At 60.9% G+C, this 115,343-nt stretch carries 110 protein-coding genes (2 of these 110 only partly in view); 45 read left to right on the forward strand and 65 right to left on the reverse strand.

Annotation, left to right across the window (positions count from 1 at the left end):
- Positions 1–147, forward strand: partial view of an L-aspartate oxidase gene (gene nadB / locus F0M18_RS05805; protein ID WP_149610460.1) — the 3' end only. 1,476 nt of this gene lie to the left of the window's left edge; 147 of the gene's 1,623 nt are visible here — the last part of the coding sequence; its start codon lies beyond the left edge, outside the window; the stop codon is at positions 145–147.
- Here nadB and F0M18_RS05810 read toward each other — a convergent pair.
- On the reverse strand, positions 109–528 hold the full coding sequence (locus tag F0M18_RS05810; protein ID WP_149610461.1) for a protein YgfX: 420 nt from the start codon (positions 526–528) through the stop codon (positions 109–111). The genes nadB and F0M18_RS05810 overlap by 39 nt on opposite strands.
- Entirely contained in the window at positions 479–745 is a 267-nt protein-coding gene (locus F0M18_RS05815; RefSeq protein ID WP_149610462.1) for an FAD assembly factor SdhE, read from the reverse strand. The genes F0M18_RS05810 and F0M18_RS05815 overlap by 50 nt, the downstream gene beginning before the upstream one ends.
- 130 nt (positions 746–875) lie before the next feature.
- Between F0M18_RS05815 and ygfZ the strand changes: the two genes are divergently transcribed.
- The gene (gene ygfZ / locus F0M18_RS05820) at positions 876–1,811 is read left to right on the forward strand and encodes a CAF17-like 4Fe-4S cluster assembly/insertion protein YgfZ (protein WP_149610463.1); all 936 of its coding nucleotides are present in this window, start codon (positions 876–878) and stop codon (positions 1,809–1,811) included.
- A 42-nt stretch (positions 1,812–1,853) separates the two neighbouring features.
- Here ygfZ and F0M18_RS05825 read toward each other — a convergent pair whose 3' ends face one another.
- Positions 1,854–3,587, reverse strand: a complete 1,734-nt coding sequence (locus F0M18_RS05825) for an isocitrate/isopropylmalate family dehydrogenase (protein ID WP_149610464.1) — start codon at positions 3,585–3,587, stop codon at positions 1,854–1,856.
- Positions 3,588–3,782: 195 nt separating this feature from the next.
- Between F0M18_RS05825 and F0M18_RS05830 the strand changes: the two genes are divergently transcribed.
- Positions 3,783–4,985: an MFS transporter gene (locus F0M18_RS05830; RefSeq protein ID WP_188109608.1), complete on the forward strand. Its 1,203-nt coding sequence runs from the start codon at positions 3,783–3,785 to the stop codon at positions 4,983–4,985.
- Here F0M18_RS05830 and F0M18_RS05835 read toward each other — a convergent pair.
- Complete coding sequence (locus F0M18_RS05835; RefSeq protein WP_149610466.1) at positions 4,952–5,701, reverse strand: hypothetical protein; 750 nt, start codon at positions 5,699–5,701, stop codon at positions 4,952–4,954. The two genes, F0M18_RS05830 and F0M18_RS05835, sit on opposite strands and share 34 nt — an antisense overlap.
- A gap of 172 nt (positions 5,702–5,873) precedes the next feature.
- On the opposite strand from F0M18_RS05835, the gene F0M18_RS05840 reads away from it, so the two are divergent.
- Positions 5,874–6,452: a phosphoribosyltransferase gene (locus F0M18_RS05840; protein ID WP_316838359.1), complete on the forward strand. Its 579-nt coding sequence runs from the start codon at positions 5,874–5,876 to the stop codon at positions 6,450–6,452.
- Positions 6,453–6,463: 11 nt separating this feature from the next.
- Here F0M18_RS05840 and ung read toward each other — a convergent pair whose 3' ends face one another.
- The 5 genes from ung to npdG are packed head-to-tail and all read right to left on the reverse strand — an operon-like array spanning position 6,464 to position 12,834.
- On the reverse strand, positions 6,464–7,156 hold the full coding sequence (gene ung / locus F0M18_RS05845; protein WP_149610467.1) for a uracil-DNA glycosylase: 693 nt from the start codon (positions 7,154–7,156) through the stop codon (positions 6,464–6,466).
- Positions 7,157–7,186: 30 nt separating this feature from the next.
- Complete coding sequence (cofH, locus tag F0M18_RS05850) at positions 7,187–10,384, reverse strand: 5-amino-6-(D-ribitylamino)uracil--L-tyrosine 4-hydroxyphenyl transferase CofH (protein WP_262500840.1); 3,198 nt, start codon at positions 10,382–10,384, stop codon at positions 7,187–7,189.
- Positions 10,381–11,322, reverse strand: coding sequence for a 2-phospho-L-lactate transferase (gene cofD, locus F0M18_RS05855; RefSeq protein ID WP_262500841.1), 942 nt, complete (start codon positions 11,320–11,322; stop codon positions 10,381–10,383). The genes cofH and cofD overlap by 4 nt, the downstream gene beginning before the upstream one ends.
- Positions 11,323–11,366: 44 nt before the next feature.
- Positions 11,367–12,122: a coenzyme F420-0:L-glutamate ligase gene (gene cofE / locus F0M18_RS05860; RefSeq protein ID WP_262500842.1), complete on the reverse strand. Its 756-nt coding sequence runs from the start codon at positions 12,120–12,122 to the stop codon at positions 11,367–11,369.
- Positions 12,123–12,153: 31 nt separating this feature from the next.
- Positions 12,154–12,834: an NADPH-dependent F420 reductase gene (gene npdG, locus F0M18_RS05865; protein ID WP_149610470.1), complete on the reverse strand. Its 681-nt coding sequence runs from the start codon at positions 12,832–12,834 to the stop codon at positions 12,154–12,156.
- Positions 12,835–13,043: 209 nt separating this feature from the next.
- Here npdG and F0M18_RS05870 point away from each other — a divergent pair, with 209 nt between their 5' ends.
- The 18 genes from F0M18_RS05870 to F0M18_RS05955 all read left to right on the forward strand — a co-directional run bounded on the left by F0M18_RS05870 (position 13,044) and on the right by F0M18_RS05955 (position 34,317).
- Positions 13,044–13,844: an SDR family oxidoreductase gene (locus tag F0M18_RS05870; RefSeq protein ID WP_262500843.1), complete on the forward strand. Its 801-nt coding sequence runs from the start codon at positions 13,044–13,046 to the stop codon at positions 13,842–13,844.
- A gap of 60 nt (positions 13,845–13,904) precedes the next feature.
- On the forward strand, positions 13,905–16,145 hold the full coding sequence (locus tag F0M18_RS05875) for a lipopolysaccharide kinase InaA family protein (protein WP_149610471.1): 2,241 nt from the start codon (positions 13,905–13,907) through the stop codon (positions 16,143–16,145).
- Between the two features lie 94 nt (positions 16,146–16,239).
- Entirely contained in the window at positions 16,240–20,217 is a 3,978-nt protein-coding gene (locus F0M18_RS05880; protein WP_149610472.1) for a DUF1631 family protein, read from the forward strand.
- A gap of 8 nt (positions 20,218–20,225) precedes the next feature.
- Positions 20,226–21,392 carry a helix-turn-helix transcriptional regulator gene (locus F0M18_RS19945; RefSeq protein ID WP_188109609.1) on the forward strand — a complete coding sequence of 389 codons (1,167 nt, stop codon included), beginning with the start codon at positions 20,226–20,228 and terminating at the stop codon, positions 21,390–21,392.
- A 91-nt stretch (positions 21,393–21,483) separates the two neighbouring features.
- Positions 21,484–22,911: an oxygen-independent coproporphyrinogen III oxidase gene (gene hemN / locus F0M18_RS05890; RefSeq protein WP_149610473.1), complete on the forward strand. Its 1,428-nt coding sequence runs from the start codon at positions 21,484–21,486 to the stop codon at positions 22,909–22,911.
- 80 nt (positions 22,912–22,991) lie between these two features.
- Positions 22,992–23,744, forward strand: a complete 753-nt coding sequence (gene fnr / locus F0M18_RS05895; RefSeq protein WP_149610474.1) for a fumarate/nitrate reduction transcriptional regulator Fnr — start codon at positions 22,992–22,994, stop codon at positions 23,742–23,744.
- A gap of 110 nt (positions 23,745–23,854) precedes the next feature.
- The gene (locus tag F0M18_RS05900; protein WP_149610475.1) at positions 23,855–24,454 is read left to right on the forward strand and encodes a Yip1 family protein; all 600 of its coding nucleotides are present in this window, start codon (positions 23,855–23,857) and stop codon (positions 24,452–24,454) included.
- A gap of 63 nt (positions 24,455–24,517) precedes the next feature.
- On the forward strand, positions 24,518–25,957 hold the full coding sequence (gene ccoN / locus F0M18_RS05905) for a cytochrome-c oxidase, cbb3-type subunit I (protein WP_149610476.1): 1,440 nt from the start codon (positions 24,518–24,520) through the stop codon (positions 25,955–25,957).
- A 13-nt stretch (positions 25,958–25,970) separates the two neighbouring features.
- Positions 25,971–26,579, forward strand: coding sequence for a cytochrome-c oxidase, cbb3-type subunit II (ccoO, locus tag F0M18_RS05910; RefSeq protein ID WP_149610477.1), 609 nt, complete (start codon positions 25,971–25,973; stop codon positions 26,577–26,579).
- Positions 26,580–26,584: 5 nt separating this feature from the next.
- Positions 26,585–26,764: a cbb3-type cytochrome oxidase subunit 3 gene (locus tag F0M18_RS05915; RefSeq protein WP_149610478.1), complete on the forward strand. Its 180-nt coding sequence runs from the start codon at positions 26,585–26,587 to the stop codon at positions 26,762–26,764.
- Positions 26,757–27,635 (forward strand): cytochrome-c oxidase, cbb3-type subunit III, encoded by an 879-nt coding sequence (gene ccoP / locus F0M18_RS05920; protein ID WP_149610479.1) that lies wholly within the window; start codon positions 26,757–26,759, stop codon positions 27,633–27,635. Before F0M18_RS05915 ends, ccoP begins: the two co-directional genes overlap by 8 nt.
- An 82-nt stretch (positions 27,636–27,717) precedes the next feature.
- Complete coding sequence (ccoG, locus tag F0M18_RS05925) at positions 27,718–29,133, forward strand: cytochrome c oxidase accessory protein CcoG (protein WP_149610480.1); 1,416 nt, start codon at positions 27,718–27,720, stop codon at positions 29,131–29,133.
- Between the two features lie 7 nt (positions 29,134–29,140).
- Positions 29,141–29,638 carry a FixH family protein gene (locus F0M18_RS05930; RefSeq protein WP_149610481.1) on the forward strand — a complete coding sequence of 166 codons (498 nt, stop codon included), beginning with the start codon at positions 29,141–29,143 and terminating at the stop codon, positions 29,636–29,638.
- Positions 29,631–32,063 (forward strand): heavy metal translocating P-type ATPase, encoded by a 2,433-nt coding sequence (locus F0M18_RS05935; RefSeq protein WP_149610482.1) that lies wholly within the window; start codon positions 29,631–29,633, stop codon positions 32,061–32,063. The genes F0M18_RS05930 and F0M18_RS05935 overlap by 8 nt, the downstream gene beginning before the upstream one ends.
- 13 nt (positions 32,064–32,076) lie before the next feature.
- A complete protein-coding gene (gene ccoS, locus F0M18_RS05940) occupies positions 32,077–32,265 on the forward strand; it encodes a cbb3-type cytochrome oxidase assembly protein CcoS (RefSeq protein WP_149610483.1) in 189 nt (62 codons plus the stop codon).
- Positions 32,262–33,116 carry a sulfite exporter TauE/SafE family protein gene (locus F0M18_RS05945; RefSeq protein ID WP_262500844.1) on the forward strand — a complete coding sequence of 285 codons (855 nt, stop codon included), beginning with the start codon at positions 32,262–32,264 and terminating at the stop codon, positions 33,114–33,116. Before ccoS ends, F0M18_RS05945 begins: the two co-directional genes overlap by 4 nt.
- Positions 33,117–33,257: 141 nt before the next feature.
- Complete coding sequence (fdxA, locus tag F0M18_RS05950; RefSeq protein WP_149610484.1) at positions 33,258–33,581, forward strand: ferredoxin FdxA; 324 nt, start codon at positions 33,258–33,260, stop codon at positions 33,579–33,581.
- A gap of 139 nt (positions 33,582–33,720) precedes the next feature.
- On the forward strand, positions 33,721–34,317 hold the full coding sequence (locus F0M18_RS05955) for a nucleotidyltransferase family protein (RefSeq protein WP_149610485.1): 597 nt from the start codon (positions 33,721–33,723) through the stop codon (positions 34,315–34,317).
- Positions 34,318–34,328: 11 nt separating this feature from the next.
- Here the strand turns inward: F0M18_RS05955 and F0M18_RS05960 are convergent, their stop codons facing one another.
- Positions 34,329–35,573: a cytochrome P450 gene (locus F0M18_RS05960; protein ID WP_149610486.1), complete on the reverse strand. Its 1,245-nt coding sequence runs from the start codon at positions 35,571–35,573 to the stop codon at positions 34,329–34,331.
- Between the two features lie 25 nt (positions 35,574–35,598).
- On the reverse strand, positions 35,599–35,919 hold the full coding sequence (locus F0M18_RS05965; RefSeq protein WP_149610487.1) for a 2Fe-2S iron-sulfur cluster-binding protein: 321 nt from the start codon (positions 35,917–35,919) through the stop codon (positions 35,599–35,601).
- A 122-nt stretch (positions 35,920–36,041) separates the two neighbouring features.
- Between F0M18_RS05965 and F0M18_RS05970 the strand changes: the two genes are divergently transcribed.
- The 3 genes from F0M18_RS05970 to F0M18_RS05980 all read left to right on the forward strand — a co-directional run bounded on the left by F0M18_RS05970 (position 36,042) and on the right by F0M18_RS05980 (position 38,204).
- A complete protein-coding gene (locus F0M18_RS05970) occupies positions 36,042–37,073 on the forward strand; it encodes an AraC family transcriptional regulator (RefSeq protein WP_188109611.1) in 1,032 nt (343 codons plus the stop codon).
- A 45-nt stretch (positions 37,074–37,118) separates the two neighbouring features.
- Complete coding sequence (locus F0M18_RS05975) at positions 37,119–37,280, forward strand: YqaE/Pmp3 family membrane protein (protein WP_149610489.1); 162 nt, start codon at positions 37,119–37,121, stop codon at positions 37,278–37,280.
- Between the two features lie 213 nt (positions 37,281–37,493).
- A complete protein-coding gene (locus F0M18_RS05980; protein ID WP_149610490.1) occupies positions 37,494–38,204 on the forward strand; it encodes a GNAT family N-acetyltransferase in 711 nt (236 codons plus the stop codon).
- Between the two features lie 26 nt (positions 38,205–38,230).
- Here F0M18_RS05980 and F0M18_RS05985 read toward each other — a convergent pair whose 3' ends face one another.
- From F0M18_RS05985 to aceE, 8 genes are all read right to left on the reverse strand, one after another.
- Entirely contained in the window at positions 38,231–38,476 is a 246-nt protein-coding gene (locus F0M18_RS05985) for an acyl carrier protein (RefSeq protein WP_149610491.1), read from the reverse strand.
- Between the two features lie 6 nt (positions 38,477–38,482).
- On the reverse strand, positions 38,483–40,096 hold the full coding sequence (locus tag F0M18_RS05990) for an amino acid adenylation domain-containing protein (RefSeq protein ID WP_149610492.1): 1,614 nt from the start codon (positions 40,094–40,096) through the stop codon (positions 38,483–38,485).
- Positions 40,093–41,100, reverse strand: a complete 1,008-nt coding sequence (locus tag F0M18_RS05995) for an LLM class flavin-dependent oxidoreductase (protein ID WP_188109612.1) — start codon at positions 41,098–41,100, stop codon at positions 40,093–40,095. The genes F0M18_RS05990 and F0M18_RS05995 overlap by 4 nt, the downstream gene beginning before the upstream one ends.
- Positions 41,101–41,184: 84 nt before the next feature.
- Entirely contained in the window at positions 41,185–42,150 is a 966-nt protein-coding gene (locus F0M18_RS06000; protein ID WP_149610493.1) for a methionyl-tRNA formyltransferase, read from the reverse strand.
- On the reverse strand, positions 42,150–43,175 hold the full coding sequence (locus F0M18_RS06005) for a GNAT family N-acetyltransferase (protein ID WP_149610494.1): 1,026 nt from the start codon (positions 43,173–43,175) through the stop codon (positions 42,150–42,152). Before F0M18_RS06005 ends, F0M18_RS06000 begins: the two co-directional genes overlap by 1 nt.
- Positions 43,176–43,566: 391 nt before the next feature.
- Positions 43,567–43,992, reverse strand: a complete 426-nt coding sequence (locus tag F0M18_RS06010) for a hypothetical protein (RefSeq protein ID WP_149610495.1) — start codon at positions 43,990–43,992, stop codon at positions 43,567–43,569.
- A gap of 288 nt (positions 43,993–44,280) precedes the next feature.
- Positions 44,281–46,782, reverse strand: coding sequence for a TonB-dependent receptor (locus F0M18_RS06015; RefSeq protein WP_149610496.1), 2,502 nt, complete (start codon positions 46,780–46,782; stop codon positions 44,281–44,283).
- A gap of 185 nt (positions 46,783–46,967) precedes the next feature.
- On the reverse strand, positions 46,968–49,646 hold the full coding sequence (gene aceE, locus F0M18_RS06020; RefSeq protein ID WP_149610497.1) for a pyruvate dehydrogenase (acetyl-transferring), homodimeric type: 2,679 nt from the start codon (positions 49,644–49,646) through the stop codon (positions 46,968–46,970).
- A gap of 394 nt (positions 49,647–50,040) precedes the next feature.
- Here aceE and F0M18_RS06025 point away from each other — a divergent pair, with 394 nt between their 5' ends.
- Complete coding sequence (locus F0M18_RS06025) at positions 50,041–51,507, forward strand: aldehyde dehydrogenase family protein (RefSeq protein ID WP_262500845.1); 1,467 nt, start codon at positions 50,041–50,043, stop codon at positions 51,505–51,507.
- 45 nt (positions 51,508–51,552) lie between these two features.
- Here the strand turns inward: F0M18_RS06025 and F0M18_RS06030 are convergent, their stop codons facing one another.
- The 7 genes from F0M18_RS06030 to F0M18_RS06060 form a co-directional block, all read right to left on the reverse strand.
- Positions 51,553–51,987, reverse strand: coding sequence for a DUF2141 domain-containing protein (locus tag F0M18_RS06030; protein WP_149610499.1), 435 nt, complete (start codon positions 51,985–51,987; stop codon positions 51,553–51,555).
- Positions 51,984–52,655: a hypothetical protein gene (locus F0M18_RS06035; protein ID WP_149610500.1), complete on the reverse strand. Its 672-nt coding sequence runs from the start codon at positions 52,653–52,655 to the stop codon at positions 51,984–51,986. The genes F0M18_RS06030 and F0M18_RS06035 overlap by 4 nt, the downstream gene beginning before the upstream one ends.
- 84 nt (positions 52,656–52,739) lie before the next feature.
- Positions 52,740–54,443 carry a carbon-nitrogen hydrolase family protein gene (locus tag F0M18_RS06040; RefSeq protein ID WP_149610501.1) on the reverse strand — a complete coding sequence of 568 codons (1,704 nt, stop codon included), beginning with the start codon at positions 54,441–54,443 and terminating at the stop codon, positions 52,740–52,742.
- Between the two features lie 6 nt (positions 54,444–54,449).
- Entirely contained in the window at positions 54,450–57,101 is a 2,652-nt protein-coding gene (locus F0M18_RS06045; protein WP_149610502.1) for a TonB-dependent receptor, read from the reverse strand.
- A gap of 71 nt (positions 57,102–57,172) precedes the next feature.
- Positions 57,173–57,949 carry a maleate cis-trans isomerase family protein gene (locus F0M18_RS06050; protein ID WP_149610503.1) on the reverse strand — a complete coding sequence of 259 codons (777 nt, stop codon included), beginning with the start codon at positions 57,947–57,949 and terminating at the stop codon, positions 57,173–57,175.
- 145 nt (positions 57,950–58,094) lie between these two features.
- Positions 58,095–58,802, reverse strand: coding sequence for a hypothetical protein (locus tag F0M18_RS06055; protein WP_149610504.1), 708 nt, complete (start codon positions 58,800–58,802; stop codon positions 58,095–58,097).
- 4 nt (positions 58,803–58,806) lie between these two features.
- Complete coding sequence (locus F0M18_RS06060; protein ID WP_262500846.1) at positions 58,807–59,988, reverse strand: aromatic ring-hydroxylating dioxygenase subunit alpha; 1,182 nt, start codon at positions 59,986–59,988, stop codon at positions 58,807–58,809.
- A gap of 117 nt (positions 59,989–60,105) precedes the next feature.
- Between F0M18_RS06060 and F0M18_RS06065 the strand changes: the two genes are divergently transcribed.
- A complete protein-coding gene (locus tag F0M18_RS06065; RefSeq protein WP_149610506.1) occupies positions 60,106–61,089 on the forward strand; it encodes an alpha/beta hydrolase family protein in 984 nt (327 codons plus the stop codon).
- A gap of 17 nt (positions 61,090–61,106) precedes the next feature.
- Here the strand turns inward: F0M18_RS06065 and F0M18_RS06070 are convergent, their stop codons facing one another.
- From F0M18_RS06070 to F0M18_RS06105, 8 genes are all read right to left on the reverse strand, one after another.
- Positions 61,107–61,943 (reverse strand): maleate cis-trans isomerase family protein, encoded by an 837-nt coding sequence (locus F0M18_RS06070; RefSeq protein ID WP_149610507.1) that lies wholly within the window; start codon positions 61,941–61,943, stop codon positions 61,107–61,109.
- Positions 61,944–61,961: 18 nt separating this feature from the next.
- Positions 61,962–63,173 carry an FAD-dependent oxidoreductase gene (locus tag F0M18_RS06075; RefSeq protein WP_149610508.1) on the reverse strand — a complete coding sequence of 404 codons (1,212 nt, stop codon included), beginning with the start codon at positions 63,171–63,173 and terminating at the stop codon, positions 61,962–61,964.
- Entirely contained in the window at positions 63,173–63,778 is a 606-nt protein-coding gene (locus tag F0M18_RS06080) for an isochorismatase family protein (protein ID WP_149610509.1), read from the reverse strand. The genes F0M18_RS06075 and F0M18_RS06080 overlap by 1 nt, the downstream gene beginning before the upstream one ends.
- Positions 63,779–63,780: 2 nt before the next feature.
- On the reverse strand, positions 63,781–64,602 hold the full coding sequence (locus F0M18_RS06085; protein ID WP_149610510.1) for an alpha/beta fold hydrolase: 822 nt from the start codon (positions 64,600–64,602) through the stop codon (positions 63,781–63,783).
- Positions 64,599–66,035: an aldehyde dehydrogenase family protein gene (locus F0M18_RS06090; protein WP_149610511.1), complete on the reverse strand. Its 1,437-nt coding sequence runs from the start codon at positions 66,033–66,035 to the stop codon at positions 64,599–64,601. Before F0M18_RS06090 ends, F0M18_RS06085 begins: the two co-directional genes overlap by 4 nt.
- A gap of 11 nt (positions 66,036–66,046) precedes the next feature.
- Positions 66,047–67,309 carry an acyl-CoA dehydrogenase family protein gene (locus tag F0M18_RS06095; RefSeq protein WP_262500847.1) on the reverse strand — a complete coding sequence of 421 codons (1,263 nt, stop codon included), beginning with the start codon at positions 67,307–67,309 and terminating at the stop codon, positions 66,047–66,049.
- A 17-nt stretch (positions 67,310–67,326) separates the two neighbouring features.
- Positions 67,327–68,082 carry a hypothetical protein gene (locus F0M18_RS06100; protein ID WP_262500848.1) on the reverse strand — a complete coding sequence of 252 codons (756 nt, stop codon included), beginning with the start codon at positions 68,080–68,082 and terminating at the stop codon, positions 67,327–67,329.
- Positions 68,083–68,205: 123 nt separating this feature from the next.
- Positions 68,206–69,891 carry a nitrilase-related carbon-nitrogen hydrolase gene (locus F0M18_RS06105; RefSeq protein WP_149610514.1) on the reverse strand — a complete coding sequence of 562 codons (1,686 nt, stop codon included), beginning with the start codon at positions 69,889–69,891 and terminating at the stop codon, positions 68,206–68,208.
- A gap of 154 nt (positions 69,892–70,045) precedes the next feature.
- On the opposite strand from F0M18_RS06105, the gene F0M18_RS06110 reads away from it, so the two are divergent.
- Positions 70,046–70,708, forward strand: a complete 663-nt coding sequence (locus F0M18_RS06110) for a hypothetical protein (RefSeq protein WP_149610515.1) — start codon at positions 70,046–70,048, stop codon at positions 70,706–70,708.
- A 60-nt stretch (positions 70,709–70,768) separates the two neighbouring features.
- The gene (locus F0M18_RS06115) at positions 70,769–72,082 is read left to right on the forward strand and encodes an MFS transporter (RefSeq protein WP_262500849.1); all 1,314 of its coding nucleotides are present in this window, start codon (positions 70,769–70,771) and stop codon (positions 72,080–72,082) included.
- A gap of 34 nt (positions 72,083–72,116) precedes the next feature.
- On the opposite strand, the gene F0M18_RS06120 is transcribed toward F0M18_RS06115, so the two are convergent.
- Together F0M18_RS06120 and F0M18_RS06125 are read right to left on the reverse strand one after the other, a co-directional pair.
- On the reverse strand, positions 72,117–72,476 hold the full coding sequence (locus F0M18_RS06120; RefSeq protein WP_149610516.1) for a YMGG-like glycine zipper-containing protein: 360 nt from the start codon (positions 72,474–72,476) through the stop codon (positions 72,117–72,119).
- Positions 72,477–72,564: 88 nt separating this feature from the next.
- On the reverse strand, positions 72,565–73,353 hold the full coding sequence (locus F0M18_RS06125) for an SDR family NAD(P)-dependent oxidoreductase (RefSeq protein ID WP_149610517.1): 789 nt from the start codon (positions 73,351–73,353) through the stop codon (positions 72,565–72,567).
- A gap of 92 nt (positions 73,354–73,445) precedes the next feature.
- Here F0M18_RS06125 and F0M18_RS06130 point away from each other — a divergent pair, with 92 nt between their 5' ends.
- The 4 genes from F0M18_RS06130 to F0M18_RS06145 all read left to right on the forward strand — a co-directional run bounded on the left by F0M18_RS06130 (position 73,446) and on the right by F0M18_RS06145 (position 76,751).
- On the forward strand, positions 73,446–74,060 hold the full coding sequence (locus F0M18_RS06130) for a hypothetical protein (protein WP_262500850.1): 615 nt from the start codon (positions 73,446–73,448) through the stop codon (positions 74,058–74,060).
- Between the two features lie 98 nt (positions 74,061–74,158).
- The gene (locus F0M18_RS06135; protein ID WP_149610518.1) at positions 74,159–74,980 is read left to right on the forward strand and encodes a red chlorophyll catabolite reductase; all 822 of its coding nucleotides are present in this window, start codon (positions 74,159–74,161) and stop codon (positions 74,978–74,980) included.
- A gap of 49 nt (positions 74,981–75,029) precedes the next feature.
- Complete coding sequence (locus F0M18_RS06140; protein WP_149610519.1) at positions 75,030–75,998, forward strand: hypothetical protein; 969 nt, start codon at positions 75,030–75,032, stop codon at positions 75,996–75,998.
- Positions 75,999–76,079: 81 nt separating this feature from the next.
- Positions 76,080–76,751, forward strand: a complete 672-nt coding sequence (locus tag F0M18_RS06145; protein WP_149610520.1) for a Crp/Fnr family transcriptional regulator — start codon at positions 76,080–76,082, stop codon at positions 76,749–76,751.
- Between the two features lie 8 nt (positions 76,752–76,759).
- Here F0M18_RS06145 and F0M18_RS06150 read toward each other — a convergent pair whose 3' ends face one another.
- A complete protein-coding gene (locus tag F0M18_RS06150; protein ID WP_188109613.1) occupies positions 76,760–77,407 on the reverse strand; it encodes a glutathione S-transferase family protein in 648 nt (215 codons plus the stop codon).
- Positions 77,408–77,462: 55 nt separating this feature from the next.
- On the opposite strand from F0M18_RS06150, the gene F0M18_RS06155 reads away from it, so the two are divergent.
- Entirely contained in the window at positions 77,463–78,371 is a 909-nt protein-coding gene (locus F0M18_RS06155) for an isocitrate lyase/PEP mutase family protein (protein WP_149610522.1), read from the forward strand.
- A gap of 106 nt (positions 78,372–78,477) precedes the next feature.
- Here F0M18_RS06155 and F0M18_RS06160 read toward each other — a convergent pair whose 3' ends face one another.
- Complete coding sequence (locus F0M18_RS06160; protein WP_149610523.1) at positions 78,478–79,644, reverse strand: aromatic ring-hydroxylating dioxygenase subunit alpha; 1,167 nt, start codon at positions 79,642–79,644, stop codon at positions 78,478–78,480.
- Between the two features lie 162 nt (positions 79,645–79,806).
- Here F0M18_RS06160 and F0M18_RS06165 point away from each other — a divergent pair, with 162 nt between their 5' ends.
- From F0M18_RS06165 to F0M18_RS06185, 5 genes are all read left to right on the forward strand, one after another.
- Entirely contained in the window at positions 79,807–80,214 is a 408-nt protein-coding gene (locus F0M18_RS06165) for a hypothetical protein (RefSeq protein WP_149610524.1), read from the forward strand.
- Positions 80,215–80,420: 206 nt separating this feature from the next.
- Complete coding sequence (locus tag F0M18_RS06170) at positions 80,421–81,086, forward strand: isochorismatase family protein (protein WP_149610525.1); 666 nt, start codon at positions 80,421–80,423, stop codon at positions 81,084–81,086.
- On the forward strand, positions 81,083–82,024 hold the full coding sequence (locus F0M18_RS06175; RefSeq protein WP_149610526.1) for a polysaccharide deacetylase family protein: 942 nt from the start codon (positions 81,083–81,085) through the stop codon (positions 82,022–82,024). The genes F0M18_RS06170 and F0M18_RS06175 overlap by 4 nt, the downstream gene beginning before the upstream one ends.
- A gap of 3 nt (positions 82,025–82,027) precedes the next feature.
- Positions 82,028–82,960: a polysaccharide deacetylase family protein gene (locus F0M18_RS06180; protein ID WP_149610527.1), complete on the forward strand. Its 933-nt coding sequence runs from the start codon at positions 82,028–82,030 to the stop codon at positions 82,958–82,960.
- Between the two features lie 18 nt (positions 82,961–82,978).
- On the forward strand, positions 82,979–83,764 hold the full coding sequence (locus tag F0M18_RS06185) for a GntR family transcriptional regulator (protein WP_188109614.1): 786 nt from the start codon (positions 82,979–82,981) through the stop codon (positions 83,762–83,764).
- 15 nt (positions 83,765–83,779) lie between these two features.
- Here the strand turns inward: F0M18_RS06185 and F0M18_RS06190 are convergent, their stop codons facing one another.
- A complete protein-coding gene (locus tag F0M18_RS06190; RefSeq protein WP_149610528.1) occupies positions 83,780–84,718 on the reverse strand; it encodes a hydroxymethylglutaryl-CoA lyase in 939 nt (312 codons plus the stop codon).
- A 114-nt stretch (positions 84,719–84,832) separates the two neighbouring features.
- On the opposite strand from F0M18_RS06190, the gene F0M18_RS06195 reads away from it, so the two are divergent.
- Positions 84,833–86,017, forward strand: coding sequence for a CaiB/BaiF CoA transferase family protein (locus tag F0M18_RS06195; RefSeq protein WP_149610529.1), 1,185 nt, complete (start codon positions 84,833–84,835; stop codon positions 86,015–86,017).
- 13 nt (positions 86,018–86,030) lie between these two features.
- Here F0M18_RS06195 and leuD read toward each other — a convergent pair whose 3' ends face one another.
- Positions 86,031–86,645 carry a 3-isopropylmalate dehydratase small subunit gene (gene leuD / locus F0M18_RS06200; protein WP_149610530.1) on the reverse strand — a complete coding sequence of 205 codons (615 nt, stop codon included), beginning with the start codon at positions 86,643–86,645 and terminating at the stop codon, positions 86,031–86,033.
- Positions 86,645–88,111 carry a 3-isopropylmalate dehydratase large subunit gene (locus F0M18_RS06205; protein WP_149610531.1) on the reverse strand — a complete coding sequence of 489 codons (1,467 nt, stop codon included), beginning with the start codon at positions 88,109–88,111 and terminating at the stop codon, positions 86,645–86,647. Before F0M18_RS06205 ends, leuD begins: the two co-directional genes overlap by 1 nt.
- A gap of 116 nt (positions 88,112–88,227) precedes the next feature.
- Here F0M18_RS06205 and F0M18_RS06210 point away from each other — a divergent pair, with 116 nt between their 5' ends.
- Both F0M18_RS06210 and F0M18_RS06215 read left to right on the forward strand, forming a co-directional pair.
- Complete coding sequence (locus F0M18_RS06210; RefSeq protein WP_149610532.1) at positions 88,228–89,091, forward strand: hypothetical protein; 864 nt, start codon at positions 88,228–88,230, stop codon at positions 89,089–89,091.
- 12 nt (positions 89,092–89,103) lie between these two features.
- A complete protein-coding gene (locus F0M18_RS06215) occupies positions 89,104–89,826 on the forward strand; it encodes a DUF3108 domain-containing protein (RefSeq protein WP_149610533.1) in 723 nt (240 codons plus the stop codon).
- 159 nt (positions 89,827–89,985) lie between these two features.
- On the opposite strand, the gene F0M18_RS06220 is transcribed toward F0M18_RS06215, so the two are convergent.
- Together F0M18_RS06220 and F0M18_RS06225 are read right to left on the reverse strand one after the other, a co-directional pair.
- The gene (locus F0M18_RS06220) at positions 89,986–90,384 is read right to left on the reverse strand and encodes a hypothetical protein (protein ID WP_149610534.1); all 399 of its coding nucleotides are present in this window, start codon (positions 90,382–90,384) and stop codon (positions 89,986–89,988) included.
- 3 nt (positions 90,385–90,387) lie between these two features.
- A complete protein-coding gene (locus F0M18_RS06225; protein ID WP_149610535.1) occupies positions 90,388–90,576 on the reverse strand; it encodes a hypothetical protein in 189 nt (62 codons plus the stop codon).
- Between the two features lie 371 nt (positions 90,577–90,947).
- Between F0M18_RS06225 and F0M18_RS06230 the strand changes: the two genes are divergently transcribed.
- Complete coding sequence (locus F0M18_RS06230; RefSeq protein WP_149610536.1) at positions 90,948–91,316, forward strand: VOC family protein; 369 nt, start codon at positions 90,948–90,950, stop codon at positions 91,314–91,316.
- Between the two features lie 28 nt (positions 91,317–91,344).
- Here F0M18_RS06230 and F0M18_RS06235 read toward each other — a convergent pair whose 3' ends face one another.
- Entirely contained in the window at positions 91,345–92,112 is a 768-nt protein-coding gene (locus F0M18_RS06235) for a substrate-binding periplasmic protein (protein WP_188109615.1), read from the reverse strand.
- 169 nt (positions 92,113–92,281) lie between these two features.
- Here F0M18_RS06235 and F0M18_RS06240 point away from each other — a divergent pair, with 169 nt between their 5' ends.
- On the forward strand, positions 92,282–93,169 hold the full coding sequence (locus tag F0M18_RS06240) for an alpha/beta hydrolase (RefSeq protein WP_149610538.1): 888 nt from the start codon (positions 92,282–92,284) through the stop codon (positions 93,167–93,169).
- Here the strand turns inward: F0M18_RS06240 and F0M18_RS06245 are convergent, their stop codons facing one another.
- The 9 genes from F0M18_RS06245 to F0M18_RS06285 form a co-directional block, all read right to left on the reverse strand.
- Positions 93,170–95,041 carry a hydantoinase B/oxoprolinase family protein gene (locus tag F0M18_RS06245; RefSeq protein WP_149610539.1) on the reverse strand — a complete coding sequence of 624 codons (1,872 nt, stop codon included), beginning with the start codon at positions 95,039–95,041 and terminating at the stop codon, positions 93,170–93,172.
- An 11-nt stretch (positions 95,042–95,052) separates the two neighbouring features.
- Positions 95,053–97,113: a hydantoinase/oxoprolinase family protein gene (locus F0M18_RS06250; RefSeq protein ID WP_149610540.1), complete on the reverse strand. Its 2,061-nt coding sequence runs from the start codon at positions 97,111–97,113 to the stop codon at positions 95,053–95,055.
- 63 nt (positions 97,114–97,176) lie between these two features.
- Complete coding sequence (locus F0M18_RS06255) at positions 97,177–98,088, reverse strand: hydroxymethylglutaryl-CoA lyase (protein WP_149610541.1); 912 nt, start codon at positions 98,086–98,088, stop codon at positions 97,177–97,179.
- Positions 98,089–98,096: 8 nt separating this feature from the next.
- Positions 98,097–99,131, reverse strand: a complete 1,035-nt coding sequence (locus F0M18_RS06260; protein WP_149610542.1) for a cupin domain-containing protein — start codon at positions 99,129–99,131, stop codon at positions 98,097–98,099.
- A gap of 20 nt (positions 99,132–99,151) precedes the next feature.
- Positions 99,152–99,463, reverse strand: coding sequence for a hypothetical protein (locus tag F0M18_RS06265; protein WP_149610543.1), 312 nt, complete (start codon positions 99,461–99,463; stop codon positions 99,152–99,154).
- A gap of 25 nt (positions 99,464–99,488) precedes the next feature.
- Positions 99,489–100,694 (reverse strand): CaiB/BaiF CoA transferase family protein, encoded by a 1,206-nt coding sequence (locus F0M18_RS06270; RefSeq protein ID WP_149610544.1) that lies wholly within the window; start codon positions 100,692–100,694, stop codon positions 99,489–99,491.
- Positions 100,691–101,563 (reverse strand): amidohydrolase family protein, encoded by an 873-nt coding sequence (locus F0M18_RS06275; protein WP_149610545.1) that lies wholly within the window; start codon positions 101,561–101,563, stop codon positions 100,691–100,693. The genes F0M18_RS06270 and F0M18_RS06275 overlap by 4 nt, the downstream gene beginning before the upstream one ends.
- 8 nt (positions 101,564–101,571) lie before the next feature.
- Positions 101,572–102,288 (reverse strand): sulfite exporter TauE/SafE family protein, encoded by a 717-nt coding sequence (locus F0M18_RS06280; protein WP_149610546.1) that lies wholly within the window; start codon positions 102,286–102,288, stop codon positions 101,572–101,574.
- Between the two features lie 81 nt (positions 102,289–102,369).
- Positions 102,370–103,572 (reverse strand): CaiB/BaiF CoA transferase family protein, encoded by a 1,203-nt coding sequence (locus F0M18_RS06285; RefSeq protein WP_149610547.1) that lies wholly within the window; start codon positions 103,570–103,572, stop codon positions 102,370–102,372.
- Positions 103,573–104,012: 440 nt separating this feature from the next.
- On the opposite strand from F0M18_RS06285, the gene F0M18_RS06290 reads away from it, so the two are divergent.
- Positions 104,013–105,494, forward strand: a complete 1,482-nt coding sequence (locus F0M18_RS06290) for a sodium/proline symporter (protein WP_149610548.1) — start codon at positions 104,013–104,015, stop codon at positions 105,492–105,494.
- Here the strand turns inward: F0M18_RS06290 and F0M18_RS06295 are convergent.
- The 12 genes from F0M18_RS06295 to F0M18_RS06350 all read right to left on the reverse strand — a co-directional run.
- A complete protein-coding gene (locus F0M18_RS06295) occupies positions 105,473–106,486 on the reverse strand; it encodes a cellulase family glycosylhydrolase (protein ID WP_149610549.1) in 1,014 nt (337 codons plus the stop codon). The genes F0M18_RS06290 and F0M18_RS06295 overlap by 22 nt on opposite strands.
- Before the next feature lie 332 nt (positions 106,487–106,818).
- Positions 106,819–107,865 carry an RNA polymerase sigma factor RpoS gene (rpoS, locus tag F0M18_RS06300; RefSeq protein ID WP_262500852.1) on the reverse strand — a complete coding sequence of 349 codons (1,047 nt, stop codon included), beginning with the start codon at positions 107,863–107,865 and terminating at the stop codon, positions 106,819–106,821.
- Positions 107,866–108,019: 154 nt separating this feature from the next.
- Positions 108,020–108,862, reverse strand: a complete 843-nt coding sequence (locus F0M18_RS06305; RefSeq protein ID WP_262500853.1) for a peptidoglycan DD-metalloendopeptidase family protein — start codon at positions 108,860–108,862, stop codon at positions 108,020–108,022.
- A 38-nt stretch (positions 108,863–108,900) separates the two neighbouring features.
- The gene (locus tag F0M18_RS06310) at positions 108,901–109,797 is read right to left on the reverse strand and encodes a DUF368 domain-containing protein (RefSeq protein ID WP_262500858.1); all 897 of its coding nucleotides are present in this window, start codon (positions 109,795–109,797) and stop codon (positions 108,901–108,903) included.
- A 34-nt stretch (positions 109,798–109,831) separates the two neighbouring features.
- Positions 109,832–110,494 (reverse strand): protein-L-isoaspartate(D-aspartate) O-methyltransferase, encoded by a 663-nt coding sequence (locus F0M18_RS06315; protein ID WP_149610553.1) that lies wholly within the window; start codon positions 110,492–110,494, stop codon positions 109,832–109,834.
- Between the two features lie 41 nt (positions 110,495–110,535).
- On the reverse strand, positions 110,536–111,570 hold the full coding sequence (truD, locus tag F0M18_RS06320) for a tRNA pseudouridine(13) synthase TruD (RefSeq protein ID WP_149610554.1): 1,035 nt from the start codon (positions 111,568–111,570) through the stop codon (positions 110,536–110,538).
- Positions 111,567–112,052, reverse strand: a complete 486-nt coding sequence (gene ispF / locus F0M18_RS06325; RefSeq protein ID WP_223177912.1) for a 2-C-methyl-D-erythritol 2,4-cyclodiphosphate synthase — start codon at positions 112,050–112,052, stop codon at positions 111,567–111,569. Before ispF ends, truD begins: the two co-directional genes overlap by 4 nt.
- Positions 112,052–112,747, reverse strand: a complete 696-nt coding sequence (gene ispD, locus F0M18_RS06330) for a 2-C-methyl-D-erythritol 4-phosphate cytidylyltransferase (RefSeq protein ID WP_149610555.1) — start codon at positions 112,745–112,747, stop codon at positions 112,052–112,054. Before ispD ends, ispF begins: the two co-directional genes overlap by 1 nt.
- Positions 112,744–113,049, reverse strand: a complete 306-nt coding sequence (locus F0M18_RS06335; protein ID WP_149610556.1) for an FtsB family cell division protein — start codon at positions 113,047–113,049, stop codon at positions 112,744–112,746. Before F0M18_RS06335 ends, ispD begins: the two co-directional genes overlap by 4 nt.
- Before the next feature lie 19 nt (positions 113,050–113,068).
- Positions 113,069–114,355: a phosphopyruvate hydratase gene (gene eno / locus F0M18_RS06340; RefSeq protein ID WP_149610557.1), complete on the reverse strand. Its 1,287-nt coding sequence runs from the start codon at positions 114,353–114,355 to the stop codon at positions 113,069–113,071.
- Positions 114,356–114,374: 19 nt separating this feature from the next.
- On the reverse strand, positions 114,375–115,226 hold the full coding sequence (gene kdsA / locus F0M18_RS06345; protein ID WP_149610558.1) for a 3-deoxy-8-phosphooctulonate synthase: 852 nt from the start codon (positions 115,224–115,226) through the stop codon (positions 114,375–114,377).
- A 30-nt stretch (positions 115,227–115,256) separates the two neighbouring features.
- Positions 115,257–115,343, reverse strand: partial view of a CTP synthase gene (locus F0M18_RS06350; protein ID WP_149610559.1) — the end only. Its footprint extends 1,551 nt past the window's final position; 87 of the gene's 1,638 nt are visible here — the last part of the coding sequence; the start codon falls outside the window, past its right edge; it ends in the stop codon at positions 115,257–115,259.

A 115,343-nucleotide genomic window follows, 5' to 3' on the forward strand; every position in this document is an offset into this window, starting at 1 on the left:
ATGATTCGCTGCGCCATCGAGCGCAAGGAGAGCCGCGGCCTGCACTACACACTGGACTACCCCGAACTGCTCGCTGAAGCCGTTGACACGGTACTCAAGCCGGAAAACTCACCCCTCGAGAGCCAGGCGCACGCGCAAGCGCCTTAGCTGCTGCCGATCTGAGGCGTCGGCAAATAGCCACAGCTGCCCGTGCAGGCCATTGTCCTCGCGCCAGCACAGATAGGTCACCCAGGGCAGGCAATGCGCCCGCCGCAGGGCAATACTGCGACAGTCACTGCCCCGCTCCAGCGTCCAGCGCCCTGCGTTCCAGGCCAGCACCGCGCCTTCGACATTGGACTGACGCGCGCGGATCAAGACACCGCTCTGCAATATTAGCAGCGCGAGCGCCAGCCAGGGATAACCATACAGGGCGGTATGCAGCACGGCAGCCGCGAAAGCCACCACCAGCACTGCCGCCGCGATGCGCCGGGTGGGTGACTCAGCGATCCTCAGGCGCAGTGTGGGTGAAATCGAGTATCTTGCCGACAATGGCTGCCAGTTCTCCGTCCTCAGGTTGTTCCCGGCGCAGGAACCAGCCGAACAGCTCCTGGTCCTCGCAACGCATCAATGCCTGGAAGCGATCGCGATCTGCTGCATCCAGCCCGGCGTAACGCATCTGCACAAATGGCTCCAACACCAGGTCGAGTTCGAGCATGCCGCGACGGGCCGCCCAGCGCATACGGTTGATTTCTTCATTGGATACCATGCCAGTCTTGCCTTGAACTATACAGATCAGAGGCCCACATTATACCCCCATCAGGTATCACCGTGGCGACTGCTGACAGGCCCCGGTACAGGCCCTATCATTAGCCCCCTACCCCAGCGAGGAACTCACTGTGACTGCCTTCTACGCTCCACTGCAACAGGAAGCACTGCTGCACATCAATGGCCCCGACGCCCTGGCATTTCTGCAGGGCCAGACCACCTGCGACACACGCAAGGTCGATGCCGGTCAGGCCACACCCGGTGCCTATTGCACACCCAAGGGGCGCATGGTTTGCGATTTCCTGCTGCTGCAACTGGGCCCGGATCACCACGCGCTGCGCATGCGCAGGGACATCCTCGACCACGCCGCCGCCACTTTTGGCAAGTACATCGTCTTCTCCAAGGCGGAAATCGAAACGCAGCGAACAGACTGGCAGGTGATCGGCTGCTGGGGGGACGAACTCAAGGACCGCCTGAACAGGCTGGGCATCACCAGCCCCGGCGAGCGCTACGGGGTGAGCGCCGGCGAGGGCTACGTACTGGTGCAGCTTGACGACGCCGGTACGCAGTATGAGGCCTATATCGACATGCAACAGCACGCCGAACATTTCGCCGCGCTTGAGGACGCCCTGCAGGCGGGCACCGAGAGCGCCTGGCAGGCACAGCAGATCAGGGCGGGCATCGGCCGCGTGGAGGCGGCAACGATAGAAGAGTTCCTGCCACAAATGCTGAACTACGATGTCACCGGACACGTGAGCTTCAACAAGGGATGCTATACCGGCCAGGAAATCGTCGCGCGCCTGCACTATCGCGGCAAGGCCAAACGCCGCATGTACCTGGCCGGCCTGAACGCAGCAGCACCCATACCTGCGGGTACGTCACTGTACAGCCCTGGCTCGGATCAGGCCACGGGCACCGTGGTCAACAGCAGCGTAGACGAACACAAATGCCTGTGCCTGGTCAGCGCCACCGAGTCAGGTATCGCCAGCGGCCTGTACCCTGAAGGCACAGACAGCTTACTCATACTGGCTTCGCTACCCTACACGCTGGCGGAAGACGGCGCCTAGCGCGCCCTGCACCGCTGCGCCCGGCGCTACCGGGGCGGAAGGCTAGAGGTTGGCCTCGACGGCATCGAGGAATCCGCACATATCCACTACCTTCTCGGCAGCGGGATCCGTGGTCTTGCCCTTGAGGTCGCCGGTGATGGTGCCCTGTGCAACAGTTTCGATCAACGCCGTCTTCAGGCTGCTGGCATAGTCACAGAGCGGCTGGTTGTCTTCCCTGCGGCCGAGTTCCTCGAGTGCATTGCCCACGGCAAAGATCAGCGCCGAGGAATTGAAGTTGGCTTCCTTGCCATCGGTTTCGAGGTAGCGCAGGTAAAGATCGTGGGCCGTACCGTGCGGCGCCTCGTAAAGCATGGTCCCGTCCTTGCTCTCGATGACCGAACTGGCCGTGGCAAGACTGCCGCCGAGGGCGGCGGAAATGTCGGAAAAAATATCGCCGTCAAGGTTCTGCGCAGGGTACAGGCCCCAGCGCGGGGGATCGCAGATCATCTTGCTGAGCTGGCGCGAGGGCCGCATTATCATGAACGACGGCGGCGGCGTATCCAGTGCTGCCAGTTCCTTGCGAATTTCCAGGATAATGGAGCTGAAGACTTCGTCGTAATTAACAAACTCACGCTTGAGGCCGAAGTACACTTCTTTCTTGTTCAACGAGGCATCGCGAAACACCTGCTTGACCCAGTCCTTGATGGCGTCGCGGTCATTGGACATGAACAGGATCGGGTCATTGGCCTTGACGAAGCGGGCATGCTTTTCCTGCCCGTCCACCACCACCTTGATGATGCCGTCCTCGCTGGCAGGGGTATTGTAGCTACCATACTGGTCTCCGCCGCCTGCACTCATGCGGGAGATGGAGACATGTGCCTTGCGTTCCGGCAAACCGTAGCGCTTCAGCTGTTGCACCAGCTTGTAGAGTTTCATCCCGCTGACGTTGTCGGGCACGCCCCACAGCGCGCGTTCTGGCGGGTTGGAAATAATGCGCGCCGCCTGGGCATCGATAAGTTCATAGTGGTAGCTGAGGCCGGCCGCAGCAACCTTGTCCTTGTAATCGCTTTCGTAGATGTCTTCGATGGCTGCCCGCATGACACCGTCATAGCCTGGCACCACGGTGTCCTTCAGCCCCAGGTATATGTCGCGTTTCTCATCGAGGGCACGCTGGAAAAACCGGTGCGCCCAGGCCTTCACTTCTTCCACGCTGTTGGTGGCAAGCATCCAGGGATCGCCCTTCTTCAGGGTACGACGGTGCAATTCCTGTGGGTCGCCGCTGCTGCCGACAAACATGACCTTGGCCACGCCGGTGGCCGCGGACAATTCACTGTAACTGAAATCGAGGCCGCCACTGTCCATGGTATCGACTTCGATGTCGCGATCGACCCAGTCCGGACGCACACTTCTCAGGTTGCGGAACTCGATATCCTCCCGCGTGATATTGCCGCCGATGCCCTTGCGAATGGCACCGTTGGGCGACTTGGTCGCCAGCTTGTCCAGTTCCGCCTCGCGGATATCCGGGTGCTTTGCCATCAACTCGTCCAGTTGCGCGCGATTCACCGTCATCCCGGCATTCTTGACACCCACTCCGTGCGTTTTCAGGGCATCGATCGCCTCCCGCACCGCCTGGCCATTCGTCACCAGGCGATTCTCTGCGGTCAGGTCCACTTCGACCAGTTCAATGTCGAGGCGCGAGGTGACGAACTGCTCCAGGATGCGCTCGAAAGCGATCTGCGCCATCTCATCCCCATGCAGAATGACCAGTGGCTTTTCGACTTTGATCCTAGAACTCATGCTTCCTCCCGGCTGGTTAACCGGGCGTATGGGACCGTGAAAAGGTCCAACCCGGCGAAAAGCCGCAACTGTAAAGGCTTTGCTGCGGCGAGACCAGTCGATTTTAGTCGAAAGACCGCTGTCAGCGCCTGCCGTGCCCTGCCATAATCGCGGCCCATGAAATCCTTCCTACCTCTAGTGCGCGCGGAATGGCGCTTGCTGCTTTTCGGTTTCCTGATGGCATTTGCCTCCAGCATGGGGCAGACCTACTTCATCGGACTGTTCAGCGGCGCAATCCGGGACGACCTTGACCTATCCCACGGTGACTTCGGCACGCTCTACTCCGCGGCGACGCTGGCCAGTGCGTTACTGCTGCTATGGACCGGCTCCCTGGTGGACCGGATGTCGCTGCCCCGGTACGCCTGCAGCGTGAGTCTGGGCCTCGCCCTGGCCTGCTGGCTGATGGCGGCAACACCCAATGCGCTCATACTGTTCTTCGCGCTGTTTGCCCTGCGGCACCTGGGACAGGGACTGATGAGCCTGGCCGGCAGTACCGCGATGGTACGGTATCTGGAGCACCAGAAGGGCAAGGCCAATGCCCTGGGCGGCATGGGCTACTCCTTTTCCGAAGCGTTGCTGCCCTCGCTCGCCATTGCACTGCTGGCGCTGTGGGGGTGGCGTGTGTCCTGGGTGTTCTGGGGTGCGCTGCTGGTTCTACTGCCGCCACTGGTGCTCTGGTTGCTGCGCGGGCACCGGCAACGCCACGATGCCTACCTCGCCAGCATCAATCACGGCCCCGCCGGGGACGAGACCCGCCAGCAACGCCAGTGGCGGCGAGACGAGGTCATACGGGACCCGAACTTCTACCTGTTCCTGCCGGCACTGCTGGCACAACCCCTGCTGTTCACCGGTTTCATGTTTCACCAGGTCCAGCTGGTGGACGAGAAAGGCTGGAGCTTCGCGGCGTGGGGCGGACTGTACCTGTTCTATGCGCTGATCAGCACGCTGTGCAAATTGCTGGCGGGCCTGGTGGTGGACCGCTACGGGGCCGTGCGCCTGGTACCGCTGGTCTGCCTGCCGCTGGGAGCCGGCCTGCTGGGCCTGTCGACAGGCGACAGTTTCCTGCTCGCGATCCTGTTCATGGGCCTGATGGGGGTCTCGGTCGGCTTCTACTCCACCCTGTCTTCACCCTTCTTTGCCGAGATGTACGGCACCCTGCACCTCGGTTCCATCAAGTCCCTGACCACAGCGGCAATGGTATTCGCAACCGCTATCGCCCCGGTGCTGATGGGCTGGCTGATTGATCACGGCACCAGCATGGATAGCATGGCCCTGGGCGGTGTGCTCTACACACTGGCCGCCAGTGCGCTGGCAGCATGGGCCTTTTACCTGCGGACGCCCCCCTCAGCCTCCAACTGAAAATGATTGCCGCGATCGCGCTGGGCATACAGCGCCGGGAGGAAAAACTGCAGGCTGCCTACTTCTTCTACCTGATGCCGCTGCCACTGCGCCATAAACTGTGGATGGAATACCCACGTACGGATCGCCAGGTTCACCAGCGGCCCCAGCAGTGGCCAGTCCACCCCGATGATCGCGTCGACGCGGTAACGGGTGCCCCCCGCTTCGGCCTGCCAGTGGTGTTCGACGCGCCCCATATCAAGCCCGGCAAACTGCGGCACCGCCAGCATGCCCTGGTCGGAGAATGATCGCAGGCGCGCCCTGCCGCGACTGTCATAGGGACCAAACCATTCTTCACGCATGATCATGGCGCCACGACCCATTCCCGCCACCCCGTTTTCAGCGGGGTCCAGCACCCGGATACGCCCGTGTTCGGTGGGATGAAAAATATGATAGAGCGGGTACCTGGTACCAGCATAGTCAATGGTGGAAATTGGCAGCTGGCGATAGAACCACGCCACCATTTGCGGACTGATATCACGCAGGAACAGGTGCTCGACCTCGTTCCTGATACGCCCATAATCATCCACATACCAGTGCACCGATGCCTGACGGTAATCGGGCAGCACCCAGGGCAGTTGTCGCGGCGCATCCCGCTTCAATGGGGCCGGCACCACAAACCAGGCGCCCAGCACCACCACCAGCACCGGGATCACTGCCAGCAACCACTTTTTCATCGCCCACCCTCCTGCACGCAAGCTCGCATGATGACATCCTGTATCGAGCACGCCAACTGCGCCCGGGGCTGTTGCAGGCGTCTGCACACCAGCGCAGGCAGCAGCTCTCGCTTGTGGCCAAGTCTGGTAGTATTCGCGGCGGATCAATACCACCACAGACGACGGTGACACCATGCCAGTGCAGAAAACCTACATCGACGCCAACCAGCTACTACTGGATTCCTATGAACTGGCCCTGCATGTTTTGGAGAGTTCTTACACGCCCGACTACATTGTTGGCGTATGGCGTGGTGGCGCACCGGTTGGCATCGCCATACAGGAGCTACTGCATTTTCTCGGGCTGCAAACGGATCATATCGCGATTCGCACCTCCCACTACACTGGGATTGGCCAGACTGCTGCTTCAGTGAGCGTGCATGGGCTGGGGTATCTCGTGAAGCGGGTCAAGGCCGACAGCAGGCTGCTGCTGGTGGATGATGTCTTCGACACCGGGCGCAGCGTGGAACAGGTCATCCTCGACCTTGAGCGTCGCTGCGGTGAAAACATGCCACAGGTGAAGATAGCCACCCCCTACTTCAAGCCAGCCAACAACCTCACCAGCCTGGAGCCCGATTTCTATCTGCATGAGCGCGATGAATGGCTGGTGTTTCCGCACGAACTGGACGGCCTCAGCGACAGCGAAATCGCCGAGCAGAAACCCGGGCTCGGGCACCTGCGTGACCGCATCCTGCGCCATCGCCAGGCGCTTTAGCGCGACACCCGTCAGCCCTGCTCCGGCAGTGACCAGTCGATCGGTGCCTCACCGCGTTGCTGCAGGTAATCGTTGGCAGCGCGAAAATGCCCGCAGCCAAAGAATCCCCGGTGGGCGCTCAGGGGTGAAGGGTGCGGTGCCTTCAGCACGCAGTGCCGATTGCTGTCGATGATGGCGCCCTTGCGCTGGGCGTAGCTGCCCCAGAGCATAAATACCACGCCTTCACGTTCGCGGTTGACCAGTTCGATCACGCGGTCAGTAAACGTTTCCCAGCCTTTGCCCTGGTGGGATGCCGCCCTGGCACACTCCACGGAGAGCACACTGTTCAACAGCAGAACGCCCTGGTCCGCCCAGCTGGTCAGATAACCGTGGCTGGGCACCGGCAGGCCAAGCTCCGCGTTAATCTCCTTGTAAATGTTCTGCAGGGACGGCGGCACCTTTACTCCGGGCTTTACCGAAAAACACAGGCCGTGTGCCTGGCCTTCACCGTGATAGGGATCCTGCCCCAGAATCACCACCTTCACCGCGTGCAGCGGCGTGTGCTCGAAAGCACTGAAGATTTCACTGCCCGCTGGAAAGATACGCTTGCCCTGGCGTTTTTCACTGCGCAAAAACTCAGCCAGCTGCTGCATGTAGGGTTGCTGGAATTCGGCGCCCAGCTTGTCCAGCCAGCTGCGTTCGAGCCTGATATCTGCCGTTGTCACGCCAGCCTCACTGCACACACGGCGCCGGCCCTAGTCACAGGCCGCCAGCAAAAATACCTGGGGTTCACCGTCCGCAGGCACCGGCGAGCGAGGCTGCCCACTGGCTGCCAGTTGCAGCGTGGGGATCAGCTTGTCACGCTGACGCTTGCCGGCGCTGGCATTGCGCGCCGCAGCAAGTGGCGCAGCGGCAAACGCCGCGTCACGCTGTGCCTCCGGCGCGTCCGCGTAAAGCGTGGTGCGCATGCGCGGCTCCCTGTGCAAACGCCTGATCTGCTGTTCCATTTGCGTTGGTGACCACTCCTGGCCGTGGCCGGACCCTGCCGCACGGGTGATACTTTCATTCATCAGGGTTCCGCCGAGGTCATTGGCACCGGCTGCCAGGCAGGTGGCGACACCCTCCGCTCCCATCTTCACCCAGGATGTCTGGATATTGTCGATAAGGCCGTGGAACACCAACCGCGCTACCGCATGCATCAGCACCGCTTCGCGGAAAGTCGGCCCGCGGCGGGCGTTGCCCTTGAGATACAGAGGCGCTTCCATGTGCACAAAGGGCAGCGGTACGAACTCGGTGAAACCGCCGGTGCGCTGCTGCAGTTCGCGCACCAGGCGCAAGTGCCTTGCCCAGTGGCGCGGCGCCTCCACATGGCCGTACATGATCGTGGCCGTGGTGCGCAGCCCAAGCTCGTGCGCCGCCTCCATAACGTGTAACCATTGCGCCGTGTCGAGCTTATCCGGGCACAGGACGGCCCGCACCTCGTCGTGGAGAATTTCCGCAGCTGTACCCGGCAGCGTGCCCAGCCCGGCGTCACGCAGCTGGCGCAGGTAGTCCCGGACCTCGATTCCCAGCGTCTGCGCCCCCTGCCATACCTCCAGTGGTGAAAATGCGTGCACATGCATCCCCGGGGTTGCCAGGTGCACCGTGTGCAGGATGTCCAGGTAGGTCTGGCCGGTGTAATCCGGGTGGATACCACCCTGCATGCAGACCTCGGTCGCGCCACGTTCCCAGGCCTCGGTGCAGCGACGCGCTATCTCCTCACCGCTGATATCGTAGGGGCGACCGCGCAGGTTTTCGCTGGCCTTGCCCTTGGAAAACGCGCAGAACTGGCATTTGAAATAACACACATTGGTGTAGTTAATGTTGCGGTTCACCACATAGCTCACGCTGTCACCCACGGTGCTCGCGCGCAAGTCGTCAGCCTGCTTTACCAGGTAGGCGAAATCGGCGCCGCGGCTCTGGAACAGCCGCTCGATGTCCGCATCAGCAAGTTGCGCCTGCGCTCGACAGCGTTTGACGATTTCCCGGAGTTCGGGGGAAACCGCTGCAGGCGCCGGATCCAGCGCCAGTAGACCCCGCTCCACTTCGGGTATGTCGCGCTCTTCACCGGGCACCCATGGGTCGCGACGCGCAAAGCCCATGCTGTCACTGTGGTTCAGCACCGCCGTGTGCACGGCAGGATCCAACCAGCGCGCTCGCCCGGCCACATAGGCCGGATAGATGGTGAGCCGCTGATCCAGGAATTTTCCCGCAGCCGCGGTCTCACGTGCCAGTTTATCCAGGTGTGGCCACGGCGCCTCAGGATTGACATGATCAGGCGTCAGCGGCGACACACCGCCCCAGTCGTTGATGCCCGCCGCGACCAGTTGCTGCAGGACACCAGGGCTGAGGTTCGGCGGCGCCTGGATGCTCATCCGGGCACCAAAGACGAGCCGCGCCACGGCAATGGTCCAGAGCAGTTCCTCGAGGTCAGGCTCCGGAGCCTCGGCCATCAGGGTGCCTGGTTTGGCGCGAAAATTTTGGATGATCACTTCCTGCAGGTGGCCGTGACGCGCGTGCACGTCGCGCAGCGCCAGCATGGATTCGATACGCTCCCGGCGTGTCTCACCAATACCGATCAGAATGCCGGAGGTGAACGGCACCGCAGCCTGGCCCGCCAGCTCCAGCGTCTCCAGGCGGCGCTCGGGCTGCTTGTCCGGGGACCCGTAATGCGGCATACCCTTGTCACACAATCGCGGTGCCGAGGATTCCAGCATGATTCCCATGGAGGCACTGACCTGGCGCAGCGAAGCGAGTTCCTCTGCCGTCATGCAACCGGCATTGATATGCGGCAATAGCCCGGTCTCCTGCAATACCCGGGCGGCCACATCGCGCAGGTATTCCAGCGTGGTGCCATAGCCCATCTCCGCCAGCGCTGCGCGGGCGGCGTTATAGCGTAGTTCGGGTCTCTCACCGAGGGTAAACAGCGCTTCCTGGCAACCCATGGCGGCACCGCGCCGGCACAGTTCCAGCACCTCTTCTACCGGCATGAAGGGGCTGTCGATGCGTTTTGGCGTCTGTGCAAAAGTGCAGTAGTGACACACGTCACGGCAGAGCTGGGTCAGGGGAATAAACACCTTGCGCGAGTACGTCACCAGATTACCGTGCCCACGGTCTCGCAGTTCGCCTGCCAGCGCCATCAGCGCAGGGGTATCGTCACACGCTGCCAGCGAAAGGGCCGCGCTAGCGCTGGGCAGTTCTCCAGCGAGCATGTCCTTGCGCAAGGTTTGCCACTGGCTCTCCGGGAGGGGCGCCATGCGTTGCGCCAGTCCGCTATCGAGCAGGAACTGCCGGGTATGCAGGCCGGCATCCTCGTGTCTGATAAGGTGGGCGATATCCGCAAGCTCATCGACATCGAGAGCCAATCCTTCGCGCTGCAATACTTCAACCGTCATGCCATCTACGTGTGCGGCGTCGGCGTGGCGCCGTTGGCTGTCCTCGCCAAATTCGAACTGCGGCAGGTAGTCGGCGCTAAACAACAGCATATTGGTGCCCTGGCCCGCCACGTCGGTAGCAATCACCACACCCCGCTGCGGGGGCAAGGCGTCCAGCGCCGCGTCCACGTCACCCGCGCGCATCAGCGGCAGGTCTGCGTGGCACACCAGCAGCGCCTGCGCGCCCTGGCCTCTCAACCCGGCCGCCGTCTCCGCCAGCGCACCATTGAGGCCACGATGGTTTAGACCAGTCTCATCCACGAAATCAATATCCAGCTCAGCCGCTATCTCAGCTGCCGCCGGATCGGGCGAAAGCAGGGTCACCGCAGCGATGCGGGGATGGCGTCGCAGGACAGTAAGCACGTCCCTGGCCATGGCCACCACCAGGCCCGCACGCTCCGCCGGCGTCAGCCAGGTCGACAGGCGGGTTTTCGCCGCGCTGAAACAGTTGAGTGGAACCAGGGCGTGGACTTTGTTCACGGGGACTCCAGGGCCAGGCAAGTTTTCGCCAGTTGCGTTTTGTCGTAAATATCATGCATCAGGGTGCGCGCAGTGTGCGGGCGCAAGCCGACGGCTTCAACTTCCTGTGCCAGTGTAGCGTCCGCATGATCCAGCAGGAAGTAGTCAACCAGGCCAGGATAGTTGTCCGCGTAGTGCCGGGCCACGCCTGCCGCGGTGACCGGCACCTGCAGTTCGGCCATCATTTTTGCCGCCGGCCCCTTTATCGCCGCGCCCTGGATGATAGGTGACACCAGAATGACCGGCGCCGGGTGATCGCGCAGAGCCTGCCACATTCCGGGCAGCTTGAGTATCGGATCGATGCTGACATAGGGATTGGAAGGACAGACCACGATGTGACTGAGCTCCTTGCCGGCCAGCAACGCCATGACATCCGGATTGGCTTGTGCCTGGTCCAGCCCGGCGAAGGAAAACCCGTGCACCCGGGGCTGGCAGCGCCGGCGCACGAAATAATGCTGGAATGGCAGGTCGCCCTCTGCACAGTGCACCGTGGTACGCACTGGCTGCGCGCTCATGGGGTGAACATGGCTGTGTACTCCCATGCGTGAGGCCAGCTCCCGCGTCACCGAGATCAGGTCAACGCCGGCAAGCAGCTGGCTGCTGCGCCAGAGGTGGGTCGCCAGGTCGCTGTCGCCAAGCTGGAACCAGGTCTCGCCACCCAGCGCTTCCAGGGCTGCCATCACCTGCCAGGTCTCACCGGCCAGCCCCCAGCCCTGTTCCGGGTTGGCACGGTCGGAAAGCGTATATAGAAGCGTATCGATATCGGGGCTGATATGCAGGCCCAGGTGCTGGAAATCATCACCGGTGTTGACCAGAACGTGCAGGGCACCCGCGGGCAGGATGCGGTCTAGCCCCAGCGCCAGCTTGGCGCCGCCCACACCACCCGATAGCGCCAGCACACAAGTTTCCGCCGGTTTATCCTGCGCTGTGTCCCCCGGCGGCATCAGCGAAACATATCCATGTGCCGCTCACGCAACAGGCTTTGTGAACCCACACTGGCCTCGGACAGCTTCAGCCCGCGTACCAGCACCACGGGGCAGCCCTCGGCCGCCTGCCCCATGACCAGTGAGGCCGCCGCTGCCAACTCATCGGCCACCGCCGGCTCAGTCACCTCAAGCACATTGCCGAACAGGTCACGCTCGCCCACCTGGTTGTGCGTCGGCTGCAGGCCTGCGGTGCCGATGGCCATACCCACAGTGCCGTTGCGCCAGGCGCGTCCCACGCTGTCATTGATGATCACCTGTGGGTAAACGCCGCTGCGCTGGCCGAGTTGACGACGCAAACTGGCCGCGGACTGGTCGGGGTCATCCGGCAGCAGCAGCACCGTTGGATCCTCGGGAGAGTTCTCAATGTTGGACTTGTCGATGCCGGCATTGGCCATTACATAGCCATTGCGATGTTCTACGATCACCACTCCGGGTCGCACCCGCAGCACCTCGCGACTCTCCTGCAGCACGAGTTCCGCCTGACGCGGATCCTTGTCAGCACGCCGGGCGAGTTCCCGCGCCGCTGGCGAGGGTTGCACATCAGCCAGGCGCACATAGCGCCCTTCTGCCTTGGATACGATCTTCTGCGCCAGCACCAGCACGTCGCCTGCCTGCAGGCACAGCTGGTTGCTGCCCAGGCAGTCGAGCAACAGCGCCGCCAGGTCATCCCCGGGACTCACCAGGGGAAAATCGTCCAGCGCTAACAGCTGCACGGAATTTGCCATGCTAAAAAGCGGTCTGGAATCAGTCACCAATGCCGGTAATGCGAATCCCGGCGTGGCAGCTGTACTGTTTGTTAATGACGATCAGCACCGAGGTGAGCGCCTCGGCGGCTGCGGCATTGTTGATCATGCCGGCGTGGAATCCACGCATACCGGCCGCTTCAACCAGTTTGATGACCTGCTCGCGGGCATCCTTCTTATTGCCACAAACCAGCACATCGCAGTCGACACCGCTGCCTTCCTGCAGGTGGGCTGCTGCCACATTCTGGAACGCCGACACCACGGCAACGTCCTCGCCAAGGAGGTCCTGGGCGATCTGCCCGGCGCTACCGCCCTCCGGTAACTGCACACGCCCCACGCGGGGGGGCACCAGCGGCACGGTGACATCGACCAGAATCTTGCCCTGCAGGGCGGGCTTCACCAGTTCCAGGGTGGCGGCCTGATGACTGAAGGGAACAGTAATGGCAACGATATCTCCGGCCTCGGCGGCGGCCAGGTTTTCCATGGCGCGAACGCTGACCTCGGCGACGCCACGCTCCGCCATCACCTCGTGCAGGTCAGCGACCGCGGTCTCGGCCTTGTCCAGCGTGCGCGAACCGATAATGACCTCATACCCGGCTTGCGCCCAGCGGCGCGCGAGACCGGTGCCAAGATCGCCAGTGCCACCGAGAATCGCCAGAACCGGAAGTGTATCTGTTGTCATAGTGTTTATCCTGATGAGGTTTGCATGGTGGGGAGTACAGCAATTATGACCAACTCCCGTTTGTATAATCTGCCCGGGGCACCCTTGCCGATAGCCGCTTTCCAGCCCTGTCGGGCTTCAGTTAGCATTGGCGCCGCCGCCAGCATATTATGGCTTTAGGCCAACCACCACAAGCGCCCCCGGCGGGCCGACGCCCCGAGTAAACATATATGGACAATGCAGTACAAATTAGCCCCGCAGAAGCGATGGACTTTTCCGGAAAAGCCGTGATTGTTACCGGGGGAGGCAAGGGAATCGGCCGCGGCATCAGCGAGTGCTTCCTGGCGGCTGGCGCGGATGTGCTTATTTGCGGTCGCTCTGCTCCGGAGACTCTGCCCGAGGCAGGCGGCAAGTGCGCGCTGTTCACTGCCTGCGATGTACGTGATTTTGAGCAGATCGAGGCCTGCGTGGAATACGCCGTTTCCCGGTTTGGTCGCCTCGATGTGTTAGTGAACAACGCCGGCGGCGCGCCGCACGCCGATGCCGCAACCGCTTCACCCCGGTTTTCCGAGGCGATCATACGGCTCAACCTGATCGCCCCGCTGAATTTCAGCCAGGTGGCCAACCGCGTCATGCAACAGCAGGACAGCGGCGGCAGCATCATCAATATTGCCAGTGTCAGCACCATTCGCCCCTCCCCCGGCACAGCCGCGTACGGTGCAGCCAAGGCCGGACTGGTGAATCTCGGCACATCCCTGGCGGTGGAGTGGGCACCCAGGGTACGCGTTAATGCCATCATCGTCGGCCTGACCCAAACCGAGCAGTCGCACCTGCATTACGGCGACGAAGCCGGTATCGCCGCAGTCGGTTCGACCATTCCCCTCGGCCGTATGGCCGTACCCGATGATGTAGGCAATGCCTGCCTGTTCCTGGCTTCGCCGATGGCATCCTATGTCAGTGGCACCAGTATTGCCGTGCACGGTGGCGGCGAAAAACCCGCATTCCTCGACGCGGCCAACGCTGGACAGTAAGCCGTGCGGCCACTGCCTGTTATACTCGCGCCTTGACTGGCGCCACGGGACCTCGCTGCTTTGAATAAACTGCTCCACCCCCTTTACGGCTATCCCACGGCTGCCTGGGATTTCCTGTGCGCGCTTGCTGACAACCTGCGCCTGCTGGGCACCGATCATCGCCCCCTTGAGGCCTTTACCATCGGTGACGATTTCTTCGGTGTGAATGTCGCACCGGGCGACGCGCCCGCCACCGACGACTACATCCTTGAACGCCTGGCTGAACTGGGTATCGGGCAGGTGCGCATGGACTTCAGCTACGGTAGCCCGGGAAGCCAGGCCGAGCGCCTGCTGCAGCGCCTGTTGCAGGCGGGAATCGATGTCACCCTGGACCTGTTGCCACCCATGGCTGAAGCGCAACTGCTTTACCATGACCCCGAAGCCCAGCACCGCTGGCAACGCTTCCTCACCGACGTATTGCAGCAATATGCCGGCACTGTGGCCAGGTTTGAAATCGGCAACACACCCAACCGCGGCAAGTGGTCGGGGTTTTCCTCACGCAGCTTCATCACCGCCCTCGACATCGCCCGCCAGGTCACCAGCCAGGTGCAGCCGCAGGTGTGCCTGGTCGGGCCGAATGTGTCGGATTTCGAACCCCTGTATAACGCCAGCTATCTGCGCCTGATGCGTCGCCTGGGTGCCGTACCCGTCATCCACAGTGACAACCTGTTCGTGGAGCGCGTGGTAGAACCCGAAGCCTACGACCATCGCGTGCTCGGCTGGCTCCTGCGCGAACCACTCAAGCTGAACCTCATCAAGAAAGCACGCATGCTCAACCGCATGGGTCGTCGCGTTGGCGCCGGGGGCTTTTACTGCACCTACACCTGCTGGACGATAAAGCGACTGCGCCGACGCTCGGCCTGGCCCGAGCAAAAGCGCGTGGACTACCTGGTCCGCTACCTGGTGCTGGCGGCCTCCAGCGGTGAACTCGATCGCGTTTACTGGGGACCATTGGTGTGCTCACGAGACGGGCTTATCGATGATGGCGCCGATGACTACCCCATCGTGGATCAGGTGAGTTTCTACGAGCGCATACGCGGCGAAGCCGCTGACTTTGTGCCGACAGCAGCGTATCGCGCGCTGGCGCATACGACGTCCAGGCTGCGCGGGGCCAGGTGCCTGGGCGCGCGACATGATCCGGCCGGGCTCAGCCTGTTTCACTTCCAATGCCGTGACGACAAACAGTGCCTTCTGGTGTGGACGAGGGACGCACAGGCCTGGCCTCTGCAGCAGCTGTTACCCGCACAGCTGCTGGAAACAGCGCGCTTTATGGATACATTTGGCGAAGCCGTGCAGGCACCGTTGGTGGCAACAGAACACCCGCTGTTCATCGAATTGTCCACTCCGTTCGATGTAGCGATGTGCCAGGACGTCGCTACCAGCCGCATCAGCAAGGTTGTTCACCTGTCGAGCCCCACGCACCAGTCGTTGCCGTTCAACGATACAAACTGGCACGGCGCCGTGATGCTGCGTGATGCCAGCGCGGCTTCGCCACAGGCCGCCAGTCGCGGCCTGCACCCCTCAGACATCGCTGCAGCCGCGGAGACGCGGGTCTTGCGCGACGCGCGCAACCGCCTCTGGAACATCGCTGACCCCAGCGCAGCGGAGTCAGAGATCACGGTGAAGCTCAATCGGGTCAAGGGTTTCAAACGCCTGACCTACCGCTTTTATCCGAGCAAGGGGCGGCGGCACTGGAATAACGCCTGCGACATGTTGCGTCGCGATATCAACACCCCCCTGCCGCTGGCCTTCTTCGAGGCGCCAAAAAGCCCGGGAGTGCGCGACTCCTGGTACCTTTGCCAGTTTATTCCGAACGCTTTCTCCTGCCGCGACGTGTACGCCGGGCTGCGCAATGGGGGCGGCGAATTCGCCGGGCTCTCCAGCCAACGGTGGTTTGACCTTATCGCCGGTTTCGTCTGCCACATGCACGACATGCAGGTCATACACCGCGACCTGTCCTCCGGCAACCTGATGTTTACCCAGGCCGACGATGGCGCGGTCACACCGATGGTTATCGATATCGGCCGGGCCCGCATCTGGTCGGGCCCCGGGTCGCGCGTGCGGCAACGTGATCGCATGCTGGACCTCATCCGCATCGCCTACAAGCTCGACTGGCATGACCGGACCCGCTTCATGGAGTGCTACGAGGAGCATCACGGCAAGGCCTTGTCGCCACTATGGCGAATCCCGTTCTGGTATTATGATCAGAAGCAGTCATGGAAGAAGGCCCTGAAAGGCAAGCGTAAACGCTCCCGCCAGTGACCCAGGCGGGGCGGTTTTAGCGCCACGGCATTGCGGTTATACTCAAAACGTTAAGCCGAGCCCGCCGGGCCAGCATCACCAGCGCAGGAGAGCGATGTCCAGTCCTCATCCCAGGGATACCCAGCAACCAGCCCGGCTGTCGCTTTCTGGCGGCGCGCTGTTGCTTGGCGACGTCATCTGCCTGCCAGACGGCGCTATCCAGCTGCAGCAATTCAAGCTCAAGGCCGGCACCGCCCGCAGCGGCAAGGTCAGCCTGCATAAGGGCATGCGTGCAGAGCTGTCTTTGCCCGGCAAACCCTGGTGCGGGCCGATTGAGGTAAGTATCAGTGGCGTCGACAAGGGCGCCCTGACGCTATCGCCGCGTCACCCGGACTCACCGCTGACTGACCGTTTCCTGAAAACCCTCTCCGGCGAAAGCATCAGCGCCGAGCGCGCCCCATCTGAACTGACTGGCGCCAATGACGACTACACGCGCCTCTTGCGAGCCTTCCATGACCGGGCTATCGACGACCTGGTCGCACGCCTGCCCCGCGCCATCGAAAGCATGCAGTTGGACCTGCTCGAACTGTCCACCCGCACCCGACCGGACTCCAAAGGACGCAATCGCCTCTACGAGACCGCCGTGACCCTGCGCCAACGCAAGGACGATATCGGCTTCACCCTGCTCGATAAAGTGGAAACCTATTTCGAGGAGATGGTCCCTGACAGCGGCGACCAGAGCTGGCAGCAGGGCAATGAAAACGCCAATCATCTGGGACTGGTCGACCTGGAAGAGTTCGAGGGGGACCTGGCGCTGGATCGCTGGGCCAGCGTCGCCGAGGATATCCACCATGTTGCCCTGGAAGCCCTGCTGATTCGTGTGGCCACGCTACTGGATGCAGATCCGCTGGCAGTGCGCCTTCCGGTGCACGTACGCCAGATCTGTACAGCCTTCCAGCAGGCGATGGACGTCAACGGCATCGCTGCAGAGTTGTCCAACGTGGTCTTCGAGTACTTTACCGAGCACCTTATCCGCCCCCTCGACAGCTTTTACCAGTCACTCAACGCTGAACTCTCCGAGCATGGCATCAGGCCGGAGCTCGAGGAACTGATACAGGCCAAGGGAACGCTGCTGCGAAAGGAAAGCCAGGTGCACCAGCCTGAGCGCTCACACTCGCGGCAGGACGAGACGGCCGCAGCGCAGCGCACCGCGGCACCCAATGAGCCGACAGACAGCCCCGGCGAACCCCCAGCGGCGGACGCCACGGCATCCGGGCTCAGCGCGCAAGACGGAGAAATGCTGGTTGAGGCCGCTGCGGCACTGCGCCAGAGCGGGCTCACCTCCCAGAACGTATACCAGTCTGTCGTCGACGCGCTCAACTTTCGCCGCGAGGCGGAAGGGCTGGCCGACGGCGAGGCACTCGCCGCTGGCACCCCGGTTAGCGGCACCTGGGAAGGCGCCACGGTGGCCACTTCCGACCTGGATGAAGAGGCGCTCGCCGATGCGCACACCATCGCCGATGCCCTGCGCGGCCTGCAGGGCGACCGCAACCTGCAGGCGCGCCTGCAGGAAGCCAATTCATTGCGTGCCTACCTCGCACAACACCGCGACCAGCTAAACCAGCTGCGTGAAACCAGTGGCCTGACCGCCGACAGCCTCAACCAGCTCGACCTCGTGGACAACCTGTTTGGCACCATACGCTCACAAACGGACGTCACGCCGGAGCTGCGACCAACACTGGATAACCTGCAGATTCCACTGGCACGGCTTGCTTTACTGGACCAGCGTTTCTTCCTGGACAGGGATCATGTGGCCCGCGCCGTCGTCGACCAGCTCGCTGCACTGGCCACCAGCGCCAACTTCCCCAACCCGGCACTGGAAGGCCGTATCAACAAGATTGTCGATGAAATCGTCACCGAGTATGAGGACGACACAGCGGTTTTCGATCGCGCCCTGACCAAGATACAAAAGCTCAGTTCGCAGCAGGAGCGCGCCCTGTCCCGCAACATCGAGCGCGTGGTGCGCATACAGGAAGGACAGGAAAAGCTGCAGCAGGCACGGCGCGCGGTGGCCGATGTGATCAACGAACGGGTCAAACCTCCCGCCGCTCCCCGGGTGCTGCTCGATCTTGTCGAGAGCGGCTGGCGCGACCTGCTGGTGCTCACCCACGTCAAGGAAGGGCCTGACAGTGCTACCTGGGCTGACCATATCAAGACACTTGACCAGCTGTCGCAATGGCTGGAGGACAAGCGCAACGGTGATCTCGACGAAGACATGATGATGCAGCGCGGCCTCGAGGCCGAGACGCTGATCGACATGGTCGACCAGCAGCTGGCTGCGGCGCTGCCCACCAACCTGAGTCACCAGAAAGTCCTCGATGAGCTACGCGCGATACTTGCCGGCAATAAGGAAGTCGACTCTGCCGAGGTGCCCGAGCAGCAGGACACCGGGTCAGCAGAAAAAACCCGCGCCAAGGTGGAAGACCTGCCTCGCCTGCGTCGCTGGGTGCGGCGTGTCGAGCAATTGGAGCAGGGCTGCTGGCTGACCTACCGCGACAAGAAGGGCCAGAAGCGGCGTATGCAACTGGCGTGGGTCAATTCAAGCAAAGACCGCTACATTTTCGTTAACGAGCGCGGACAGAAAATAGCCGACCTGACCGCCGTGCAATTGGCTCGCAAGCTCAGCACGGGGGTACAACCACCCGCCCCCGCCGATACACTCTCTGTGCTCGACCAGAGCCTGTACCAGACCCTGGAGCATGTGCAGAAAACCCTGAGCTTCACCCGCAATCACGACAGCCTCACCCGCCTGATCAACCGCGAGACTCTGCTCGACCAGATGGGCAGGGCCCTGCGCCATGCCCAGGTCAAGAGTTCCCAACACGCCGTTCTCTATCTCGACATCGACCAGTTCAACCTGGTGAATGACATCTACGACGAGGTCACAGGTGACGCGGTGCTACAGGAATTCAGCAACCTGTTGGCGCAATTGCATAGCAAGAAATCCTCCTCGGCGCGCATAGAGGGAGACCAGTTCGCCGTGCTGCTGATTGATCGCAGCCTGGAACAGGCCGAAGCGGTGGCCAGCAAGATCCGGGAAGATATCGAAAGCGGCAGTATGGAAATCGAGGGTGAGAACGTCACGTTCACGGTCTCCATTGGCGTGGCCCCGATACTCGAGTACAGCCCCTCCGTTGACCAGGTACTGGAATCGGCGCGTTCAGCGATGGAACACGCCAAGGAACAGGGCCGTAACCGGGTGCAGGTTTACAACGAGGACCAGTCACTGGCAGCGAGTTTCCGCCAGGAAAAGAATCTCACCCGGGAAAGCCTGGAACAGGCACTTGCCACCGACCGCTTTGTCCTGCAGGCGCAGCCCATCGTGCAGGTGGCCATAGACAGCGACCAACCGGTGAGCCGTCACTACGAGCTATTGCTGGCGCTGTCCAACCCGGATGGAACGCTGTCATCCCCGTCGGACTTCATCAGCAGCGCGGAGCGCTATGGCTTCATGAACCTGGTGGATCGCTGGGTGGTGCGCGAGGCGTTCACCTGGGTCAGTCACCTGATGGACGAGGAAAAAGAGGTGCCGCACCTGTCTATCAACCTGTCGGGCAACAGTATTACCGATGACGACTTCCTCGAATACCTGCTGGAAGAGATATCCGAATTTGGCGTGGGCACCAGCCGCATCTGCTTCGAAATCACCGAGACGGGCACGATTTCAAACCTGGTAAAAGCCGCGGATTTTGTGCGCGCATTCCGCAATATCGGCTGCAAGTTTTCTATCGACGACTTCGGCACCGGGCTGGCCAGTCACAACTACCTGCGCGAACTGCCGGTGGATTACGTCAAGATTGATGGCACGTTTGTGACCGGCATCCACCAGAATCGCTCCGATTACGCCATGGCGCGCTCGATCAATGATCTTGCGCATTTCCTCGGCCAGGAGACCATCGCCGAATCCGTGGAAAACGAGGAAATCATCCAGAAACTGAAGGAAATCGGCGTAGACTACCTGCAGGGCTGGGGCATCGCCAGGCCGAAACCCCTGGCTGAGGTCACCGAGGACCTCTCCACCATCGCCAAGTAGGCATGAGCATGCCCCCCCTCCCGGTCGACCCCCGTTACGACGAACTGGTCGGACTGATATACCAGGGGGCCCTGGAACCCAGGCCCTGGCAAAGCGCACTGCCCCGGCTGCGCGGGGTGCTTGATGCACAAGTGGCTTCACTGGTCCTGCGTCCGCCCTCGGAACAGGATCGCGGCGCCATACTCAACTGCGTGCGACCGGAACCCGGCGATGTCGAAGACACCCTGGCCGATCCCGATGCCTGGCAATCGGCCGCTTACCAGGAAGAGTTTTTTACCCTTGATCCCTTCATCAACCTGCCCCAGGACCAGGTAGTCGCACTCAGCGACATGCTCACCGAGCAGGAATTACTGGCCTCAGAATACTATCGACAGTACCTGGAACCGGTCGGCTTGTTCCATATACTGGGCGTCGATACCGGCGAACCCGGGGGCATGCTGGCGCGCCTGCGCTTTTCCAGACGCCGGGAAGAAGGCGACTTCAATGACGACGAGCGCAATCTGCTAAGCCTGGTAGCCCCGCACCTGCGCCGCGCCATCCAGATCTACGCCACGCTCAACCGCACTACATCGGAACGCGACATCTACGCGGGCGCTGTGTCGCAACTGGCCGTGGCCAGCATCATTCTCGACGAACAGGCCCGGGTCATCAGCGCCAATCCCGTTGCCCAGGCCCTGCTGGAGCAACAGGATGGGCTGTGGCTCAAGGACCAGCACCTGCAAGTGGCGGGACGCAATACCAATCGGGAATTGCAGCAGGCGGTGCAGGACATCATCCGTGCCCAGCATCGTGGAGAAGCCAGTGTGGTGCGTGCGCTGCGCGTGCCGCGAGCTGCGGGGCACTCGCCGCTGGGGCTGTTGGTGCGGCCGGTGCCGCCGTCGCAGGGGCGCGAGGGGCAGTCCAGCCCCTGTGCGGCCATTTTTATCTCCGACCCCGACCTGCACGAATCCGCAGACCGGCGGGCACTGGGTGAACTGTTCGAGTTAACACCCGCGGAGTGCAACCTGGCGATCCTGCTGGCACGAGGGCTCAGTCTCGCTGAAGCATCGGCTGCGCAGAGTATTTCCCAGCACACTGCCAGGGCCCAACTCAAATCCATATTTGCCAAGACCGGCGTATCGCGCCAGGCAGAACTGGTGCGCCTGGTCATCAAAAGCGTCGCGTCCCTGGGTTGAATGACACGGTTGACGTGGATCAACACCCGCTGATCCGGTTCCTGATAAGGTCCGCTTCATTGCAACCGGAAGCTGTACCCAGATGACCATAATGCCCAAAGACCTCGTCGCTTCTACCGCTTTACCAGCGAAGCACCAGGCGGAAATGGACCTCGCACGCAAATACGCGAGTCAGGGGCCGCGCTACACTTCTTACCCAACCGCACCGCAGTTCCGGCAGGATTTTCCGCTGCAGGGCTACCGCGACTGGCAGGGTCAGGATGGTGATCACAAGAGAGAGCCCCTGTCGCTTTACCTGCACATTCCCTTCTGTAACGACATCTGTTACTACTGCGCCTGCAACAAAATTGTTACTCGCGAGAAAAACGTGGCCCAGAATTACCTGGGTCACCTGCAACGCGAAATTGCCATGCAGGCAGAACTGGTCGGCAACCAGCGACCCATTACCCAGATGCACTGGGGAGGTGGCACGCCCACCTATCTTGATAACGCCCAGATCACCGAGCTGATGCACTTGCTGGCGAGCCACTTCAGGCTGCTGGACAAGGGCTACCGCGAGTACTCCATTGAGATAGACCCGCGCACCATCGAGACCAGCACCATTGCGCTGCTCAAAGGGGTGGGATTCAACCGCATCAGCCTGGGCATACAGGATTTTGACCCACTGGTGCAGAAATCTGTGAATCGTATTCAGCCTTTCTCCCAGATTGCCGCTCTGGTCAACAGCATCCGCAGCCACGATTTCCGCTCACTCAGCTTCGACCTGATCTATGGCCTGCCCCACCAGGACCGCTACAGCATGGCAGAGACCCTGCGCAAGGTGATCGAATTACGCCCTGACCGGATTGCCTGCTACAACTATGCGCACCTGCCGGAACGTTTCTCCAGCCAGCGTGCGATCGATCGACTCACACTGCCTGAACCCGACGAAAAACTGCTGCTGCACGAGATCATCAGTCACACCCTGCAGGAGGCCGGTTATCTCCACATCGGCATGGACCACTTCGTGCTGCCAGAGGACGAACTGGCACTGGCGCAGGTCGAGGGTCGGTTACAGCGCAATTTCCAGGGTTATTCACTGAAGATGGCCGACGACCTGCTCGGACTGGGCGTGTCCGCTATCAGCCAGATCGGCGACTTCTACCTGCAGAACGAACGCGAGCTGAATGGCTACTACAAATTGCTCGACGAGGGTGAACTGCCGATCACAAGAGGCTGCAAGGTCAGCGACGACGACAAGCTGCGGCGCCACATCATCATGACGCTGATCTCCGAGTTGAGGCTGGATATCATCGACTGCAACCGCCAGTTCGGGATCGATTTCGAGCAGCAGTTCGCACGTGAACTGGCGGGCCTGGCGCCGATGATAGCGGACGATCTGCTGACTTTGTCCGACTCTGCCATCGAGATCACACCACGCGGCAGGCCGTTCCTGCGCAATATCTGCATGCTCTTCGATGCCTACCTGGGCGCCCACAAAGGCGACGAACCGCCACCCAACTTCTCTGCAACTGTATAAATATTCACCAACAAAACAGAGTTACAGCACTTTAGGGTTTTCGACTATAATTGCCCCTGCAATATGCCAGGGGAAGTAGTATGACCAACATCGCCCAGTCCGGGGACGCCGCGTTGAAGCCTTGCACCCACGATTACCAGGTTAATTGTGGCAATTGTCGCCTTAACAGCATCTGTCTACCACTGGCGCTGGAAAGCGATGACATACAGCAACTGGACGACATCATCCAGCGCAGTAAACCCCTGCAAAAAAACCAGCACCTGTATCGCGAGGGCGATGAGTTCCAATCTGTGTTCGCGGTACGTTCCGGCACCCTCAAGGCCTACAAGACCACGGATGACGGTCGCGAGCAGGTCACCGGCTTCTACTTCCCGGGAGAGATCCTGGGCATGGACGGCATCAGCAACAACGCCCATGCATCCTCGGCCAAAGCCCTGGAGACCGCCGCCATTTGCGAGATCCCGTTTGTTTCGCTGGAGAAGCTCAGCGCGCTGATGCCCAACCTGCAGCGCCATTTCTTCCAGTTGATGAGCCACGAAATCACCGAAGACCAGCAACTGATCACGCTGCTGAGTAAAAACTCCGCCGACGAACGTGTGGCGGCGCTGATGCTCAGCATCTCCGGGCGCAACGCCCGACGCAAGCTCAGCGCCACACAATTTCGCCTACCCATGTCGCGCGTCGACATCGGCAACTATCTCGGGCTCACGGTGGAAACCGTGTCCCGGGTGTTCAGCCGCATGCAGAAAATGGAGGTTCTGCGGGTAGATAACAAGGAAATCGAGATTCTGGACCCGGACGGTCTCAGGAGCATCGCCAACCTGGGACAATGACCCTCGTTGCTGGTGCCCTGCTACCTTGATTCACATCAAGGTGATTGCCGCTGGAAGTCCTAGAATGCTAGCGCAAACAACCAGAGTACCTTTGGGGAGACCATAACCTAATGATTCAGCATACCTTCGGCTTGTTAGTTAAGCCCAGTTCCCAGTGGAAGACCGTCGGCGAGTTGTCTGAAAGCTCGTTTCGGACTCTTCTGTTATACCCCTGGATTCTGGCGATCATTCCAGCGGTAGCCTGGTACTACGGCACCACGCACGTGGGCTGGACGGTCGGTGATGGCGAAACCATCAAGCTGACCAAAGACAGCGCCATGACCATCTGTATTCTGTTCTATATCACCCAGGTCGTCTGCCTGGCCGCCATCGGCTACTTCATCCACTGGATGTCAGACACCTACGGCGCCGAATCCACTATCACCAAGGGCATCATCATCGCCTCACTGGCTGCCACCCCCCTGTTCCTGTTCGGCGCCGTGGGCTTTTATCCCATCCTGTGGCTGGACCTGCTCATCGGTATCGTCGCGGTCTGCTGGGCGGTCTACCTGATGTACCTCGGCATTCCCATCGTCATGGATATCCCCGAAGAGCGCGGTTTCCTGTTCTCGAGCGCGGTGATGGGTGTGGCCCTGGTGATACTCATCTGCCTGATGGTGGGTGCGGTGATTCTCTGGGACTTCGGTGCGGCACCGGCCTTTACCGATTGATAGCAAGGCCTTCGGGCCAGAACGATTTTGTTGTTTTTAGAAATCTGACTTTGGAATGAAACCATGAGCGAGCTTAACTCTGCACTGGAACATCCCACCTATAACTACAAGGTGGTACGCCAGTTTGCAATTATGACAGTCGTATGGGGCATTGTGGGCATGCTGGTGGGCGTACTGATCGCCGCCCAGCTGGCCTGGCCCCAGCTGAACCCCGGCCTGGAATGGCTGCACTTCGGGCGCCTGCGCCCCCTGCATACCAATGCAGTGATTTTCGCCTTCGGCGGCTGTGCGCTATTTGCCACCTCCTACTACATCGTGCAGCGCACGACCCAGGCCCGGCTGCTCTCGGACAAGCTGGCCGCGTTTACCTTCTGGGGCTGGCAGGCGGTCATCCTCGCGGCGGCCATTTCCCTGCCAATGGGCTGGACCAGCGGCAAGGAATACGCCGAACTGGAGTGGCCAATTGACATCCTTATCACCCTGGTGTGGGTGTCCTACGCCATCGTGTTCTTCGGCACCATCGTTAAACGCAAGGTGCAACACATCTACGTGGCCAACTGGTTCCTGGGTTCGTTCATCATTGCGGTAGCGATCCTGCACCTGATGAACAGCGCCGCCATCCCGGTCTCTGCCACCAAGTCTTACTCGGTATACGCCGGCACCGTGGACGCCATGGTGCAGTGGTGGTACGGGCACAACGCTGTGGGCTTCTTCCTGACCGCGGGTTTCCTGGGCATGATGTACTACTTCGTACCCAAGCAGGCCGAGCGTCCGGTTTACTCCTATCGCCTGTCCATTGTGCACTTCTGGGCCCTGGTGGCCGTCTACATCTGGGCCGGTCCGCACCACCTGCACTATACCGCCCTGCCCGACTGGGCACAGAGCCTGGGCATGGTGATGTCCCTGATCCTGCTGGCGCCCTCCTGGGGTGGCATGATCAACGGCATGATGACCCTCTCCGGTGCCTGGCACAAACTGCGCACCGACCCGATCCTGCGCTTCCTGGTGGTGAGCCTGTCGTTCTACGGCATGTCCACCTTCGAAGGCCCGATGATGTCCATCAAGACCGTGAACGCACTGTCTCACTACACCGACTGGACTATCGGCCACGTGCACTCTGGTGCCCTGGGCTGGGTGGCGATGATTTCCATCGGCTCGCTGTATCACCTGATTCCGATCCTGTTCGGCAAAGAGCGCATGTACAGCGTCGAACTGATCAACGTCCACTTCTGGATGTCCACCATCGGCACAGTGCTTTACATCGCCTCAATGTGGGTGAACGGCATCATGCAGGGCCTCATGTGGCGCGCCTACAACCAGGACGGCACCCTGACCTACAACTTCGTAGAGTCGGTGGCGGCCTCCTACCCCGGTTACGTGGTTCGCGTACTGGGCGGCGGCATCTTCTTCGCCGGCATGCTGGTCATGGCTTACAACGTCTATATGACCACCCGCAAGAATGTTGAACTGCAGCCGGCACCTGCCGCAGCCAGCGCAGCCTGAGGAGCGACAAGCAATGAAACATGAAGCAATTGAAACCAATGTCGGCCTGATGATGATCGGGATTGTCATTGCCCTGAGCTTTGGCACCCTGGTAGAGCTGGTTCCGCTGATGTTCATCAAGGAAACCAACGAGCCCATCGCCGGCCTCAAGCCACTGCCTGCGCTGGAGCTGGAGGGTCGTGACATCTACATACGCGAGGGCTGCAATACCTGCCACTCGCAAATGATTCGCCCCCTGCGCGCGGAGACCGAGCGCTACGGACACTACTCCGTTGCCGGTGAACACGTGTACGAGCACCCCTTCCTTTGGGGCTCCAAGCGCACCGGCCCGGACCTGGCTCGGGTGGGCCAGCGTTACAGTGACGACTGGCACCGCGCGCACATGTACAACCCGCGTGACGTGGTCCCCGAGTCCAACATGCCCGCCTTCCCCTGGCTTTTCGACAAGGAACTGTCCGGCGATAAAACCGGCAAGAAAATGGCCGCCCTGCGTGCCGTAGGGGTTCCCTACACCGACGAGGACATCGCCGGAGCCAAGGCGGCGGTTGAAGGCAGGAAAGAAATCGATGCCCTGGTTGCCTACCTGCAACAACTGGGCACCCTGCTGCAGACAAGGCGCTAGAAGCTATGGATATCAACGACCTCAGAGGCCTGAGCACGTTACTCCTGATGGTGACATTCATCGGGATGTGCTTCTGGGCTTACAGCAAAAAACGCAAAAAATCATTTGATGAAGCCGCCAACTTGCCATTCGCAGACGAGGAGCTGAATCAACGCACCATGCAGGAGGAAGGAAGGAATGGCTAGTTTCTGGAGTTTGTGGGTAATCATCCTCACATCCATCACCATCGTTCTGATCACGTGGGTGCTGTTCGCCAACCGCACCCGCGAGCAGAATACCGAGGGCAAAACCACCGGTCATATCTATGACGGCATCGAGGAGTACGACAATCCCCTCCCCGCCTGGTGGTTCATGATGTTCGTGCTCACCATCGTGTTCGGCATCGGCTACCTGATTGTCTACCCCGGCATGGGCAACTACCCTGGCCTGTTGGGCTGGACGCAAATCGAGCAGCATGAGAAAGAGGTCGCCGCTGCCGAGGCCCGCTATCGCGATATGCGCGACCGCTACCTGGCGATGCCGGTAGAGGAAATTGCCAAGGACCCCGCGGTGCGCAAGATGGGCGGACGTATTTTCGCCAACAATTGCGCGGTCTGCCACGGCAGTGACGCCAAGGGAGCCTACGGATTCCCCAACCTGACCGACGATGACTGGCTGTATGGCGGCTCACCCGAGGCTATCAAGACCACCCTGATCCAGGGCCGCAAGGCAGCGATGCCAGGCTGGGAAGCCATACTGGGAGACCAGGGCATTGCCGAAGCGACGGCCTATGTCCAGTCGCTGAGCGGTCGTGTCGTGGACGAGGGCCTTGCCGAGGCCGGCGCCAAGCACTTCCAGACCTATTGCGCGGCCTGTCACGGTGCCGACGGCAAGGGCAACTATGCACTGGGCGCGCCCAACCTGGCCAATGGCATCTGGTTGTACGGCGGCAGCACCGAGCAGATCAGCCACACCCTGCGCAAGGGCCGCAACGGCGTCATGCCAGCCTTTGCAGATACGCTCAGCGAGGACAAAATCCATATCCTCACCGCCTACGTGTACAGCCTCTCCCACTAAGACGGCTGCACTCTAGCCAAACCACGTTGTAGCGGGGCCTCACAAGAGGCCCCTCCTCTCACCACCCCGGATGTGAAGCATTATGTCCCAGACTGACAAAGATCTGATCGATCTTCAGGAAGTCGCGCCTGCAGAAGTCGGCGAAGTTGACCTCTACCAGCGGCGCGAACGAATCTACACGCGCAAAGTGGAGGGCTTTTTCCAGAAAGTCCGTCTCTACACGGGCTGGCCACTACTGCTCGGTTATTTCCTGCTGCCCTGGCTCAGTTGGAATGGACAGCAGGCAGTGCTGTTTGACCTGCCGGAACGCAAGTTCCACATACTCGGGCTAACCTTCTGGCCGCAGGATTTTCCCATGCTGGCCTTCCTGCTGATCATTGCGGCGTACTCGCTATTCGCGGTGACCACGTTTGCCGGCCGCATCTGGTGCGGCTATACCTGTCCGCAAACCGTGTGGACCACCATGTTCATGTGGGTGGAGCAGAAAACCGAGGGCAGTCGCAACCAGCGCATCAAACTCGACAAAGCGCCCATGTCGCTGCAAAAATTCACCAGGAAATTCATGAAGCACGCGGGCTGGCTGTTCATTGCCTTCATGACCGGCATGACCTTCGTCGGCTATTTTTACGGCATCAAGGAACTGGCAGTTGACCTGGCCACGCTGCAGGTAGCCGGTTGGGGCCTGTTCTGGACACTTTTCTTCACCGTGGCCACCTACATCAACGCAGGCTATATGCGTGAGCAGGTGTGCAAGTACATGTGCCCCTATGCCCGTTTCCAGTCAGTGATGTTCGACCAGGACACACTGATTGTGTCCTACGACAAGCAACGCGGCGACCCGCGCGGCAGCCGCAAGAAGACAGCAGACCCGAAAGATCTGGGCCTGGGCCACTGCATCGACTGCGAGCTGTGCGTACAGGTCTGCCCTACCGGTATCGATATCCGTGACGGGCTGCAATATGAATGCATCGGCTGTGCCCTGTGCGTCGACGCCTGCAACTCCGTTATGGACAAGATGGACTACCCGCGCGGCCTGGTACGTTACACCAGTGAACATGAACTGGGTGGTGGTACCACGCACTGGCTGCGCCCGCGCATCATCGGCTACGTGGTCGTGCTGTGCGTGATGATCGGGGTTTTCTCTTACAATATGTTTTCACGCATTCCACTGGAATTGACCATTATCCGTGATCGCAACCAGCTGTATGTGACGACAGACAGCGGCGCTGTTGATAACATATACACCCTGCAGCTGGTCAACATGGACCCGGAGAGCCACGTATTCGAGATCAGCATAGAAGGTCTGGATGCGGGCGAGATCATCGGTGACACGCGTTATGAGCTCAACGGCGGCGAGGTTCGCTCCATCAGCCTGCGGGTCAGGGCGCGTCCTGATGCACTGGATAAACCCAGTACCGCCTTTGATTTCCGGGCCCAGGCAACGGACAGGGAGTCCCTGCAAATCAGTCATGAATCCCGGTTTGTGAAACCGTTGTAGGAAAACTATGAGTAACCAGTTCCCTCGTGAGGACACCCAACCCTGGTACCGGCAGTTCTGGCCCTGGTTCCTGATTGCCCTACCCGCATTCGTGGTCGTGGCCGGCATCAACATGGTCTTCATAGCCCACGAGGGCGCCGATGACCTGGTCGTCGACGAGTACTACAAGGATGGCCTGGCCATCAATCGCAAGCTGGAGAAAAAACAACGCGCCGAGGAACTCGGCATCAGCGCCGATGTTGCCCTGACCAGCAGTGATGTCGTCGTTACGACCCGGGGTCCGGTGCAGGCAGAACAGCTCACCCTGCTGCTGTCTCACCCGCTGGAGTCGAATCGTGATTTCGAAGTGGCCCTGGTACAGAGCACCCCCGGTGAGTACCGGGGGCGCCTGCAATACCCCGTCGCTGAGCGTTGGCACTGGACCCTGATCTTCGAGGGTGAGGAAGCCTGGCGCCTGGACGGTTCTATCACCCGCGCAAATCTAAGCGCCGGGCACGGTGGCTGAGCCCCTTCACGCCGCCGCATCGGGCATCGACCCCTGTTACCATTGCGGCGAACCAGTACCCGCCGGCGCGCGTTTCGAGATAGAAATCGGCGGCGAGTCGCGGCCGATGTGCTGTCCTGGCTGTCGCGCCGTGGCCGGCATGATTGCCGCCAACGGCCTGGAAAGCTTCTACCAGCAGCGCACCGCCTACAGCGAGCGGCCCGCTGCCGCTGAATTCAGCCTCAACGATCAATACCTGATCTACGATGATGAAGACATGGCGGAACGCTTCTGCCAGCGCGAGACAGACGGCACCGTCACCGCGCGGCTGCTGCTCGGTGGCATCACCTGCGCCGCCTGTACCTGGCTGATCGAAAACTCCCTGGCACCGGTCACTGGCGTGGGCAGCGCGCTGGTCAACCTCCAACAGAGCCGGCTGGATGTGCGTTTCGATCCCGCCACTATCAAGCTGAGCGAAATATTTTCCCGGGTAGAGTCACTGGGTTATCGGCCTCGCCCTTTCCACGCCAGCACCCAGCGTGACCAGATGTCAGCCGACTACCGACGCGACCTGCGCCGTCTCGGGGTCGCCGGCTTTGGCATGATGCAGGTGGGCATGTTCGCCGTGGCCCTGCATGCCGGCGACATACAGGGCATTCAGGAGCAGTACCAGGGCTTGCTGCGCTGGTTCAGCCTGCTGGTCTCGAGTTTTGTCGTCTATTACTCGGCAAGCACCTTTTTTACCACAGCCTGGCGCCATCTGCGCCAGGGCGCCCTGGTGATGGACCTCCCGGTCGCGCTGGCGATCGGCCTGGCCTGGCTGGCCAGCGCCTGGGCCACGATCACCAACAGTGGCCAGGTCTATTTTGATTCCGTGGTGATGTTCACCTTCTTCCTGCTCCTGGGGCGCTTCATGGAAGCCAGGGTACGCCAGAAGCACAGCCTGACCTGGTTTGATGCCGAGAGCGCCCTGCCCGATGCGGTGAGCTGTGAGCGCGATGGCAGCTGGGTCACCGTGCCCAGGACCCAGGTTGGCGCAGGCGAGCGCGTGTTGCTGCGTCCCGGGGAAACCATAGCGGTAGACGCGGAAATCCTTTCCGGCGACAGCGCCGTGCGTGAAGACACATTCAACGGTGAACACCTGCCGCGGGCCGTGACCACGGGCGACACCGTTTACGCAGGCACGGTGAACGTGGAGGGCGCACTGGAAGCGCGGGTACTGGGAAGTTACCTGGAAAGCCGTCTCGCTGCCCTGCAGCAATCCGTGGAAGTCGCCCAAACCGAGAAACCCCGCCTGGCCCGACTGGCGGACCGCGTGGCCTCCTGGTTTGTTGCGGGCGTATTGCTGGTGACATCGGCCACAGCACTGGCGTGGCTGCAAATCGATTCGTCCCAGGCGCTGTGGGTGGCACTCTCGGTGCTGGTTATCAGTTGCCCCTGTGCACTGGCCCTGGCCACACCAGCGGCGCTGACTGCTGCGGCCAGTTCGCTGCGCGGCAGTGGCGTGATCGTGCGCGGGGAAAACGCCCTGGAGGCGCTCTCACGTACCACGCATTTGCTGTTCGACAAGACCGGCACACTGACCGAGGGGCAGTTGGAAGTCGCCCGGGTGGAGTTGCTGTCAGATGTCGAGCGCGAGCAGGTACTGGCCATCGCAGCGAGCCTGCAACGTTGGTCCAACCATCCCATCAGCCAGGCCTTCCAGGGCATTGAGGGCGCTCCCGGCTTCGAACAGGTCAACTACCACGTCGGCCAGGGCCTGAGCGGCAGGCAGGGCGGGATCGCCTACCGGATGGGCAGTGAGGCTTTCTGTCGCGCCTTCTGCCCTGCCCTGTCACCCGCCCCCGAGGCGCCGCTGTACTGGGTAGCGCTGTGCACGGCAGACAGGCAGTTGGCGTGGATCGGGCTCAGCGACAAGGTGCGCGATGAGGCCGCCGAGGTGATCCGGACAGCGAAGCAAGCGGAACTTGAAGTGGGGCTGCTTACCGGTGACAGTTCCGCGCAAGGTCCACTGCTGGCAGCCCAACTGGGCATAGACAGGGTGGACATCGGCCTGGAGCCGCAGCAGAAAATGCAGCATGTGCAGGCTTTGCAGGCGGATGGTGCAGTGGTCGGCATGGTCGGTGATGGACTCAATGACGCCCCTGTATTGAGCCTTGCCGATGCCTCTTTCGCCGTTGCCGGCGCCACTGACCTGGCGCGTACCCAGGCAGATTTCGTCATTGTAGGCGGTGATTTGAGTGCTGTGACCAGCACCTGGCGCAAAGCCCGCGCCTGTCGCCGTATCATATTGCAGAATTTCGGCTGGGCCCTGGGGTACAATCTGAGCGCTATCCCGCTGGCAGCCATGGGCTACGTGCCGCCGTGGGCCGCCGCAATCGGCATGTCACTGAGTTCCCTGCTGGTGGTGGCCAATTCACTGCGCCTGAATCGCGACTCAGGCTGAGAGGAGCCAATTCGTGGACAGTCTCTACCTGCTGATACCCGTTGCCCTGGTGTTTGTCGCCGTGGGCATCAAGCTGTTGCTATGGGCAATCGACAATGGCCAGTATGACGATCTCGACAAAGAGGCCTGGCGAATTATCGCCGAAGAGCAGAAACACGATGCAAAACATCAACCTGAAGAAGGCAAGCGGCAACAACCGTGAATGAAGTCACCCTGGTCAGCGCCTTCGCATTGGGACTCGCCGGCAGCGGTCACTGCCTGGGCATGTGCGGCGGCATCGCCGCAGCACTTAACCTCGGCGGGCAGCGCTCCCTGCCCGTCACCCTCTCCTATCACAGCGGGCGCATCCTCAGCTACACCTTGCTCGGTGGGCTGCTCGGGCTGATCGCCGGCAGTATCGACCTGGTGGCATGGACCATAGCCTTACGCTACCTGGCCGGAATCCTGCTGATCGGCATGGGCCTGTCGGTGGCCAACTGGTGGCAGGGCATGCAGTGGCTGGAAAGAGCGGGCAGCGCACTGTGGCGGCCCGTGCAGCGCTACTCTTCGCGGTTGCTGCCAATACGCAATCCTGCACAGGGGCTGGCCCTGGGGCTCTGCTGGGGACTGATGCCCTGCGGACTGATCTACTCGGCACTGGCCTGGTCAGCCACGTCCCAGGATGCGTTGACCGCCGCCAGCCTGATGTTCTTCTTCGGCCTGGGCACCTTGCCCGCCATGCTCGCAGTGAGCCTCGGGGCCGACAGGCTACAGGGTTTCCTGCGTCGTCGCGGCCTGAAGCTGTTCATCGCGATCATGCTGATCGTTTCCGGCGTCTGGACACTCTACCTGGTAGCCGCTCACGGTGACCACCTGCGTCACCGGGCGCCGGGAGCAGAGCCGATGATGGACCACTCCCAAATGGACCATTCCGGCATGGGCCACGGGGCGATGGACCACTCGAAAATGAAGCACCAGAACGCCGGCGCCGAAGCTGCACAGGAGTCCGCCGCACCGGCGGACAGCACCACAACCGGGACCGACACGGGGCACTCCTCAGGCCAGCATAACTGAACACCGGGCGGCTGCCGCTGTGCCGCGGCGGACTATCGTTTTTAGCGCCAGATAGTCTCTGCCCACCCCTTCAAATCACCGGGCCTTGCGGGTAAACTGAGCGCCGCGAATGAGCCCCACTATTCAAGAGGCATTGAGAGCATGACATTTGTTGTAGGCGAAGATTGTATCAACTGTAAGCACACGGACTGTGTGGAAGTTTGCCCGGTAGACTGTTTCTACGAGGGCCCCAATTTTCTGGTAATTCACCCGGACGAGTGTATCGACTGCGCCCTCTGTGAGCCTGAATGCCCTATCGATGCCATTTTCTCTGAAGATGAACTCCCGGAAGACCAGCAGGTGTTCCTCGAACTCAATGCCGAACTCGCAGAAGTATGGCCCTGTATTACCGAGATGAAAGACGCGATGCCCGATGCCGAGGAGTGGAAAGGCAAGCCCAACAAGCTGGCACTGCTGGAACGTTGACCTGCACGCCGCAGCAAAGCCCCGCCATTTGCGGGGCTTTTTTATGCCTGCCGAAAAAGCCTGCGACCCGGCCATCTCTCTTCCCGCACAGTTCACCCACTGGCATGAATAACATATTCCCCGGCTACGGAACGCCGGGATGAGCGTCGCTGTCCTGCTCCTGGCGGGTGGTCGATCCCGGCGCTATGGCACCGACAAACGCCGCGCAACACTGCACAACGGTGTGACACTACTCAGGCAATCGATTGACAATGCACTGGCCAGCGGCCTGGAGGTGTGGGTCTGCCTGCGCGCCGATGACACCGGGATGGCAAGCGAAATAGCCAGCCTCGGCGCCCGGGCGCTGCTGTGCGCAAGTAGTGATAAAGGCATGGCACATACTCTCGCGGAAGGCGTCAGCAAAGGCATATTGCCCCTACCGGGTAACACAGGATTACTGGTCGCGCTGGGCGACATGCCCTGCATCCGCCCAGCCACTTTCGGCGCAGTGGCGGAAAAGCTCACGCCCCACAACATCTGCCTACCGCAGTGGCGCCGGCAGAGCGGCCATCCCGTGGGTTTTGGCCGCGACTTCTATCCAGCTATCACCGCGCTCAGTGGAGATCGCGGCGCACGCGCGATACTCGCCCGGTACAGCGAATCGGTCCAATACATCCCGGTGACAGATCCGGGCATTGTCCTCGATGTCGACCGGCCTGGCGATATGCCCGGCCAGGGGCCTGTTCAAACTACCTGAATTGAACCTGCTTACAGCGGATGCAGGCGCACGGGCAGGGATTCATAGCCTTTCACGAAATTGGAATGCACACGCTGCGGTTCGCCAACGACTTCTACGAAACGGAATCGCTGCATGATTTCTTCCCACAGGATGCGCAACTGCATCTCGGCAAGGCGATTGCCCATACAGCGGTGCACGCCGAAGCCGAAAGAGATATGGTGGCGCGGATTTTCCCTGTCGATGATGAACTGGTCGGGATTGTCGATAGTGCGCTCGTCCCGGTTGCCGGACATATACCACATCACCACCTTGTCATCCTTCCTGATCTGCTGGCCGCCAAATTCCAGGTCGCGCGTTGCACGGCGGCGCATGTGCGCCAGCGGCGTCTGCCAGCGAATAATTTCCGAGACCATGGATGGGATGAGGCCAGGGTCGGCGCGCAGTTTGTCGTATTCCGCGGGAAACTCATTCAATGCCAGGACACCGCCGGTAGCAGAATTGCGGGTGGTATCGTTGCCGCCGACGATCAGCAGCATCAGGTTGCCGATAAACTCCATGGGCCGGTCCACCATATCGGCGGTGTTTTCGTCCCGCTGTAACAGGCTGATCAGGTCGAAACCCTCACTTCCCGCGGCCTTGCGCTCGTGCCAGAGTTGGGTAAACGTGGCGAGACAGTCCATCAGGCCGTCATAGCGCTCCTGGGGATCGACCTGCCCGCCAGTCATCTCTGGCAGCCCGGCGGCAATATCAGACCAGTAGGTCAACTTGGCGCGGTCCTCGAAAGGAAAATCAAACAGCGTCGCCAGCATCTGGGTAGTCAGGTTTATCGAAACCGCGTCCACCCAGTCGAACGTCTCTCCCACCGGCAGGCCATCGAGAATGTTGCAGACGCGACTGCGAATCAGCACTTCCATCTCGGCGAGGTTCTTCGGCGCCACCACACCCTGCACTGCCCTGCGTTGTTCATCGTGCTTTGGCGGATCCATGGCGATGAACATCTCCGCGGGGATATCCTCACTGACGTCACCGATGAGTATGGTGGGCTCGGAAGAGAAATCTGCGAAATTACTGTCGACGGCGACAATGTCCTCGAAACGGGTAATGGACCAGAAAGGCCCAAAAGGGCTGTCTGCCTGGTAGTGCACCGGGGATTCGTTGCGCAGACGCGCAAAATAACCGTGCCAGGTATCATCGCGCAGCAAACGCGGGTCACTGAAGTCAATCTGGTCAAGGGGCGTGTTTTCGGGGTCGGGCATGGGGGCTATCTGGTTCATTATATTTTCTCCTGCAGCGTTGCCATCACATCTGGTATTCGGGCATGCGCACTACCATGCCGTCCATGTCGTCGGTCACTTCAATCTGGCAACTCAGTCGCGAGTTGTCGGCCTGGTCCGGGCGCATGGACAACATGGCGTTCTCCAGCCCGTTACTTTCACCTGAAACCGCCTGCCAGCCCGGCTCCACGAAAACATGGCAGGTGCCGCAGGCGCAGGCGCCACCGCAGTCTGCGTCGATTCCGGGTATGCCGTTGTCGATAGCGTTAAGCATCAGTGACTTGCCTACCTCGGCATCTATTGTATGGTCAGTCCCGTTGAACTCGACGAGAGTGATTCTGGGCATGTCAGGTCTCCACTGGTTATGTTGTACACAGTGTAGTCGCGCCGGTTGATTTGGGGAGGTCATTTTTTGACATGCAGGGGTCATTTTGTGACAATATCGTACGATCATCGACGAAAGACGCCATGCCAGATTCGCTCGGCAACTACCTGATCCCCACCAGTTACTCGCGTATTGTGGCGCGGGAACTCGGCCTGCAGGAACGCGAACTGCCACGACTACTGGAGGGCACTGGCCTGCCTCCCCATGTGTTGCTGGCCGGTGATGAGAGCCGCATTAGCGGACAGCAGCAGTTGCAGGTGATGACCAATGCCCGGCGTATCAGCAACGACCCCGCGTTTGGCCTGCGCCTCGGCAGCCAGCTGACCCCCCGCTCCCACGGCCCGATCGGTTATCTCGCCCTGTCCAGCCCAGACCTGCTGACGGCGCTGAAATCGCTGCGTGATTTCCTGCCTATCCGTATCCCGTTTGCCCAGGTCGACCTGCACGAGCAGGGCCAGTCAATGGCCTGTGACCTGACCATACTGCTGCCGGCACCGACGACGCAACTGCGCATGCTGGTCGAGTGTTTCGCGCTGGTGATTCAATCCCTGGTAGAAAGTTTCCTTGGCAGGGAACTGCGCGAGGCCAGCATACACTTCGAGTACGATCGCCCGGCCTACGGCGACCGTTACGAAAAATATATTCACTCGGAACTGCACTTTGCCCAGCCTGCCAGCCGCGTCGTATTGCCAGCACACCTGCTAACCGAGGCCAACCCGGAAGGCGATGCCAATTCCTACGCCGCCGCAAGGGACATGTGCGCTGCACTACTTGAACAGGTGCCTGTTACCGCGCTGTCGATGACCGACCGCGTGAAACGTTTCCTGCTGGCGCAACCCGCAGGCAGCGTCAATGAAGAGAATGTGGCTCGGTCACTGTATATCTCGCGTCGCACCCTCGCCCGGCGATTGCAGGCGGAAGGCTCCAGCTACCGGCGCATACGGGAAGATATGATGGCAGAAATGGCGGCCGTGCAGCTGCGCCAGGGCCAGCTCAGCGTGGAATCCATTGCCGTATTACTGGGTTACCATGACAGCGCCAACTTTCGCCGTGCCTTCCGACGCTGGTATGGCTGCTCGCCACAGTCTTTCCGCGATGGTGTAAAACCTGAGTGACGCGTTATAGTGTAGTGCAACGACACGAAACAGAGGCTCTGCGCCATGGACAACAAACTCGTCGCCCTGATCATATCCATCCTGCTCCCGCCACTGGCTGTTTACGCCAAACGCGGTGCAGGCAAGGATCTGGTTATCAATCTGCTGCTGTGCATACTGATGTGGGTGCCCGGGGTTTTGCACGCTATCTGGCTTACGGTGCTGTGAACGCAGGCACTGTGGTAGCGTCTACCCAAAGGCCTGATGGTTCATTGGTCGCGGACTAAATGTTTGCTGATCACCGCACAGACACTATACTTAGGCATGCGGGCTCAACAAAGGAACTGTTTGCGCCTCAATGCCATAAGCGTCCAGGCTCTCGATGCCGTTGGCGTATCACACGCACAACATGAGAGCTAACCTGGGGTGTGAGGTACCGACATGGATTTTTCATTATACAAAGATAACTTTTCGCGCTTTGGCCTGGCCAAAGGCAGTTATTCCCTGGCCTATGCCGGCACCAACAAACTCTTCTACTTCAAGGTCCTGCAGGGTATGACTATCACCATGGAGGACCTGGATCCGAAGTTTCTGGATATCGATGAACGTTTCTCCTGCGGCTTTCTGACCCCGGAAGAGTTGCGCCTGTTCGCTGAGGACGAATCCTGCGAGATGCCGCCAAGCTTTGTGGAAGATGCACTGTCGCGAGGTGATCAGTGCTTTGGCATCAAGGAAGGTGAGGTGCTGGCGAGTTACGGTTGGTACTCCGTCATTCCGACACCTATTTCCGATGAGTTGGAGCTTCACTTCAATGGCGATTGGACGTACATGTACAAGGGCTACACACGCTCCTCGCACCGAGGGCAGCGGCTGCACGCGGTCGGAATGGCACTGGCTCTGGAGGCGTTCACCAAACAGGGCGCAAAGGGCCTGATTTCCTATGTAGAAACCTCAAACTATCGATCGCTGCACTCCTGCGAGAGGATGGGTTACAGGAATTTCGGCAAGGTCACCATCGCCAAGCCGTTTGGAAAATACATCATCAGGGCGCAAAAAGCCTGCACACCCTACGGATTTTACGTCAAGCAGATCGCCGGCGAGTCAAATCATTCCGCCCCTGAACCGGGATACCGGGATAAGCAGGGCGCCTGATATCAGACCGGGCGACGCTGCTACAATCAGCTTGAGCGCTGTTTGACAAATTGCTCAATCGCGTTGACTGTGCGGAAGTTGTCCAGATCAATGTCCTCAAAGGCAACCGAAATATTAAACTCTCTCTCGAGATGCATTATCAGTTCCACCAGCATCAGGGAATCGATTAATCCGGTCTCGATCAGGTCCGTGTCGGAGCTCGGAACCCTTATATTCAGCTGCTGCTCAAACAGGTCCGTTATACCGTTGATGGCTTCTACGGTGACATTCATGTCTCTCTATCTCCTATCATCTTCCCGATTCGCGTTATCAATGAAAATTTGTCTCAATCGCGGTCGGTCTATCTTCCCATTCACGTTCTTCGGCAGAACTTCGAGTCGCTCCCATTTTGACGGTAACATGTAGTTGGGAACAATCTGCATGAGATCCTGCCTGACAAGGGCATGCGAATTGGGCGGCAGCTCGTTTGATGTATAGGCACAACAGATCGTGGTACCTTCAAAGCCCTCTGCTTCTACACCCACCACTGCCAGTTCACCAAGATACTTCAGCGAATGCAGTGCGGACTCTATCTCGCCCAGCTCTATACGATAACCGCGACTCTTGACCTGGCTGTCGGCACGCCCCGAGTAATGGAACAGGCCTTCGGCATCAAACCACCCGAGATCTCCGGTCTTGTAAATGCGATCGCCGGGCACACCAAGTGCATCATTGTGCAGGAATGCTGCATTGGTCTTTTCTTCATCCCGCCAGTAACCCGGGCTTAGCCCGACACCACTGATATACAGGTCGCCTATCTCACCTTCTTTGGCGATCCGGAAACGCTCATCAAGCACCAGAAGTTGCTCGCCATCGCAGGGCGTACCGATCGGTACGTCGTCCTGGTCACTCGCGGGACAGGCAGGCAAGGTATAGTAGCTGCTCGCTATGGTGGCCTCGGTGGGACCATAGAGATTGGTGAACTCAACATGCGGCAATCGTTGCATCCAGTACCTCAGAGTCGGCGTTGGCAGCACCTCTCCACACCAGATCAACCGTTTTAAATTCGGCAACTCCTTGTCACGTAGCGCATCAAACTTTGCCATGTAGTTCAGTATGGATGGCACGCTGAACCATTGTGTCAGCTCAGATTCCTCGATCCAGGACGCCAGCGCAGGGGCAAGCAGGTTCATTCGCGCCGGCACTGGATACAGCGTTGCACCAACACTCAGCGTGCCAAAAATATCCATCGTAGAGAGATCGAAGTGCAGCGGAGGGTGCCCTGACATTCTATCATCGGCACTATAGCCGAAGTACTCGACCAGCCAACTCAGGAACGAACTGACGTTGCGGTGAGTGATAATTACCCCTTTGGGCACACCCGTCGATCCCGACGTAAACAGGATATGTGCCGGACCGTCCACTGACATGTCACGTGTGCTGCGCTCGGATGCATAGTTTACGAGGTCTTTGAAAGATCCAGCATGGGTGAATGCGCCCGGCTCCGCCGGCTCACTGGAAACGGCAAATACACGAGGTTGCGCTGCCTGATCGGAGCGTAATTCAGACAATACCTTGACACTCTCAGCGCTGGCGAAAATCAATGTCGGCTCACAGGCATCAATGATCTTCTGGCTGCGCGCGGCAGGGCTATCGAGATCTAGCGGCACATACACTCCGCCTACTTTCAGGGTGGCGAGCATGCAAATAACCGCGTCTACGCTCTTGGGCAATAGCAAGCAGGCTCGATCACCCTCGACCATGCCCATTTCTTCCAGTGCCGATGCCAGACGATTCGATTGTGATTCTAGCTGCGCATAGGTGACAACTGCATCGTCACACACGATGGCTGCTTTATCCGGTGTTCGCTGTGCCTGCGAAGCCACCAACATTTCCAGACGCTTCACTGTCATGCCGTTGCTACCACTCTTGCCTGATCAAATACTTTCGATATGTGTTCCAACTCCTCAATAGAGTCGGGAATGTCCAATATAAACGTTTCAAAACCGAACCCGATATAACTCGCAATCAGATTGCTGACTTCATCGTAGGTGCCAACAAGATAGGGGCAGAAAGTCTTGTAGTTGTGAAACGGGCCCAGCCAGTAAGGGGATGCTGCCTGCGGGCCACCCTCCGGTCGTTCGGAAAGTTGTTTGTGCCATAAGGAATCAGAAGATTTCATCGCCATCTGGTGGGTCAGCTGCCCCTTTCTATCCTCGGGAAACCTTGCCAGCGCCACCTGCCATGCTTCTTCGTTGGTTTCTCGCGCGATGATACCCACACGCACGCCAACAGGACCCTGGGCCTCCTCCGGCACACCGCTCTCTTCATCCGGGGGCTTGGGATAGCGAATTGCCACCGCATCAATAGCAGCGGCAGCCGCCATGCCGGCGTCACTTGATCCGGAGATGGTTACACCGGGGACCAGATCCTCGCGGATCGGGGGCGCCATTTTCAGGTTTTTAACCGTGTAGTACTTGCCATCAACGGTGACTGGCTCGGCGTTCTGCAGAAGCTGTCTTACGATGAGAGTGTATTCTACCAATCGATCGTACCGCTCGTCGTGTGGTGTCTCGTCGCCCAACGCCAGCAGATCGTTCACAAAACCACCCGCCACCATATTGATCCAAAGACGCCGGCCATACAAATAAGCGAAGGTGGACAACTTCTTCGCGACTGTATAGGGATGCATATAGGCGGGCTGAACAGCGACCAGTGGTGACAGGGTTTCTGTATTCTCCACGACGATCTGGGCTACTTCCCAAGGATCGACAATGCCGTTGTCAGTGTAAACAAGAATCCCCTCACAACCAAAACGCTCACTCCATTTGGCAACTTCAATCACGCGGTCTCTATAGATTGTGCTGTCTACATCCTTGGATTGCGGACAGGTTGAAAAAATCTTTATCGCGCTCATTGTCTTCTCCTCGCCTTCCCTGCCGTTATCTTGGCGACCTCAAATACTACACAACGGCGTGTCATCGCCGTGGCACCGAACCTATCAACTCTCACCAGAAACACTGTAATCCTCCGTCGCAGCATCACTGGCCGATTTCAATGACTGGCCCACGCTCAACACTTCACCAGCATCTACGATACGCCCCGCGACACTTAACTTTTTCAGACGCACCGTACCATCAGCCGCCGCAACCAGGGCATCACCCTCCTGGACCGCAATAACCCTGCCGCACTCGCCTGCCAGATTACCTTCCACCTGTGTCCTGAGCACACTGAACGTCTCGCCATTCAGCAGAAAACGCGGCGCGCCCCATGGCGACACAAAGGGGCCATAATCAGCCGCGCGAACGAAAGCATCAATCTTCTCGGCAGACATGTCCCAGTCGATCCAGCCCCGGTTCGGGACCTGTGAACGTTTGAAAAACCTGCGTTCCCCTTGCTGTTTCTCTCTTGGAATCAAGTCGGGTGAAGCCGTCGCCACATCAAGCAGTCTCTCTACAAGCGGTACACCGAGCGTCACGCATTTGGCGCTGACACTGAAGCCCGTATCCTGCGCCGTAAGTGGGAAGGATTCAGCGAAGACTATCGGCCCTGTATCGATTCCTTCCAGCATCCAGTGCAAGGTAACAGCGTGCTCCCCTGCGCCAAGATAAACAGCCCAGCTTGGAGCATTAAGGCCTGCGAACCCGGGTAAGGCTCCGGGGTGAAGGTTAAAGCTGCCGATGCGCGGGGCCGAAACCACAGCGCCGGGCAGCACAGACAAGGAATGCACGTTTAGCAGCACTTCGACCTCTTCTCGCTCGATGAGGGAGACGAGGTCCCGGGCGGGCCAGGTGCCTGCGGGTATCACTCGATAGCCAAAGCTCTCGGCTACCCTGGCAACACTGAACGGCGCATCCGCTGTATCGCCGGAGGTCGTCACCACAGCAACCACATCCTCAGCGCGCTGATTCAGGGTTCGTAGGACCCGAGCGCCTGCGGCCTCTTCTGCAAACACAATCACTCGCATCAGTACAAGGTCGCGTTATCAGCGTCCAGATAGCTAAGTCCAGACATACTTTCGTGGGGCATGGAGGCCGTGTCCTGGTAAAAGGCAAAGAACGGTAAATGCCGGGTCTTGCTGAAGCCTGCTTGATCAAGTGCCTGGCAAAGCACTTGCTCCTGACTGGATGCCAGCACTTTTACGGAGTCCGCTTTGTGCCGCAGGGCAAAATCGATCACGTCGCGCAATACGGATAACAAATCGTCGCTGCTGCCCCCCTGGGAAAACAGGGCCAGTCGCCACTCACTCTCTGCCTGACGGGGATAGTCAGCTCTGGGGTGCCACAGTAAGGCCGACGCATTGTTCGCCACATGGCAGGAATGGAACACAATGTCGGGGTTCCGACAGAACCACTCGACATGCTGGGTATCGTATGCGGGATGAAACTGACTGGCATAGCGACACTCGGCAAACGTCTCCAGCACAGTTTCTGTCAGGCTGGCTGAGCAAGCGGCAGATGAAGACTGTTCGCTGCGCTTCGATACCAACGGTATATTCCTGGCCAGGTTCAAAGGCAGGTGACCCAGCCAGGGCTGGCGTTGGGCCGCCCGTTTCAGCAGGTAACCAGCACGCAGGGCAATCCGGTACTCCTGTATCGCATCGTCCTGCGACACGGTCGCGAGACGCCCAAACAGGCGTTTGGTTACATCCCCACCGCCGGTGTGATAAACGGCGTTGTAAGAAGATGTGACAGCTTTTAGCAGGGCAATCCCCGTCGCTCCTGATGCTTTTTCAGCATCGACAAACCAATCGCAGGTCCAGGCAGTGTCAACCAACTCACCGTTCACGCTGTGCTGGAAAGGAATAAGCCCCAGCATACCGACGATGATGTCGTCCTGGAGAGCGACATAACCTCTCGGGCGACCTGAATTGAAAGCCTCATCGAAATATTTCCACCTGGTGTGAGTGGCGGGGGCACCCTGTTGTTGCTCAAGGAAGCTCACGAGTGCTTCCTGATGAACTGAAACTAAAGGCTTGATCTGCGTGCCCACCCAACGTCCTCCTCTGCCGACTTCTGATTAGTGTCATTATAGGCACAATCTCTACGGCTACATGATGACATGACGCAATGCAGTGCTTGTTATCTAAAGTGTGATGTAGTTGGCAGTTTTAGCGAGATTACCGGGCCAGTGCACCCTGTTGTGGCAAGCGGGCAGGAAATTAGCCGGTGTGCAGCACATAACGGGGTCGGCCTTGAGGCCGTTTGACAGGTGAAGTCTCCCGCAGGAGCTACTTTGGCTGCCTGGCGGATTGCCGGTTCCTCGTCTGTTACTTTCGGGTACAGTTCACGAAATCGGGCATCTGAAGGCATGGTCGACACCTGACAGGTGCTGATCCATGCCGTCAAGCCTCGCCCCTACTGGGGCATAGCTAGAGACTTGCCTATTTGAAGCTCATTTCACGCAACATGATGCTGCTCTTGATGGTGCGGAGGTCGCCGCGCTTCACGTTTGCTTTCTGGCCTTTGTCCATGGAACCCCAGAGCTTCTCGGCGTGTTTTTCCCAGTAGTCGAACGGCAGGTCATAGGCTGAGCCAGCGGACTTGTGCTCAACGAACAGCCACAGGTCTGGCTCGCCCTCGCGAGCGTTCACGTTGCTGAACATGCGGTAGCTGAGCACGTGGCCTTCCGCTTTCTGCATCTCCAGCGACTTCTGCCAGTTCGCCTTGAGGTCGGCGATGTAATCATCGAAATGCCCGGGCTTGGTCTCTACCGACGTGACCGTCCAGTAACTGCCCCATGAATAGTCTTCCTGGGCAAACAGGCTTACAGGTAACAACAGCAGTACTGCAAAGATGAATCTTTTCATTGTAATTTTCCTTTCATAAATGAAGTGGTTTTCACGTCAGTGCTCTCACCGATTCAAAGACGCCTTTCAAATATAGTACATACTAGAAAATACACAGCGGAAAGCCCTGGCATTTTTCTGCGCTGGAAGCCATTGACGACAATGCCGGTTGCGAGGGGGCCCGGCCGGGGCCCCTTCGCCTTACCCGATAAAGCGGGGTAGGCTCTCCCGCCTCTCGGGAACATACCGCCCATCCATGGGCATAAAAAAGCCGGGCCCAGGGGCCCGGCTGTTGGCGGCGCGATAGCCCTAGAAGCGGTAGGAGAAGTCCAGTCCGTAGCTGCGTTGCGCTGACTGGTGATTGAAGCTGCCACCGAATTCGGGCGCAGGAATGACCTCTTGCAGGTAATCCTCATCCGTCAGGTTACGGCCCCAGGCTGTAATCATCCAATGCTCCGACTCGAGGCCGATGCGCAGGTCCAGCGTGTCGTAGGCGTCACGTGACGAGCGCGAGAAGTTCTGGTTGAAGCCGGGGCCGAAGAACGCATTCCATATGGTCGGCGTCTCTTCACCCTGCAGGGTGTGGAACCAGGTTTCCCCGACATATTGCCAGTCCAGTCGGCTGACCAGGTCAAAGCTGCCCAGGGGCAGGACCCACTCCACGCCCAGGTTTCCGGTGGTATCCGGCGCCTGCGGCACGTCATTGCCTTCCGACAGGGGCCTGTTCCTGTTTTCCTCGATCTCCGAGTCAAGCAGGCCTATGCCGCCGTAAAAGCTGAGACCGTCCGTCACCAGGAAAGTGAAATCAGCCTCGAAGCCCTGCACGTACATCTCGTCGATGGTGGTCACCGAGCGCAGCAGGCCGAACGGTCCGGCAAAGAATTCAAAGAACTGGTTATCTTCGACGTCGGTGCGGAAGATGGCTGCGTTGAGCCGCAGACGATTGTCGAACAGTTCTGACTTCAGGCCAATTTCGTAGGCTGTGGACACTTCCTTGTCGTACTCGTCGGTTACCAGCAACTGCGCATCGACAGCCTCACCGGCACCGCCGAAGCCTGCGTTGAACCAGAAATTCAGCAGGTCTTCCGTGCCCACGGAGTTGAAGCCGCCGCTGCGGAAGCCCACGCCATAACTGGCGTAAAGATTGACGTTGTCTGAAGCGGCCCAGTTCAGGGTTGCCTTGGGCTGGAAGTGGCTGAAGCTGTCATCCCGATCGGGGATGCCGGCGGGGTTGCTCTCGAGAGCCGGGTTGATCTTGCCGGGCAGGTTGATATTGAGACCCGAGCCGTTAACGTTGGGGACCTTATTACTGACCTCGCGGTCCTCGTAATCGTAGCGTGCGGCGAGCGCAAGCTCGAGCGTATCGGTCAGGTCGAACTCAAGTTGCCCGTAGGCTGCGTACACCGTGGTATCAAAATCGTCCCAGAACAGCAGGTCGGTCGGGTTGGGACCATCCGCGGCGACGTAGGGTTGCCGGCGGAAGCCCTGGCCCTGGTCGGCGCCATAGGCCACCACGACCTCGCGTTCGATTTCGGCCACGTAGATACCGGCGATCCAGCGCATACCTTCATCGCCCGGTGAGACCAGTCGGGCATCGAGGCTCAGGTCTTCCTGGTTACGTTCCTGGTACTGGTAACCATCACAGCTGGTTGCGGTGTAGGGCCCATAAACACCCTGGAAGTCGGTATCCGCGCCGGGCGGCAGCACGCCGAAGGGATCAAACAGCGGGCCGAACAGGTCCTCGCGATTGAAGCTATTGAGCGTCTCGCGATCGGACTGACAGGCCGGCGTGACTTCATAGCCGTAAAAGGTGGCGCTGGTGCCGTCGGAGAGCAGGTATTCTTCCAGGTCATTGTAGGCGACACTGGCAACCAGGTCGGCGAAACCGAGGTCCCAGTCCATTTTAACCGAGAAATCCAGCGTCTCCTGCTCGTTCTCACCCGGGGTGTTGAAGGTGTAGCGGAAATCCATTTCGTTCACGTCCTGGAAGTAGCTCTGGGCGCCGAACACCTCGACAAACTGGGGGATCGCAAAGGCGGCATTGAAGTTGATCGCGCCGCCTTTCACCTCGGAGTAGCCGCCGCGAAAGTCCAGCGTCATGGCGTCGCTGACGTTCCAGATTACCCGGGCGCGGGCGCTGGTATCTTCGAGGTAATCCACGGCGTCATCTTCGCCGGTGAAGATATTCTTGTAGAAGCCATCGGTCTCGCGGGTCGAGATGGCAAAGCGCCCCAGCAGCGTGTCGTCGATAATGGGACCGCTCACCATGGCATTGACCTTGTAGGCATCGTTGTTGGCGATGCCACCGCCAATCCTGGCCTCGAATTCGTTGGTCGGCGCCTTGGTGGTGACCAGTACAGCCCCCGCTACTGCGTTACGGCCATACAGCGCGCCCTGTGGGCCTTTCAGGACTTCTATCTGTTGCACGTCGAACAGCTCTTCATTGAAGCTGTTGGGGTTAGTACTGAGCACGCCGTCGACGACGTAGGCGAACGTGGATTCGGCGTCACGCGTTGATACCACACCGCGGATACTGACCTGGGTATCACCGACGTTGGCGGCATCAACGATGGTAACGTTAGGCACCAGCCCGATATAATCAGCCGCCCGTTCAATGCCCGCACGCTGGATGGTGGTTTCGTCTATGGCGCTGATGGCAATCGGCACATCCTGCAGGTTTTCCGTGCGCTTCCGCGCCGTGACGACCACCTCTTCCAGGGCTACTTCCTGGGCGAAAGTCATCGGTGCGGGCATGAAACTGGCAACAGCTGCGGCCAGGCCCAGCGCTATGGGGGTTTTGGTGGGGGTCATCGGGGCTTCTCCATGGGTATTATCGTTATAGTGTCTACGGTTGTGCGCTGTAATCAGTTTAGGCCTAGTTTGCCATTGTAACTGTGAAATATTCCCGAAACGACCCTCGTCCACGGAGGGGATGGGCCGGGCTGCCCCGACTCGCCGTGGCGCAGCTCTGCACCGCGCCACGTTGACCGCGAAGCTTAGCGCAATGCAGGATCAGGCTTAGACGCATCTACACCGAGTTCATCAATCTGACTTCGCAGTGTGGTCTCGTCTATAGCGCCTCCGCGATAAAGCGACACCAGACCCGCCTGCACGATATGCCTGGCACTGACTTCAAAGTGATCCCTCAGCGTGGGCCGCGATTCACTGACCCCGAAACCATCTGTGCCGAGAACGGTGAACTGCGGGGGCATCCAGCGCGCTATCATGCCGGCCAGGCTCTTCTGGTAGTCGCTGACGGCGATAATCGGCGCGGTCTCGCCCGCAAACAGGCTCTCGATATAGGGACGCCGGCCCTCGCCGAAAGGCTGCAGCCGGCCCTCGCGCTCACACTGTTCCGCTTCGCGGGCGAGTTCGATATAACTGGTGACACTCCAAATTGTCGGTGCGTAGCCGAGAGCCTCGAGTACATCCGCCGCCTCCATGGCCTGCTGCATCATCGATCCGCTGGCCAGCAAATGTACGGCCTCTCCCGCGGCGGCAGCCGGTCGCGCGCAATAGGCCCCCTTGATGATACCCTCCTCCACTTGTGGTCCCTCAGGCATGGGTGGCATCGAGTAGTTCTCGTTGTACAGGGTGATGTAGTAGAAAATATTCTCGCCCTCCTGGTACATGCGCCGGATGCCATCGCGAACAATCACCGCCAGCTCATAGGCAAATGCAGGGTCGTAACTCTTGAGATTGGGAAAGGTACTGGCCAGCACATGTGAGTGCCCGTCCTCGTGCTGCAGACCCTCACCGTTCAGGGTGGTCCTGCCGGCGGTACCACCGAGCAGGAAGCCCCTGGCCATCATGTCGGCACAGGCCCAGACCATGTCGCCGACCCGCTGAAACCCGAACATGGAGTAGAAGATGTAGAACGGGATCGTCGGCACGCCGTGTACCGAATACGCGGTGCCGGCCGCCATAAACGACGCCATGGCCCCGGTTTCACAAATGCCCTCCTGCAATATCTGTCCGTCGACGGCCTCGCGGTAGGACATCAGTGACTCCGCATCGACGGGCGTATAGTTCTGTCCCGCGGGGGAATAGATTCCCGCCACCTTGAACAGCGCATCCATGCCAAACGTACGCGCCTCATCGGGCACGATGGGGACCACGTAGCGGCCGATGGATTTATCCTTCATCAACTGTGCCAGCATCCGTACCATGACCATCGTGGTTGACGCCTCGCGTTCACCGCTGCCTTCAACTGCGCTCCTGAACAGCGACAACTCGGGCGCCTCCAACACCGGGCACTCCACGCTGCGTGCAGGCAGGTATCCCCCCAGTCGCTGGCGGTGCTCGCGCAGGTAGCGCATTTCCGCGCTGTCTTCCGGCGGGCGGTAGAACTCCGCGCGCGCTATGGCTGCATCGTCCAGCGGTATCCCGTAGGCGCGGGCGCAGGCCAGGCGCTCCTCGGCGTTGAGGTCCTTCTTCTGGTGCGCGGTGTTACGACCCTGGGCCGCCGGCCCCATACCGTCGCCCTTCACCGTTTTCACCAGTATCACCGTGGGTTTATCTGTAGTCTGCGCCGCGCGCTGGAAGGCAGCGTAGATCTTCTTGGGGTCCTGTCCGCCGCGCTTGATCTGCTTCAGCTCGTCGTCGGTCAGCGCGTTCATCATTCGCTCCAGTTCGGGGTCACCATGCACCCAGTGCTCCCGTTGCGCGTCACCCTCGAGAATGGAATAGCGCTGGTAATCACCATCCACGCACTCTTCCATGCGATTGCGCAACACGCCGTGCTTGTCCATAGCCAGCAGGGCGTCCCAGCCGCCGCCCCAGATGACCTTGATCACGTTCCAGTCCGCGCCGCGGAAAGAGCGCTCCAGTTCCTGGATAATCTTGCCGTTGCCGCGCACCGGACCGTCCAGGCGTTGCAGGTTGCAGTTAACCACCAGGATCAGGTTGTCCAATTTCTCGCGGGCAGCAATATTTATCGTGCCCATCACCTCGGGTTCATCGGACTCGCCATCGCCGATAAAGCACCAGAACTTGCCACCGGTCCGCGGCTTCAGCCCACGATTTTCCAGATACTTGGCGTAGCGCGCCTGATAGATCGCCGAAGGGGTCGACAGCCCCATGGAGGCATTGGGCATCTGCCAGAATTCCGGCATCGAACGCGGGTGGGGATAGGAGCAGAGCCCGCCACCCGGCGCGAGTTCACGCCTGAAATTCTGCAGTTGCTGTTCACTGAGGCGCCCTTCAATGAAAGCGCGGGCGTAGATACCCGGCGCCGCATGCGGCTGCGGCATAACCATGTCGCCGCCGTACTCGGCACTGCGAGCCCGGAAAAAGTGCTGGAAACCCACTTCCAGCATGGTCGCCGCAGAAGCGTAGGTAGCAATATGCCCACCCACCCCGGTGCCCTCGTCCTGGGCGCGCAGCACCATGGCCATGGCGTTCCAGCGCACGATATTCTCGATACGGTTCTCCATATCGATGTCGCCCGGATAAATAGGCTGCTCCGACAGGGGGATGGTGTTGATGTAAGGGGTGTTCAGAGTGGCCTCACTGAGTACCACACCGCGGGACAGGGCGTGGTTCTGCAGGGAACGCAGGATCTCGCGGGCACCGGCGTCGCCGAACTGGTGCAGGATCGCATCCAATGAGTCAGCCCACTCCTGGCGGTCATCGGCCAGTTCATCAATCAGTGTTGTACTTTGTCGATCAACCATCGTTCACTTGCTCCAGCGCTCTACCGGCCCGCGGCCGTTCCACGGCAGCCGTCTCCACGGCGACCGCACTCAATATACCCGCCTGCGCGCGGGAACCCCAGCGGGTGTAACACAGGCACACAGACTCGCCGGCAGTTACCGGCGGCGTCGCACCAGCGTGGTGATAACAATAGCCCCGCCAGGCGACAATGATAAAAATCAAGCGAGTACGCAGGTTGAGAGCCTACTCCCCCGGCAACGACACGTAGCGATGGGCCACCAACTTCCCTACGCGCGACAGCACCCGGTCAAAATTGACATTACGCAAAGCAGCGACATGTCGGTTGCATGACACTGCCATGAAACTTGGAAATCAAACCAGAACGTGCCCAAGCCACTAACAGAAAATACCGCTGTGCATAAAAGCACGCTGCCCGAGCCGCTCGCGTATATCGATGATCGTGCAAGCAGGCCGGCGCAGGTGCGCAAGCAAACCCTGCGCAACCCGAATACGCTGGAGCCACTGCAGCCCTTGCATGCCTGTGACGATGCGCAGGCCGAGTCCGCGCTGGCCGCAGCCGCAAGAGCTCACGAGACCGCGGTGTGGGAGAACACTCCCACCAGCGAGCGGGCGGCCCTGCTGGAAGCGGTCGCCGATGCGCTGGACGCGCCCGAAGTCCAGGAAACCATTGCCGAGGTCGATGCACTGACGACGGGTGCGGTAATCAGTTTGACCCGCAACATGGCACGACTTGCACCGCTGAGCTTCCGCGCCGCAGCGCAGTATCTTCGCGAGGGAAATCTCGAACAGCGCCTGCCCGGCAGGCACGGTGAGGTCGAATACTTCCGGCGCCCCTGGGGCCCGGCCATGCTGATCAGCCCCTGGAACGGTCCCACCGCCATAGGCTGTCACAAAATTGCCAGCGCGCTGGCGGCGGGAGCCCCATGCATCGCCAAACCCTCGGAGTGGACCCCGCACTCAAGCGTGGTAGTTGCCGAAGCGATTGCCCGTGCCGGCCTGCCCCCGGGCACTTTCCAGTTACTGCTCGGCAACCGGGAGACGGCGGGAAAGCTGCTGGGTGACCCACGCATCAAGGCCATCTCTTTCACCGGAGGCACCGAGGGGGGGCGCGCAGTGAGCGCCGCCAGCGTTAACTCGTTCCGCCCCCTGCAACTGGAACTGGGCGGCAACAACCCGCTGGTGGTGTTTGCTGATGCCGATCTAGACCAGGCTGCAGCCGGTATCGCGTTTGGACTGAGCAACCTTAATGCCCAGTGGTGTCGCGCCCTCGGCCGCGTGATCGTGCATCGGGAAGTAAAGCAGGCCTTGCTGGAAAAAGTACAGCACGCGCTTGCAGGCATTCGCATGGGACACTCGCTGGACCCGGACGCGGAGATGGGGCCTCAAATCCACCGCCAGCAGTTCGACTCCGTGCAACGTCACATACAGCGCCTGCGGGCGGCGGGCGGCGAACTACTGCAGTCCACGACACTGCCTGACCTGCCGGGATACTTCATACCTCCCACGCTGGTAGACGGCTGCGATCCCGGGCAGACCCGGGTGGAAATGTTTGGCCCCGTAGCCGCCGTGCACAGTTTTGATACCAGCGCGGAGGCGCTGGCGCTGGCCAACGGCACTGACTACGGTCTCGCTGCCTATGTCTACAGCGGCGATGAACAGGCCGCCTTCGACTTCTCCCGCAAGTTGCGCACCGGAGGCGTGAAAATAAACGGCTACGACCTGCTCTCACTCAGCCCCACCGCACCGCGCGCAGCCTGGGGCATGTCAGGCCTGGGAGAGGAAGGCACCGGCCACAGCATTGAATTTTTCACCGGAGCCCGCGTCGTCGGACTCGTCGCCAGAGGCCCCGCTCAGAACTAGCCCCGGACCTGCGCGGCAAAAGTATGTGGTGGCGTCGCGCACGCCTCAGATTGACTCGATCGCTATCTGCTGGGTCAAACCTGCTTCCGTGAGTGTGAACAGCGCGTCCTCATATTTCGGCGGGCCAAAGCTGGGCTTGGCATTATTGGACAGCGCCACCGGTTCCTTGGGGATTCCGATAAAATTGGTATCGAGTTTACCGTTGCCATTCTTGTCGTAAAAAATGGACACCGCATAATCCCCTGGCGCGAGCAACAGTTCGGCAATCACCAGTTCGCCCTCGCGCGCAGCGTCGATGTCCACGGCAAGTGCGGCTGCCTTGTCATCGCCCAGCCAGGCTTCCTCGTTGTCATAAACCGAGATGTGCAACTCACCAGACACGTCATTGAGACCCGAGACCTCCACCCGCAGAACGCTCTGTGCGGCCGCATTGATGCCGACCAACAGCAGCAGCACCGCCACCCATCTGTACAATTTCATATACTCTCTCCTTCGATCAATGACACTTCCCATAAGCTATCCGGCGCCTGACGCCAGCTGTATCGCTGCAGTAGACCGCGGTCATCCAGCCAGAAACTGGCATCGACAGTATATGGCCCGCCCACAAATCGCCACAGCTCCCAGGGCGATTCCGTATCCGCTTCCCGCTCACACCAGGCGCGTCGCTTACTCACCTCAGGCAGCAACAGCGCTTCACGTGTCGTGTGCGCTGCAATGCGCGGCACCAGCACTGAGCCGCGGCCTCCCTGTGCGCACAAGGAGCGCATCACGGGCCCGGTGAACAGCCGCATGAGGGGGTAGAACAGCGGCGAAGCAGTGCCCGCCTCCCAGGCCTGCGACTGTGGCTCCGCACCAGCACCGGTACGCTGCAACTCCTGCTTATCAGCGCCAACCCGGTAGTCCAGCGTCACGGGCTCATCACCCTGTCGCTCCCAGAGCAGCCTGCAGTGATGCAACAGTCCGTCAGTCACACTCGCTTCCAGCCGGCACTGTAGTCCGGGCGCGCTGCGCTTGCAGTGCACATCCAACGCCGCGGGGGCGCCTGCAGGACGGACCGACCAGGATTCGATCACCCCGGTTTCACCTCCATTGTGCAGGTAGCGATACTGCCCCTGCCCCGGCTCGAGCTGTATCCGAAGCGCGCTCACCTGGCCGCCATCACCTGCATGCGTTGCGCACTCGCAACCCCAGCAAGAGCGCTGGATTACGTGCCGGGGCAACGCGGAGCAAACTCACGGCGACGCGGCGGTGATGCCGGCGCAGAGATGACGGGGTCGATGCGCCAGCAGGTCGGTATCGGTTGACATCAGCTTGTTGAGTGACGCCACCGGGTTCACCGTAGCCACTGTGCAGTTGCTTCCGGGTTCCTGGGGAGTCAGCAGCGGCTGGTTGATATGACCATCGAATGCGCGTTCCCGCCACGGGGTCATGAGCGTGAAATCCTCGTGCAGCGTGGCGATCACACCGGCCCGGCCCTGCAATGGCCGCGCGCTGTAGACCAGTGACAGGCGATTCTCCGCTGCTCGACTGGGCAGGGCCAGTGTAGCCTCCCAGGGTTCAAGCAGCCGCCCCGGTACGGCAATTACCTGGGCCCCGGCCAACGCCGCCAGCTTGGCCGTTTCCGGATAGCGCAGGTCATCTGCGGACAGCAGTGCCAGCCGGCACCAGGGCAGGTCTACAGTACGCAGACGCTGCGCTTTGACGAGGCCGGGAAAGCGCGCGCTGTCATGCAGCTGGTCCTGGCTGGCGATGACCCCGGCGTCGGAAACCAACACCACGCTCAGGGTGTAAGCATCCTCGACCGGTTGCACCATGTCCGCGCACAGGGCCAGGCCAGGACGGCGACGGCAGGCGTCGAGCATGGCATCTATGACGGCTTGGGCAGATATGTTGCCGGTGTCGACGCCGTCCTGCGGCCACGTTTGCGCGAACAATTCGGGCAGCACCGCCAGGCGGGTCGTGGCAGGCAGTTCCGCGACCAGCTGCGGCAAGGCATCCAGCGCAGCCTCTGCATCTGCATCTGCTGGCGGCAGCAGACAGGCCACCAGCGCGGTCTCGCCGGCATTAGGCACCGCTTCGCACTCAGGCTGGTTAACTAGCGGCCCGTACAACTCGGGTCGCCGATTCTGGAAGATATGGCTGCCGTCTGCCCGTAGTTTGCAATCGGCATCGTCGACGTCGATATCGGCCCACACGAAGCACTCCCCTTCGCGGGGCGCACGGGCGAGAATGTCACCTTGCGGCGATACAATCTGGCTTTCTCCAGCGCCGTTAAGGAAGCGCCGGGGAATACCCGTCTCGGCGCTCACCTGATCGAGCTGGTCAAGAGGGATCAAGGGGCCCACCTTGTTGGCTGCGGCGAGAAAACAGCGGTTCTCCGGTGCCCGCGCCGGCACATGCAGCGAGGCTTCATCCAGCGCGAATGAATTCAGCGAATCACAGAACAGTTGTGCGCCGCGCAGGGCCAGGCCGCGTGGCGTTTCGAAGGTGACACCGTCGCGGCAGGGAAACATGGCCAGGCGTCCAACCGGCGTATTCACGACCTCGCTGACACGGTCCGCGCGCTCAAACCAGAGGTTCTCATGCCCCATCAGCGTCTGCTTGTCCGCCTGCGCCAGCAAGGCACCCGCCGGGCTGTACAACAGCGAGGTGACCGTGAGCCCGCAGCTGCGGCGCAGGCTGACGTTGATCACGATGTAGCAGTTATGGCGCCTGGCACGGCCGGCTATCTCTTCCAGGAAGCTGCCATCCAGCGCCAGTGCTACCGTGCGCGCATGTTCTGCGTTGTCATACCAGGAAATGTGGTTGCAGAACTCCGGCAGTACCATCACGTCCGGGCAGCACTCTGCCGCCGCGTCGATCACGCGCAGGCAGGTGACCAGGTTCTCACCAACGTCGTCGCCGGAGGCGAACTGCAGGGCTGCTACGCGAGTCATGCGGACCTAGAAACTGTAGCGGAAGCGAGCACCGAAAGTACGCGGGTTGGGTAACATCAGGTTAACTGCGAACGGCGTGACCTGTCCGGTCGGCATATAGCCAAAGTTGACATTGCCCAGCCCGGTGGTTGCCTGGTCCTCGTCGGCCAGGTTGTTGACATAGGCCACCAATGACCAGTTCTCCCCGTTCAGCCCGGCAGTAAAGTCGGCAATCCAGACTGAGCCAAGGTAACTCATGTTGCCAGAGTCCATGTACTGCTTGGAGCGGTAGTTACCAAACAACTCGGTGAAGTAACCCCAGCCATTGCTGAAGTCGCCCTCGTAGCGAATGGAGGCAACCGCCACATCCTCCGGCGTATTGATAAAGGCCGCGCCGGTGAAGTCGCCCTCGACATTGCCGGACTGGATCTTGTCGTAGGTACCCGGCTCGCCGGATTCACTGATATTGAAATCGGTATACTCCGTCTCCACGTGCGTGTAACCAACGAAGAAGATCCAGTTTTCGGAAGGCCGGTAGGTGGCTTCTATCTCGGCACCATATATCTCGCTCTCGCCGGCATTGGTAATGGATACCTTGGTGATACCCAGCTCGTTGCGCACGAAGTACGGCACCTGCTGGTCGGTGTAATCGTTGTAGAAAATGGCGCCGTTGAGGCGCAGCCTGTTGCCGAGCAGATCGGTCTTTACACCGATTTCATAGGCCCACAGAACCTCGGGGTCGTAGTGGCCGGTGGTGATGTCACCGTTGCCATCGGTGGTGGCTATTCCGCCGGGCTTGAAACCCTTACCCACGGACGCGTAGGCAAATACATCGTCGCTGGCCTGCCAGTCTGCGCTGAAACGGGGCACGAAAGCGGTTTCGTCCACGCTCTCTTTTTGCATCACCGGATCCACCACCTCCAGGTCTGCGTTGAAGTACGGCATGTTCAACAGACCATTGAGATAGGTGTCCTTGGGCAAACCCTCGTAATCGATATTTTCCTCGAGGTAGCGCCCCTCTGCCGTGAAACGCCAGGACTCACCCAGGTTGTACACGAGTGACCCCGCCACCGACCAGTGCTGGGTGTCGCGGTTGATGGGGATGCGATTGGGCACCATCTCGGTTTGCACGCCCGTAAACAGTTCACAGGTAGTCACGTCGCCGGGAATCGTGCAGGTCGGATCAGCAACACGTGATAGCGCGGAGTTGTAGTAATCGGTGTCCACCTGTGAATTGACCCACCACATCTGGTTCATTACCGAATCCATATCCTCCGCCCAGTACAGCAGGTCCGCCATCCACTCGAAATTACCCGCCACGCCACTAAAGCGGAATTCCTGGGAGAACTGGTCATAGTCAAAACTGGTATCCGAATTCGTCTCCACCCCGAACTGCGTGAGCGTCGCCAGGGGCGGGCCGATGTAATTGGGGTCGAAGTTGGCGGAACCGGGAAAGAAAGAATCGAGTTCGTAGGCGGTCTTGTCGAAATCTTCGACGATAGAGGTCTCGTTGTGCGTATAGCCGGTCAATGACAGCACGTCGACCTCACCCATCTGCCACTCCAACTCCAGTGACAGGCGGGTATTCTCGATTTCTGTTCCACGGTAATCCCTGCCCGTATTGGGGTTGGGAGACAGGTTGATATCCTCCTCGCCCACATCGCTGATATCGCCTACCAGCATGGTCGCGCAGGCTGGCGGCAGGCCCACGGTATAACGCCACGCAGGCTGTTCTGCGCACTCTTCCGGCGTCGCCTCCGGCAGGCCCCTGGCACCGCCGGGGATAGGCATTTTTTCAGCATTCTCGCCCACGCTGCCGAGCAGGAAGAAGTCATTCTCCGCGCTGCCCAGTGGCAGGGCCGAAGCCGCCATCACTACTGGCAGTGGTGTGGATTCGTCCTTGACGTACTCGCCGCGCAAATAGGCGGTGAAGCTGCCCTCACTGAGAAAGTTGAGGGCAATGCTGCCGCCGTTCTGCGTGTTGCCACCAAGGTCGCCGCCGGTGATCGGGTTTTCATAGTAGCCGTCGAAGTCCGAACTCAGGGCGGACAGGCTCATGGCCAGTTGTTCGTTGACGGAGAATGACACACTGCCCAGGCCGCGCCAGTAGCCGTGTTCATTCGCCTCGCCCTCAACATAACCGTACACGCCCTCACCAGGCTGCGGCCTTTTGGTCACATAATTTATCGCACCGGCGAAGGCTGAGCGGCCGTAAGTCACGCTTTGCGGCCCCTTGATCACCTCAACCCGCTCCAGTTCCAACAGGCCCATATTGGCGTAGGCACCGCCGCCGGCTACGGTCAGCGTCTCGGATGAGATGTCGATACCGTCCACCAGGATTCCCACGTTGGGTCTGCCCCTGGTGATATTCACGCCACGAATGCTGGGCCGGGTGTCATTGGGCAGCACACCGGTCTGGAAGGTCAGGCTGGAGGAATACTTGGCCACGTCCGCAAGCGAACTTATGGCCTTTTCATCCAGTTGCGCCTGGCCAATCGCGTCAATGGACACCGGCACCGACTGCAGGTTTTCGACTTTTTTGCGCGCGGTGACCAGTATCTCCTCGAGCTGGAAATCATCGCCGCGCAGGGCTTCGACCTCACGTGCGTGCACAGATACTGAGCCTGAGACAACCGTGGTAACGGCAACGGCCAGCGCCAACTTGTATTTCACACTCATATCCGACCCCTTTGTTATTATCAGTCAGTTACTGGCTCGAGCTGGTGCGCTGCCGTCCAGCCGGGTTATCACTAAAATTCTTCCATCAGGCGTCCCCTGCCCGTCACCTTGTCATCAATCCCACAGGCACGCAATGCATGCCAGACAGTCGCCACGTTAATCGGCAATAGGGGCTTTTCCAGCACATGCTCAAGTGTAGGGAAAAGGTCCAAAGTCGACAGGTTGGTACCCGCCTGCACGATCGCGTCCACATTATCACCATCGGCCCGACGCACCGCGGCGAGTACTTCGTCAATACGGGTTTCAGCGATTGCGGTAGCGGACGGCCGATCGAGGCCGACCACCTGCTCCACCTCGTAGCCAAGCTCTTCGAAATACTGTCGCACATTGGCGTCACCGACAGGGGGATAGGGTGTTATCACCGAGATCCGCCGGGCGCCAAAGCACTCAAGGGCCTGCTTTACCGCCTCGGCGCCCGTAGTCAGGCCCAGGTCGCCGATGTGCTCGCGGATACCCTCTTCAAAACGAACACTACCCTCGACACCGCCCCAGAACGTCTCGGCAGACATGCCGAGCATAATATGGCTGACTTTTGCCGATATCACATTGCGCAGTGCGATGGGAATCTCACCGCGCATAATCTCCAGGAAACGCTCGAACACGGTGTTGCTGTCATCACCGCTGGTCTCCACCTCGTCGGCCCAGTTACGCAACTCGATCCAGAAGCGGGACGGGTGCCAGGTAACGCCGTCCAGATGAAACTTCTGCAGGTCGTACTCGACCCCGGTATTGGTGGAGGGAATAACCACGCCGATCTGCGCTCTGTTCGCTATCTGGTAATTCTGCATAGTACTCTGTTTATTGCGCTTCGGCGCCCCGCGGGCAGCCCGCCAGCCATTCATAAACTGGCGAAAACAGGGTCATGCACGCCGCCAGCAACCACGCTTACTTATAGCTCGCGCACTCATCCATGGGCATGACATTTGTCAAATTTCAGGGCTGCGCAGGCAGGCTGTCCAGCGGTACCTGACCGCGGGTCAGCGCCTCGATATAAGCTGGATTGGCCAGGTGGCAATAATAGTTACCCAAAAAGCGCCCGGGCATGGGTATCCACCATGCATAAGGCACATACAGCGCCCTGGTGTGGAGATGCAGGCGCCCCGCGCCGTCTCGCGTAACTGGCTGAAACGGCCAGGGGTCGATCCAGCGAGGCCCGATGAAGGTCAGCTGCTCTTCTTCCACCACCCAGTCAGCAGGTGAGAGCCGCCGCTGAACCGACGGAACCCCTGCCATGACCTCATCGAGCACGCGCCGGTGTACCGCGTCGCAGCTACTCTCGGTACCGGCGGGTGCGGAACCGCTGCCATCTTCGGCGCCATGGATGGCGTTGATGCGCTCAGCTGTGCGCATTTTGCAGGAAATGACGGTAGCCAGCGGCAATTGCGCCGAGACCGGCAGTGCCGCCATTTGCGTGACCAAAAACGGGTCGTCTGTGGGTTTCGACTGGATAAACGCCTCGCGGTCGTCGTAGATATCAACCCTGGGCACCAGCGCCGTTTCGGCGATGACCGACTGGGCAAACGCGCAGAAGTCGTCCGGGGTAGCCGGCAGCGACCGGGCCGCCGCTAGGACGGGAAAGCAGCCCGCCCACAACAGTGAGCCCAACAGCGCACCGAGCAGTCGCAGGCCGTCAGTATTCAATACGCTAGCTCCCGGTGGCACGCACCGGCTGGCGCACCGGGGCGAGCAGTGGCACCGTGTCGATGACCCACTGCAGGTCCTGCCGCTCGCGGCGCAGGGGAGAAGGAATGGCCAGTGCTTTCTTGCCGGTAAAACGCGCGGCCTCGTCGGTGTCGATTTTCCAGCCGAATTCCTCCACACAGCGCCGCCGCGCGGCGCGGAAACTGCTCATGAACTTGTCATCCTTGACCGACATTTCATTGGCGAGATTGTCCGGCAGGTAGTTCGGCGACGCCGCGTTGACGATCACCGCGTCCTCATTCAGGATGCGGCGAAGCCGCTTGCGCGAACCCTTGTCAAACAGCGAACTCTTGAAGAAGTTGCGGAACTGCAGCGCGAACGTGCGCGTGGTGTGTTCGTCCACGGGCGTGTTGGCATCAAACATGATGATCGACATCTTCGGATTGATATCGATCTGGATCCGCACCGTCATGCCCGACAGGTCGTAGTAAGGTTTGGTTACCGTCGGCTGGCGTTCCTTGCGCATGCGGCGACGCAGGAAGTTTTCCTTGAACTGCGGCGGATACTGCAGGTTCTCGGAGTAGCCCCAGTGCTCGCCCTTTTCAATTTTTACAATATGGTTTTCCTCCGCTGTTTCCGGCATCCCGAAAACCGGGTGTACGAAGGATGCGTGGGCGATATCGATGCCGTTCTCAACCACGCGCGCCGCTTCGGCCTGCCAGGTAAACTCGTCGGTAATAAGGCGCCATTCGGGATCATCGAATTCCGGCAGCGGTGGAATCGGGTAGCGCTCTGATTCCGGCAGGTCACCGAGGAAAACCCAGATCAAACCGTAGCGCTCCTCCACCGGGTAGGCATCGATGCGCGCGCGATCGGGAATCTTGAAGTCCTTGCCTTCGGAGGGTATGAACTCGACCTTGCCCTGACCGCTGAACTGCCAGCCGTGATAAGGGCAGGCCACGCAGTCACCCTTGGTCCAGCCACCACTCAATGAACCACCCCGGTGCAGGCAGACGTCACTCAGGCATTGCACAACACCATCAGTGTCGCGAAACAGCACGAAATCGCGCCCCAGCAACCTTGCCTTAACGGGTTTATCGGTGACCACGTGTGACCATTCAGCCACGTACCACAGGTTGATCAACACCGCTATTACCTCCTGTCCTGTCAGAATAAGTTGGCTCACTTTAGCGCCGATCGATGCGTGGGATTACTGACAAAAGTCAAGAATTGCGTGCTTCAGACACGCCTATACTCACAGCTTACGCGCAGCGTCGCGAGGGCAGCATGATTCGAGGTCTACATGGCAAACCTGGTTAGGGCTTTATACCGCGCAGCCTGCGTACCGGGGGCTCCGGCCCCCTACGACAGGGTCACACTGAAAGTCCATTATCCGGCTGCATACCAGGGTAGTGAGGCAGAGCGCAACTCAGGCTTACTGCCGGCGGCTGGGGATGCCGCCCCCTACCCCGTAGTCATACTCCTGCCGGGCATCAATCTCGGGGCCGAAGGCAGCGGCTGGTTGTGCCAGCAACTGGCCGAGGCAGGGTTCGTCACCGTGGCGGTCACCATGATCTCTGAGGAAATGCCGGGCTATATCAGCATCACGCCGGGGCTGCGCATGGACCGGCTCACGCCGGAGGGTTTCGGTTCCGGGCCCAGCTGCCAGCTGCTGGCACCGGTGTTGACTTGTTTACAGTCACTGCAGGATGACTCGGTGCTCGCCGGCCTGCTGGACCTCGACAGGCTGGTCCTCGCGGGGCACTCTGCGGGGGGCACCGCCGCGCTCATCAACGCCGACCCACGGTGGCTACCCGGTCTGTGCGCGGTATTCACCTACGGCGCGCACACCGGTGCTGCCACGGCGCTGGGCTGGCCTGAACAAACCCTGCTGCCGATGCCGGCGGCGCTGCCGACGCTGCTACTTGGCGGAGATCGCGACGGCGTCATCGCGGCGAGCGGACATCGCTACGGGGGGCGTGAAGCGGACCCGATTCACAGCCTTGAGCGCACCTTTGTTGATGCCGTCAGGGAGGAAGACGGCAACGCCTACCTGTGTATCCTGGAGGGCGCCAACCACTTCAGTTTCGCACATCCCGTCGATGGCACCACCGGGCGGGATTTTCTCGACTGGGACACCGGCGCTGACCCGGCCGTCACACGCCAGCGCATCGCCGAACTGATAGTGGCGTTCCTGGGGGCCTCGGTGCACGCAGATCCCGGCGCTGCGGCGGCGCTGCGAACCTTACTGCAGGCTGACTGGTTGCGGCTGGTGAGGACAAAATAGCGCCGTGCGACGCCCGTTCAGTGCTCCTCGAACAGACGGCCGAGGTGGTCGTACTGGTCGCGTATGCCACAGCTGCGCAGGGCATGCCACGCAGTGGCGACATTGATAGGCAGCACCGGCTTACCCAGCCATTTTTCCAGAACCGGGAAAGTGCTGGCGGTGGACAGGTTGGTGCCGACCTGAATGATGGCGTCGACGTCATCACCATCGACCTGGCGCACTACCTCCATTACCTGGTGATCGGGTACCAGGGCAATCGCATCATGGGCGTTCTCACAGCGCAATCCCGCCACGTGTTTGACGCTGTAGCCCGCGTCCTCGAAAAACAGGCGCACGTTCTTGTCCCCTATCGGCTGATAGGGCGTGATCACGGCGATGGTCCTGCCATCGGCGCCGGAAACGCCCAATGCATCAAGGGCTGAGATCACCGCGTTGGCACCCGTGGTCAGGCCGGTGTCGTGGCCCACCATTTCCTGAATGCGGTCAACAAAACCGTCATTGCCCTTGATACCACCCCAGAAAGTCTCCGCAGACATACCCATCATCACGTGGTCGGGTTTGCAGGTCATCAGACTGGCGATGGAATCACCAATAGTCTGGCGCAGCATGTCCAGGAAGCGCATGAAATTGTCGTCGTCGCTGAGATCAGCATGTTCGATCATAAAGCGACTGAAGTGCCAGGTGACGCCACGCGGGATGATGCGCTGGCAGTCATACTCTACCGAGGTATTGGTGGATGGGATAATGACGCCGATCCTGGCCCGGTGGCCGACATAGTTGTCCAGGTGGCCCTGTGTGCGCTGGTCGCGGTCGCGCGTCCGCGACAGGTCAATTGTGGAGTGGAATGTTGTCATGTTTTGTGTCTCCGTCACTCAGGCCACGGCCAGGCTGTCGCGCACGCAGTTGATCATGGCGCGCTCCATGAGGAATTGGCGCGCCCGCACCGGGTCGCCGGCGGCCTGCATCAACATCTGCTGCCTTGCTGTCTGCGTGGCCGCGTCCGTCGCTTCCATCAGTTTCTTGTTGGCAATGGTATGGTCCTGGACGAAGCGCACCGCCAGGTCACGTCGTTGCCGGTTATATAAATCAAACAGGGGCTGGTGGGCCGCACCGTCACGCAGTACGCGCACCAGTTTCTCGCCCAGGTTATCGGCATCGTGAATGCCGCCATTCATGCCCATGCCGCCCAGCGGATTGTTGATATGGCAGGCGTCTCCGGCCAACAGTACCCTGCCCCGGTAGTACGTTTCCGCCACCCGCTGGTTGACGTTATAGAGCGTGCGGTGACCGATTTCGTAATCGCCCGACTTGTTCCACAGATGGTGCAGGCGCGCCTGCACGAAGTCGTCGGACAGCAGGTAGGCCTCGTCATCTGCCGACTCCGGACGGGTTGGGAACAGCACCCGCCAGATCTTCTCGGTGCGCAGTATCACGCACCACTCTTCCGGATCAGCGATATAGTTGACCCAGGCCAGGTCGTCGAACACCTCCTCGAATGGGAACGGCGTGCTGACGACGAGGAATTTCTCATCGTACGTGAATCCGAGATAGTCGATGCCCGCGGACTTGCGCACGCGGCTGCGCGCGCCCTCCGCGCTAACCAGGAAACTACCCCGCAGTTGCATGCTGTCGCCGTGGTGCTCAACCGTCACCTCCACATGCTCGTCAGTTTGGGTAAAGCTCACCAGTTCGGTGGCAAAGCGTATATCCGCACAGGGCATCTGCTGCAGCGCCGCCACGGCCATGCGGGTGTATTCGTATTGTTCCAGCTGCAGGCGAAAGGGGAAGCGGGTGTCGTCACTGAGCAGGGACATATCGAAATTGGCCACATCGCCGCTGCTGCGGTCGCGGTACTGGTAGCGCCCGACCACCAGGCCCTTGGCGAGCATCTGCTCGATAATGCCGCAACCCAGGTCGGCGATCATTTCCAGGCTGGGTGGGTGAAAGGTCGAAGCGCGCAGGTCCACAGGCAGTTCCGGCTCTTTTTCCAGCAGCACCACCGGCACGTCATGACAAGCGAGATACAGGGCCAGATGGCAGCCGACGGGGCCTGCCCCGGCTATGATCACAGGTGCGGTCGCCATCAGCCCTGACCTCCTGCAGCAGACACCGCAGCCAATACCGCCTCCAGCGGCCACACATCAGCGTACTTGGCATGCATGTCGAATAGATTGGCCTGGTGCGCGTCCGCGTTGCGATCTCCCACCGCCTCCCGCGGCACCACCACCCGGTAATCGTGCTGCAGCCCGTCTACTACCGTGGCACGGACGCAGCCGCTGGTGGTGAGCCCGGTCACTACCAGCGAATCCACGTCGCCAGCACGCAACAGCGCATCTAGATCGGTACCGTGGAAGGCGCTGGCCCACTGCTTTTCCACCAGCGTTTCACCGGCCTGGGGCGCCAGGCGTGTATCGACCTGCACCCACCGTGAACCCGGTTCCAGCACGTTCAGCGCGGGCACGCGCTGGCGAAACACACGCGCCTGTTCCGGGCCGTGAAAAACTACCGTGGTGAAAAATACCGGCAAGCCAGCCGCGCGAAACGCCTGCAACAAGCACGCATTGGCAGCCACCACCTCGGGGCAGTCACAGCCCAGCGGGCAATCCGGGTTGGTGAATCCCTCGATCATATCCACCAGTATCAGGGCGGGCCTGGCGCCCAGGCCCAGGCTTTCTCGTTCCAGGTCCATGCTTATCCTTTTGCGGCGCTAATCGCCATGGGCTCATTGTCAAAGAATTCCGACAGCTGCGCGGCGAGCGCTGGCGTGTGACGCTCGCAGGCATAGGTTCCCGCCCCCGCCGGCAGTGTGCCCTGCCGTCCCTGTGGCAACAGGGCCAGGGTACCCGCCACAGCGCCGTGCAACGGGTCGGCATCGCCGGCGAGAACCAGTACCGGGCAGGATATCCCGGGCAGTAGTGCGGCAAAATCCTGTGCGCATACTGCGCGATACGTACCCTGGTAGGTGTCGCCGGCGGACAGCGCGCTTAACAGTTCACGCTGGATCAGTGCGGGCGGTGCGTCCTCTTCCTTGGCCTGGAATCGCTGCCACCACTCTTGCAGGTGACTGCCGTCGGCAGCGAAAGGAAACGCTTCCACCTGCGCAGGCAGCGACGCGCGCTGTGCTGCCGTGAGCAGCGGCGGGCCGCATAGTGCCAGCGCGTCGCAGCGTCCCGGCTGCTCCGCCGCCAACTGCACGGCGACGGCGGCGCCGGTATGGTGGCCGAACATCTTGCAGCGCTCTATGCCCAGAACATCCAGCAGCGCTGTTATCGCCGCTGCGAATCCGGCGATATCGGCACCATCGGGCAGTCCATCGGAGCCGCCGAAACCGGGCAGATCCGGCGCCAGCATGCGGTAGCGAGGGGCGAGGGCCGACATCAGCGGCAGGTACATGGCCGAGGTACTCGGGGCCTGGTGCAGCAACAGCAGCCAGGGTCCGTCGGTGCCCCCTGCTATTCGATAGTGCAACTGACGTCCGTCGACCTCCGCATAGGCTCGCGTGACTGCAGTCATGGTGTCTCCAGTGCCAGACTGACCCACTTGAGCTCGGTAAACTCTTCCGTGCTGTACTTGCCGCCACTGCGGCCGATACCCGATAGACCCCTGCCGCCGATGGGCGCCAGCGCGTTGCTCTGAAAGGCATGCATGCCAATATGCACGCTGCCGGCGCGGATGTCGCGGGCGGCGCGAAACCCCCACTGCAGATTGTCGGTCAGTACGGCGGCCGACAGGCCAAATACGCTGTCGTTGGCGGCGGCGATGGCCCCATCGAGATCATCCACGAGCACCACACTCGCCAGGGGACCGAAACTTTCCTCGCGCCAGACCGCGCTGTCTCGCGACGGCTCCAGCAGCACCGTCGGCGCCAGCGTCAGCTCGCGCACAACCTTGCCACCGGTGAGCAGGCTGGCACCGCCGGCCAGTGCTTCGTCGATATGCGCCAGAACCTTGTCGAGCGCGCTGCGATTGATCAGTGGACCATAGCAGGTGGCGTCATCCCTGAGGTCACCCAGGTGCATGGCCTCGCAATGTTGTTTCAAGGCGTCGAGAAACGGCCCGGCGATTTCCCGCTCCACTACAACGCGGGAGTTGGCCATGCAAATCTGCCCGGCGTGCGTGAATATTCCCGCGGCTACTGTCGCCGCAGCCAGGGCGGGATCGGCATCGCGCAGCACCAGTACGGCACTCTTGCCCCCGAGTTCCAGCTGGCAACGGCGCATGTGCTGCATGGATTGCGCGCCCACGGCGATGCCGGTGCCGGTAGACCCGGTCAGGGCAACACAATCCACATCGGGGCTGGCCACCAGCGGCGCACCGCACTCTGCCCCGTAGCCCGTCAGTACGCTGACCGCCTCCGGCGGGATACCCGACTCCAGCAGCACCTCGGCAAAAGCCAGTGCAGTCAGCGGAGTTTCCTCGGAGGGCTTGATGACAACGCTGTTGCCGGCGGCCAGGGGGAAGGCTGTCATTTTGACCAGCAGGGACAGAGGTGCATTATAGGGAGAGATCACCGCCACCACGCCCAGGGGCTCCCGAAACACCATGGACAGGCGCTGCGGGTTATCGTTGGGGAAGGTATCGCCGTAGAGTCGACGTGACTCCCCCGCTGCCGTGCGCAGCAGATCCACCGCGTAGGCAATCTCCGCCCTCGCCTTGGTGATCACGCTGCCACTTTCGTCGATCAGGTTATCGAGGAATCGGCTTTCGCCCTCAGCGGCAATCAGTTCAGCAGCGCGTAGCAGGCAGGCCTCGCGCGCGGCGGGAGCAAGGCCGGACCAGGCGTCAAAGCCCTTGCGCGCACAGGACAGCGCCGCTAATACATCGGCCACATCAGCGCGTGCCACCCGGGCGAGTACGCGCCCGTCCGCAGGCGCCAGCACATCAAAGCAGGCACCCGACTGTGAGGCCTTGCGCTGCCCCCCGATAATAAGTTCGTATTCTCGCATACTGGCTGGAGTTACCGCGTACCGAACTGCGCCTGTTCACTGCCCTCGATTTCCATCTGCGCTGCCATCAGCCTGCCGCGCTCGGCAGGGAAGGCCTGCACCAGGCCCATGCACAGATCCCTGAGTGACCGCGCCGGGACACCGTGATTCCCGGTACCACCGCCGGTACCACCGGCCTTGACGCAATATGTGCCCAGGCGAAACGCGGCCTCCGCCACCACACCCTTGCACAGTCGCCAGCGCTTGACGACCTCATCCTTGGGCAGCAGGGGCGGCTCACTGCATTCCAACTCTACCTGTCGGCGCAACCAGATGGTAGCGGTTTCCAGCTCCACCAGCATGTGGCCGATCAACTCCTGCTGGTAGGGCGCCGTGCCCACCGGTTTGTCACTGTCGGCGAATTTCTTGCTGCGTAACTGACCAATGGTGTACTGGTAAAGGCTGTGCGCGGCGCCAAGGTAGCAGGCTATGCCGGCAACCTGGTTGCCGACGAAGCTGCCCCGGCTCATCTGCATGCACCGCGTGAACGCACCGGGAATGGCCAGTGCATCGGCATCGGCAACGAAAACATTCTCCAGCACAATACCGTGGGTCGCCGTACCGCGCATGCCGATAGCATCCCAGTGCTCTCGCTCACTGACACCTTCGGCATCGCGATCGACAAAAAAGGTGCACAGGCCGGCCGCAGTATCCTCGCCGTCCAGCGACGCCGTCACCAGGTAGCGATCAGCCACACCGGTGGCACAGCCAAAGGACTTGACCCCAGTGAGACGATAGCCGCCCTCTACCGGGGTGGCGCGGGTACCAATGGTGATGGCCGCTTTTTCCGATTTCACCGATTCGCTGGCAAAATTGGCCAGCCATTTACCCTCGGTACCCATGGTGTGCAGGAGTTTCTCGGCGAAGGCGCGCACGCGCAGCGCTTCTTCGTCGTCGAACAAGCCTGCCTCCAGGGCCTCCAGCGCCAGCAGGCCCCGGGATGCCGAACTGCAGTGAAAGAAATAGGTCAGCGCGGTGGACGGGCAGGCCGTGCCGAGGGCGAAAGTGGCAGCGCACAGGTCACGCAGGCCACCGCCAAGGCCACCGTAAGTTTCCGGGACTACCATTCCCAACAGCCCGGCGTCGCTCAAGGTGCGGATATGCGGCACGTGGAATTCGCCGCGCGCATCCACTTCTGCGGCCTGCGCCGCCAGCGCCGGCAGCACTTTTTCCACGCGCTCTGCCCTGGCCACTTCGGCGGCCGTCATGTCAGTGATAAAAAATTGTCCGGTCATTGTCTGCATATCGCTACCTATACCTCGTCTTCGCCAATCAACAACGCACGCTGCGCCGCCACCGCCTCGGCGCCAATCAGTGGCGTGATGCGCCCCCAGACCGGATCCACGTCGGGATCAAATATGATCTTCTTGTTGGCCAGGTTGCGCGCTCGCAGTTGCGCAGCGCTGACACCGGCCAGTGCCTGTGCCGAAACACCATTGCGCAGCAGGTTGAACCAATGGTCGCGGTAGGCCGCGACGGTTGCCTCGATGGCGCCAAAGGCGGACTCGTTGGCGCGGCGCGCCAGCATCCAGGGTGACATAACGGCATTCTGTCGAGGCGACAGGTGCGCCATGCTCAAACCATCGATAGCGGCGCCCTGTTCGCAAGCGTCGGTAAGCGGCGTGAAGACCTCGTCCATGTAGCCAAGGTGGCAGCCCAGGTCCAGGCGCGGAATCAGGTCCAGGTGGAAAGCAAAATGCTCGCCGGCCGCCACAGAGTCCAGGGTAAAGTGCGGCACGGCACTGTCTCCCGGGGTAAAGGCAAACAGCATATGGCTGTCGAGCTGCATCGGCGCCACCGCCAGGGAACAGGTCACCAGCCGGAACAGCGGCCCGCCGCTGAACAGGCGCACGTTGCCGATTTCGCCCTCCACCATGGGCAACTGGCTCACCAGGGACATCCATGGACCGCCCGACTCATCGTGCTGCTCCTCCAGCCCCAACTCGCTGGTGATAGCCTGCAAGGTGTTGTGGAACAGCGTTGCCGGTAGCGACAGCTTTGCATTCATATTATTTTCCATCCTGCGCGCATCGGCGCCTGTTTACTGTGCTGAGGTGAAGTCTGCAACCGGCGCCGCGGTGAGGCCTTGATAAATCTCAAATAGCGCGAGCTCAGCGCGCGCCGAACGCAATCATCGCGCGATAGCGGAGGAGAGATCCCAGGGCCGGTTGGCCAACAGATCGGTATTGCGCGACACTTCCTTGTGCGCAGCATTGGCCGGTCGCAGGTTCGCCAGCATGATGCCGGGATCCGGCGGGCAACGATGCCAGACCGGCTGGCTGAGCAGGCCATCGAACTTGCGCTCGGCCCACGGCGTCATCACCGTGAAGTCGGTCTGCAACTCGGTCGCAAAGCCCACACCGCAGTGCGTATCGTCTACGGCCACCAGCAGATTGATTCGGTTTTCCGCCGAGCGCTCCAGCAGCCCTGTCTCCAGTTCCCAGTTCTCCAGTGGCGACAACGGCACTGTACACACTTCTACCCCGGCGAGTGCCAGCAGCCTGAAAGTTTCCGGGTAGATCGAGTCGTCCGAGGTCACCACCGCCAGCCGCCCGAATGGCAGTTCCACAGACAGGAATTCCGCTGCCGGCGTACTCCAGTCAAAGCGATTGGATGGATGCACCTGCCCCTGTTGCAGCAGCAATCCAGACTTGCCGACCACCACAGCGCTGTGCTGCCATGCGGCAGTCTCGCCCAGTACCAGTGCTGTCGTCACCACGGCATCGCCGCAGGCGCTCGCCAGCGCCGGTATCGCCTCCAGCGCGAAAGCCGCGCTGGCTGCGGGATCGTCGGCAGCGGGCACCAGCGGTGGCAGCGCTATCAATTGCGCGCCCTGCTCTACCGCGGTGGCGACCTGCGCACAGGCCTCCTGCAGATCGTCGGTGTCAGCCAGGGTGACCACCGCAGCGACCATCTCCGTGGCACCGCGCATCGACGGCAGCACCTGCGCTGTCGGGTCGCTCGCAATAGGACGGTACAGCCCCGGGCGCCGGCTGCGGAACACGTCCGTGCCATCGGGTCGGGTCTTGTCATCGGCGTCAGCGGGACAAATGTCGGCGTAGACGTATTCGGCCTGATCGCGTGAGGCCATCGCCAGCACGGTCCCGTCAGGCGCCACGATCTGGCTCTCGCCGGCACCGTCGAGAAAGCGTCGCGGAATGCCGGTAGCGGCGCTGATACCGTCTGCCAGCTCCTCCGGGACCAGTGCGCCGACCTTGTTGGCGGCGATCACGAAGGCCTTGTTTTCGGCCGCACGCACCGGGATGTGCAGCGAGGCTTCGTCACTGGCAAAAGAATTCAGGCTGTTGAGCAGCAATTGCGCGCCGTTCAGCGCCAGGCAGCGCGGCGTTTCATTAATGACCCCATCCATACAGGCATAGAGCCCCAGCCTGCCCAGGGGTGTCTCCACTACGGGACCTTCACAGGACGCCCTGGCCAGGAAATCATTCTCGTGACCGATGTAGATCTGCTTGGTGTTATCCGCCAGCAGCTCGCCGGTATTGGAGTACAGCAGGCTGGAGCCGGTCGCCTCGCCACTATCCCTCTGCACGGTACAGTTCACCACTACATGCAGATCCAGTTCGCGCGCCCTGGCCGCGATTGCCGCCAGGAAGGGTCCGTCCAGGCGCACGGACACCGCGAAGCAATGCGCCTTGTCCTCGTACCAGGAGAGATGATTACAGAACTCAGGCAGCACCAGCAGCGCTGGCTGGCAGGCACTCGCCCGCTCCATCCAGTGCAGACAGGTTTGTAAATTTTTTTCCACATCCGCGCCAATCTGGAACTGGGCAACCGCCACGCGCACTGTCGCTGACATCTTGGGCATTTTCCTATTGCATTGTATTGTGACTGGGCACAGCTTAATGGCGCACCCGTACCCCGCTGATGACAAAAGTCAAAAGGCCGCCGGCCATGCTGTCTATAATCACAGACATCCTCTCGCGACAGGGCGCTAACCGCCACGTGCTTCGATGAACGAATACCTGCTGCTCAAGTTCGCCCATCTGCTGGCGTTTGTCTACTGGCTGGGCGGCGACCTGGGTACATTCCTGGCCAGCCGCGAGGTCATCAATCGCCAGCATTCGGTGCCCGCGCGCCAGGTCGCGCTGAAAATCATGCTTGCCTGCGATATGGGGCCGAAGCTGGCGATGCCGCTGATCATGCCGCTGGGGGTGCAGCTGGCCGCACTCGGCGGCTGGCTCGCAGTGGACAGATCCGTACTGATATTGCTGTGGCTGCTCTGCATCTACTGGTTCATCGTGGTGCTGGTGCTGTTCCTCAATGAGGGCAAGGCTTTCACGACAAAGCTGGCGCGGGCCGATTTCTGGTTTCGCATTATTTTTGCGAGCGGACTCGGCCTCTGGGGCATCTACCTGTTAGTCGCATCCTCATCGGCGCCGTCATGGCTGGCTTGGAAGTTACTGGTATTCGTGGCCATGGTGTTCTGCGGGATCATGATTCGCATCAACCTGGCACCGTTCGCGCCGGCCTTCGTTGAGTTGATCAGCGAGGGGCCGAGCGACCGGGTCAACACAACACTGGAACGCATCGTCGGACGCTGCCGTCCCTGGGTATGGGCTATCTGGAGCGGCCTGTTCCTGAATGCTGCCCTCGGCCTGCACCTGTGGACCTGATCCACTTCGCGTCGGCGCAGCGTATGCATCGGCATAACTACATAACTACGGAATGACATCATGAACTCCACTTCTGCCGCGCAATCGGTGTTTCTCGGTATTCGCCTCAACAACGGCGTCAACCGCCAGCACATGATCACGTTCTATCTGTCGTGCTACGCCACCATCATGCTCGCCACCTTCGTGCCCCAGGTGCAACCATTCATTCTCGAGGAGGTGTTGCAACTGGAAGCCTCGCGCCAGGGTGTGGTCAGCGGCAACCTGAATTTCTGGGGCGAAATTGTCATTATCGCCAGCGTGGGGTTCTGGGGCGGCCTCTCCGACCGTATCGGACGGCGCACCGTCACCACCATGGGCTTCCTGCTCGCAGCGGCCGGCATCCTGCTCTACGGCCTGGTGCGCGAGCTCAACGGCCTGTGGCTGGCAAGGGGGGTGTACGCGCTGGGTATCGCCGCCGTCACCACCATGCTTATTACGTTGATGGCGGACTACGCCGACGACGCCAGTCGCGGCAAGGCCACGGGCTTTCTCGGAGTGATGAACGGACTGGGAGCAATGACGGCGGCACTGTTCCTGCTCAAGCTGCCGGCGATATTCCAGGCACGCGGCCTGAGCATTAACGAATCGGCGATCGCCACCTACGGCAGTATGGCCGGCGTCACGCTGTTGGTGGGTATCGCCATGTACCTCGGCCTGAAGCCAGGGAACAACCGCGATTTCTCCGACCGCACGCCGCTGCTGCAACAGATGCGCGAAGGCCTGGCTGAGGGGCGTCGTCCGCTGGTGGCCCTGGCCTATGTCTCATCCTTTGTGGCGCGCGGCAACCTCGCCGTCGTGGGCACCTTCTTCACCCTGTGGGCATCTCTGTATGGCACCCGGGAACTGGGCATGAGCACCGCAGACGCCCTCAGCAAGGGCGGCGCCGTGCTCGCGATAAGTTACGCTGCTTCGCTGTTTTCCGCACCGATATTCGGCATTATGACCGACCGCCTGGATCGCACCACCGCGTTGGCCGTGACCCTCGCCATCGGTGCGGTGGGTTATGGCAGTACCCTGTTTCTTTCCGATCCATTCGGGGTACCCGCCATCATATGTCTGATCCTTATCGGCATGGCCGAGGTGGGTTGCATCATCACCAGCGGGGTACTGATTGCGGAACAAGCCCCGGAAAAGTTACGCGGGTCTGTGGTGGGCTTGTTTACTCTCAGCGGCGCCGTGGGCATCCTGATCGCCAGCGTGGTGGGCGGCTACCTGTTCGACCACTGGCTGAAGACAGGGCCATTCGTGTTCTTCGGTGCGATTTCGGCGATGGTATGTGTCTGGGCGTTGATGCTGCGACTGTCTATCCGCCGTCAACAGGCGGATACGGCCTGAGGCGCCTGACGAGAAACTGACCGCGCTGAAGCGGTCAGTTCAATACCAGATAGCCGCGGCCACGCAGGCACTGCTTGACCACATCGACCTCATCACGCTCGCCCTGGCTGATGCCCCTGGCGCCGCCACTGACTGCGCCCACGCCGGCACCGCGCGCCGCGTCACTGCTGTTGCCGGCGATAGCGCCGATAAGGCCGCCTACGACGGCACCCGAGGCTGCGCCCTTGGCCGCTTTCTCACCGCTTTTAACTTCCTGGCTGTAGGTGCGACACTCGGCGAGATCCTGTGCGTAGCGAGCCTCGTCCACCCCTTTGCGATCGATGATGATTTCGTCGGTGGTGGTGCAGGCAGTCACCAGCCAAAGACTCAGCAGAACCGCCATACTGTGCTTCATGTGTTTCTCCGGACCAGCCATAACCCATGTGTCATGGTTTACCAGATAGCGGCGAATGGCAAGCAGCCCCCTGGCGCTTGCTCTTTGCTCAGCTGAACAGGTCACGACTACTGAAAGGAGCCGCCATGAAACGCGCGAAGGCCTTGCCGCCAGTCAGCCAGGCTACTTTGGCGCCACTGCGCTCCGCTTTGAGGATACCGTCAACCAGGAATGGCGTGACGGTTTCCACCCTGTCACCCAGTATGTTGAAAATCTTCTTTGCCTTTTCCCACTCCGGCGAGTCGGTATCATAGTCGCCGACCAGCAGTTCGGTGACCACGATACCCGGGCTCAGTGTACACACCTGCACGCCGGTACCCGCCACTTCTTTCTGCAGCGACCTGTTGATGTAGTTCACCGCTCGTTTCGTGGCGCCATAGGCGCACATCCCGGGCTGCACCTGGTTGCCGCTGCCGAAACCCTCCATGTTCCAGATCTGCCCGCCACCCTGGGCGAGCATGCCCCGCAGGGCCACGCGGTTGGCCTGCAGCAAGCCGGTCAGGTTCACAGCGACGATCTGGTCCAGTGCCTCGGCATCGCTCTCGGCCAAGGGCTTGCGCGCAATACTCATACCCGCGTTGTTCACCCATACATCCACCTGGCCAAAAGCATCGCAGGCTGTATCCCAAAGTGACTGCAGCTGTGCAGCGTCGGTAATATCACAGGCCACAGCCCGCACCAGGGAGGCATCACCTCCGCTGGCCAATTCCGCTGCGGCCGCATCGGCCGAAGACTGAGCGCGACCGGATACCACCACACGACAACCGCGCGCGAGAAATTCCTGCGCCAGGCCTTTGCCGATTCCACGCGTACTGCCTGTCACCACCACTGTTTTCATAATTATCACCCTGTTATTACGATTAGCCGCCTGAGCGCCCGCAAGAAACTGTTATGATCGCCGGGCTCAACTCAACAGCGGAGATGACTGTCATGCCAAACCCCTACCCTGTGTTCCCCGTCGGCTCGGTCGGCTACAACCTGATGCAGCTGCGTGGTACCTGGCATGACCATATCGAACTGTACAATCTCGATGGCACGCCACTGGACGACGATTCCGCATCGGGCAGCGGCTCTCCCGGGCCGGGGCCCTTCGACAACCTTGTTTACATCGACTTTGACGGCAGTCGCTTCGCCCTCACCAATGTACACATTCGCGGTCGCGAGCCCGCCGCGAAAACCTTTACCGGCGAGTTGCGGGACAACCTGCTGGTTTTCGACCCACTCGGTCCCGGTGCTTTCGAGAACGTGGGTGTTTCCGGCGGCCCCGGCATCCTCACCTTCAACGCGCGCCAGCTCGATGCCGCCACCGGCGTCTACATGGAGCCGGATTTCATTATTCTCACTGCCCCGGGAGAGCGCATCCGCCACACCATGCTGTACCGCAACGGCAGGGCAACACGCACGCTGACGGCGCGAGGTACCCGCCTGCTACCGACCTGCGACTCCCGCCACGCCCTGGATCCGCGCGGCACTGACGGGCCGGTACACGAGGCACCATTCCGCTCACCGATATGGCAGCACCTTGTCGACAATGTAGAGGATTGAGATCGCCGGCAATTTGATATTAGTCAAGCCCGCGAGCTGAGCCCTCACCTATGATCCGCTGACCACGATAACATGGCGCAACAGGCGCGGAGCATGTCATGAGCGAACGCATTCTCACCCCCATCATTGATCTGGTCGAGGCCTCACCGGATGTCGACAACCGAGCTGTCTTCGAGCAGCTGTGGCAGATACTCGGTGAGATGAACGAGCGCATACAGCAGCGCTTCGAACTCACTCGCGATCCTTGCAGCGAACGATTTGATGATTACAGCAAACTGGGCGGCGACGGCACAGGCGCAGAAGGCTCGCTGAAAACCTATTCAGGACCCGAGATCGACTGGTATGTGCACTCCTATATCGGTTCTCCGGAGTCGTCCTTTACCAATATGCACATTACTATCAGTCTGGGTCCCCAGTACCTGGTGCCCAATTTCGGCTTTGCCCTGGGCACCGTGCCCGACCTGTTCATGTACATGGATTACATACCCCGCGTCGAGTTGATGGCCAACGCCGAGTACATGGACCAGTACTACACAGAGGTCAATGAGGAGTTCCTCGATCTGCAGGCAGACTCCCGCTTCAACCCCTTCATCAGCCGCGACCTCTACACCCGGGTGGCGATGACGCCGACTGCCGTGGGTTACACCGCGAAGGCAGAAGCGGCAGTGCTGGACAAGGTACGCGGTATTGCGCTGTCGCGGCTCGACCGTTGGCTGGGCTGGGTTGACGCAGCGGAGCTTACTCCGGCCGAGCAACGCCCGGCGGTTGCCGCGCGCGACGAGTTGATACGCAAGACCATCTGCGAACGCGATCCCGCCAACAACCTGGGTGACAAACTGTTTGGTGAGGAGGCCGCCGCGGCAATGGTGGCCACGCTCTGGGGTGGGACCCGCACACTGCCTCGCCCCACCGGCGACTGAGCAAGCAACAGACGCACACCACTCACCCACCATTCCCGGGGAAACTGCAATGTCGGAGAAAACACCCAGCAACTGGCAACAGGCCATAGAAGGCGAGTGGCACGGCTGCCCCTCGCTGTTCGAACACGATGGCACCTGGGTCGGCACCAACAAGGTCAGTCGCGCTAGTGAATTCAAGGACGGGCGCACTACTTACTGGATGGATACCCGCTTTGATGCCAGCGGGCCACTGATGGACCGCTTTGAAATCGGGGCGCGAATGGAGTTTGGCGTCATCGACTCCGACCAGGACCGTATCTATACCGGGCCTGACTTTGTCGGCTCGGGGCGTCCCTATGGCTTGCTGGTAGACTCCAATTACTACTCACCCGGCTGGAACGTTAACCTGCGCACCGTGAATCACGTGGTGCCCGAACTGGGCATGCAGGTGTACAGTTCCCAGTTATTCGAGGCCGATACGCTAGTTGGGGTATTCAACGGCCTTTACGTGGTAACCCAGGATCACGACAGCAACCCGGACACTCAGCGCCGGGTCGCCGACTGGATCAGCAAGGAAAAACTGGACGGCAAGAAACCTTTCAACCTGCCGGTCAAGCACGAGGGCGTCTATCGCGGTGAGTTTGAAGTGTATGACGCGAACCAGCAGTTGGTTGGCAGCAACCGCGTTACCGTGCACCATCGTCCGGTCAACCTGCTGCATTCAGAGCAGACCATCGAGCTTGAAGGCGTGATCAATCGCAAGTGGACAGCGCTGCGCACGCGCACTGGCAACCAGCAGCAATTCCACGGTCCGGACCTGTTTGGCAACGGCAAGTCCTATGGACGCTACCTCTACTCAGTGCGCCATGTCTATGGCGAGGCGCTGAAGATATGGTCGCGGGAGACCGTGGTCGACGACGATCACACTCTGGTCTGCGTATGGCAGTTCCTGGCGTCGCAGCGGGAGCAGTACACCACCTTTGGCGTGCTGCGCTTCGAGCCGGGCGAAAACGTGCTCGCCGCCACCTACGTCGAGTAAGCGCCAGCGCCGCGAAAGCGGGCTGGCCAGCGCCCCTGCAAGTGATTACTATGGCCTGCTCAGCTACCAGGGAAGCGCAACGTGAGCCCGCATTCAGCCCAGCCTCTGACCATTTTTTCCGGCCTGACCGCTGCCGAACGCAAACGTCTGGACGGCTTGGCCAGCAGCCGCCTGTTGGACGCTGGAAATTACCTGTTCCACCAGCACACGCCTTCACAAAACGTTTACGTATTGGAAAGCGGCATACTGATGATGGAGCGCTCTTCTTCCACGGGCCGGCGCCAGGTGATGGCTTTCATGCAGCCTGGCAATTTCATCGGCATTCCCCACAACCAACACTACGACTATACCGTCTCGGCACTGACCGCCTCGCGCGTCCGCGAAATGCCACTCAAGGCCTTCGTGCAATTACAGGACGAGATACCCACGCTGAAGGAAAATGTCCGCGGCATCGGCGGCAACATCCTCGCCCATACCCTGGACCAGGTGTTTGCCCTGGGCCAGAAGAAGGCCCACGAGCGCGTTTGCTTCCTGCTCAAACAGCTTTCGGATCGCGCCGCGATTCCCGGCGCCAGCACCATCGAACTGGTAATGACGCGCCAGGATATCGCCGACTACCTGGGCCTGACCATCGAAACCGTCAGCCGTGCCTTTGGCAAGTTGAAGCGCGAGGGCGTAATCGCAATCTACTCGGCGCACAAGGTCGAAATTCTCGACACCGAGGCTGTAGAGGAAATGGCGCTGGCAGACTGAGCCATGCCCTAGGGGCCGAGAAATGCGCGCACTGCTGCGCCCATCTCGCGGCTGGTTGCGGCCACGGCTGCATCCCCCTGCACCCAGTCATACCAGCCTTGCGCCAGCGGATACGCCTGCAGTGGGTTCTCCTCGCCGAACAGCGGACCGAGCATGCCGACAAAATCCATCTGCGGTGCCAGGGCGATGTCGCCAAGGTGCAGCCCGCGCCCGCGGAAATCGGGCAGCGTGTCAAGCAGGCGTTCAAAGCGCGCCAGTTCCTGGTGCAGCCCCGCCATCGCCTGCGCTGCCGACTCCGGGTCCGTCTCGCCCGGCGTAGTAATCAGCTGGAACAGCGGGAACAGTCCGCCGGGCGACAGACAGGTGTCGCCGTAGCGCACCAGCAACTGCATCTGCGCGCGGGCCAGGGGCGTGTCCGGACTCAGTCCGGCACCGGCGACAGCGTCGAGGTACTCCATGATCACCCAGGAATCGGGTATCTGGGTGCCGTCGTCCAGTTCCAGCACTGGAATCTTGCCCATGGGATAGCGTTGCAGGAAGGCCTCGGTGCGCAGCGCCGCTTCCGGGGCCACAATCGCCACGTCAAGTTGCGCCTTGCGAATCAGGGCGCGCACGCGACTGGCGTAGGGGGAGTGATTGAGATTGTGCAGCTTCATATACTGTCTCCGGACAGGATTGCAAACAGGTTGACGAGCATAAGTGGATCCCGACATGGATAACAAGACGAAGCAGGAAAACAGCACCAATAAGCACGCGTTCACGCTACGGGAACGACTGGCCACGCCGGAACTGCTCCCGGTTCCCGGCATCTACGACGGCCTGTCGGCACTGTTGGTGGAACAGGCGGGCTTCGAGGCTGCCTTCCTGTCCGGCGCCTGCCTCGCCTTCGCCCGCTTCGGGCGACCGGATATGGGACTGGTGAGCGCGAGCGAATTGCGCGACACGGTTGCCATCATTCGGGACCGCATTGCCATTCCACTTATCGTCGACATAGATACCGGTTTTGGCAACGCACTCAACGTACAGCGCACTGTTCGCGAACTCGAGCGCGCCGGTGCCAGTGCCATGCAACTGGAGGACCAGTGCGCGCCCAAACGCTGCGGGCACATGGCAGGCAAAACAGTGATCAGCCGTGACGAAATGGTTGGCAAGATAAAGGCTGCGCTGGACGCGCGCACCTCCGAGGCAACGCTGCTGATTGCACGCACGGATGCGCTCGGCGTCAACGGCTTCGACGAGGCCCTGGACCGGGCAGAGCACTATCTCGAGGCGGGTGCGGACGCGCTGTTCATCGAGGCGCCTGCCAGCGTCGGGGAAATGCGCACTATCGGCGAGCGCTTCTGCAAGCGTTGCCCGCTGGTACATAATCTGGTCGAGGGCAGCAACACGCCAATTGAGTCCCCGCAGGAACTGGCGGCGCTTGGCTATCGTGTGGCCCTGTATCCCGCAGCAATGCTGCATCGCACCACGCCAGTGGCCAGGCAGTTACTGACCCACTTGCGCGCGTCCGGTACCACCCTGGCGCTGCGCGATACGATGTATAGCCTGGACGACATGAATCACTTGCTCGGCGCACCGGAACTGTTGGCCGCCGGCAAATATTATGACGCTGGTGAGTGATCGGCAATCACAAGGCTGCCGCGAAAGCTGACTGGCGGTGCCTGCTGCCACGATACTGCGGGGGTACCCCGCCCCCGGGAAAGGGAAAAGCGAGGTGGCCCCCGCCTCAGGCAGACTTATCATCAGCGTTTACCACATTGAGGCCCTTACGTGTGGGCGGCACCAGCGGCACCGTGTCCAGTGCCCAGCGCAGGTCCGGGTTGGTGCGACGGGCCGGTGACGGAATGGTGAAGACCTTTTCCTGCAGGTATGGCTGCATGGCGACACTGTCGATTTTCCAGCCCTTTTCTTCAACATGCACCTTGCGCACCTTGCGCCAGGCGCCCATGAACTTGTCCTGCTCCACCGACACCTCACTTTCCAGCGACTCCGGCAGGTAGTGTGGCGACAGAGCCTCGACGATCTCGGCGTCTTCCTGGAAGACCTTCTGTGTGCGCTTCACCGAGCCCTTGTCGAAGATACCCCACTTGAAGAAATTGCGAACCTGCACCACAAAGGAACGTGTGGTGTGCTCGTCCACGGGGGTGTTGGCATCAAAGATGATCATCTCCATCCACGAGTTCACCTGGATGTGCAGGCGAACGGTGTGGCCGGAGAGGAAAAAGCCGGGATGCACGTGGGTTTCCGCCTTGTCGCGCCGGGCGAAGCGCATCAACCCGAGATTGCCCTCCGGCGGGGGCGGATACAGCACGCAGGAGGACGAGCCGGAAATGTCTGTGCGCTCCATCGTGGCGATGTGGTTCTTGGCGGCCATTTCTCGATAGCCAAAGCCAGGATGAACGAATGAGGTGTGCGCTATGTCGATACCATTCTCAACCACCCGACTGACATCGGCGTTCCAGTTGAACTCCGTATAGATCGGCCGCCAGTTATCGCGATCATCGTATTCCGGAAACGGCGGGATGGGATAGCGCTCGGATTCTTCGAGGTCGCCCATAAACACCCAGATCATGCCGTAGCGCTCCTCGGTGGGATAGGCATCGATACGGGCGCGTTCGGGTGTTTCGGCACCCTCGCCACGCGAGGGTATGAACTGCACCTTGCCTTCCGGATCAAACTCCCAGCCGTGATAGGGACAGGCCACGCAATCGCGCTCGGTGGTCCAGCCATTGGATAGGGAACCACCGCGATGGATGCAGATATCTGACAGGCAATGCACCTTGCCCTTGCTGTCGCGAAACAGCACGAAGTTCTGGCCAAGCAGCCGCGTCCGCACCGGCTTGTCCTTGACCGCCTCAGACCACTCAGCCACGTACCACAGGTTAATAAGCACCTATAAACCCTCCATTTAAACTTATGCTTTACATGGTGTTACGCCGTGCCGGTTTAAACGGATCAGCGGCGTGCGAAATTACTCTTTTTTTTTGTCGGTCGGTGAACCGTGCGCTACAGCTTCGCCGTATATTCTGGCAAATCACCTGCTGGAGAAAAAACCATGTTCCGTTACTTCATCCCTGCACTGGCTGCGTTCGCTATGACTCTGGGCCTGCCCAACCTCGCACGCGCTGAAGCGTCTGCTGAAACTGCGACCCTGATTGTGTACCGCGCTGAGGAGTCCTTCGATACTGAACGCCTGCGCTTTGACCTGCACGCCAACGATCACTTCATGGGCCGCATGAAGGCGGAAGGCGCCACCGTGCTCACCGCTCCTGCAGGCTCTTACACGCTCGACACATCCTTGCCGGGCGCAGAGCCCATCACGGTTGAGCTGAAGCCGGGCGCTACCCACTACGTGCATTCGCGTCTTGACCTGCGCGGGAACACAGTGAAAGTGGAAATGGTGGAAGTGGCTGAGCAGGTGGCGCGCACCCACGGCGCCGCAGACCGCGCTGGCACCATCTAACCTACCGTATTCCAGGTCCCCTCCCCTCCGGGCGCTTCGGCGCCCTTTTTTATTCCCCCCAGGCATTGCAGCCACACACAAACCTGTTCACAAACACATTTCGGCCTGGCCGCTGCACAGGCCCTGGCATCCGTACTGTTTTCGGCTATTGGATATAATGACATAATGTTATATCTTTTCCCAATAGGCAATATCAGGAGCCAGTTGTGCAGACATCGAGCAAGACCGCCCGGGAGATATATCAGGACGTTATCAACAATCCAGCCCGCAAACGCTTTGGCTTTGGCAACAAGGCGGTGCTGGTGAATATCGACCTGCAAAAGGCCTATACCCGCACCGACCTGTTTGCCACCGCCTATGAAACGGACCCGGGGCAACTGCAATACGTCAATGAACTTACCGCCGAATTTCGCCGCCTTGGCTGGCCAGTGGTGTGGACACATGTCGCCTATATGGATTCGGCAGAGGATGCTGGCATCTGGGGCACGCGCACTGATACGCCCGATTCACTGCAGAATATCAAGTTCGGCTCGGAGCGCAGCGAGTTCGATGAGCGCCTGGATATCGACTGTGAGCGGGATGTCATTTACCTGAAAAAAATGCCGTCCGCGTTCTTTGAGACCCAATTGCAATCCCTGCTGGTCTGGCACCAGGTCGACACCGTGGTGCTGACCGGAGGCTCGACGTCGGGCTGCATCCGCGCCACCGCTGTAGACAGCCTCTCGCGCGGTTACCGCACTATCGTGCCGGAGGAGTGCGTTGCCGACAAGCACGAGAGCTACCACTTCGCCAATCTCACCGACCTGGCGCTGAAGTACGCCGATGTACTGGGCGTGGAAGAGGTCAAGGCATGGCTGGCGGCGCAACAATGAAGGCAGATCCCGGTTTTTACGACTACTGGCCCTACGACAAGCGGCCCAAACTAAACTGGCCCGGGGGCGCGCGCGTGGCGTTCTGGGTGGCGCCCAACATAGAGTTTTACGAACTGGACCCGCCGGCCAACCCCCACCGCAAGGCCTGGCCACAACCCTACCCCGCGATACCCGGCTACAGCATTCGCGACTACGGCAATCGGGTGGGCCATGCCCGGCAGATGTCCGTGCTGGACCGCTACGGTATCCGCGGCTCCATTTCCCTGTCCACGGCGCTGTGCGACCATCACCCGGAGATCATTGCCCAGTGCGCGGAACGCGACTGGGAATTTTTCAGCCACGGCATCTACAACACCCGCTACACCTACGGCATGAGCGAGACGCAGGAGCGCGACATGATTCACGACGCCATGGTCAGCATCAAGCAGCATACCGGCCAGGACTGCGCCGGCTATCTCGCACCGGCCCTGTCTCACTCGGAACTGACGCTGGACCTGTTCGCCGAGGTCGGCACCGAACTGGCTGGCGACAGTGCCGGTTTCTACACCTGCGACCTGTTTCACGACGACCAGCCCACGCCGATAAACCTGCGCAGCGGCAAGCGTTTCGCATCCATACCCTACTCGCTGGAGATGAATGACACCATCGCTTACGTGGTCAACAAGATCGAACCGCGTCGCTATGGCCAGATGCTGAAGGAGAATTTCGACCGGCTTTACCAGGAAGGCGCGGACTCCGGTACAGTGATGTGCATTCCCACCCACAACTACCAGGTCAGCTGTCCGCATCGCCTGAAGGCATTCGAAGAAGCGCTGGAATACATCACCGGACACAGCGACGTATGGGTAACGACCGGCCGTGAAATCGCCCGGTATTTCATCGACAACCATTACGACACGGCGCAGGCCTCAATTGCCGCGCCGAGCGGAGAGTACTGAGCCATGGCGCTGGACAAGGAGCACCTGGAATATCCCCATCGCCGCTACGGCATGGACCATGATCGCTACGACTGGAGCATGCTCAGCGAGCGCCGGGCTGTCACCTGGCCAGAGGGCAAACGGCTGGCGCTGTGGATCAACGTGGGATTGCAGTTCTATCCCCTCAACCAGCGCGGCACACCCTTCGCGGTTCCCGGCGGCATGACCATGCCCTACCCCGATCTGCGTCACTATTCGCTGCGCGACTATGGCAACCGTGTCGGCATCTATCGCTTTCTCCAGGCCTTTGATCGCTTCGGCGTGAAAGCGACCTTTGCCATGAATACCGAGTTGGCCGAGCGCACTCCCCAACTGCTGGCACGCATCTGCGACCGCGGTGACGAAATTCTCTGCCATGGCTGGAACATGGACAGCCTGCACTATGGCGGGCAGGACCCGGCAGAGGAAGCCAGCCTGATACAACGCTCGCTTGATCGACTGCGGGCGCTTTCCGGCCAAGACATCACGGGCTGGATCAGCCCGGCCCGCAACGAGAGCGCAAAAACACCCGACTTACTGGCGCAACACGGCGTGCGCTACTTCTGCGACTGGGTCAATGACGATATGCCCTATCGTTTTCGCACCGAACAGGGCGAACTGGTGGCCATGCCGCTGTCCAACGAACTGGAAGATCGCTTCGTACTGATGAACAACCTGCACTCCGAGCAGTCGTGGCTGGAGCAGGTCTGTGATGCCGCAGACTTTCTGCTGGCCGAAGCGCAGTCCGGCGGCGGGCGTATTCTGGGCCTCAATATCCACCCCTGGATGCTAGGACAGCCCCACCGCATCGGCAAACTGGAAGCGGCGCTGGAGTACATCAGCGCATTGCCCGGCGTCTGGAACGCGTCGGCCAGCGATATTCTGACCTGTTGGCAGCACCAGCAGGCGACACACTAACGGCAGGAATCAGCAACCATGGAATCCATTTCGGATCTGTTTGGCGAAGCACAGCTGGCGGCCCTCAACCAGGACGCGCCAACCCCCTTATATTTCCGGCTGTACCGCCTGCTCAAGGACGCCATTCTCAACGGCACCATGGCACACGGTGCGCAGATGCCGACCGAGCAACAGTTGGCAGAAAATTTTGCTGTCTCACGCATCACCGCCAAACGCGCCATGGACGAACTGGCCGCGGAAGGCCTGGTGGAGCGACGGCGAGGCAAGGGCACTCACGTCATTTACGAATACGAGCCGCAGCCGCTAAAAGCCCCCCTGGTGGGCATGCTGCAGGAAATCGAGAGCATGGCGCGGCGCTCGGAAGTGAAAGTACTGGAGTGCCAACGCTCGCGCCCTCCAGCCAGCGTCCGCGATATGCTCGGGCTGGATGAGAAAGACAAGGCCCTGCACCTGCTGCGTGTGCGCTCGCGTGAAGGCCTGCCCTTCGGCTACTACGCCAGTTGGACAAGCCGCCTGGATAAACCCGTCAGCAAGCGCGATTTCGCCCGCGCGCCACGGCTACAGATCTTTCGCAAGCAGGGTCTGGAACTGTCCCATGTTATTCAGACCATCGGCGCGGTAGCGGCCACGCAGGAACTGGCGCAGCACCTCGACACCAGTCCGGGCGCACCGCTACTCAGCCTGGTGCGCCAGTCCTTTATCAGCGAGGACGACGAGGAAAAGCTGGTCGACTACCTGGAAGTGTTCTACCACCCGGATCGTTTCCAGTACCGCATGGACCTCAATCTGGATGACACCGAGTGAGGCCTATGCACCTGCTTACTGTGCCGTTGCCGGGCGGAACCCTTTCGGCAGCCCCGCTTCCGGCGTAAAGCCATACAACTCCACTTCCGGTAGTGCCCCGGCCAGCACCTGCCTCGCTGCGAACAGGCGCGCAAAATTGATGCCGGTGCGCAGACCCATACTCTCAAGCAGGAACACCAGGTCTTCGGTGACGATGTTGCCACTGGCGCCGGGGGCGAAGGGGCAACCGCCGATGCCACCCATGCTGGCGTCGATGGTGGTCAGCCCGGCATCCAGCGCTGCCATGACATTGGCGAAACCCTGGCCACGGGTATTGTGCAGGTGCACGCCGGTGAGCTTGTCCCTGCCGAGCAGTCGGTGAATTGCCCGGATGTAGTCACGCACTTGCGTGGGGCTGGCGAAGCCCGTGGTATCAGACAGGCCCACTTCGTCGCAGCCTGCTGCCACCAGTTTCTCCGCCATCTCCATCACCTTGCGCTCGGGGACCTCTCCCTCCAGGGTGCAGCCAAAGGCGGTGGACAGCGAACCTTCCAGCTTCGGGCGCTGGCCCGCCGGCAAGGCGTCGATGGCGGCACGAATGTCGCGCACTTCCTGCAGCACCTGTGCATGCGTGCACCGCAGGTTCTTCAGGCTGTGGGTCTCGCTCACAGAGAGCGGCACGGTCATCTTGTCCGGGCCCACCGCAAGGGCATCCTGTGCACCGCGCAGGTTGGGCACCAGTACCGCCACCGCCAGCCCGTCGATGGAACTGGCGTGTGCCACCAGCTCGGCAGTGTCCGCCAGTTGCGGCAGCACCCTGGCCGGCACGAATGAACCCACCTCGATCTCCGGTATGCCCGCCGCCGCCAGTGCGGAAATCCAGTCTTTCTTGGCCGTGGTGGACATAATCGGGCGGATACTCTGCAGGCCGTCCCGGGGACCCACCTCACTGATTTCTATGTCGATAGCAGGCAATTGCACGCTCCCGAAGCAGCGGCTGCGGTGCCGGCCGGCGCTTCATTGATTTGATATAATGATATATCATATTATCATTTAAAGTTTCACTCGATTCAAGGAAACCAAGCACCCATGACAGAGCGCGCCCAGCCCCTCGCGGGCCTCAAGGTTGTCGAATTTACCCACATGGTAATGGGCCCCACCGCCGGCCTGATCCTCGCCGACCTCGGTGCCGACGTCATCAAGGTGGAACCGCTGAAGGGTGACAATACGCGTCGGCTCAAGGGTTCCGGCGGCGGTTACTTCGCCATGTACAACCGCAATAAAAGCAGCCTGTGCCTGGACCTCAAATCCGCTGACGGCCTGGCAGCGGCGCAGGACATCGTCAGCCGCAGCGATATCGTCATCGAGAATTTTCGTCCCGGGGCCATGGACAAGATCGGGCTTGGCTATGAAGCCCTGTGTGCGGACAACCCGGGCCTGATCTATTTGTCCCTCAAGGGTTTTCTCTCCGGCCCCTATGCACACCGCACGGCACTGGACGAGGTTGCGCAGATGATGGGCGGGCTGGCATACATGACCGGGCTGCCCGATCGCCCCATGCGCGCCGGCAGCTCAGTCATCGACATCACCGGCGGCATGTTCGGCGTGATCGCAATTCTGTCCGCCCTGGAGGAGCGCCATCGCACCGGGAAGGGGCGCCACGTGACCAGTTCCCTGTTCGAAACCACCGCCTTCATGGTTGGGCAACACATCGCCCAGCAAGGTGTGCTTGGCGAAGAGCCGCCACCGATGACGGTGCGGCGCAGCGCCTGGTCGGTGTATGACATTTTCTACACGAGGGACGGCAGCAGGGTGTTCGTGGGCGTGGTCAGCGACAGCCTGTGGCAGCGTTTCTGCGAGGAGTTTGGCTTTGACGAATGGGCAGCGGACCGCAGGCTGGATAGCAATAACGAGCGCGTACAGCATCGGGATACGCTGATTCCCGGCATCCAGGCTTTGTTCGACACAATGACCCGGGAACAGTTAATGGAACGCCTGGACCGGGCCGGCGTACCTTTCGCCCCGATCAACAAACCCATCGACCTGGTGGACGACCCGCACATGAACGCCGGCGCGCTGCTGGAGGTGACGCTCAACAATGGCGACAGCATCAAACTGCCGGCGCTGCCGGTGGAGTTTGACGGCGCCAGGACCGGACTCTACCGTGACATACCCACACCGGGCGCAGGCGCCCGCGAGCACCTGCGCAAGCTCGGACTGGCCGAGGAACAGGTACAGCAACTTATCAACAGCGGCGCCATGATCGCCGAGTGAGTCGCCCCGGACGCTAGTAGAGCCAGGGGCGTTGGCGGCGGCGCGCCTCGTGAAAAGCCTCGATGACCGGCTGGCGCGTCTGCGTCAGGGCGATGGCATCCAACCCTTCCACCAGCATCTGCCTGGCGCCGGCCTCGATGTCGAAAGCGTAGTGTTGCCCATCAGCTGTCACGCGCTGCGCAGGCAAATCGATCAACACCCGGTTAACCGCAGGATTCTGCTCTACCCAGCGGGCAATGGTCTCGATCTGTGACGCATCCAGCACCAGTGGCAGCAGACCGTTGCGCACACAGTTATTTGCGAATATGGCGCCAAAACCGGGGGCGATAATGGCGCGGATACCAAATTCCCTGAGCGCCCACACCGCGTGTTCCCGCGAGGAGCCGCAACCGAAGTTGGGCCCGGAAAGAATAATGCTGGCGCCCCGGTACTCCGGCCGGTTGAGGACGAATGCCGGCGCCTCCTCACGTGTGCCTTCTCCGATGTAACGCCAACCGGCGAATAAACCTTCCCCCAGCCCCTGTTTGGAAACGCGTTTCATCTCCCGCGATGGAATAATGGCGTCGGTATCCACATTGGCGCGCAACAACGGCGCAGCCACGCCGTGGAGTTGTTCGAACTTTTCCATCACTGCGACAACATCTCCCGTGGGTCGGTGATCACGCCGGTTACCGCGGAGGCGGCCACCGTAGCCGGGCTGGCAAGATGGGTACGCGTTTGCGGCCCCTGCCGCGACTCAAAATTGCGGTTGGTCGTGCTCACCACACGCTGCTGGAACCCGAAGTGTTCACCGCCGGCATAAAAACACATGGAGCAGCCCGATGCTCGCCACTCGAAGCCGGCGGCTCTGAACACCTGGTCCAGGCCTTCTCGCTCCGCCTGCGCCCTGACCTGCATGGAACCGGGCACGCAGATGGCGCGCAGACCAGGACGCACACGGCGACCGCGCAAAACGGCGGCGGCGAGACGCAGGTCGCTGATGCGGGCGTTGGTGCAGGAACCGATAAAGGCGCAGTCAATGGGCGTTCCTGCGATGGCCGCACCCGCCTCCAGCCCCATGTAGTCGAGGGCCCTGGCGCGACCGGCAGCATCACCTGCGTCCGTGCTGGCGTCGTCCGCGCTTACGGCGTCCGTGCTTACGGCGTCCGTGCTTACGACGTCCGTGCTTACGGCAGCCGGCACGCGAGCGGTCACATCCACGACATGCTGCGGGCTGGTGCCCCAGGTCACCTGCGGCTGGATATTGCCGCAGTCCACCTCCAGTTCGGCATCGAACACGGCGTCAGCGTCGCTGTACAGTGTGCGCCAGTAGGCCTCGGCAGCCGTCCAGTGCTCACCCCGGGGGGCGTAGGGCCTGCCCTGCAGATAAGCCAGCGTAGCCGCGTCGGGAGCGATCAGCCCCGTGAAGGCGGAAAACTCTACCGCCATGTTGCACAGGGTCATACGCGCTTCCATATCCAGCGCCTGCACAGCCGGCCCCGAGAACTCGACGGCGCAGCCGCTACCACCAGCGGCGCCATGGCGACCGATGAGGTAGAGGATCATATCCTTGGCGGTGACGCCGGGCTGTAGTTCGCCGGTAAAACGCACGCGCATACTGCGTGGACGCTTCACGCGCAGTGTCTTGGTCACCAGGGCATGCTCTGCTTCACTGGAGCCGATACCCCAGGCCAGCGCACCCAGGGCGCCCTGGGTACAGGTGTGACTGTCGGGACACACCAGCGTCAACCCCGGCTGGGCAATACCCTGCTCCGGTGACACCACGTGCACAATTCCCTGGCGCGGGTCATCGAGGTCGAACAGGTTGAGCCCCGCTGCCTGCGCACCCTCCCGCGTGGCGACGATGAAGTCGCGGCCGCTGGGCATGGTGGTGTCGTCGCTGCGATCCGGGTAGGTGTCAACGATATGGTCCATGCAGCAGAACACCTGCTGCGGGCAAAACACGCGGCGTCCCGCAGCGGCGAGGCTGGACAGCGCGATAGAGCCGGTGCGTTCATGCAGGAAGACGCGATCAATATAGATCAGGTCAGTGCCATCCGGTTGCTGCTCCACCAGGTGTTCCTGCCAGAGTTTGTCAAACAGGGTAAGTCCCATGAGTCCTGTACTTCTATGCTTCTGTGCTGCGGAGCTTGAACGGGGCGGCCACATTGCCGCACCCGCCTAATTGTTATATAAATATAGCATTATATCTTAAGCCATTGAATGCACTCATGCGCACGCCTCCCCTGCTCGGCCCGGTAGCCCTCTGTACCATCGTCGCCAACGAAGGCAAGGCGGCCTGTGCGGCTTATACCCGCTGGATGCACCAGAGTGTGGTGGAACAGGGGGTACTGGATCACGACACAGCCGCGGCCCTTGGCCTCCGCACACTGGCTGGCAATCCCTGTTGGCTGCTGGCCAACGCCACAGGGCGCGCCTGGCTGCTGATTGTGGAAGCGCCGGAAGCACCGGAGCGCGACCCCCTGCACAGCTTCGGCTGGATGGCCATGGAGGTACTGGTCGCCGACGTGGACGACCTCGCCGCCAGCCTGTCCGGATCGCCCTTTACCCTGCTGCGAGCGCCGGCGGACCTCGACGTATCTGACAGCATTCGCGCCTGCCAGGTGCGCGGACCGGCCGGCGAGGTCCTCTACCTGACCCGGATCAGCGGCGAAGTCGCCCCCTTTGACCTGCCCCGCTGCGAAGCCGCGGTCGATCACCTGTTTATACCAGTACTGTCGACGCCATCGCGGGACTGCAGCCTCGCGGACTACGCCGCCATCAGCGGCAACGAGGGGCTGCGCTTTGACACGCGCATCACCGTGGTCAACCAGGCCAGAAGCTTTGAGCTGAATCGACGCCATGCCGTCGCCACATTGCAGTTGGCTGGCCAGGCGCTGATCGAGATCGATCAGATCGCCGGCACCAGGGACGCCGGTGCCGGCCCTCATACCGGTGTCGCCAATATCGCGTTTTTCTGCCAGCTGGCAGCGGATGCAGCAGCCCATTCACACACCAGCGGCCCCTTCGCCGGCTATCGCACCAGCGCCCGCGCCGGCAGCGGCGGCGAAGACTTTACCCTGGTCCACCGTTAGGAACGCATAATCATGGCCTACCGAACCCTGCGCGGCACCATCTGCTACACCAGCAAACAGCCACAGCGCATGGACGTGGAGCGCGGGCGTGAGTACTTCACCCTGACCCGACAGCCGGATGGTACCGACCTGCTGCACGCCCATTGCGAAATCGACGACGAACCGATGGTCGTGCGCGATGTCGTCCAGGCGATGGAGCATGCCACCTCGAAACCACTGGACTGCCATGTGCGCCTCACTGTGGGAAACCGCTTCGAGGGCAGCGGCTGGTTCCGCTTTACCGATCACCACGCCGAGTGTGAAACCTGGAATCGCAAGGACGGCCGCATCAGCCAGCGCATCGAGCTGGCATCGCCGGTAGAGTGGATGCAATGCCATCCCATCGTTGGCGACGCCCTGTTGATGAAAGCCTACGATCGCAGCCAGGGCCCGGGGAAACGCCGTCTGGATCACGTGATGCTCTCATCTCCGGACCATCGCGGTGCTACCGGCCCCATGCTGTTTGCGCTGGGTTTCAGCATCCAGTACGTGGGCGAAGAACGCGTCAGCGTGGGCGCCGGCAAATTCGATGCCTACCATTTCCAGGTCACCGACACGGCCGGAGAACTCCCGGAGGAACATCCGCCGTACAACGTCTGGTGCACCGCGGACGAGGATTACATCCTGCTCAAGGCCTGCGCCGAGGGTTACATGATGACGCATTACGAATTGATGGAGCTGGAAATCACCGGGTAGCAGGGCTTCTGCGACAGTGCCGAGTTGACTGCGGCCGACGGACGGGCAGCTTCCGGCTCAAAAGAAACGCCGGGGGCCAGACATCCGTGACGACCACTAGCGACCAGAAAAGGGCTAAAAACTCTGTCAGCCCGCGATTGGCAACTGACAATTCAGCCCTTACAAGTTGTCCTTTTTGACCAGTGTTGCAGTGCCCACCACTTCCAATGCTTCGTTGGCAACGATGCCCGTCATCACCGTCTCCTGGCGATCGACGGTAAAGACCCCGGTCACATCCTGCCCAAGAGTCCGGAACGAGACTTCCAACGTGCACGTAGGCTTGTGGAGATCTACGCGTGAGCGACTGAGCGGCCGCGCGTCACCAAAGTCATCAGTGCAAACACTATCGGAAAGCAGTCTCGTTCCCTTTATTGCGACTGTACAAATACCGACAAAGCCAATCGTTGGATAATTGAATGTTCCCTGCCATATCCCATTCACTTGATTGGTCTTGCACGAGGCATTGGCGGCGGGAACAAAGATGGCCATCAATATTGCAGCGATAAGTGTGTACTTCATCTGCTAACCCTCCTGGTCTGAAGGTGATTCGGAGCGAATAGGAACCCAGCCAAAAGGACAGTTCTCACCCGCAAAGACCTTCACGTTGGTTGGCTCAACAATGCTTTTACAAGTGATATGGTTGCTCTCCTGAGCAGAGGCATAAGTTGCCAACATGAGGGACATCGAAACGACGATTGAGAAGATTTTCATAACCAAACTCCTCTTAACTATGGCTGTACTCTTTAAACGTGACCCAAACCTGAAGTGGCGAATCACAGTCCATTAGTAATCGTAGTTCACATATGTCATTCCGCAATGAAAGCAAAGCATTTGTAACGTTCAAGAGACGCTACCCTCGGTTCAGCGGAGACGTGTTTCTACCCGCGAACCAGCCCCGGCCAGCGACGAGCCCATACGGTGCGTGTGCAGCATTCTCTCAACAAGTTTTCTCAGCCGGACACGCCAGTCTTATCTCCGGGGACGAGTCAAAGATGGCCGATCAACTTGTGCCGGCAGCCAACGCGTGGTCTATGCTTGGTAGGCATCAACACTGACACACCTTAAGCAGACAAGGAGCCAACATGATCGGATACGTCACCCTGGGTACCAATGATATGGATCGTGCCTGCGCGTTCTATGACACACTGCTCGCGGAAGTGGGCGCAACCCGTATGATGGAAGAGGAGAACTTTATCGCCTGGAGCAATCCTGGACCTGGTGGCGCCCTGTCGGTAACAAAGCCCTGGAATGGCCAGCCCGCCACTGTCGGCAACGGCGTGATGGCGGCAATCGAGGCGGATAGCAAGGCGCAGGTCGACCGGGTCTATGCCAGGGCGCTGGAACTGGGTGCCGCCGACGAGGGCGCTGCAGGGCCGCGCAGCGAAAACTTTTACGCCGGCTACTTCCGTGACCCGGACGGGAATAAACTCGCCGTGTTCTTTATAGGGTAGCCGGGCGCGAGGCCCGGCCGGTGCATACCTAGGGCTTGCGCGCGCCCTCCGCCTTATAGCGTTGGTCCCACTTGTCGACAATCGCCTTGTGGCTGCCGTCTGCCCTGGCTGCAGCCAGCGCTTTGTTGAAGGCGCCGATCACCTGCTGGTGATTGGCAAGGCTGCGGCTGACGGCCACATGGCGGGCAACCGGTGGCAGCGTCACCTCGGATACGGTGAACAGGGAAATCTTGTCGCGCAGGTACTCGTGTAACTGCTGGTTGATGGTGCGCTCGTCACCGACTACCAGGTCGACGCGGCCATTCAGCAGGTTCAACAGATTCTGGATAAGGTGGTTTTCCTCTACCAGCCTGATGCCCTCGATCGACGCGAACTCCACACCGTAGGCATACTCTGCACGCACTCCCAGTCGCTGGCCTGCCAGGTCATCCAGGCTATTAAAGCGGCGCGGGTCATCGCGACGCTGGAGCATGATCAAACGGCTGCTCAGATAGGGCTCGCTGAACAGCAGGTCCTGAGCGCGTTCGTCAGAATACCAGGCCGCGGCGAGGCCGTCGTAGACGCCGATACGGGCACCCTCCAGGGCGCGGGACCAGCTCTCGATCACGATCTCCGGTTTGACATCAGTAGCGACAAACACGTGCTCTACCAGCTCCAGGGCCAGACCTCGCTCGGGTAGTTTTGCGTCCGCATAGGGTGGCGATGTGTTGGCCATCAGCCGCAACGGCTGCTGCGCAAGCGCCACCGCACTGCCAAGCGTCATAGACACCATTAGAATCAGTGCAGATCTGAACATAGTCGCTCCTTGGTCGATAATCAGGCTGTTGTGGGCGGGGAGCATAAACCGCATCACGGGAAAATACCACGACCACCGTGCAGGTTTACCATGCCGCTGGGCTTTCCGGCGCACATGGGCTATAACGGCGAATGCGCGGCCGGTGAGGCCAGTCTGAGGGAGCATCGCCATGAGCCGTACTACTACCATCGACTTCGACAGCCAGGGCACGATCTGCCGCGGCCGCCTGTTCCTGCCCGCGAGCGCCGAACCTGCGCCGATCGTGGTAATGGGGCACGGCCTTGGAGCCCAGCAGGACTTTCGCCTGCCGCAGTTCGCAGAGCGCTTCGTTGCACGCGGGCTCGCGGTGTTCACTTTTGACTACCGCCACTGGGGCGAAAGTGCGGGTGAACCCCGACAATTGCTGATTCCGAACAAGCAGAAGCAGGACTGGCACGCTGCCCTCGCCTGCGTTCGCGGCCTGCAGCAGGTGGATGCCTCGCGCCTGGCAATCTGGGGCTCCTCCTTTGCCGGAGCCCATGTGATCAAGGTGGCAGCGGAAGATCACCGTATCAGTGCCGTGGTTGCGCAAGTGCTGGCGGCTGACACGGCCAGTTCTGCGCGCCATTTCGGCCTGGGCTACATGTTGAAAACCACCGCGTTGGGGCTCACTGATTCACTGCGCGGACTGTTGCGACTCACGCCGCTGTACCTGCCACTCGTCGGCAAGCCGGGGGAAACCGCGGTGATGAATACGCAGGAGTGCTGGGATGGTTATCTCGGCCTGGTCCCGGACGGCTCACTATGGCGCAACGCGGTCACCGCCCGCTCGGTGTTGCGCCTGGTGTCCTACCGGGCTATCAGCGTGGCCCAACGGGTAAAGGCACCTACCCTGCTGATGGGTGCCCGCGAAGATTCCCTGGTGGCTATCGAGGATATCCGCAAAATGGCCGCAAAGATGCCGCACGCGCGGCTGGAAGAGTACGACTGCAACCATTTTCAGCCCTACTATCCGCCCTACTTCGAAACCTTCGTCAGTACCCAGGCGGACTTCCTGGTGCACCAACTACAACCCTGATCATCTCGCTTTCTGGAAAGTCGGCTTCACCGGCGCCGGCATGTGCGTTTCCGCCTCGCAGCGCTGGCGCAGGCTCTCGACATCGCCACCAAAGTTGAAGGTGGGCAGGTCTTCGCCGCGCTGTGCGACGAGCTCAGCGCGCAGGGACTCGGTAGCCGCCATGTCCACACTGCCATCACTGGCAATCACCACGCCATAACGGCGCGCGCCCTCCGCGGTTACCAGCTTGCGTTCCACGTCGGCGCGCACCAGCTCGGGGTCGCGAGCGTAGGGGTCGCCCCAACCGCCGCCACCCCAGGTATTGAAGTACAGCAGGTCACCGGTCTTTACCTTGATACCCTCGACCTTGGCCGGCAGCCACTCCTCGGAGCCGTCGACGCGCACCAGACGCTTGGTTGAGCGCATGCCGGTCTCACCGCCGAGCACACCCCAGGGGTAGGTCAGCCAGCGCTCGTCGTGTATACCGATCTCGCCGTCACAGAGGAAACGGTAGGCTACCGAGAGGCCGTTTCCGCCGCGGTGCAGGCCGGCGCCGCCGGAATCGGGAATGGTCTCATAACGCTCGATACGCAATGGAAAATAGGACTCGATAAATTCATTGGGCACGTTGGTAAAGCCCGGCCACAGCGAGTGACCATCGGGCCCATCGCCCACCGGACGCCCGGGGATACCACCAAAGCCGATCTGGAACAGCTGGAACCACTCACCCTGCTGGTCATAACCGGAATAGAACAGGTGCGGTGAATCCGAAAAGCCTGCCGCATTGAGCATTTGTTCCGGTGCTCCCATACCCAGGAGCGCACCGAGCACGTCGAAGATCCGCCCCAGGGCGTGGGTCCGCCCCGACAGGGCGGCGGGAAAGTTGGGTTTCAGCAGCGTGCCCGCGGGAATGCGCACATCCACCAGGTCATAGAAACCGTCATTGAAGACGATCTGCGGGTCCACCACGTTGATGGTGAAGGAGCCGAAGAACATCTTGAACATATCTTCGTTGAGGAAAAAGTTAACCGAACTCTGGGCCTGCGGATCGGTGCCTTCAAAATCAAAAATGGCCTTGTCGCCCTCGCGCCACATCTTGCAGGCGATCTTGTAGGGGCCCATACCCATGCCATCGTCGCAGATATAATCTTCGAAGTAGCGCGGCTCTTCCGGCACCACCATGTTGATGATGGCCGTCATCGCGGCCTTGTTGCGGTCCAGCATGATGCCCATTGTGGTGTGCAGCACATCATCGGAAAAGCGCTCGGTAAGCTCAAGCACCCGCCTGGCGGCGGTATTACACGCGGCCACCAGCGCATTCAGGTCGAAGCGGTTCCATTGCTGGGTACGCACGTTGTGCAGTATCAGTTCCAACACATCGGCTTGCAGTTCACCCTTCTTGTACAGCTTGATCGGCGGGATACGGATACCTTCCTGGTAGATCGTGGTCGCTTCGATGGGAATGGAACCCGGCACCATGCCGCCGTTGTCTGACATGTGGCCGAACATGGCCGTCCAGGCAATATGGCGGCCGTTCTTGAATACGGGTTTCAGCACCAGCCAGTCCGGCAGGTGCGAAACCGCTGCGTTACACATATAGGGATCGTTGGTGAGAATCATGTCACCCTCTTCGATCTCGCCGTCGAACACTTCCAGGAAGGGCCCGATGAAGGAGCCGAACTGACCCACGACCATCTTGCCCTCGACGTTGGCGATCATCGGGAAACAGTCGCCCTGCTCGCGAATACCCGGCGACATGGCGGTGCGAAACAGCACCGCGTCCATTTCCTCGCGCGCATTGCGCAGGGCGTTCTCGATGATGTCGACGGTCACGCCCTCCACCGCAACGGTTTGCAGGGGCTGGTCATTGGTTTGCAGAATGGTTGCTGGCATTGTCGTATCCCCTAAGCTGCCGGTTCGATGAGCAGGTTGCCCACGGCGTCCACACGGGCGCGGTGGCCCGGCAGGACCACGGTGGTTGAGTCCATCTCGCTGACGATAGCCGGCCCCGGCACCTCCAGCCCCTCGTGCAGTTTGTTGCGATCGTAGATGATCGCGTCGTGGTAGCTGCCCTCGTAATAAAAACGGGTGTCGTGCAACTTGCAGTCGTCCAGCGATGTCCCGGCCTGGCCCATCGTCAGCTCGGCAAGGGCCCTGGCCCTGGCCTTGACCACTGCACGAATCATGAGGATTTCGTGGCCGTCGCCCAGCTTGAAGGTGAACAACTGCTCATGCTCGGCGTCGAACTCGTCGGTCAATCGGGCAATGCCGCGCTCGCGCAGTTCATCCTCGGTGAATTCCACCGTGATCTGGAAAGCCTGCCCGGCATAACGCAGGTCGGCCTGGAAGGTAACCTCGTGCTCGTCAGTGGCGATGCCATCTGCCACCAGCGACTCACCGGCGCGGCTCTGCAGCTCCAGCAGGTCCTGCAGCAACTGCTCGGTGGATATGTCTTCGGCCATGGTGATATAGGTGCGGGTGGCCTCGTCGCGGACCTGGGTGGTGGCATCCCCGTAGGCGCACAGCACCCCCGGACCCGGCGGCACAATCACCGGCCAGGCATCGGTGAGGATACCCAGGGCATTGGCGTGCAGCGGGCCGGCGCCACCGAATCCCACCAGGGCGAAATCCCGTGGGTCGTAGCCCTGCTCCACCGAGACCAGCCGCAAGGCCCCGAACATGGCCTCGTTGACCACCTTGATAATGCCCTCGGCGGCGTCTTCCAGCTCGATGCCCATGGCGTCGGCGGTTTTCTGCACCGCCGCGACGGCAGCATCGCGGTTGATCTCCATTGCCCCGCCCAGTTGCACGTCGGACGGCAGGTAGCCCAGCACCACGTTGGCGTCACAGACCGTGGGTTCTTCGCCACCCTTCATGTAGCAGGCCGGTCCAGGCACGGCGCCGGCAGACTCGGGCCCGACCCGCAGTGCGCGTGTAAGCTCCGGCACGAAGGCGATGGAACCGCCACCGGCGCCGACAGTGCGCACATCCACGGAAGGCGCACGCACCTTGACATCACCCACGAAGGTTTCCCGGCGCACCCGCGCGCGGCCGTTCTGGATCAAGGCCACGTCAGTAGACGTACCGCCCATGTCGAAGGTGAGAATGTCATTGAAGCCCGCGCGACTGCAGAAATACATAGCTCCGGCAACCCCGCCTGCAGGGCCTGACATCAGCAAGTTCACGGGCGAGTCGGAAGCAGCGCGGCCGGAGGCGAGCCCACCGTCGGAGCGCAGTATGGATAACTGGGTCTCGGGGCCAAGCTGCTCTGCGAGGGATTGCTGCAGGTTGTGCACATACTTCGCCACTTCCGGGCGCACGTAGGAATTCACCACCGTGGTCTCGGTGCGCTCATACTCCTGCATTTCCGGGACCACATCACTGGAAATGGAGATGGGCACCTCGCCGAATATCTCGCCGGCGATCCGGGCGGCGCGACGTTCGTGTTCGCCATTGATATAGGCGTTGATGAAGCAGATGGTCAGCGCTTCGATACCACCCCGGGCGCGCAGGCTCTCGAGGTCGGCGCGCAGCTGTTGTTCGTCGAGCTCGGTCACCACCTTGCCATCGGCGCCGATACGTTCCGAGGCGCCTATGGTCAGTTCCAGCGGCGCCAGCAGCGGCTTCTTGACGAACGACACCCAGCCGCCGAGGCCGCCGGGACAGAAGGAGCGCGCTACCTGCAGGGTGTGCTCATACCCCGCCGTAGTCACCAGGCCGACGCGTGCGCCACGCCCGGTGAGCACCGCATTGGTAGCGACCGTGGTGCCGTGCATGACCCGATGCACCTGCGCCGGGTTGATGCCGGATTCGTCGCAGATGCGGGCGATACCGTTCAGCACGCCGATGGAGGAATCCTCAGGGGTAGAGGGCACCTTGGCCGTGTGGGTTGTACCGGATTCCTCGTTGATCAGCAGGAGGTCGGTAAAAGTACCGCCTACGTCCACGCCCAGCCTGTAACTCATTATTCTCTCCCGTCTGTGGCGTTCTCATACCCGCGCCGCAAAAGGCACGGAGCGAGGCGCCAGTTATAGTTCTTGCTGTTTCGCCAACCAGGGGCCCAGCCAGGCTTTGGCGCGACCTCCGGGCGCCGTGCCCGTCAGGTTTTCCGCCAGGTCCGAGGCACGCAGCAGCGCATCGAGATCGATCCCGGTGTGCACGCCCATCTGCTCCAGCATCATTATCACGTCTTCACTGGCCACATTGCCACTGGCACCGGGCGCGAAGGGGCAGCCGCCGAGCCCGCCTATGGAACCGTCAAAGTGATAGATACCCGATTCCAGCGCGGCGAACACGTTGGCCACGCCCATGGCGCGTGTGTCATGGAAATGGCAGCCGATCTGCGCGGCGCCATGCGCCTCGACCAGTTCACGGGTCAAGGCACGCACCTGCAGCGGATTGGCCGCCCCGATGGTATCGGCAAGCACCAGTTGCCGGATACCGGAATCGATGAACCGGGCAACGATATCGCGCACGATGCCCGGGTCGGTGGGGCCGTCAAAGGGACAGCAGAACGCCGTAGCGATGGCGGCAACCACCTCGATGCCATCATTCGCGGCCATGTCGAGAATGTCGCGCGTGGCCTGCTCCGCCTCGGCGATACTCATATTGACATTCTTCTGCGCCATGCCTTCGCTGGCATAAAGCACCATATTGACCGTCTTCACGCCCGCGTCCCGGGCCAGTTCATAGCCCTTGCGGTTGGGTATCAGCGCACTGTAGTGCACACCGTCATCCCCAGGCAGGCGCGCAACCAGTTCCCCGGTGCCCGCCATTGCCGGTACCGCTTTCGGGGACACGAAGCTACCCACTTCGATATGGCTTACCCCCGCCGCAGCGACAGCGGCAATGAGCGATAGTCGCTCATCCACCGAGAGGATACGCGGCTGATTCTGCAAACCGTCACGGGGACCTACATCTGTAAAAACAACTTTATCCATAATCTGTCTTAGTGGTGGTGATGGTGATCATTGCCATCGCCGTGATGGTGGTGATGGTGCTCGCTGTGCTCGTCGTGATGGTGGTGCCCATGCCAGTGGTCGTGGGTTTTACCATCGCTCTTGTACCGGGCAATGTCGTGCCCCTCCTCATCACCCCGGCGCACCATGGTCTGCTCGAAGTCCTCAGGACCGTGGGGATGGTTGTGATCCTTACTGAAGGCCCATTTGTACAGCAGCGGGTCGCGCTGGTAAATACGCGCCTCGGAGCGGTTGGCGTTGGCCACTGGTGTCGACCACGGGTTGTAGTGGAAGTGGTTGAACAATTTGGAATCGGTACGTCCCAGGGCGATGCAGCCGTACTCGGAGGCGAAGGCGCCGTGATTGATATAGGCGGGGCGCCAGAAGTAGCCGCCGGTTGGAACGTCGCCGAACTGCATCATCCAGGACGTGCCCCAGAGGTGATAGCCCTCTTCCGCGCAATCGTGATAGGAGATGTTGTCCTGGTAAAAATTGGGTGTCATGCAGTACAGGAACGTCATCGCGTGGGAGATCGGGTTGTAATTCAACAGCTTGATCATGCAACCGGCGGCCACTGAAGGCTTGGTGACGTTACCCGGGGCCCAGGCGAGGTCCATGAACGAGTCCACATCGTGATACAAGTCGACCTGGCCCAGCGGATGGTGCTCGGTGGATTCCTCATGACTGGGAGCGCCGGTGTTATACATGACCAGCGCCAGGCAGCCCTGCTCCGAGGTCATCTCGGGCATGGCATAGCCGGCGGGCACGTAGCAATACTGGCCTTTGCGCCAGACCTTGTCGCCAACTTTCATCTCACCTTCGATGATGATCATCTCCCACTCAGACCAGGAGAAGCCGGGAGTGCGCCGGTATCCCGCGTCGAACTGGCAGGTCATGGAACAGGCGCCGGAGTCGCCATCCAGGCTGAGCATCTTGTAGCGCATACCCCCGGCCAGGTTTGGCAGCATCAGTTTCTTGAAAGCCTCGTCGCGGTCGCAAAATGGTTCAATATGTGGGCGTGCCATGTCGTCTCTCCTTATTATTGTCAGTCGCGATCTTTCAGGGCCGGATCGCTGTCCACGCCGTGCTCCCAGACGACCCGATCCTCACAACCCTCCGGCTTCACCGGCAGTTGGCCAGGTTGCAGCTTGATTTTGTCGTCCCCATCCATATTGAAACCCATGGTGGTGATCCGGTCGAAAAACTCCTGGTACCAGAGCTCGCGCTGCCCCGCGAGGTCTTCCATCTCCCGTTCAATCCTGGCGAAGCGCACTTCCTGCGCCGCGATCTCTTCCTTGATCCATGCCTTTACCTCTTCCGGCACGTCGTGCTCGATATACTTGTTCAGGAACGTCATTGCGTAGCCTCCACAGCTCGTCTGGTTATACTTTTTCCAGCATGGCCGCTCCGTCAGCAACCAGGCTGTCGATGTCTTCCTGTGCGTAACCAGCTTCGGCCAGCACCTCTGCGGTGTTTTCTCCCAGGCGCGGCGCGTGTCGACGTATCGTAGGTTGTGTACGCGACATATTCATCGGTGGACTGCTCAGGCGCAGCTGTCCTTCCGTCGGATGCGCCATCTGCTGCCAGAAACCGGTTGCCACCAGGTGCGGGTCATCGATGAGGTCATCCAGCGAGTTCACCACCATGGTGGGCACCTTGGTATCGCCCAGCAGGTCAAGCCACTCCTGCCGGCTGCGCCCGGCAATGATCTCGCCAGTCACGCGATAGGATTCGTTGATATTTTTCAGGCGCGTCGCCATGTCGATAAAACGCGCGTCGGTGGCCAGTTCCGGGCGCCCGGCCAGCTCGCAGAAGGTGAGCCAGTGATTGTCCCAGTAGGGCAACACCGCGAGGTACTTGCCATCCTTACAGCGATAGGGTTTGCGGTGCTCAGCCATCAGGCGCACATAACCCGCCTCGCCCAGGGGCGGTTCGAAGCTCTGGCCCCAGAGGTGCTCGGTCATCACGAAGCTGACCATGGATTCGTACATCGGCACTTCGATCTCCTGCCCCTCGCCAGTGCGCAGCTTGTAGAACAACGCCGCCAGCACCGATTGCACCACGAACATGGCGGTGGTCTTGTCCGCGATAATAGTGGGCATGTAGCGGGGTTCACCCAGCACCTTCTCCGCCAGCGCAGCGGCACCACTGGCGGCCTGAATCGAATCGTCCAGCGCACCCTTGTCGCCATAGGGCCCGCGCTTGCTGTAACCGTAAGTGGCGCAATAGATAATCTCGGGATTGACGGTTCTGACCGCGTCGTAATCCAGGCCCAGCCGCGCCATCGCCTGCGGGCGGAAGTTGTGCACCACCACATCGGCGCTGCTGATGATGTCCAGCGCGGCCTGCCTGCCCCGCGGCGACTTCAGGTCCAGCGCCACCGAGCGCTTGTTGCGGTTGCAGCCGAGGTACATGGAGCACATGTCGCTGTGATTGCGATGCGGACCGAGGTGGCGGTTGGTGTCACCGCCGGGGGGCTCGATCTTGATCACATCCGCCCCCAGGTCGCCGAGCATCTGGCAGGCATAGGGTCCCAGCACCACGCTGGTCATTTCCACGATACGAATGCCTTCCAGTGGCGCGGTCATCGGATGGCGCCCTCGAGCCCGTAGATGCGAATGACGTTGTCGCGCATGAACTTGCGACGCACCTCTGGCTTGAGGCCGAGATCATCAATCTCCTGCACGGTGCGCTCGAAACGTAACACCGGGAAATCGGTGCCGAAGATCACCTTGTCCTGTCCATAAGAATTGATAAAGCGCACCACGCTCTCCGGCCAGTACCTGGGGCTGTGTGCATCGGTGGCGATGTACACGTTGTCGTGTTTCCACGCCATGGCGATCATTTCATCGTGCCAGGGAATACCCACGTGCGAACCGATCAACTTCAGCTCCGGCAGGTCGCAGGCGATGTCGTCCAGGTAAATCGGGCGACCGACGCTGCGACAGCGTTGCTCCTTTGAATACAGCAAAGACTGGCCCACCTGCATCTGTACCGGGATATCGAGTTCAATGCACTTGGCGTAGAAGGGATAGTACTTGGCGTGGTTCGCCGGCAACTCGTACCAGTGCGGGTACAGATGCGCGCCGATAAAGCCCATGTTGCGCACGGCATCTTCCAGCGCGCGTACGCCGTCCATGCCCTGGTACGGGTCGATTCCGACGAGGCCGAAGAAGCGATCGGGGTAGCTCGCCACAGCCCTGGCTACCACCTCCGGCGGCATATGGTAACTGCCGGGCAGGCCGGGGCGACCGGACTTGGCTGCGACCAGGAAGGCATATTCGATATCGGCACTGTCCATGCCCTCGAGCATCTGCTCCAGGCTGATGCCGGCACTGTCATGCTTACCCTTGACCTTGCCCACGAAAAACTCATCGGTCCAGCCGGGACGGTGCGACAGTGCCTCCTCGGTCCAGATATTGACGACGGCGTCGATTGCCTTGTAGTCGACTGGCATATACTTCCCTATAACCCCAGAACCGCGATGGACAGACCACACATCATGATGGTGCAGCCGGCGATAGCTTCACTGTAGCGTTCCAATGCCGGCAGCCGCACGGATTGCAAACCCCACACAGACAGGGCTACCGCCGCCAGCATGGTCAGTATCGTGACCAACGCGAACACACCCGTCACCGCCACCACCCCTGCCACGCTCTCCTGGGCGGCCGGGAACATGAGAATCGGGATCAGCGGTTCACAGGGGCCCAGCACGAAGACAATAAAAATCGCCCATCCGGCAACTGAGCGACGGCCGCCCTCCTCCACACCATGGGCGTGGGCATGCTCGTGGCCGTGGCTGTGATCGTGGTAGTGGCGCAGTTCGCCGTGGCTGTGCCAGTGGGCGTGGCGGTGCCGCCGGTAGCCCTGGCGCAGGCCCCAGGCCATCCACACAAGCCCTACGGAAACCAGCGCCCACGCAGCCAGGTCACCGCGAAAGCCCTCTATAGCCTCGAGCGCGCCGAGCTGGATGCTGGCGTAGATCCCGACCATACCCAGCACCACGGAGCCGACGATGTGCCCGGCACCGCACAACAGCGTGGTGCGCAGCGCCCTGGCGACGGACCATTCCCGACTCTTTGCCAGCGCAACGAAAGGCAAGTAATGATCCGGGCCCATCAGGGTATGGACAAAGGCAATCGTTGCGGCGGTGCCACACAGCACCCAGATTTCCGGGGTCATCGACCTGCCCTCCTGATGACAATTTGTCTCATTGTTATTTAAATATGTCTTTTCAAAGTGTAGGCAGCGCGTCGCGCGCCATCAACCGGCAATCACGCCGTCCTCGCGCAGCGCTGCCAGCGTCGCCTCGTCCAGCTTGAGAATCTCCCTGAACACCTCGTCGTTGTGGCTGCCAATCTCGCCGCCGGGCCAGTCGGTGCGCCCGGGCGTACCCTGCATTTTCGGCAGGATGGCTGGTATTTTCAGCGCTTCGCCATTGATCTCCACCGTCTCGAACATGCCACGCGCGTTGTAGTGCTCGTCGTTGACCATGTCCTCCACGCTGTAGATGGGGCCCACCGGCACCCGCGCCTCTTCCAGCACATCAATAATATGTCGCGAGGAATGGGCGGCGCACCAGTCGGCCAGCGCCCTGTCGATCTCCGCCTCGTGAATAACGCGTCCGGCGTTGTCCGCCATCTCCGGGTTCTCGGCCATATCGGAACGGCCGGCCACCGTCATCAGGCGCTTGAAGATGGAATCGCCATTGCCGCCGATGACCACGTACTTGCCGTCGTCACACTTGTAGGTATTGGTGGGCACGATGCCGGTTACCGTGGTGCCCGATGGCTCACGTATGACGCCGGCGCCGTCGTACTCAGGCACGATGCCTTCCATGAGGTTGAAGACAGATTCGTAGAGCGCCACATCGATAACCTGACCGGCCCCGCCTGGCCTGGCACGCTGGATAATCGCCAGCGCAATGCCAAGGGCCGCATGAATTGCCGACAACGTGTCGCCCATGCTGATATTGGTCCGGATCGGCGGCTTACCCGGTTCGCCGTTGATGTAACGGAATCCACCGAAGCCCTCGGTTACCGAGGCATACCCGGGCTTGCTGGCGTAGGGGCCGTCCTGACCGTAGCCGGAAATGCGCGCATAGATCAGCCCCGGGTTATCCGCCCGCAACGTATCTGGCCCCAGCCCCCACTTTTCCATCATCCCGGGGCGAAAGTTTTCCACTACCACGTCCGCTGTCCTGATCAGGTCGCCGGCCAGTTCACGACCACGATCTGACTTGAGGTCCAGGGTCACACTCTTCTTGTTGCGTCCGACGCTGCGCCACCAGAAAGATGTGCCGTCCTTGAGCAGGCGCCAGCCGCGAATCGGGTCGCCGCCGGGGGGCTCGACCTTGATCACCTCGGCACCGAAATAGGCGAGGATGGTGCCGGTAAACGGCCCGGCCAGCAGCTGGCCCATCTCGATCACCCTGATACCTTCCAGCGGTCTTGCGTTGTCTGTCATGCGTGTTTCTCTCCTGCTATTTCAAATTCACAACGGCCTTGACGCGGTTCTCGCCGCGCAACAGGCGATAAAATAACTGTGCTACCTGCCCCGGGTGCTGCACCAGGCCCGCGGGCACCTTGATAGCACCACTGGCAACCGGCGGCTCAGCCGCCCCGGCAAATGCCAGCCTCTGCCCCTGGAATCATAGACCACGGGGCCATGTTGGGTTACCCGCGCCACAATCCACGCCACCGGTGGCGACCCCATCAAAAGACGGCAGCACCGCAGCTGCCGAATTCACCCTGTGGATGATCTTGCCTTCAGCCTGGCCGTGGAGGTGCGGGGGCAGCGAATTGTTATATACTAATAACAATATATCTTTTAGTCCAAGGCGCATTGCCTTATGTCAACCGGCGCCCGGCGCCTATCACCACAATACAGGAAGATTCAGGACCGGCATGAACACTGGCGTCGTACTCACCACGCTTGTCATCTACAAGGCAATGCTCATACTAATCGGCCTCTGGGCCCAGCGCAGGGTGCGCTCGGAGCAGGATTTCTTCCTGGCCGGACGGCAACTGGGGCCCTGGGTTGCCGCCATCAGTTACTCCGCCAGCGCCGCCTCCGCCTGGACCCTGCTGGGCATGAGCGGCCTGGCGTTTACACTGGGACTGGCCAGCGTATGGGTCGCCTGTGGCGCGGTTCTGGGCTGCGCCTTCTCCTGGTTTGCCATCGCTCCGCGGGTGATGCGCATCAGCGCTTCCCAGCCGATGCTGTCCGCCACGGAATTTATCGCCCTGGGCACCAGCGGTCGCACCCGCCTGCACCTCATCCGCCTGGTGTCGGCTATTATCCTGTTCTGCTTCGTCGTTTACGTGGCGTCCCAGTTCCAGGGCGCCGGCAATACCTTCGCCGCGACTTTTGCCATGAGCAGCGCAGAGAGCATTGTGCTGGGAGGCATAATCATTCTGTTTTATACGCTGCTCGGCGGCTTCTGGGCGGTGAGCGTCACCGACACCATTCAGGGCCTGCTGATGCTGCTGACAGCGGTGCTGTTGCCGGTAGCGGCAGTGACGCATTTTGGCGGACCACAGGCATTCTACGCCGCTCTGGCACAAAGTAATGATGCGGTGTTCATGTCATGGACAGGCAACGCCGCCGGGCTGACCGCCCTGGGCATGCTGCTGGGCTCGCTGGCCGTAGGCATATCGTCCCTCGGCCAGCCCCACCTGGTAGCGCGTTTCATGGCACTGCGGGACGCCCGCGCACTGCGCCAGGGGCAGATTATCGCCACACTGTGGTACAGCGTGGTTTTCTTCGGCATGGTGTTGGTGGGACTCAGCGGTCGCCTGCTGGTTCCGGAGCTCGATGCCAGCGAGCAGGTGTTTTTCGCCGTCAATGATGCCCTGTTTCCTTCCGCCCTCGGTGCCGTGCTACTGGCCGCAGTGCTCTCCGCCATCATGTCTACGGCCGACAGCATGCTGCTCGTTTGCGGCACTACCGTGGCCCACGACCTGGGCATGAATGCTCGCCATCCCCGGCGCGCCCTGCTGATCTCGCGCATCGTCATCGCGATCATTTCCCTGCTCGCAATCGCCGTGGCGATTTACCTGCCGGCAACTATTTTTGAGCGCGTGCTGTTTGCCTGGGTTGCCATCGGCTCGGCGCTGGGGCCGATCATCCTCTGTCGCGCCTTCAGCCTGCAGCCCGCCGCCAACAGGGTACTGCCAGCGATCGCCCTGGGCTTTATTGCGGCGGTGGGCTTCTACCTGCTACCCAACACGCCCGGAGATATCGCCGAGCGCACTGCGCCCTTCGCACTCGGCCTGCTGGTGCTCCTGTCGGGGGGCGCCCAGCGTAGGGGCGCCCGGCTAAGGGGCGCACGGCTCAGTGGTGCGGGCAGTGGTGGTGTCAACGATCAGTTGTCGACGCGCGACTGAGCACCCATGTCGCCACCTGAATTGCTATTGAGCCCTTCCGCCCTGGCCAGTTCCTGCTCCCGGGCACAGTAGGGTGTGCCATCAGCGTGCAACAGATCGTGGAACCAGGGCTCCGGCTCGGTGGTGGTGCCCGGAGGATTGCTCCAGCCCCAGCGAGTATTGGTCTTGCCGGCAACCAGTCCCCAGCAATAGCTGCTCACGCCATGCTGCCGAAACACGGGCAGGTGCGTTGCAAAGGCGCTTTGCGGCCGCGACAGCCACTCCGTGCATACCAGGGGGCGGCCATGAAGGGCGAGGTCGCTAATCTGGCGTTCGAGATCCGTCGCATCCTCGTAATGGTGAAAACTGATCACATCGCTCTCCGCCACCAGCACCTGGTTCAGGCGGGGGAAATTCCAGTACACCGGCGCGGTGAGCGGCTGGGACGGTGCCTCGCTGCGCGCCCAGGCGAAGGCCTCAATCATCAATCGCTCCGCAGGGCCGCGCGTGAGGATCTGGCCGAGGTAGTGCCGGGCGTTTGCAGGCAGACGCTGATACCAGGGGGCATGGATGTTCTGCATAAAGCGATTGCAGACCTCGTTGTAGATGTCCCACAGGATCACCCTGGCGTCATTGGCAAAGGCTTTTACCACTGAGCGCACATAGACCTCCAGCCTGCTCCACTGCGCGCGATCACGCAGCGCCGCCGTGCCCGGAGACATCGCCCAGCGGGAATTGTGCAAGCCCGGGACGGGCGCCGGCTGCGGCCCCAGGCGAGCAAAGTCGTGCCAACAGTCATCGAAAAACACCAGTACTGTGCTGATACCGTGAGCGGCCGCGATGGTCAAAAAGGTGTCGATGCGCTGCAGAAAACCCTCCCCGTCCTGCTCCCAGAGCAGGTCGTGGAGATACACGCGCACGCTGTTGAGACCGAAACTCGCCGCCCAGCCCAGTTCGCGCTCTATCACATCGCTGTTGAAGCTGTCCGCCTGCCACATCTCCAACTGGTTCACGGCATACCCCGGAATATAGTTACATCCCAGTTGCCGTCCGACCCGCTCGCGCCATGCCCACGCCTTTGCCGCCGGCCACACTCCTCGCGTTTCCCGCACACCGCCTCCTTAACCGCCACTATCGAAAAGAATTCTTTTCAATAGTACACGCATTGCGCTGCCTGATACCAGAGTGCCGGCCAGCTTATCGCCATGCGCTGGGCTCGCGAGGTGTTGGGGGAGATTCAGCAGTTGTGATGATTGCCCTGCAGCAGGGCAGATTGCGGTGAAACCGCGCGATGTGCTTCAGTGGTGGAGGCGTGTTGAATCCAGAGTAGTGGCAATAACGGGCACTAGTTGAACAGCGACTCTCCGCTCAGCCCCTGGTTCTCCATGATACCGCGCAGGCGCTTGAGCGCCTCGACCTGAATCTGGCGCACGCGCTCACGAGTCAGGCCAATTTCCCTGCCCACTTCCTCAAGGGTGCTGGTCTCGTAACCGCGCAGCCCGAAACGTCGGGATACGACTTCGCGCTGTTTTTCGGTCAATTCGTCCAGCCAGCCGGAAATACTGTCGCGGATATCGGAATCCTGTAACAGCTGGGAGGGGTCGCTTTCCTGCGTATCGGCGATGGTGTCGACCACGGCGCGGTCGGAATCCGGCCCCACGGGGGTGTCAACAGAGGTAACCCGCTCGTTCAGGCCGAGCATCCGTTTCACGTCCGCAGCAGGCTTGTCCAGCATCTCGGCAATTTCTTCTGCGCTGGGCTCGTGGTCGAGCTTCTGGGTCAGTTCCCTGGCTGCACGCAGGTAAACATTGAGTTCCTTGACCACGTGGATGGGCAACCTGATGGTGCGCGTCTGGTTCATGATCGCGCGCTCAATGGTCTGGCGAATCCACCAGGTGGCGTAGGTGGAAAAACGAAAACCGCGCTCGGGATCAAATTTCTCTACCGCACGGATCAACCCCAGGTTGCCTTCTTCGATCAGGTCGAGGAGTGTCAGGCCGCGATTGATGTAGCGCCGTGAGATCTTGACGACGAGACGCAAATTGCTCTCGATCATGCGCTTGCGCCCCTCGTCATCGCCGCTACGTGCGAGACGGGCGTAGTGCTTCTCCTCGTCTGCGCTGAGCAGGGGTGAGTAGCCAATTTCGTTGAGGTAGAGCTGGGTGACGTCGAGCGATTTCTCGACTTTACGCGCAGTTCGAGCCTTGGCTTCATCGAAGCGGGCCTCGTCACTGAGCTTTTCTGGATTAACGGCCCCGTTCGCAGTCTCCGCCGGCAGCGGCTTCCTGCCTTCAGCACCTGCGCCTGTTTTCACCTTCGATTTCATAGCAGCCCCTGTTGCCCGACCCCTTTTGACATTCCTTTTCGGGGTCTGCGCGCTATCCAGTTCCATGGCGATACCTCATATTCTTGTAGTAGCTTCTAGGTATTTCCTATCGGGCCAACCAGACTAACTCAACCGCAAGACCAATTACAAGCTACTATGCAAAAAATTGCATCAGCTATATTTCGGGCCCTGAGGGCCTGCAACAGCGGCCTTTGGCGACCTAGCGACGGGGCAACAGGTGCAGGGGGTCAATGGGTTTCCCCTCCTTGCGAATCTCGAAATGCAGTCGCACCGAATCCGTACCGCTGCTGCCCTTGGTGGCAATCTTCTGGCCCGCTTTGACCGCATCGCCCTCCTTCACCAGCAGGCGCTCGTTGTGGCCATAGGCGCTGAGATAGAGTTCGTTGTGCTTGATGATAATGAGCTCTCCCAGGCCGACGATACCGGTGCCCGCATACACCACCTGCCCTGCCGCCACGGCCACAATCGGGTCACCCCGCTTGCCGCCGATATCGATCCCCTTGTGCACCGTCGCCGAGTAGCGCCGAACGACACTGCCCTGGGCCGGCCAGCGCCAGGTTTTGACGGGGCCAAAAGCCGGAGCCGGCTGCGCTGGTGTAACCGGGCGGGTCGCAGCGGTTTGTGGCTTCGCTGCAGCAGAGGCATTTGTAGCAGGCGGAGATGACGGTTTCGTGACAGGCGCGGTCCTGGTACTGCTCGGCGCCGGGGGGCGGGGCTGGGTGGGCTGCACACTGGAGCGGCTGGCGCTCCGGGGGATATCACCTTCACGAAGTTGCAGGCGCTGTCCGGGATAGATGGTATAGGGAGCGGCGATGCCATTGGCCGCCCCCAGGCGACGATAGTCCAGGCCATAGCGAAAAGCGATGGAGTACAGGGTGTCGCCACGCTGCACGGTGTAGCCGTCGCCCGCTGCACTGTGGCTGCGACCGCCATACTGGCGGTCTTCTACCGGGGCCGGCGGTGCACCGCCACAGGCTGCGAGGCAGAGCGCCAGCGCGATGCAGATCGCCACCTGGGCGCTGGAACCGCACCCTGAATGCACTCGAACCCGCCTGCGGATCAGATTCATTGGCAGATGGGTTAGCGGGCGCGCTCTGCCCTGCCCCAGCGCGAGTCGATAAGCCAAACCAAGGCGAACCCGACCAGCATCAGGGCAACACATAGCGCCAGTTGCCCCTGCTCTCCGGACACAACAGTAAACTCCGTCGGCGTAACCGGTATCTGCTGGGCCGGTTTCAACTCACCGCTGCTGCTCTCGGTCCAGGCCAGGGTGCGCTTCCACGGCCACACCACCAGCAGCGAACCGAACAGGAAGCCGGTCAGCAAGGCCATGGTCGCAGCGTGAAAGCGGTGCAACAGGAAATGCAACAGCCGCGAAAAGCACAGCAGCCCACTGGCTGCGCCAACGGCAAATACCAGGATGAAGCCTAAGTCCAGGCCTTTCAGCGCGTTCAACACCGTGCCGTACATGCCCAGCAGCACGAGAATAAAGCTGCCGGAGATGCCGGGCAGGATCATGGCGCAGATAGCCAGGAAACCGGACAGGAATACACCGGCCATACCCACGTCCAGGTTCACCACTGGCGCCAACGCTATCGTGGTGGCCGTGGCGACACCAGCCAGCAGTGACAGCACGCGCGGCAGATTCCATCGCGGCACCTGGCGCAGGAGCACCAGCGCAGAGGCCAGGATGAGCCCGAAAAAGAAAGCCCACAGCGGCACCGGATGATGCTCCAGCAGCCAGGAGATCAACCTCGCGAGCGACAGGATGCTGGTCGCAATCCCGGCCAGCAGTGCCAACAAGAAGCCACCGTTAACATGCGCCCAGGCGCCACGTATATCCAGCTTCAAAACCATCTGCAGGAAATCGAGATCAACGGCGCGGATACTGTCCAGCAGGGTTTCGTATATGCCGGTGATAAAGGCCATGGTGCCGCCGGAGACGCCGGGGACGATGTCGGCCGCCCCCATGAGCATACCGCGCAAGAATATTCCCGGCGAAGTCACCGGGCTAGCGCACCGTGCCGGGTCGCAGGGGCACGAAACGAACGGCCTCCACCACGGTGGTCTCGAAGCCTTCATGGGTGCGGTCCACCACATGCAGGTGCTGTTTGTCCCCGCCCACGGGGATCACCAGCCTGCCCCCCGGGGCCAGTTGCTGCAACAATTCCTCGGGAATGCGCTCGGGTGCGGCGGCGGCGAGGATCCCGTCGAATGGGCCGCGCTCCGGCCAGCCCATGCCGCCGTCGGCGTGGTTCATGCTGACATTGCGCAACTTGAGCTTGCGCATACGCTGGCGCGCTCTCTGCTGTAGCGGCTTGATGCGCTCCACGCTGTAAACCTCTTCCACGAGACGGGCCAGCACCGCGGTCTGGTAGCCAGATCCGGTACCGATCTCCAGCACCCGCTGCGGCGTGCCGTGCTGCAGCAGCAACTCAGTCATCCGCGCCACGATATAGGGTTGCGACAGTGTCTGCTGAAAGCCGATGGGCAGGGCCACATCCTCGTAGGCACGGTGTGCCATGGCCTCATCGAGGAACAGGTGCCGGGGCGTCGTACGAATCACGTCGAGAACGCGCTGGTCGCCAATCCCCTGGTCGACCAGGCGCTGTATCAGGCGCTCCCGCGTGCGCTGGGACGTCATCCCGATGCCGTTGAGGTCTACCCTGTTCACTGCTGTTACCACTCCACAAACATCCCAATCATTGTTCTATTTCAGCGCTGCAACTCTCGATAGTGCACAAACTCCCCCAGCAGCGCCGTCGCATAGCAGCCGGCACCGAGTCGAAATTCAAGTTGCAGGGCGTCATCATCACAAAACTGCCAGCAAAAGTCATCAGGGATCAGCCGGGTGGCACGCCAGCTGGCTTCCAGGCCCTGTTCGGTAAGAAAATCACCCAGCGCAAGCTCCTCCTTTAGCACACGATGCCAGCGCGCCAGCAGCTCCGGCGCCACAGGTTCAAGACCGCGCCCCCACAGCGGCAATGCCGGATGCAGGTCAGCATCGGCGCAGCGCCGGGTGATATCGGCATCCGGCTGCGCGCACTGAAAGTGGCTGCGTGTGCCGGCCAGCATGCAGGTATCACCCGCCACCACGGTGTTCCAGTCGCCGGCTTTCACCCTCTCTGCCAGCAACGCGTTGAACAGGTGGGCGCGCAGCGCAGACAACATCAGGCTGCGCTTGTTGCGCGAGACCCGACGCGGCCCGGCCTCGGCCCACTGCAGCGCCTGTTGCAAGGTGCTGCCGTCCCGCCCGAAGCGCTGCGGACCGAAATAGTTGGGCGCGCCCTGCACAGCCAGGGTGTTCAGGCGGGTGGCCACCTGTTCCCTGTCACCCTGCAGTTCGCGCAGCACCAGCACAAAACGGTTGTGACGGTGCACTCCCCGCTTCAACTTGCGGCGATGGCGCTGCACCCTGATGACTTCGACATCTTCCCCAGACTCCAGCTCCTGCCAGCGCGGCTCGGTGCGTCCTGCCAGGCGTACGCTGAACCACTGCCGGGTCACCGCATTGCGGTCTTTCATGCCGGAAAAACTGACGTCACGGGGGTGCACGCCCGCCAGTGAAGATAAGCGCTGCGCGAGTTCAGCCGTGTTGAGGCACCGCTTCTGCAAGAACAGGAAGGCATGTTCGCCATCCCCCTCCGGCTCGAAACCCAGTTCCTCGTCTACCCGGAAATCTTCCGGTGTGCAGCGCAACAGGGCTGTGCAAACGGGCTCACCCGCTACGGTTGGAGGCCCGGCACTCATGGGTCGACACGTTGCAGCAACACCACGGCGTGAGCGGCGATCCCCTCTTCACGGCCGGCAAAGCCCAGTTTTTCCGTGGTGGTGGCCTTGATGTTGACCTGTTCGACACCCACCTCGAGATCGCTGGCCAGGTTGGCGCACATCGCCGCGATATGGGCAGCCATGCGCGGCGCCTGTGCGACCAGGGTCGCATCCAGGTTGCACAGCGCATACCCCCTGTCGCGCACCCGCTGCACCACTTTGCGCAACAGTATGCGGCTGTCGATGTCGGCATTCTGCGGGTCGGTATCGGGGAAATGCGTGCCAATATCTCCCGCGGCAACAGCGCCCAACAAGGCATCGCAGATCGCATGAATCAGGACGTCGCCATCGGAATGGGCTACCAGACCGCTGTGGTGCGCAATACGCTCTCCGCCCAGAATCACGTGGTCGCCCGGGCCGCAGCGATGGACATCGTAGCCGTGACCGATACGCATTTGCATCAGTGTTCTCCTTGCCGTGACAGATACCACTCAGCCAGCTGTAAATCTTCAGGCACCGTCACCTTCAGGTTGCTTGCAGCCCCGGGTACCAGATGCACCGGATAACCCGCGTGTTCCATCGCCGAGGCCTCGTCGGTGACTGTCGCACCAGCTGCCTGCGCTGACTCCAGGGCGTCGAGCAGTTCACCCAGGCGGAACATCTGCGGTGTCTGCGCGCGCCACAAGCGGTTGCGATCGAGCGTACGCAAGGCTTTGCCCTGGGCGTCCGCGAGCTTGACTGTATCGACGACTGGCAGCGCCAGGATGGCGCCTTCACCCTGCGTCAGGACCACATCCACCAGCCGCATGACGTCGTCCTGCTGCAGGCAGGGGCGCGCGGCATCGTGGACCAGCACCCAGTCGTCGCGGGTTCCCGGCACCGCCCGCAGCGCCGCTTGCACTGAATCGACGCGCTCAGCGCCGCCTGCCACGGTATTGACCCTGGCGTCGCCAAGAATGTCGAGGCCGGCCGCAGTCGTGTCCTCGGGATGCAGCGCCAGCGTCACCGATTGCATGCCGGGCACGCGCAGCATGGCGTGCAGGCTGTGTTCAAGCAGGGTGCGGCCGAGCAGGCGGAGGTATTGCTTGGGTATCTCGCTACCCATGCGTGTGCCGATACCGGCGGCCGGAATCACCCCGTGAAGTACCCTGCTCACTGCTGCGCACCCTGTTTTTCAGCCGCGGATTCAGCCGGTTCCACCTGGTAGAAAGTCTCTCCCTCACGCACCAGGTTCAACTGCTCCCGGGCACGTTGCTCGATGCCTGCCTTGCCGCTCTGCAGCTCCAGTACTTCGCGCTCGAGTACGGCGTTGCGGGCACGCAACTGCTCATTGATGCGGTTGAAATCGTCCAGTTGCTGGCGCAGGCGGTGCTGCTCGGCAATACTGCCCTCGGCTATCCACAGGCGATACTGCAGTACCACCAGTAAAAACAGCAGAATGCCGAGCAGCCAGCGCAAGAGCTAGGGCCTGTTCATACTAGCGCTTGAATTCCGCGATTCCGCGGTAGGGTGCGCGGCTGCCGAGTTCGGCCTCAATCCGCAACAGCCGGTTGTACTTGGCCACGCGATCGGAACGACACAGGGAGCCGGTCTTGATCTGCCCTGCGGCCGTGGCCACGGCAAGATCGGCTATGGTTGTGTCCTCGGTCTCGCCCGAGCGATGTGAAATAACAGCGGTATATCCCGCTGCCTTGGCCATGGCGATGGCATCCAGTGTTTCTGACAGGCTGCCGATCTGGTTGAACTTGATCAGAATGGAGTTGGCCACGCCGTTGTCGATACCGCGCTTGAGAATCTGGGTATTGGTTACGAACAGGTCATCCCCTACCAGCTGCACCTTGTCACCGATCTTGTCGGTCAGCAGCTTCCACCCATCCCAGTCTGATTCATCGAGACCATCCTCTATAGAGATAATGGGGTGACTGCCAGCCAGTTCGGCCAGGTAATCGGTGAAGGAATCGGAACTGAACTGTTTGCCCTCTCCCGCGAGGTCATAGACTCCGTCCTGGTAGAATTCAGAGGCCGCGCAATCGAGTGCCAGGGTGATGTCGCTACCCAGTTTATAGCCTGCCTTCTCCACCGCCTCGGCAATGGCTTCCAGGGCCGCCTCGTTGGAAGGCAGGTTGGGCGCAAAACCACCCTCGTCGCCCACGGCGGTGTTCAGGCCGCGCGCTGACAAAACCTTTTTCAACTGGTGGAATATCTCGGCGCCGGCACGCAGTGCCTCGGCGAAGCTTGGCGCCGCCACCGGCTGCACCATGAACTCCTGTATATCCACATTATTGTCTGCGTGCTCGCCGCCGTTGAGGATATTCATCATTGGCACAGGCATGCTGAATTCGCTGCTGCCATTGATATCGGCAATGTGCTGGTAGAGGGGCACGCCTTTCGCCTGTGCCGCTGCCTTGGCCGCCGCGAGAGACACTGCGAGTATGGCGTTGGCGCCGAGTTCACCCTTGTTCTCGGTGCCGTCGGCGTCGATCATGGCCTGGTCCAGCGCACGCTGGGCAGTGGCATCCATGCCCAGCAGCAGCTCGCGAATGGGGCCATTGACGTTGCCAACTGCCTGCAGGACACCTTTACCCAGATAACGGGCACTGTCGCCGTCGCGCAATTCCAGTGCCTCGCGCGAGCCGGTGGAGGCGCCCGATGGCGCACAGGCACTGCCGACGTGGCCTGATTCCAGGGTCACCTCGGCCATAACTGTCGGGTTACCGCGGGAATCCATGACCTCAAAGGCCTGCACGTTTGCGATGTTACTCATTGGGAAAACTCCGTATTGTCTAATCGATTTGCAGGGGTGGTAGCGACTTGACCAGGTCGTCAACGGCCTTGACCTGGGCCAGGAACGGCTCCAGCTGGTCCAGCGGCAAAGCGCTGGGGCCGTCACACAAGGCCTTGTCCGGCTCGGGGTGCGCTTCCAGGAACAGGCCGGCGAGGCCCACAGCCATGCCGGAGCGCGCCAGTTCAGCGACTTGCGCGCGGCGGCCGCCGGAGGCCGCGCCGCCGGGATCGCGACACTGCAGGGCATGGGTCACGTCAAAGACCAGAGGCACGTTGTCACAGGCCTGCTTCATGACACCGAAGCCGAGCATGTCTACCACCAGGTTGTCGTAGCCGAAATTGCTGCCGCGCTCACACAGCAGAATTCGCGTGTTGCCACACTCGGCAAACTTGTCGACCACATTGGACATCTGCGAGGGGCTGAGGAACTGCGGTTTCTTGACGTTGATGATCGCGCCAGTGGCCGCCATCGCCGCCACCAGGTCGGTCTGGCGGGCCAGGAATGCCGGTAACTGGATAATATCCGCCACTTCCGCTGCCGGTGCGGCCTCTTCCGGACTGTGCACATCGGTGATCACGGGCACGCCGAACGTGGCTTTAACCTCGGCAAGAATTGACAGGCCCTCTTCCAGCCCCGGCCCGCGAAACGAGTGAATCGAAGAGCGGTTGGCCTTGTCGTATGACGCCTTGAACACGTAGGGAATACCCAGTTCAGCGCATACCGAAACATACTGTTCCGCCACTGCCAGCGCAAAATCCCGGCTTTCCAACACATTGACCCCGCCCAACAGGACAAAAGGTGCCCTGTTATCGAAACGGATGTCTCCAAGGGTGACAGTCTGGTCAGTCACGGCGTGTCCTCTGTATTAACCGGAGGCGGTTCAGGCTGTCCCGGCCCCGGCATGCTTGATGGCTGCCTCAATATAGCTGGTAAACAGCGGGTGGCCACCGCGTGGGCGGGACGTGAA

It is taken from the genome of Pseudohalioglobus sediminis (assembly GCF_008370495.1).
GTDB lineage: Bacteria > Pseudomonadota > Gammaproteobacteria > Pseudomonadales > Halieaceae > Halioglobus.

Bases quoted from the DNA above. Each gene is read 5' to 3' on its own strand.
- F0M18_RS06230 (WP_149610536.1), top strand. From the start codon at position 90,948: ATGATCGGATACGTCACCCTGGGTACCAATGATATGGATCGTGCCTGC.
- F0M18_RS06100 (WP_262500848.1), bottom strand. From the start codon at position 68,082: ATGAATGCAAAGCTGTCGCTACCGGCAACGCTGTTCCACAACACCTTG.
- fnr (WP_149610474.1), top strand. From the start codon at position 22,992: ATGACCAACATCGCCCAGTCCGGGGACGCCGCGTTGAAGCCTTGCACC.
- F0M18_RS05985 (WP_149610491.1), bottom strand. From the start codon at position 38,476: ATGAATGTCACCGTAGAAGCCATCAACGGTATAACGGACCTGTTTGAG.
- F0M18_RS06310 (WP_262500858.1), bottom strand. From the start codon at position 109,797: ATGCTCATGGGGGCGGCCGACATCGTCCCCGGCGTCTCCGGCGGCACC.
- truD (WP_149610554.1), bottom strand. From the start codon at position 111,570: ATGAGTGCCGGGCCTCCAACCGTAGCGGGTGAGCCCGTTTGCACAGCC.
- F0M18_RS06000 (WP_149610493.1), bottom strand. From the start codon at position 42,150: ATGCGAGTGATTGTGTTTGCAGAAGAGGCCGCAGGCGCTCGGGTCCTA.
- npdG (WP_149610470.1), bottom strand. From the start codon at position 12,834: ATGACAACAGATACACTTCCGGTTCTGGCGATTCTCGGTGGCACTGGC.
- F0M18_RS05960 (WP_149610486.1), bottom strand. From the start codon at position 35,573: ATGAACCAGATAGCCCCCATGCCCGACCCCGAAAACACGCCCCTTGAC.
- F0M18_RS06220 (WP_149610534.1), bottom strand. From the start codon at position 90,384: ATGAAGTACACACTTATCGCTGCAATATTGATGGCCATCTTTGTTCCC.
- F0M18_RS06120 (WP_149610516.1), bottom strand. From the start codon at position 72,476: ATGAAGCACAGTATGGCGGTTCTGCTGAGTCTTTGGCTGGTGACTGCC.
- F0M18_RS06205 (WP_149610531.1), bottom strand. From the start codon at position 88,111: ATGGGACTTACCCTGTTTGACAAACTCTGGCAGGAACACCTGGTGGAG.
- F0M18_RS06085 (WP_149610510.1), bottom strand. From the start codon at position 64,602: ATGACTGCAGTCACGCGAGCCTATGCGGAGGTCGACGGACGTCAGTTG.
- F0M18_RS05970 (WP_188109611.1), top strand. From the start codon at position 36,042: ATGCCAGATTCGCTCGGCAACTACCTGATCCCCACCAGTTACTCGCGT.
- F0M18_RS06090 (WP_149610511.1), bottom strand. From the start codon at position 66,035: ATGCGAGAATACGAACTTATTATCGGGGGGCAGCGCAAGGCCTCACAG.
- ccoN (WP_149610476.1), top strand. From the start codon at position 24,518: ATGAGCGAGCTTAACTCTGCACTGGAACATCCCACCTATAACTACAAG.
- F0M18_RS06290 (WP_149610548.1), top strand. From the start codon at position 104,013: ATGAACACTGGCGTCGTACTCACCACGCTTGTCATCTACAAGGCAATG.
- F0M18_RS06285 (WP_149610547.1), bottom strand. From the start codon at position 103,572: ATGACAGACAACGCAAGACCGCTGGAAGGTATCAGGGTGATCGAGATG.
- F0M18_RS06140 (WP_149610519.1), top strand. From the start codon at position 75,030: ATGTCGGAGAAAACACCCAGCAACTGGCAACAGGCCATAGAAGGCGAG.
- F0M18_RS06015 (WP_149610496.1), bottom strand. From the start codon at position 46,782: ATGACCCCCACCAAAACCCCCATAGCGCTGGGCCTGGCCGCAGCTGTT.
- F0M18_RS06275 (WP_149610545.1), bottom strand. From the start codon at position 101,563: ATGCCAGTCGACTACAAGGCAATCGACGCCGTCGTCAATATCTGGACC.
- F0M18_RS06065 (WP_149610506.1), top strand. From the start codon at position 60,106: ATGGCAAACCTGGTTAGGGCTTTATACCGCGCAGCCTGCGTACCGGGG.
- ccoO (WP_149610477.1), top strand. From the start codon at position 25,971: ATGAAACATGAAGCAATTGAAACCAATGTCGGCCTGATGATGATCGGG.
- F0M18_RS06240 (WP_149610538.1), top strand. From the start codon at position 92,282: ATGAGCCGTACTACTACCATCGACTTCGACAGCCAGGGCACGATCTGC.
- F0M18_RS05930 (WP_149610481.1), top strand. From the start codon at position 29,141: ATGAGTAACCAGTTCCCTCGTGAGGACACCCAACCCTGGTACCGGCAG.
- F0M18_RS05880 (WP_149610472.1), top strand. From the start codon at position 16,240: ATGTCCAGTCCTCATCCCAGGGATACCCAGCAACCAGCCCGGCTGTCG.
- F0M18_RS05870 (WP_262500843.1), top strand. From the start codon at position 13,044: ATGGACAATGCAGTACAAATTAGCCCCGCAGAAGCGATGGACTTTTCC.
- F0M18_RS06095 (WP_262500847.1), bottom strand. From the start codon at position 67,309: ATGACCGGACAATTTTTTATCACTGACATGACGGCCGCCGAAGTGGCC.
- F0M18_RS06045 (WP_149610502.1), bottom strand. From the start codon at position 57,101: ATGAGTGTGAAATACAAGTTGGCGCTGGCCGTTGCCGTTACCACGGTT.
- F0M18_RS06150 (WP_188109613.1), bottom strand. From the start codon at position 77,407: ATGAAGCTGCACAATCTCAATCACTCCCCCTACGCCAGTCGCGTGCGC.
- F0M18_RS05995 (WP_188109612.1), bottom strand. From the start codon at position 41,100: ATGAGCGCGATAAAGATTTTTTCAACCTGTCCGCAATCCAAGGATGTA.
- F0M18_RS06225 (WP_149610535.1), bottom strand. From the start codon at position 90,576: ATGAAAATCTTCTCAATCGTCGTTTCGATGTCCCTCATGTTGGCAACT.
- F0M18_RS06050 (WP_149610503.1), bottom strand. From the start codon at position 57,949: ATGCAGAATTACCAGATAGCGAACAGAGCGCAGATCGGCGTGGTTATT.
- ispF (WP_223177912.1), bottom strand. From the start codon at position 112,052: ATGCAAATGCGTATCGGTCACGGCTACGATGTCCATCGCTGCGGCCCG.
- F0M18_RS06125 (WP_149610517.1), bottom strand. From the start codon at position 73,353: ATGAAAACAGTGGTGGTGACAGGCAGTACGCGTGGAATCGGCAAAGGC.
- ccoP (WP_149610479.1), top strand. From the start codon at position 26,757: ATGGCTAGTTTCTGGAGTTTGTGGGTAATCATCCTCACATCCATCACC.
- F0M18_RS19945 (WP_188109609.1), top strand. From the start codon at position 20,226: ATGCCCCCCCTCCCGGTCGACCCCCGTTACGACGAACTGGTCGGACTG.
- aceE (WP_149610497.1), bottom strand. From the start codon at position 49,646: ATGGTTGATCGACAAAGTACAACACTGATTGATGAACTGGCCGATGAC.
- F0M18_RS05980 (WP_149610490.1), top strand. From the start codon at position 37,494: ATGGATTTTTCATTATACAAAGATAACTTTTCGCGCTTTGGCCTGGCC.
- F0M18_RS06175 (WP_149610526.1), top strand. From the start codon at position 81,083: ATGAAGGCAGATCCCGGTTTTTACGACTACTGGCCCTACGACAAGCGG.
- F0M18_RS06185 (WP_188109614.1), top strand. From the start codon at position 82,979: ATGGAATCCATTTCGGATCTGTTTGGCGAAGCACAGCTGGCGGCCCTC.
- F0M18_RS06265 (WP_149610543.1), bottom strand. From the start codon at position 99,463: ATGACGTTCCTGAACAAGTATATCGAGCACGACGTGCCGGAAGAGGTA.
- F0M18_RS06215 (WP_149610533.1), top strand. From the start codon at position 89,104: ATGGCCTACCGAACCCTGCGCGGCACCATCTGCTACACCAGCAAACAG.
- F0M18_RS06260 (WP_149610542.1), bottom strand. From the start codon at position 99,131: ATGGCACGCCCACATATTGAACCATTTTGCGACCGCGACGAGGCTTTC.
- F0M18_RS06245 (WP_149610539.1), bottom strand. From the start codon at position 95,041: ATGCCAGCAACCATTCTGCAAACCAATGACCAGCCCCTGCAAACCGTT.
- eno (WP_149610557.1), bottom strand. From the start codon at position 114,355: ATGAGTAACATCGCAAACGTGCAGGCCTTTGAGGTCATGGATTCCCGC.
- F0M18_RS06030 (WP_149610499.1), bottom strand. From the start codon at position 51,987: ATGAAATTGTACAGATGGGTGGCGGTGCTGCTGCTGTTGGTCGGCATC.
- F0M18_RS05965 (WP_149610487.1), bottom strand. From the start codon at position 35,919: ATGCCCAGAATCACTCTCGTCGAGTTCAACGGGACTGACCATACAATA.
- ccoG (WP_149610480.1), top strand. From the start codon at position 27,718: ATGTCCCAGACTGACAAAGATCTGATCGATCTTCAGGAAGTCGCGCCT.
- F0M18_RS05900 (WP_149610475.1), top strand. From the start codon at position 23,855: ATGATTCAGCATACCTTCGGCTTGTTAGTTAAGCCCAGTTCCCAGTGG.
- fdxA (WP_149610484.1), top strand. From the start codon at position 33,258: ATGACATTTGTTGTAGGCGAAGATTGTATCAACTGTAAGCACACGGAC.
- F0M18_RS06270 (WP_149610544.1), bottom strand. From the start codon at position 100,694: ATGACCGCGCCACTGGAAGGCATTCGTATCGTGGAAATGACCAGCGTG.
- F0M18_RS05990 (WP_149610492.1), bottom strand. From the start codon at position 40,096: ATGACAGTGAAGCGTCTGGAAATGTTGGTGGCTTCGCAGGCACAGCGA.
- F0M18_RS06250 (WP_149610540.1), bottom strand. From the start codon at position 97,113: ATGAGTTACAGGCTGGGCGTGGACGTAGGCGGTACTTTTACCGACCTC.
- F0M18_RS06165 (WP_149610524.1), top strand. From the start codon at position 79,807: ATGTTCCGTTACTTCATCCCTGCACTGGCTGCGTTCGCTATGACTCTG.
- F0M18_RS06105 (WP_149610514.1), bottom strand. From the start codon at position 69,891: ATGTCAGCGACAGTGCGCGTGGCGGTTGCCCAGTTCCAGATTGGCGCG.
- F0M18_RS06080 (WP_149610509.1), bottom strand. From the start codon at position 63,778: ATGGACCTGGAACGAGAAAGCCTGGGCCTGGGCGCCAGGCCCGCCCTG.
- F0M18_RS06110 (WP_149610515.1), top strand. From the start codon at position 70,046: ATGAACGAATACCTGCTGCTCAAGTTCGCCCATCTGCTGGCGTTTGTC.
- F0M18_RS05825 (WP_149610464.1), bottom strand. From the start codon at position 3,587: ATGAGTTCTAGGATCAAAGTCGAAAAGCCACTGGTCATTCTGCATGGG.
- F0M18_RS06130 (WP_262500850.1), top strand. From the start codon at position 73,446: ATGCCAAACCCCTACCCTGTGTTCCCCGTCGGCTCGGTCGGCTACAAC.
- F0M18_RS05915 (WP_149610478.1), top strand. From the start codon at position 26,585: ATGGATATCAACGACCTCAGAGGCCTGAGCACGTTACTCCTGATGGTG.
- F0M18_RS06135 (WP_149610518.1), top strand. From the start codon at position 74,159: ATGAGCGAACGCATTCTCACCCCCATCATTGATCTGGTCGAGGCCTCA.
- F0M18_RS06040 (WP_149610501.1), bottom strand. From the start codon at position 54,443: ATGACTCGCGTAGCAGCCCTGCAGTTCGCCTCCGGCGACGACGTTGGT.
- F0M18_RS06075 (WP_149610508.1), bottom strand. From the start codon at position 63,173: ATGGCGACCGCACCTGTGATCATAGCCGGGGCAGGCCCCGTCGGCTGC.
- leuD (WP_149610530.1), bottom strand. From the start codon at position 86,645: ATGGAAAAGTTCGAACAACTCCACGGCGTGGCTGCGCCGTTGTTGCGC.
- F0M18_RS05975 (WP_149610489.1), top strand. From the start codon at position 37,119: ATGGACAACAAACTCGTCGCCCTGATCATATCCATCCTGCTCCCGCCA.
- F0M18_RS06210 (WP_149610532.1), top strand. From the start codon at position 88,228: ATGCGCACGCCTCCCCTGCTCGGCCCGGTAGCCCTCTGTACCATCGTC.
- F0M18_RS06155 (WP_149610522.1), top strand. From the start codon at position 77,463: ATGGATAACAAGACGAAGCAGGAAAACAGCACCAATAAGCACGCGTTC.
- F0M18_RS06115 (WP_262500849.1), top strand. From the start codon at position 70,769: ATGAACTCCACTTCTGCCGCGCAATCGGTGTTTCTCGGTATTCGCCTC.
- F0M18_RS05835 (WP_149610466.1), bottom strand. From the start codon at position 5,701: ATGAAAAAGTGGTTGCTGGCAGTGATCCCGGTGCTGGTGGTGGTGCTG.
- F0M18_RS06010 (WP_149610495.1), bottom strand. From the start codon at position 43,992: ATGAAAAGATTCATCTTTGCAGTACTGCTGTTGTTACCTGTAAGCCTG.
- F0M18_RS05955 (WP_149610485.1), top strand. From the start codon at position 33,721: ATGAGCGTCGCTGTCCTGCTCCTGGCGGGTGGTCGATCCCGGCGCTAT.
- F0M18_RS06070 (WP_149610507.1), bottom strand. From the start codon at position 61,943: ATGACAACATTCCACTCCACAATTGACCTGTCGCGGACGCGCGACCGC.
- F0M18_RS06195 (WP_149610529.1), top strand. From the start codon at position 84,833: ATGACAGAGCGCGCCCAGCCCCTCGCGGGCCTCAAGGTTGTCGAATTT.
- F0M18_RS05815 (WP_149610462.1), bottom strand. From the start codon at position 745: ATGGTATCCAATGAAGAAATCAACCGTATGCGCTGGGCGGCCCGTCGC.
- rpoS (WP_262500852.1), bottom strand. From the start codon at position 107,865: ATGGAACTGGATAGCGCGCAGACCCCGAAAAGGAATGTCAAAAGGGGT.
- F0M18_RS06255 (WP_149610541.1), bottom strand. From the start codon at position 98,088: ATGGATAAAGTTGTTTTTACAGATGTAGGTCCCCGTGACGGTTTGCAG.
- F0M18_RS05840 (WP_316838359.1), top strand. From the start codon at position 5,874: ATGCCAGTGCAGAAAACCTACATCGACGCCAACCAGCTACTACTGGAT.
- F0M18_RS06180 (WP_149610527.1), top strand. From the start codon at position 82,028: ATGGCGCTGGACAAGGAGCACCTGGAATATCCCCATCGCCGCTACGGC.
- F0M18_RS06235 (WP_188109615.1), bottom strand. From the start codon at position 92,112: ATGTTCAGATCTGCACTGATTCTAATGGTGTCTATGACGCTTGGCAGT.
- F0M18_RS06280 (WP_149610546.1), bottom strand. From the start codon at position 102,288: ATGACCCCGGAAATCTGGGTGCTGTGTGGCACCGCCGCAACGATTGCC.
- hemN (WP_149610473.1), top strand. From the start codon at position 21,484: ATGCCCAAAGACCTCGTCGCTTCTACCGCTTTACCAGCGAAGCACCAG.